This is a genomic window from Pseudomonas sp. R84 (genome assembly GCF_009834515.1).
In the GTDB taxonomy this organism is placed as follows: Bacteria; Pseudomonadota; Gammaproteobacteria; order Pseudomonadales; family Pseudomonadaceae; genus Aquipseudomonas.
This window is the reverse complement of sequence record NZ_CP019426.1, coordinates 3,321,721-3,437,063: the sequence shown is the minus strand read 5'-3', so window position 1 is coordinate 3,437,063 and position 115,343 is coordinate 3,321,721. Positions and strand designations below refer to the sequence as shown.

The 115,343-nt window shown below is 57.0% G+C and carries 96 protein-coding genes and 2 pseudogenes (1 of these 98 running past the window's edge); 50 read left to right on the top strand and 48 right to left on the bottom strand.

The window, feature by feature from the left end; genetic code table 11:
* Positions 1-37: 37 nt before the first annotated feature.
* The 4 genes from PspR84_RS15175 (at position 38) to PspR84_RS15160 (ending at position 4,143) form a co-directional block, all read left to right on the top strand.
* Complete coding sequence (locus PspR84_RS15175) at positions 38-1,306, top strand: hypothetical protein (RefSeq protein WP_160057911.1); 1,269 nt, start codon at positions 38-40, stop codon at positions 1,304-1,306.
* Between the two features lie 459 nt (positions 1,307-1,765).
* Positions 1,766-2,197, top strand: a complete 432-nt coding sequence (locus PspR84_RS15170) for a hypothetical protein (protein ID WP_238785111.1) — start codon at positions 1,766-1,768, stop codon at positions 2,195-2,197.
* 149 nt (positions 2,198-2,346) lie between these two features.
* Positions 2,347-2,775 carry a hypothetical protein gene (locus tag PspR84_RS15165; protein ID WP_150776153.1) on the top strand — a complete coding sequence of 143 codons (429 nt, stop codon included), beginning with the start codon at positions 2,347-2,349 and terminating at the stop codon, positions 2,773-2,775.
* A gap of 432 nt (positions 2,776-3,207) precedes the next feature.
* Positions 3,208-4,143: a LysR family transcriptional regulator gene (locus PspR84_RS15160; protein WP_160057909.1), complete on the top strand. Its 936-nt coding sequence runs from the start codon at positions 3,208-3,210 to the stop codon at positions 4,141-4,143.
* On the opposite strand, the gene PspR84_RS15155 is transcribed toward PspR84_RS15160, so the two are convergent.
* The 4 genes from PspR84_RS15155 to PspR84_RS15140 form a co-directional block, all read right to left on the bottom strand.
* Positions 4,128-4,574 (bottom strand): heme-binding protein, encoded by a 447-nt coding sequence (locus tag PspR84_RS15155; RefSeq protein ID WP_160057908.1) that lies wholly within the window; start codon positions 4,572-4,574, stop codon positions 4,128-4,130. The two genes, PspR84_RS15160 and PspR84_RS15155, sit on opposite strands and share 16 nt — an antisense overlap.
* An 11-nt stretch (positions 4,575-4,585) precedes the next feature.
* A complete protein-coding gene (locus PspR84_RS15150; protein WP_160057907.1) occupies positions 4,586-5,935 on the bottom strand; it encodes an amidohydrolase family protein in 1,350 nt (449 codons plus the stop codon).
* 184 nt (positions 5,936-6,119) lie between these two features.
* Positions 6,120-7,277: a prolyl oligopeptidase family serine peptidase gene (locus tag PspR84_RS15145; RefSeq protein WP_160057906.1), complete on the bottom strand. Its 1,158-nt coding sequence runs from the start codon at positions 7,275-7,277 to the stop codon at positions 6,120-6,122.
* A 59-nt stretch (positions 7,278-7,336) separates the two neighbouring features.
* Positions 7,337-8,299: a LysR family transcriptional regulator gene (locus PspR84_RS15140; RefSeq protein WP_160057905.1), complete on the bottom strand. Its 963-nt coding sequence runs from the start codon at positions 8,297-8,299 to the stop codon at positions 7,337-7,339.
* Between the two features lie 257 nt (positions 8,300-8,556).
* Between PspR84_RS15140 and PspR84_RS15135 the strand changes: the two genes are divergently transcribed.
* The 12 genes from PspR84_RS15135 to PspR84_RS15080 all read left to right on the top strand — a co-directional run bounded on the left by PspR84_RS15135 (position 8,557) and on the right by PspR84_RS15080 (position 22,540).
* Entirely contained in the window at positions 8,557-9,498 is a 942-nt protein-coding gene (locus PspR84_RS15135) for a VOC family protein (protein WP_160057904.1), read from the top strand.
* A gap of 14 nt (positions 9,499-9,512) precedes the next feature.
* On the top strand, positions 9,513-9,875 hold the full coding sequence (locus PspR84_RS15130) for a Rieske (2Fe-2S) protein (protein ID WP_160057903.1): 363 nt from the start codon (positions 9,513-9,515) through the stop codon (positions 9,873-9,875).
* A gap of 134 nt (positions 9,876-10,009) precedes the next feature.
* Positions 10,010-11,146, top strand: a complete 1,137-nt coding sequence (locus PspR84_RS15125; RefSeq protein ID WP_160057902.1) for an FAD-dependent oxidoreductase — start codon at positions 10,010-10,012, stop codon at positions 11,144-11,146.
* Between the two features lie 57 nt (positions 11,147-11,203).
* Complete coding sequence (locus PspR84_RS15120; protein ID WP_160057901.1) at positions 11,204-12,901, top strand: DUF1302 domain-containing protein; 1,698 nt, start codon at positions 11,204-11,206, stop codon at positions 12,899-12,901.
* A gap of 12 nt (positions 12,902-12,913) precedes the next feature.
* A complete protein-coding gene (locus tag PspR84_RS15115) occupies positions 12,914-14,302 on the top strand; it encodes a DUF1329 domain-containing protein (RefSeq protein ID WP_160057900.1) in 1,389 nt (462 codons plus the stop codon).
* A 60-nt stretch (positions 14,303-14,362) separates the two neighbouring features.
* Entirely contained in the window at positions 14,363-15,466 is a 1,104-nt protein-coding gene (locus PspR84_RS15110; RefSeq protein ID WP_160057899.1) for a YCF48-related protein, read from the top strand.
* 4 nt (positions 15,467-15,470) lie between these two features.
* Positions 15,471-17,945, top strand: a complete 2,475-nt coding sequence (locus PspR84_RS15105) for an MMPL family transporter (RefSeq protein ID WP_160057898.1) — start codon at positions 15,471-15,473, stop codon at positions 17,943-17,945.
* The gene (locus PspR84_RS15100; protein WP_160057897.1) at positions 17,935-19,182 is read left to right on the top strand and encodes an MFS transporter; all 1,248 of its coding nucleotides are present in this window, start codon (positions 17,935-17,937) and stop codon (positions 19,180-19,182) included. The genes PspR84_RS15105 and PspR84_RS15100 overlap by 11 nt, the downstream gene beginning before the upstream one ends.
* Before the next feature lie 13 nt (positions 19,183-19,195).
* Positions 19,196-19,777 (top strand): cupin domain-containing protein, encoded by a 582-nt coding sequence (locus tag PspR84_RS15095; protein ID WP_160057896.1) that lies wholly within the window; start codon positions 19,196-19,198, stop codon positions 19,775-19,777.
* The gene (locus tag PspR84_RS15090; protein WP_160057895.1) at positions 19,774-20,757 is read left to right on the top strand and encodes a fumarylacetoacetate hydrolase family protein; all 984 of its coding nucleotides are present in this window, start codon (positions 19,774-19,776) and stop codon (positions 20,755-20,757) included. Before PspR84_RS15095 ends, PspR84_RS15090 begins: the two co-directional genes overlap by 4 nt.
* 9 nt (positions 20,758-20,766) lie before the next feature.
* The gene (locus tag PspR84_RS15085) at positions 20,767-21,768 is read left to right on the top strand and encodes an NAD-dependent epimerase/dehydratase family protein (RefSeq protein WP_160057894.1); all 1,002 of its coding nucleotides are present in this window, start codon (positions 20,767-20,769) and stop codon (positions 21,766-21,768) included.
* Positions 21,746-22,540 carry a cyclase family protein gene (locus tag PspR84_RS15080; protein ID WP_160057893.1) on the top strand — a complete coding sequence of 265 codons (795 nt, stop codon included), beginning with the start codon at positions 21,746-21,748 and terminating at the stop codon, positions 22,538-22,540. The genes PspR84_RS15085 and PspR84_RS15080 overlap by 23 nt, the downstream gene beginning before the upstream one ends.
* A 95-nt stretch (positions 22,541-22,635) precedes the next feature.
* Here PspR84_RS15080 and PspR84_RS15075 read toward each other — a convergent pair whose 3' ends face one another.
* Together PspR84_RS15075 and PspR84_RS15070 are read right to left on the bottom strand one after the other, a co-directional pair.
* Positions 22,636-23,709, bottom strand: a complete 1,074-nt coding sequence (locus tag PspR84_RS15075) for an aromatic ring-hydroxylating dioxygenase subunit alpha (protein WP_160057892.1) — start codon at positions 23,707-23,709, stop codon at positions 22,636-22,638.
* A gap of 36 nt (positions 23,710-23,745) precedes the next feature.
* Entirely contained in the window at positions 23,746-24,699 is a 954-nt protein-coding gene (locus tag PspR84_RS15070) for a PDR/VanB family oxidoreductase (RefSeq protein ID WP_160057891.1), read from the bottom strand.
* A gap of 283 nt (positions 24,700-24,982) precedes the next feature.
* Between PspR84_RS15070 and PspR84_RS15065 the strand changes: the two genes are divergently transcribed.
* The 4 genes from PspR84_RS15065 (at position 24,983) to PspR84_RS15050 (ending at position 28,283) form a co-directional block, all read left to right on the top strand.
* The gene (locus tag PspR84_RS15065; RefSeq protein WP_077572848.1) at positions 24,983-25,453 is read left to right on the top strand and encodes a MarR family winged helix-turn-helix transcriptional regulator; all 471 of its coding nucleotides are present in this window, start codon (positions 24,983-24,985) and stop codon (positions 25,451-25,453) included.
* Between the two features lie 135 nt (positions 25,454-25,588).
* On the top strand, positions 25,589-26,329 hold the full coding sequence (locus PspR84_RS15060; protein ID WP_160057890.1) for an NAD(P)-dependent oxidoreductase: 741 nt from the start codon (positions 25,589-25,591) through the stop codon (positions 26,327-26,329).
* Between the two features lie 45 nt (positions 26,330-26,374).
* A complete protein-coding gene (locus tag PspR84_RS15055; protein WP_160057889.1) occupies positions 26,375-27,391 on the top strand; it encodes an alpha/beta hydrolase in 1,017 nt (338 codons plus the stop codon).
* A 175-nt stretch (positions 27,392-27,566) separates the two neighbouring features.
* Positions 27,567-28,283 (top strand): SDR family oxidoreductase, encoded by a 717-nt coding sequence (locus tag PspR84_RS15050; RefSeq protein WP_160057888.1) that lies wholly within the window; start codon positions 27,567-27,569, stop codon positions 28,281-28,283.
* 103 nt (positions 28,284-28,386) lie between these two features.
* On the opposite strand, the gene PspR84_RS15045 is transcribed toward PspR84_RS15050, so the two are convergent.
* The 3 genes from PspR84_RS15045 to PspR84_RS15035 are packed head-to-tail and all read right to left on the bottom strand — an operon-like array spanning position 28,387 to position 32,571.
* Positions 28,387-30,672 carry a GMC family oxidoreductase gene (locus PspR84_RS15045; protein WP_160057887.1) on the bottom strand — a complete coding sequence of 762 codons (2,286 nt, stop codon included), beginning with the start codon at positions 30,670-30,672 and terminating at the stop codon, positions 28,387-28,389.
* A complete protein-coding gene (locus tag PspR84_RS15040) occupies positions 30,669-31,226 on the bottom strand; it encodes a sorbitol dehydrogenase (RefSeq protein ID WP_160057886.1) in 558 nt (185 codons plus the stop codon). Before PspR84_RS15040 ends, PspR84_RS15045 begins: the two co-directional genes overlap by 4 nt.
* Positions 31,227-31,230: 4 nt before the next feature.
* Positions 31,231-32,571 (bottom strand): cytochrome C, encoded by a 1,341-nt coding sequence (locus PspR84_RS15035; RefSeq protein WP_160057885.1) that lies wholly within the window; start codon positions 32,569-32,571, stop codon positions 31,231-31,233.
* A 371-nt stretch (positions 32,572-32,942) separates the two neighbouring features.
* Here PspR84_RS15035 and PspR84_RS15030 point away from each other — a divergent pair, with 371 nt between their 5' ends.
* Positions 32,943-33,854 (top strand): LysR family transcriptional regulator, encoded by a 912-nt coding sequence (locus PspR84_RS15030; protein WP_160057884.1) that lies wholly within the window; start codon positions 32,943-32,945, stop codon positions 33,852-33,854.
* 6 nt (positions 33,855-33,860) lie between these two features.
* On the opposite strand, the gene PspR84_RS15025 is transcribed toward PspR84_RS15030, so the two are convergent.
* On the bottom strand, positions 33,861-34,352 hold the full coding sequence (locus PspR84_RS15025) for a cupin domain-containing protein (protein WP_174244456.1): 492 nt from the start codon (positions 34,350-34,352) through the stop codon (positions 33,861-33,863).
* 478 nt (positions 34,353-34,830) lie between these two features.
* On the opposite strand from PspR84_RS15025, the gene PspR84_RS15020 reads away from it, so the two are divergent.
* The 7 genes from PspR84_RS15020 (at position 34,831) to PspR84_RS14990 (ending at position 41,990) form a co-directional block, all read left to right on the top strand.
* On the top strand, positions 34,831-35,595 hold the full coding sequence (locus PspR84_RS15020; protein WP_238785110.1) for an MFS transporter: 765 nt from the start codon (positions 34,831-34,833) through the stop codon (positions 35,593-35,595).
* A gap of 210 nt (positions 35,596-35,805) precedes the next feature.
* A complete protein-coding gene (locus PspR84_RS15015) occupies positions 35,806-36,570 on the top strand; it encodes a glucose 1-dehydrogenase (RefSeq protein WP_160057883.1) in 765 nt (254 codons plus the stop codon).
* Between the two features lie 118 nt (positions 36,571-36,688).
* Positions 36,689-39,067, top strand: coding sequence for a membrane-bound PQQ-dependent dehydrogenase, glucose/quinate/shikimate family (locus PspR84_RS15010; RefSeq protein WP_160057882.1), 2,379 nt, complete (start codon positions 36,689-36,691; stop codon positions 39,065-39,067).
* Between the two features lie 12 nt (positions 39,068-39,079).
* Entirely contained in the window at positions 39,080-39,469 is a 390-nt protein-coding gene (locus PspR84_RS15005; protein ID WP_160057881.1) for an antibiotic biosynthesis monooxygenase, read from the top strand.
* 60 nt (positions 39,470-39,529) lie between these two features.
* Positions 39,530-39,925 carry a DUF1330 domain-containing protein gene (locus tag PspR84_RS15000; RefSeq protein WP_160057880.1) on the top strand — a complete coding sequence of 132 codons (396 nt, stop codon included), beginning with the start codon at positions 39,530-39,532 and terminating at the stop codon, positions 39,923-39,925.
* Between the two features lie 264 nt (positions 39,926-40,189).
* Positions 40,190-40,699 carry a cupin domain-containing protein gene (locus PspR84_RS14995; RefSeq protein ID WP_174244455.1) on the top strand — a complete coding sequence of 170 codons (510 nt, stop codon included), beginning with the start codon at positions 40,190-40,192 and terminating at the stop codon, positions 40,697-40,699.
* 598 nt (positions 40,700-41,297) lie between these two features.
* Positions 41,298-41,990: a tyrosine-type recombinase/integrase gene (locus PspR84_RS14990; RefSeq protein WP_238785322.1), complete on the top strand. Its 693-nt coding sequence runs from the start codon at positions 41,298-41,300 to the stop codon at positions 41,988-41,990.
* 341 nt (positions 41,991-42,331) lie between these two features.
* On the opposite strand, the gene PspR84_RS14985 is transcribed toward PspR84_RS14990, so the two are convergent.
* Positions 42,332-43,444: a CHAT domain-containing protein gene (locus tag PspR84_RS14985; RefSeq protein WP_160057877.1), complete on the bottom strand. Its 1,113-nt coding sequence runs from the start codon at positions 43,442-43,444 to the stop codon at positions 42,332-42,334.
* Positions 43,445-43,686: 242 nt separating this feature from the next.
* On the bottom strand, positions 43,687-45,261 hold the full coding sequence (locus PspR84_RS14980; RefSeq protein ID WP_160057876.1) for an alpha/beta hydrolase: 1,575 nt from the start codon (positions 45,259-45,261) through the stop codon (positions 43,687-43,689).
* 544 nt (positions 45,262-45,805) lie between these two features.
* Here PspR84_RS14980 and PspR84_RS14975 point away from each other — a divergent pair.
* The gene (locus PspR84_RS14975; RefSeq protein ID WP_160057875.1) at positions 45,806-46,756 is read left to right on the top strand and encodes a hypothetical protein; all 951 of its coding nucleotides are present in this window, start codon (positions 45,806-45,808) and stop codon (positions 46,754-46,756) included.
* A gap of 73 nt (positions 46,757-46,829) precedes the next feature.
* Here PspR84_RS14975 and PspR84_RS14970 read toward each other — a convergent pair whose 3' ends face one another.
* The 21 genes from PspR84_RS14970 to PspR84_RS14870 form a co-directional block, all read right to left on the bottom strand.
* Positions 46,830-47,900, bottom strand: a complete 1,071-nt coding sequence (locus PspR84_RS14970) for a UvrD-helicase domain-containing protein (RefSeq protein ID WP_160057874.1) — start codon at positions 47,898-47,900, stop codon at positions 46,830-46,832.
* The gene (locus PspR84_RS14965; protein WP_160057873.1) at positions 47,893-49,497 is read right to left on the bottom strand and encodes an AAA family ATPase; all 1,605 of its coding nucleotides are present in this window, start codon (positions 49,495-49,497) and stop codon (positions 47,893-47,895) included. The genes PspR84_RS14970 and PspR84_RS14965 overlap by 8 nt, the downstream gene beginning before the upstream one ends.
* A gap of 172 nt (positions 49,498-49,669) precedes the next feature.
* Complete coding sequence (locus PspR84_RS14960; RefSeq protein WP_160057872.1) at positions 49,670-51,019, bottom strand: RES family NAD+ phosphorylase; 1,350 nt, start codon at positions 51,017-51,019, stop codon at positions 49,670-49,672.
* Positions 51,020-51,135: 116 nt separating this feature from the next.
* Entirely contained in the window at positions 51,136-52,740 is a 1,605-nt protein-coding gene (locus PspR84_RS14955) for a nuclease domain-containing protein (protein WP_160057871.1), read from the bottom strand.
* Positions 52,741-52,743: 3 nt separating this feature from the next.
* On the bottom strand, positions 52,744-55,005 hold the full coding sequence (locus PspR84_RS14950; protein WP_174244454.1) for a hypothetical protein: 2,262 nt from the start codon (positions 55,003-55,005) through the stop codon (positions 52,744-52,746).
* A 672-nt stretch (positions 55,006-55,677) separates the two neighbouring features.
* Entirely contained in the window at positions 55,678-57,414 is a 1,737-nt protein-coding gene (locus PspR84_RS14945) for a GTPase (RefSeq protein ID WP_160057869.1), read from the bottom strand.
* The gene (locus PspR84_RS14940; RefSeq protein ID WP_160057868.1) at positions 57,407-61,267 is read right to left on the bottom strand and encodes a GTPase; all 3,861 of its coding nucleotides are present in this window, start codon (positions 61,265-61,267) and stop codon (positions 57,407-57,409) included. The genes PspR84_RS14945 and PspR84_RS14940 overlap by 8 nt, the downstream gene beginning before the upstream one ends.
* Before the next feature lie 409 nt (positions 61,268-61,676).
* Positions 61,677-63,572, bottom strand: a complete 1,896-nt coding sequence (locus PspR84_RS14935; protein ID WP_160057867.1) for a caspase family protein — start codon at positions 63,570-63,572, stop codon at positions 61,677-61,679.
* The gene (locus tag PspR84_RS14930) at positions 63,572-64,192 is read right to left on the bottom strand and encodes a hypothetical protein (RefSeq protein WP_160057866.1); all 621 of its coding nucleotides are present in this window, start codon (positions 64,190-64,192) and stop codon (positions 63,572-63,574) included. Before PspR84_RS14930 ends, PspR84_RS14935 begins: the two co-directional genes overlap by 1 nt.
* 129 nt (positions 64,193-64,321) lie before the next feature.
* Positions 64,322-64,750, bottom strand: coding sequence for a hypothetical protein (locus PspR84_RS14925; protein WP_160057865.1), 429 nt, complete (start codon positions 64,748-64,750; stop codon positions 64,322-64,324).
* A 108-nt stretch (positions 64,751-64,858) separates the two neighbouring features.
* Entirely contained in the window at positions 64,859-65,224 is a 366-nt protein-coding gene (locus tag PspR84_RS14920; RefSeq protein WP_238785109.1) for a topoisomerase DNA-binding C4 zinc finger domain-containing protein, read from the bottom strand.
* A gap of 27 nt (positions 65,225-65,251) precedes the next feature.
* Positions 65,252-66,472 (bottom strand): hypothetical protein, encoded by a 1,221-nt coding sequence (locus PspR84_RS14915; RefSeq protein ID WP_160057864.1) that lies wholly within the window; start codon positions 66,470-66,472, stop codon positions 65,252-65,254.
* A gap of 137 nt (positions 66,473-66,609) precedes the next feature.
* Positions 66,610-67,758 (bottom strand): hypothetical protein, encoded by a 1,149-nt coding sequence (locus PspR84_RS14910; RefSeq protein WP_160057863.1) that lies wholly within the window; start codon positions 67,756-67,758, stop codon positions 66,610-66,612.
* Between the two features lie 109 nt (positions 67,759-67,867).
* Positions 67,868-68,338 carry a hypothetical protein gene (locus PspR84_RS14905; protein ID WP_160057862.1) on the bottom strand — a complete coding sequence of 157 codons (471 nt, stop codon included), beginning with the start codon at positions 68,336-68,338 and terminating at the stop codon, positions 67,868-67,870.
* Positions 68,339-68,860: 522 nt separating this feature from the next.
* On the bottom strand, positions 68,861-69,349 hold the full coding sequence (locus tag PspR84_RS14900) for a hypothetical protein (RefSeq protein ID WP_160057861.1): 489 nt from the start codon (positions 69,347-69,349) through the stop codon (positions 68,861-68,863).
* Positions 69,350-69,506: 157 nt separating this feature from the next.
* Positions 69,507-69,989, bottom strand: a complete 483-nt coding sequence (locus tag PspR84_RS29660) for an HAD-IA family hydrolase (RefSeq protein ID WP_342793980.1) — start codon at positions 69,987-69,989, stop codon at positions 69,507-69,509.
* Between the two features lie 200 nt (positions 69,990-70,189).
* Positions 70,190-70,669: a hypothetical protein gene (locus PspR84_RS14890; protein WP_160060096.1), complete on the bottom strand. Its 480-nt coding sequence runs from the start codon at positions 70,667-70,669 to the stop codon at positions 70,190-70,192.
* 293 nt (positions 70,670-70,962) lie between these two features.
* Positions 70,963-71,601 (bottom strand): TniB family NTP-binding protein, encoded by a 639-nt coding sequence (locus PspR84_RS14885; RefSeq protein WP_160057860.1) that lies wholly within the window; start codon positions 71,599-71,601, stop codon positions 70,963-70,965.
* Positions 71,598-72,452: a Mu transposase C-terminal domain-containing protein gene (locus tag PspR84_RS14880; protein ID WP_238785108.1), complete on the bottom strand. Its 855-nt coding sequence runs from the start codon at positions 72,450-72,452 to the stop codon at positions 71,598-71,600. The genes PspR84_RS14885 and PspR84_RS14880 overlap by 4 nt, the downstream gene beginning before the upstream one ends.
* Positions 72,453-72,750: 298 nt before the next feature.
* The gene (locus PspR84_RS14875) at positions 72,751-73,392 is read right to left on the bottom strand and encodes a hypothetical protein (protein WP_160057858.1); all 642 of its coding nucleotides are present in this window, start codon (positions 73,390-73,392) and stop codon (positions 72,751-72,753) included.
* 1,734 nt (positions 73,393-75,126) lie between these two features.
* Complete coding sequence (locus PspR84_RS14870) at positions 75,127-76,020, bottom strand: LysR family transcriptional regulator (protein ID WP_137217014.1); 894 nt, start codon at positions 76,018-76,020, stop codon at positions 75,127-75,129.
* A 99-nt stretch (positions 76,021-76,119) separates the two neighbouring features.
* Between PspR84_RS14870 and PspR84_RS14865 the strand changes: the two genes are divergently transcribed.
* The 4 genes and pseudogenes from PspR84_RS14865 to PspR84_RS29840 form a co-directional block, all read left to right on the top strand.
* Positions 76,120-77,289: a mandelate racemase/muconate lactonizing enzyme family protein gene (locus PspR84_RS14865; protein ID WP_053123197.1), complete on the top strand. Its 1,170-nt coding sequence runs from the start codon at positions 76,120-76,122 to the stop codon at positions 77,287-77,289.
* 102 nt (positions 77,290-77,391) lie between these two features.
* Positions 77,392-78,699, top strand: coding sequence for a C4-dicarboxylate transporter DctA (gene dctA, locus PspR84_RS14860; protein WP_122590618.1), 1,308 nt, complete (start codon positions 77,392-77,394; stop codon positions 78,697-78,699).
* 118 nt (positions 78,700-78,817) lie between these two features.
* On the top strand, positions 78,818-79,690 hold the full coding sequence (locus PspR84_RS14855; RefSeq protein WP_160057857.1) for an isocitrate lyase/phosphoenolpyruvate mutase family protein: 873 nt from the start codon (positions 78,818-78,820) through the stop codon (positions 79,688-79,690).
* Positions 79,691-79,715: 25 nt separating this feature from the next.
* Positions 79,716-79,915: pseudogene (locus tag PspR84_RS29840) on the top strand (bifunctional glyoxylate/hydroxypyruvate reductase B); the annotation flags it as partial.
* 153 nt (positions 79,916-80,068) lie between these two features.
* On the opposite strand, the gene PspR84_RS14850 reads toward PspR84_RS29840, so the two are convergent.
* Complete coding sequence (locus tag PspR84_RS14850; protein WP_174244453.1) at positions 80,069-80,659, bottom strand: TetR/AcrR family transcriptional regulator; 591 nt, start codon at positions 80,657-80,659, stop codon at positions 80,069-80,071.
* 98 nt (positions 80,660-80,757) lie between these two features.
* On the opposite strand from PspR84_RS14850, the gene PspR84_RS14845 reads away from it, so the two are divergent.
* The 4 genes from PspR84_RS14845 to PspR84_RS14830 all read left to right on the top strand — a co-directional run bounded on the left by PspR84_RS14845 (position 80,758) and on the right by PspR84_RS14830 (position 83,958).
* Positions 80,758-81,516, top strand: coding sequence for an SDR family oxidoreductase (locus PspR84_RS14845; RefSeq protein WP_160057856.1), 759 nt, complete (start codon positions 80,758-80,760; stop codon positions 81,514-81,516).
* Between the two features lie 398 nt (positions 81,517-81,914).
* Entirely contained in the window at positions 81,915-82,346 is a 432-nt protein-coding gene (locus PspR84_RS14840; protein WP_137217017.1) for a MarR family transcriptional regulator, read from the top strand.
* Positions 82,347-82,378: 32 nt separating this feature from the next.
* Positions 82,379-83,095: a nitroreductase gene (locus PspR84_RS14835; protein ID WP_160057855.1), complete on the top strand. Its 717-nt coding sequence runs from the start codon at positions 82,379-82,381 to the stop codon at positions 83,093-83,095.
* Between the two features lie 128 nt (positions 83,096-83,223).
* Positions 83,224-83,958 (top strand): NAD(P)-binding domain-containing protein, encoded by a 735-nt coding sequence (locus PspR84_RS14830; RefSeq protein WP_160057854.1) that lies wholly within the window; start codon positions 83,224-83,226, stop codon positions 83,956-83,958.
* Positions 83,959-83,988: 30 nt separating this feature from the next.
* On the opposite strand, the pseudogene PspR84_RS29655 reads toward PspR84_RS14830, so the two are convergent.
* Together PspR84_RS29655 and PspR84_RS14825 are read right to left on the bottom strand one after the other, a co-directional pair.
* A pseudogene (locus PspR84_RS29655) lies at positions 83,989-84,099 on the bottom strand (AraC family transcriptional regulator); the annotation flags it as partial.
* A 283-nt stretch (positions 84,100-84,382) separates the two neighbouring features.
* Positions 84,383-85,564 (bottom strand): XylR family transcriptional regulator, encoded by a 1,182-nt coding sequence (locus PspR84_RS14825; RefSeq protein ID WP_160057853.1) that lies wholly within the window; start codon positions 85,562-85,564, stop codon positions 84,383-84,385.
* A gap of 175 nt (positions 85,565-85,739) precedes the next feature.
* On the opposite strand from PspR84_RS14825, the gene xylA reads away from it, so the two are divergent.
* The 4 genes from xylA (at position 85,740) to PspR84_RS14805 (ending at position 91,053) form a co-directional block, all read left to right on the top strand.
* On the top strand, positions 85,740-87,056 hold the full coding sequence (xylA, locus tag PspR84_RS14820; protein WP_160057852.1) for a xylose isomerase: 1,317 nt from the start codon (positions 85,740-85,742) through the stop codon (positions 87,054-87,056).
* A gap of 148 nt (positions 87,057-87,204) precedes the next feature.
* Positions 87,205-88,206, top strand: a complete 1,002-nt coding sequence (gene xylF, locus PspR84_RS14815; RefSeq protein ID WP_160057851.1) for a D-xylose ABC transporter substrate-binding protein — start codon at positions 87,205-87,207, stop codon at positions 88,204-88,206.
* A gap of 153 nt (positions 88,207-88,359) precedes the next feature.
* Positions 88,360-89,916, top strand: a complete 1,557-nt coding sequence (xylG, locus tag PspR84_RS14810) for a D-xylose ABC transporter ATP-binding protein (protein ID WP_160057850.1) — start codon at positions 88,360-88,362, stop codon at positions 89,914-89,916.
* Positions 89,917-91,053 (top strand): sugar ABC transporter permease, encoded by a 1,137-nt coding sequence (locus tag PspR84_RS14805; RefSeq protein ID WP_160057849.1) that lies wholly within the window; start codon positions 89,917-89,919, stop codon positions 91,051-91,053.
* A 9-nt stretch (positions 91,054-91,062) separates the two neighbouring features.
* Here the strand turns inward: PspR84_RS14805 and PspR84_RS14800 are convergent, their stop codons facing one another.
* Together PspR84_RS14800 and PspR84_RS14795 are read right to left on the bottom strand one after the other, a co-directional pair.
* A complete protein-coding gene (locus PspR84_RS14800; RefSeq protein ID WP_160057848.1) occupies positions 91,063-91,986 on the bottom strand; it encodes a LysR family transcriptional regulator in 924 nt (307 codons plus the stop codon).
* A 94-nt stretch (positions 91,987-92,080) separates the two neighbouring features.
* Positions 92,081-93,280, bottom strand: coding sequence for an MFS transporter (locus tag PspR84_RS14795; protein ID WP_160057847.1), 1,200 nt, complete (start codon positions 93,278-93,280; stop codon positions 92,081-92,083).
* A 294-nt stretch (positions 93,281-93,574) separates the two neighbouring features.
* On the opposite strand from PspR84_RS14795, the gene PspR84_RS14790 reads away from it, so the two are divergent.
* From PspR84_RS14790 to PspR84_RS14770, 5 genes are all read left to right on the top strand, one after another.
* Positions 93,575-94,855: a c-type cytochrome gene (locus tag PspR84_RS14790; RefSeq protein WP_160060095.1), complete on the top strand. Its 1,281-nt coding sequence runs from the start codon at positions 93,575-93,577 to the stop codon at positions 94,853-94,855.
* Positions 94,852-95,325: a (2Fe-2S)-binding protein gene (locus tag PspR84_RS14785; protein ID WP_160057846.1), complete on the top strand. Its 474-nt coding sequence runs from the start codon at positions 94,852-94,854 to the stop codon at positions 95,323-95,325. Before PspR84_RS14790 ends, PspR84_RS14785 begins: the two co-directional genes overlap by 4 nt.
* Complete coding sequence (locus PspR84_RS14780; protein WP_160057845.1) at positions 95,322-97,556, top strand: molybdopterin cofactor-binding domain-containing protein; 2,235 nt, start codon at positions 95,322-95,324, stop codon at positions 97,554-97,556. Before PspR84_RS14785 ends, PspR84_RS14780 begins: the two co-directional genes overlap by 4 nt.
* 170 nt (positions 97,557-97,726) lie before the next feature.
* Entirely contained in the window at positions 97,727-98,839 is a 1,113-nt protein-coding gene (locus PspR84_RS14775) for an alkene reductase (protein ID WP_160057844.1), read from the top strand.
* 255 nt (positions 98,840-99,094) lie between these two features.
* Positions 99,095-100,054 (top strand): DMT family transporter, encoded by a 960-nt coding sequence (locus PspR84_RS14770; RefSeq protein ID WP_160057843.1) that lies wholly within the window; start codon positions 99,095-99,097, stop codon positions 100,052-100,054.
* 29 nt (positions 100,055-100,083) lie between these two features.
* Here PspR84_RS14770 and PspR84_RS14765 read toward each other — a convergent pair whose 3' ends face one another.
* The 9 genes from PspR84_RS14765 to PspR84_RS14725 all read right to left on the bottom strand — a co-directional run bounded on the left by PspR84_RS14765 (position 100,084) and on the right by PspR84_RS14725 (position 109,748).
* On the bottom strand, positions 100,084-101,013 hold the full coding sequence (locus PspR84_RS14765) for a ZIP family metal transporter (protein ID WP_160057842.1): 930 nt from the start codon (positions 101,011-101,013) through the stop codon (positions 100,084-100,086).
* 63 nt (positions 101,014-101,076) lie between these two features.
* The gene (locus tag PspR84_RS14760; RefSeq protein ID WP_174244452.1) at positions 101,077-101,325 is read right to left on the bottom strand and encodes a hypothetical protein; all 249 of its coding nucleotides are present in this window, start codon (positions 101,323-101,325) and stop codon (positions 101,077-101,079) included.
* Between the two features lie 192 nt (positions 101,326-101,517).
* Complete coding sequence (locus tag PspR84_RS14755) at positions 101,518-103,008, bottom strand: aldehyde dehydrogenase (protein ID WP_160057841.1); 1,491 nt, start codon at positions 103,006-103,008, stop codon at positions 101,518-101,520.
* 1 nt (position 103,009) lies between these two features.
* Positions 103,010-103,912: a dihydrodipicolinate synthase family protein gene (locus PspR84_RS14750; RefSeq protein ID WP_160057840.1), complete on the bottom strand. Its 903-nt coding sequence runs from the start codon at positions 103,910-103,912 to the stop codon at positions 103,010-103,012.
* A 132-nt stretch (positions 103,913-104,044) separates the two neighbouring features.
* Positions 104,045-105,361 carry an FAD-binding oxidoreductase gene (locus PspR84_RS14745; RefSeq protein WP_160057839.1) on the bottom strand — a complete coding sequence of 439 codons (1,317 nt, stop codon included), beginning with the start codon at positions 105,359-105,361 and terminating at the stop codon, positions 104,045-104,047.
* A 126-nt stretch (positions 105,362-105,487) separates the two neighbouring features.
* A complete protein-coding gene (locus PspR84_RS14740) occupies positions 105,488-106,555 on the bottom strand; it encodes a helix-turn-helix domain-containing protein (protein ID WP_160057838.1) in 1,068 nt (355 codons plus the stop codon).
* Positions 106,556-106,643: 88 nt separating this feature from the next.
* Positions 106,644-107,666 (bottom strand): glycine betaine/L-proline ABC transporter substrate-binding protein ProX, encoded by a 1,023-nt coding sequence (gene proX / locus PspR84_RS14735; RefSeq protein WP_174244451.1) that lies wholly within the window; start codon positions 107,664-107,666, stop codon positions 106,644-106,646.
* A 43-nt stretch (positions 107,667-107,709) separates the two neighbouring features.
* Positions 107,710-108,663: a glycine betaine/L-proline ABC transporter permease ProW gene (proW, locus tag PspR84_RS14730; protein ID WP_077572874.1), complete on the bottom strand. Its 954-nt coding sequence runs from the start codon at positions 108,661-108,663 to the stop codon at positions 107,710-107,712.
* Positions 108,664-108,713: 50 nt separating this feature from the next.
* Positions 108,714-109,748 (bottom strand): glycine betaine/L-proline ABC transporter ATP-binding protein, encoded by a 1,035-nt coding sequence (locus PspR84_RS14725; protein WP_160057837.1) that lies wholly within the window; start codon positions 109,746-109,748, stop codon positions 108,714-108,716.
* Positions 109,749-110,115: 367 nt separating this feature from the next.
* Here PspR84_RS14725 and PspR84_RS14720 point away from each other — a divergent pair, with 367 nt between their 5' ends.
* From PspR84_RS14720 to PspR84_RS14705, 4 genes are all read left to right on the top strand, one after another.
* Complete coding sequence (locus PspR84_RS14720) at positions 110,116-111,075, top strand: LysR family transcriptional regulator (RefSeq protein ID WP_160057836.1); 960 nt, start codon at positions 110,116-110,118, stop codon at positions 111,073-111,075.
* A 141-nt stretch (positions 111,076-111,216) separates the two neighbouring features.
* Complete coding sequence (locus tag PspR84_RS14715) at positions 111,217-112,578, top strand: MmgE/PrpD family protein (protein WP_160057835.1); 1,362 nt, start codon at positions 111,217-111,219, stop codon at positions 112,576-112,578.
* Between the two features lie 94 nt (positions 112,579-112,672).
* Positions 112,673-113,908 carry an aromatic ring-hydroxylating dioxygenase subunit alpha gene (locus PspR84_RS14710; protein ID WP_160057834.1) on the top strand — a complete coding sequence of 412 codons (1,236 nt, stop codon included), beginning with the start codon at positions 112,673-112,675 and terminating at the stop codon, positions 113,906-113,908.
* Positions 113,909-114,035: 127 nt separating this feature from the next.
* Positions 114,036-115,187 carry an MFS transporter gene (locus tag PspR84_RS14705; protein ID WP_160057833.1) on the top strand — a complete coding sequence of 384 codons (1,152 nt, stop codon included), beginning with the start codon at positions 114,036-114,038 and terminating at the stop codon, positions 115,185-115,187.
* 8 nt (positions 115,188-115,195) lie between these two features.
* Here PspR84_RS14705 and PspR84_RS14700 read toward each other — a convergent pair whose 3' ends face one another.
* Positions 115,196-115,343: the end of a hypothetical protein gene (locus tag PspR84_RS14700; protein ID WP_160057832.1), read on the bottom strand. The gene runs 416 nt beyond the window's last position; 148 of the gene's 564 nt are visible here — the last part of the coding sequence; its start codon lies beyond the right edge, outside the window; its stop codon occupies positions 115,196-115,198.

Below are 115,343 nucleotides of genomic sequence, written 5' to 3'. Positions count from 1 at the left end.
GCTCCGGCATTAGCTAAGCGCTTTGAATGTGAGGCTTATGGACCGCTTAGAGTTAAAATGCGTCTTCACCCACACACTACCCCTCATATTCAAGGATTTGTCCGGCATGGATGTCACCATGATGCAACACCCTGTGGGCCAGGGCGGGCTTTTTTCGGGCCAGATTCAGCTCGGTAACGCAAAGGCTCGTTGGGTCTACGATTGTGGGTCCAACCAGATGGACCGTTTAGGGCAGGAGGTCATGGGGGTCGCGAATGGCGGCCACGTTGATCTGCTTTTTCTTTCGCATCTCGACAGCGACCATGTAAATGGTGTTGATCGTTTGCTTGCATTGACTACTGTCGGCGAAGTCGTACTCCCTTACCTTTCTGCGTTGGAGTACGCAGGAACTGTTGGCCGTGATATCGCAACAGGCACGCTTTCCGTTACGTTTCTGGAGTTCTTGGCAGACCCAGCCAAGTGGTTGATCAGCCGAGGCGTCGGTACTGTAAGTTATGTTCATTCGGTCGATCCCGAGAAGCCAGGTCGGGATGAGCGTGTGACGGAACAGGAGGGCGAGCGTTCGGAGGCCTTCTCCGATCAGGATCTGCGAGTAGCGTGGCCTTCCTCGGCTGTAAAAAAAAGAGCCGCAAAGAAGGGGACGGTCCAGGACATCGCGATCGGAGGTGCCCTCAGCGTCATGACGCGAGCAGGACAGGTCAACTGGGTGCTGGCGCCTTTTGCACACAAGCCTCCCAAGTCATATACAAAGGGTTTCACAAATGCCATCGACAAGGTGTTTGGAAAAGGTCTCACAAGATCGGCGATTGCGGGCTATGCGAGGACGGCAGATGGGCGAAAAAAGCTCAGAGAATGCTATGACCATTTCTGGGAAGATCACAACCTGGTGTCCATGTCGCTTTATGCTGGTCCGCGCGCCACTCCTGTGATCTCTACGATGGAAATGCCATTCAATCTATGGAAACGGCCAAGCCCAACCCTTCCTCGCGAAATAGGTTGGTTGGCGACAGGCGATGCTCATCTGGCGCGCTTTGGGCGCTATAGAGCATGGTCTGAATTTTTCAGCAGTTACGTGGAGCGTGTCGGCGTTCTGGTATTGCCACATCACGGCTCCTGGCATAGTTACAATCCCCTGTTAGCCAGCAGTTTTCCGAATTTATATGCGTGCTTGGTGGCGGCGGGGCCTAACCAGTATGGCCATCCGGATTCTAGGATCTATAAGCACGTGCGCGCGCGGCGTTTGCTTAAATGGCATCACGTCAGCGAGCATCCCGACAGCGGCTTTGGTTACCGGGCGAATATCTGACTAAGCGGAGCGTATCGGGCATGTGCTTTCGGTAGGTCCTTCGTAAACTCACGAACGAGAGCGGAGGGCACAAGCCTGTTCGCGCTATGGCCATCATCACTTGGTTGCTTTGTAAGCGCTCCATAACCCCCCACCAGATTCAAGATGGATTGTGCGCTCAGCTAGAGGCAATCCTGAACTGGAAGGGGCATCGTGGTGCGCCGATACACGATGGATCGTTGAGCTAGCATGGTGTACATCGTCGAGTAAGGAATGGAGTGGCGGCTTTTGGCCGCTTTCTGCCTCTCGCGACGGGTAGAAAACGGCCAGAAGCGGACGTAATAGCGTTTGTGTAGTATCTGCCTCTCTTCCATCCTATATGAGATGCCGATGTCTAGCCGACACTCCCCATCCCCTACAAGAGCTGTCCTAGACCTGCAAAACGCACGTTCGCTTTTGGGAAAACGGCTGAGCGTGCTGATGCACGACCAGTACTATTTCAACGACGAGAAAGATCTGGGAGACACAGGTTCTCTAGAGTGGCGTTTTGGCGAAGGAGAAGTTCTATCCATGTATCTCTTGAGTGATGGCGAGAGAGTTGGTGCGGACTTGTTTCCTTCTGATACGCCGACTCCCTTCGAGATAGAGCCAAACGTGACCTGCTCCTGGAAGAGGGAAAACCTGCTTGCGGATCTGTCAGCAACCCACCTTGAGAACACAAAAATTTGCGCAGTTGAGGGAATTCTTGACTCTTTCAACGGACAAGAGCCTTGGCTGGCCGGATTCAGAGTTACGTTCGAGACCGGTGACTCGTTGATCTACCTTAACCAGGGCGACGATGCCGTCGTATTGATTAATGCGCTACCGCCAGTAAGTGTAGGCCTCGAAACCCGCTTCGTTACCTCAATTTAATGACAGCTATGGGTCGACTGCGGACCTTCCCAAAGACAGCAATCGGCCAAGAGCTGACCGTCAGCATACTCCCCTCAAAGAACTCCTGATCTATAGTCACTGAAGAGTCCATAGGGCGCGGTAAAATTCAACTCGCAGGGAGCGTATGAATGACTCGATTGCAAACACTCAAGTTGATTCAGATAGCCATTGCCCTTCCAGCCTATACCGTACCTTCAAGCACTACATTCGTCTTCACTCTTTGGATCACCATCACCTCGACGATCAACCTGTTCACCTCACAATCCTTTTCAGGTTGGGGCGTGATCATGTTGTGGCTTCTGGTGTCGCTGTTTTCGCAATGGGCATGCTGGAGCATTTTTTCCGACTCGCTGGAGGACAGCCCCTCCGTGCAACACCTGCCACTACTTTTACTTGGGGTTTTGTTAACACTGATTCTAGGTTTGAGTGCCTGGGTCCTTTTTCACATAGGCCTAATCTGGCTTATGTGCGGAACACAAGGCATTGCAGCCGGTGTGCTTTTGACGATCAATTGTGTAAGAAAAAGACGTCAAACTGGCGACATGCTCAGTGAATGAGTTCATCAAAGTGTCGGCCCTCTGCAGAGGGTGGAGGCGTTAAAGCAGATTTCTCTATCAGCCCATGCAACCGTTCGGGTGCGTGAGCGTCTGGTCAAAAGACCCCATTCCCGAGCGGTTGCTTCTGGCCGACTACCGTCATCCACGAGCATCGATTTTCGAGCAACCTATAAGTTGCTCTCGATCAAAAGTGATCGCAGGGCTTTCGCTTACCTGCTGGATCCTCGATGGTGCGTGTTGACCTTTCTATTAGTGGCTTCCCTTGAGTAACTAATTCACGCCCAGTGGCGCTTGGTATCTGCGTAAACGATACCTTCTAACCAAACACGCGATTGGCGCATTGCTACACAGCTCGCTAAGGTCATGATTCGTTTTTGATCCTGCCCGCAAACCGGGCGCAAAGACGTCATCATCACCTTCAGCGGAACCCACATGCGATATCGACGCCTCGACCTTAATCTCTTGGTTGCGCTGGACGCTTTGCTGAGCGAATGCAGCGTCAGCCGGGCGGCCGAGCGTCTGTGTCTGGGACAGTCAGCGGCCAGTTCGGCATTGGGTCGCTTGCGTGAGCATTTCAATGACCCGTTACTCGTGCAAGTGGGCCGACGCCTGGAACCCACCGCGTTGGGGCAGACGTTGCTGCCCAAAGTACGTGCGGCGTTGGCACTGACCCGGGAGATCGTCGACGCGCCGCTGAATTTTGACCCGGCGAACTGCGATCGGCACATCACTCTGGTAGCCTCCGATTACGTCGCCGATGTGCTGCTCCCAGCGGTCAGCCGTGTTTTGGCGCGTATCGCTCCGGGTATTCGCTTGAGCCTGCGCGACATGCCTGTTCCACGCGACGGCGATGTCGTCAGCGAAGCGCTGGATTATCGGCGCAGTGATTGCGTGATCGTGCCGCAACGACGGCTGAATCCGGCCTATCCCCATGTGCGGCTCATGACTGACCAGCTCTGTTGTATCGTCTGCGCGCAACAACCACAGTTTGCCGAGCAGCTGAGCCTGGCCGACTTTTGCGGCGAGGCGCACGTGGTGCGCGAATTTGCCAACGGGCAAAACCTGGCAATGGATGCCGTGCACCTGCATGAACTCGGCATTGAGCGGCGAGTGGCGGTGACCGTTGAAAGCTTTGTGCTGATGCCGCAATTCATTGTGGGTACCGCGCGCATTGCCACGGTGTTTCAACGACAGGCGCAGCGCTTCGTCCAGCGTTATCCGTTGCGCATTCACCCGGCACCGCTGGCGTTTTCCGAGGCCGTTCAAGTCTTGCAATGGCATCCCTATCAAGAACATGACCCGGCCATGCAGTGGTTTCGCGGCCTGCTCCTGGAACAGGCTGCGTTACTCGATCAACCCTCTGTCTGATCGCCGCTGTCGGCGACCAATCCGGCTTTGGCGATGGCCAGCAATGCGCAGCGTTCGTCGTTGTCCGAGGTATCGCCACTGATGCCGATGGCCCCGAGCACCACGCCATCGGCATTTCGAATCAGCACGCCGCCCGCCACGGGAATCACCTCGCCGCCGGTCAAACTGTTGATCGCATCGAAAAACGCCGGCATGGCTTGTGCGCGCCGCGCCAGTTCACGTCCGCCAAAACCCATGCCCAGGCAACCGCGTGCCTTGCCGGTGGCGATTTGCGTGCGCAGGAAAGTGGCGTCTTCGTCGCGCAAGATCGCCAACGGATGGGCGGCGGCATCCAGTACGGCAACGCCAAGCGGTTTGATCCCGGTTTCCCGAGCGATGCGGATGGCATCGCTGGCCATGTTCGTCGCAGTCAGTAAATCAAGTCGTTGCATGGCATCTGTCCTCATACGGCCCACTTGCCCAGTTGGGCCACGCGGTCGCGGGTGTAAAGATCGGTCCATTTCAGCGAGTTGAAATCGGACACTTGCTTGGGGTTGTAGGGGCTGCGATCCATGCGCACCGGTTGGCCGGCCTTGTAAACGGCCTTCAGGCGCGAACGATCCTGAAGGATGCGAATGTCGTTCAGCGGTGAACCGTCGAGCACGAGGAAGTCGGCCTGCTTGCCCACTTGCAGCGAGCCAAGGGTTTCGCCGCGCGGCATGCAGCGCGCACCGACAGCGGTCGCGGCGTATAACGCTTCGGCCGGGGTGAATCCGAGCCGGGTCACCAGCAGTTCCAGTTCACGGGCGTGCCATTCGCCGTAGGGCGTCACCGCAAAACCGCTGTCACTGCCGCAGGCGAACGGAACACCCGCCGCTTTGGCGCGTTTGAGTACCGCCGAACCGACCTCCAATGTGCGAGCACAATAACCGGCATAACCGGTGCTGATCGCCGGATCATGGGGCTGGCAGAAATCCACGGTGTTTTGCGGGAATGTCATGGTCGGGGCAAGGATGCTGCCGGCTTCAAGCAGCGCCTCGATGCACGCGTCGTCCATGTAAAAGGCGTGGAAAACCAGATCAACGCCGGCGCGCGCCGCGTACATCACGGCTTCGCGACCGTAGGCATGGGTGGCGACCTTGCAGCCCAGACGGTGTGCTTCCTCGACCATTTCGAAAGTCTCGTCGGCGGTGAAGGCCGCAATGATTTCGCCGTTGGGACGGCGGTGCGTGCCGTCCATGGCAATCTTGATCAGATCAACGCCGTCCTTGGCCTGCTTGCGGATCTCCGCGACGGCGTCGCTACGGCTGGTGACCAACTGCGCGGTGAAGTATTCAGGAGCGCCGACCCGACTCGGGAACCAGTCATTGAGACTTTGGCGATTGGTGATGACGCGGCTGCTCGCCGCGATCCTCGGACCTTCAAATAAACCAGCGGTCACCGCGTTGCGCACGGCGATGCTGAGCTGGCCGCTGTCGCCGGGGCAGACCATGCTGGTGACGCCGGCGGCCAGCACGTGTTGTGCGAAGAACATCCCGCGCAACGCGCGAAATTCGTCGCTGGTCCACAGATCAATGTCTTCTTCGCTTTGCGCGTTGCCGAAGGCCAGATGCGTGTGCACGTCCACCAGCCCCGGCATCACGAAATCATCCCCCGCATCCACCTGTGTATCGCCTGGCTGGGGAGCGGGGGCCAGCGCGGTGGGCCCGACGTAACTGAGCAGGCCGTTTTCGACGATCAATGTCTGTTGCTGGCGGGTTTGCAGTCCGCTGCCGTCAAACAGGGTCTGGCATTTCAGGTGCAGGGCAGTCATGGCGTCTTCGCTATGTGATTGTTATGCAAAGAGAGGCTAGAGAGCAGGCGAGGGGACGACCAGCAGATTGCATCGATGGCTGCGCATTGATTGCGTCAATAGCTGCGCCGGGCTGAAGCCACCAACGAAAACGCCGGACAATCGAGAGATTGTCCGGCGTTTTTTTGTGCGTGTTTTTCAGTGATCAGGCGGTACGGCCGCCCAGAGTTTCGGCGATCCAGTCAGCAATGTAATGCCCGGCATTGATGCTGTTGTCGAAGCTCGAATGCTGCACGCCACCTTCACGTTCGGTGAAGACTTTCAGTTCACATTTGGGACTGTTGACCAGTTGTTCGTAGGTGCGATGCGCCCACTTCAACGGAATCTGCGAATCCTGTTCACCATGGGTCACCAGGAACGGCACCTTGATCCGGTCGAGCACGCCATCGAGGTGGACGTTTTCGGCGATGGTCATGAATTCTTCGACGTCCTTGGCGCCCCACACCCAGCAGACATGCGCCCAGTAATGCGGCACCGGGAAGCTGCCTTCTTTTTCCAATCGACGCTTTTGCACATCACGCCAGTCGTGGTTGGCGCCCCAGACGACGCCGCAGGCGAAGCGTGGTTCGAAGGCAACCGCGCGCGGGCAGTAATAACCGCCCAACGAGACACCTTCGAGGCCGATACGTTTGGCATCAACATCGCTTCGGGTTTCCAGCCAATCCACCACGCGACTGGCCCAGTGTTCACTGTCGAATCGTGCGGTCAGGCCATGCAGGCGCAGCGCTTCGCCAGTGCCGGGCTGGTCGATGATCAGCGAAGAGATGCCGCGTTTCGCCAGCCAGGCTGGCAGGCCCACGCGGTATTTCATTTCTTTGGTCGAGTCCAGACCGTTGACCTGCACCAGTATCGGCGCCGGACCCTCGACGCCTTCGGCGCGCACCAGCAAGCCGGAAAGATGTTTGCCCTCGTAGGGGATTTCTACCCGTTCACAGTTTTCACGCGACAGTTCGATGCCGCGCTTGAAGGTTTGCAGGAAGCGTTGATAGAGCTCGGTACGGCCCGGCGCGCCGTGGGCCTGCAGGCGCTCGCAGGTCAGATAGTAAGTGGCGGCGCGGTTGTATTTTTCGCCAGCCGAGAGCATCCGGCCATTGCCTTCGTCTTCCTCGGCCAGACCGCAGAGCTTGTCAGCCATTTTCGCCCAGGTTTCGCGAAAGGCGCGGGTGCCGGCCGCGTCCGGCTGCTTGGCCGCCTCTTGCAGTGGGGCGCACATCTCTTCGATTTCACCCATGCGGGCGCCCATTTCAATGGCCAGGTCGACAGAGAGATTCCAAACGTAGTTGGTCGGGAAATAGCGAAACATGATTATTGTTGTCCTTATGGTTGCCTTGGCATTCCCAAGGCACGTTAAGGATCACCCGGCTAATTGGCCAATCGTGACGGCGGATACGAGGTATCGCGAGATACGATGGGCACGTGTTGCAGATGCTGGATGGATTCGCTGATGCGTTCGCGCAGCCAGCGGTGCATCGGGTCGCCATCAACGCTGCGGTGCCACAACATGTACTCGCGCATGACTGGAATTTTCACCGGCGGCGGCAGGATGCGCAGCGGCAGATAGTGCGCGTAGAGGTTCGCCAGACGCTGGTGCATCGTGGCGATGCGCTGCGTGCCGACAATCAGTTGCGGCAGGGTATTGAAGTCGCTGGTGATCACTTCAATGCGCCGATTGAAGCCGTATTGATTCATGAACCATTCTTCGACGCTCATGTGCCGGGTACGGCCGAAGCCCACCGAGACATGGCCCATCTCCATGTACTGCTCAAGGGTCAGGGTGTCGCCGACTTGCGTATTGCCTTGCCACACCACGCACACGTGTTCTTCCTCGAACAGCAGGCGCGAAGGGTGGCCTTCAATGATGTAACGCTCGGGAACAATCATCAGATCGACCTCGCCACGTACCAGCAACTCGCCGGAATTGTCGCTGGGGCCAAGCATTTCGAAAGTGATGTTGGGCGCTTGCTGATGAATGTTCTGGATCACTTGGGCGAACAGCACGCTGATCAGATAGTCCGAGGTCACCAAGCGAAAATGACGTTTGCTGGTGGCCGGGTCGAACACCGGTTTGGCAGTGATTGAAGACTGGATCGTCAGCAGGACTTCTCGCACCGGTCTGGCCAGTTCCGTGGCGTAAGGCGTGGGCTGCATCTTGCGTCCGACCTGGACCAGCAACTCATCCTCGAAGTAGGTGCGCAAACGCGCGAGCACGCCGCTGGTGGCGGATTGGGTCATGTGCAGGCGTTCGGCAGCGCGGGTGATGTTCTGCTCTTCGAGCAACACATCGAGCGCGACCAGCAGGTTCAGATCCAGATGGTTGAAACGCATGGGCAGGTCCGTTCTTGTATTTATTTTCGCAATACATTCGAACGAATCCATCGGCGCGTCAACCTTCGTCGCAGGTATCGCGTTTGCCGATAGGTCGCATCCCGACTCGCGATTAGTCAGCTGCCAACCCTTGCGCCAATCTTCGCCGCAGTCGGCCCTGCTGCCGACACCACCACCGGTTTCCAGTCAGGCTTGGCGCGCTGCAAGGCGTCCATGGCGACCGTCACCGGATCATAATTTCAATGGAGTGGTAAGCCATGAACATCATTGGCCTTGATGCCCTGATTTTTGGCGTCGATGACATTCGAGCCTGCACCGATTGCCTGCGCGACTACGGCCTTGCGCCGGTCGGCGTTGACAGCAACGGCGGGCGTTTCGAAGCGCTGGACGGCACCGCCGTGATTATCCGTCTAGCCGACGATCCTGATTTGCCGGCGGCGATCGGTCCGGCGCCGTCGATTCGCGAGACGGTCTACGGGGTCGGCGCGATCAGCGATCTGGATGCCATCGAAGATGAACTGGCCCGTGATCGTAGCGTCCGTCGTGATCAGCACGGCGTGCTGCACAGCGTCGACGACATGGGGTTCGCGATCGCTTTTCAGGTCAGCGTACGCAAGCCGTACAGCGCACCGGATGACCTGACCAACGCCGCCGGCCATGCGCCACAGCGGCCGCTTAACCAGCCGGGCATTACCCTCGATATGGGCGCTTTCCCGCGCACTTTGTCGCACGTGGTGTATTTCGTGCCCGACGCAGCGAAAGCAGAAGCTTTCTACGCCGAGCGCCTGGGTTTTCGCACCACCGACACCTTCATTGGCGCCGGGCCGTTCATGCGCCCGGCAGGCTCTGACGATCACCATTGCCTGTTCATGATCCAGACCCCGCCGCACATGAAAGGCTGCGAACACTTCACCTTCCACATGGGCAGTGGCACCGAAGTGCTGCTGGCCGGGACGCGATTCGAGCAAAAAGGCTGGACCAGTTTCTGGGGCCCGGGCCGTCACCTGTTTGGCTCCAACTGGTTCTGGTACTTCAACAGTCCGTTGGGCTGCCACATCGAATACGACGCCGACATGGACAAGCACGATGACGCCTGGGAGGCCCGTCGCGCGCCGCTGTCGGCGGATAACTCGCAGCTGTTCCTGTTCAGCGCCAAAGAAAAATGGGCTCCCGGTGGCCCGCCGCCAAAACTCGGTTGATGGCGGCGCTGATCATGAGCGCAATTTCGCAGCCACTGTGTCGGCTGGACGAATTGGAGGAGGGCCGGGCGCGCGGATTCGATCCGTTGGCGCAGGGACGCGACAGCGTGTTTGCCCTGCGTCATGACCATCAGGTGCGGGTCTATCGCAACCGTTGTCCGCATCTGGACGTGCGCCTGGAGTATCGCAAGGACAAGTTCCTGTCCGCCGATGGCCAGTTGATCGTCTGCTATGCCCACGGTGCGCAATTTCTGCCGGCGACAGGCGAGTGCATCTACGGCCCGTGTCTGGGCCAGACGCTGGAGGCGCTGCCGAGCTGCGAGAAGGACGGCTGGCTGCTGGTGCAAATGCCTGAAGGGTTGCCGCTGCCGGGATAAATCGAGGTATCGCGTACGGCGATACATCGCATCCTTACTCGCGATTAGTCAAATCCCTGCTTTGCCGGGAAGCTTCATCCAACGATGCCGTGCCCGACGCAGCATCGATCACAAGAATAAAAAGAGAGAACACCATGAGTGCAGTGAACAACGTTCTGATCGTGGGCGGTGGTATCGGCGGCTTGTGTGCGGCCATCGCCTTGCGGCGTAAAGGTATCGAGGTCGACCTGATCGAGCTCAAGTCCGAATGGACAGTCTATGGCGTCGGGATTATTCAGCAGAGCAACGTCGTTCGTGAAATGGCCAAGCTAGGCGTTCTCGACGGCTATCTCGATGCCGCTTATGCGTTTGAAGACGTCGCCATCTACGGCCCGGGCGGACAGCAACTGGCGCGCATCCCGGGTCAACGCCTCGCTGGCCCGCAATACCCCGCCAACGTCGGGATTTCCCGCTTGGCGCTGCATAAAGTCCTCAGTGAAACCGCCTTGCAACTCGGTGCCAACGTGCGTTTGGGCCTGAGTGTGGAAACGCTGGACGACAACGGCACAGAGGTCGACGTGTTGTTTACCGACGGTAATCGCGGCCACTACGACCTGGTGGTCGGTGCCGACGGACTGTTCTCGAAAGTGCGCAGCCTGGTCTTCGGCGATGCCTACACCCCGCGTTTCACTGGTCAGTCGGTGTGGCGCTACAACTTTCCCCGCGCGCCACAAATCGATCATCTGGCCAACTATCAAAGCGCTGACGGCAACGCCGGGCTGGTGCCGTTGGCCGGCGATTTGATGTACCTGTTTCTGACGTCTCACGAACCGTCCAATCCGTGGATGGATCCTGCCGATCTGGCCGCGCAGATGCGCCAGCGCCTGCAAGGCTTTACTGGGCTGATCGGCGAGCTGCGTGAGCAAATCACCGACAACAGCCAAGTCGTCTACAAGCCGATGGAAGTGGTGTTCGTTGATGAGCCATGGCATCGCGGACGCGTCCTGCTGATTGGCGATGCGGCCCACGCCACCACGCCGCATCTCGGTCAAGGCGCCGGCATGGCCATCGAAGACGCGATTGTGCTCAGCGAAGAACTGACTCGCGAGCAGTCCGCCGCCACCAGCGTCGAACAGCAGCTGCAGCGCTTCATGGCGCGGCGCTTCGAGCGTTGCAAATACATCAGCGAAAGCTCGGTGCTGGCCGGCGACAAGGAGATGCAGCACGACCGCGCCTTCGATCGCATTGGCCTGGTCAAGCAAATGCTCGCGCGCACTGCCGAGCCGATTTAAGCCCCACCTGCGACGCATCCACAGCAGTTACCACTATAAAAACAAGAGGTTAACGCGATGGTTAGTTCTACGACTGCGGCGCTCGCGCGTCGCCCGGTCTGCTCGTCTGCACCCTTTGGTTTGAGCGTTGCTGCGCTGCTGGTGCTGTGCAGCCAGGCCGCTCAGGCTTTCGACATCGATACTGGCAACCCGGATTTCAAGTTGCGCTGGGACAACACGGTCAAGTACAGCGCTGCCTGGCGCACGCAGAATCCGAGCAGCAAATTGACCGAGGGTCAGGTAGCGCTCAATCAGGACGATGGTGATCGTGCGTTCAAAAAAGGCCTGATCTCCAATCGCACCGACATCCTCTCGGAGCTGGATCTGTCATTTAAGGACTTCGGCGCACGTTTGAGCGCTGCAGCGTGGTACGACAGCGAGTACCAGGGCAACAACGACAATAACGATCCGTCCCGCGCCAACGCACGTTCCGTGGGCTACGACGAGTTCACCGACGACACCCGTCATTTGCACGGTGGTGACGGCGAAATCCTCGACGCGTTCGTCTACTGGAACGGTGAAGTGGCCGACCGCGCAACGTCGGTGCGCGCCGGCCGTCATGGTCTGATCTGGGGCGAAAGCCTGTTCTTTGGCGCCAACGGCATTGCCGGTGGCATGGCCCCGGTGGACGTGGTCAAGGCGCAGTCGGTGCCTAATACGCAGTTCAAGGAAATCACCCGTCCGGTCAATCAACTGTCTGGCACCTTCCAACTGACTGACGACGTATCGCTCGGCGCTTACTACCAACTCGAGTGGGAAGAAACCCGACTGCCCGCCGCCGGCAGCTATTTCTCCACCAGCGACACCATTGGCGAAGGCAATGAGCGCTTGATCGTCGGTGCGCCGTTTCCGGCATTCCTCGGCGGCAACCCGGCCAGTCCCGCCGCGTTTTTCCACGGTAATGACAAGGAAGCGCGCAGTTCGGGGCAGGGCGGTCTGCAACTGAAATACAGCGCTGAGACCGTCGAGTACGGCCTCTACGCCATCCAGTATCACGACAAGACGCCGAAGCTGTATCTGAAACCGTCGACGGCGGCGCCGAACTTCAGCACCGGCCAGATCGGCGAGTACTACTGGGTTTACCCCGAAGACATTCGCGCGCTGGGCGCGAGTTTTTCCACCACCGTGAACGAGTACAGCTTCGCCGGTGAAGCGTCGATGCGCTGGAACATGCCGCTGGTTTCGAACGGTCAGACCGTGCTACCCGGCGGCGTCGCCGACAACGATGATGAAGCGCTCTACGCCGTCGGCCGCACCGCTCACGTCAACCTGAACGTGTTGGCATCGTTTGGCCCCAACTTCATCGCCCGAGAGTCCGGACTGGTCGGCGAAGTGGCGTGGAACCGCCTGCTCAGCGTCAGCAAAAATCGCGCCGCGCTGGACCCGAACGCCACCGATGATGGCCTCGGTTTCAAAGTCGTCTATACGCCGACCTACCGCCAGTTCTTTTCCGGCATCGATATCAGCATTCCGGTCGGCGTCAGTTATTTCCCGCTGGGCAAATCAGCGGTGGTCAGTTCGTTCGGCCCGGACAACGGTGGCGACATCAACATCGGCATCACCGCCACTTACCTCGATCGCGTCACGGCCGGCCTGACCTACACGCATTACTACGGCGCCGAGGACACCAACCTCAACGGCCTCAGCCAGTTCAATTACAAGCAATCGCTGAAGGATCGGGATTACCTCGCCTTCTCCGTCAAGACCACGTTTTAAGAGGACTTGCGCATGACTTCTCACCACCACAATCGCTTCCCACGGCTGAAGGCCCTGTGCTTTGCCTTGCTCGGAACGCTGACCGTCCTGAGTCAGGTTGCAACTGCGGCCACCGCAGAAGAGGCGGCCAAACTGTCGAGCAGCCTCACGCCAATGGGTGCCGAGCGCGCAGGCAATGCCGACGGCAGCATTCCAGCCTGGCAGGGCGGTTACACCAAGGTCGACCCGGCGTACAAAGCGGGCGGCAAGCGCGGCGATCCGTTTGCGGCCGACAAGCCGCTGTTCAGCATCACTTCGAAAAACCTGGCGCAATACGCCGCCAAGCTCAGCGATGGCACCAAGGAAATGTTCAAGCGTTTTCCCGACACCTATCGCATCGACGTCTATCCGGCCCGGCGCACGGCCGCCGCACCGCAATGGGTGTACGACAACACCCTGAAAAATGCCACCCGCGCCAAGCTGGTCGAGAGCAGCGCCGGACCGGTGCCCGAAGGTGCGTTTGGCGGTATTCCATTCCCGATTCCGCATAACGGCGCCGAAGCCATGTGGAACCACATCCTCAACTGGCGCGGCACGTCACTCGCCATGCACTTTCGCCATTACCTGATGACTGCAGACGGCAAACAGGTGATGACCACCGACGGCCAGGCGATCCAGGACATGCCTTATTACTACCAGGACGGCACGCCGGAAAGCTTCGCCGGTGATTACTGGCTGTTCCGCCTGCTTAACGTCGGCCCGCCGTTGCGTGCTGGCGAGCAGATCATGGGCCGCACCAATATCAACGGCGACAAGTCCCAGGCCCACGTCTATCTGACCGGCCAGCGCCGCGTGCGCAAGTTGCCGAATGCCTGCTGCGATACACCGACGCCGGCAACCGCCGGGGTGATGTCGTTCGATGAGTTGAGCGTGTTCCAGGGGCGCATCGATCGCTTCGACTGGAAACTGGTCGGCAAGCAGGAAATGTATATCCCCTACAACACCAACAAGGTTCTGACGGCCGGCAAACCGGAAGACCTGTTTCTGGCCCATCACATGAATCCTGATTACGTGCGCTGGGAGTTGCACCGCGTGTGGGTGGTAGACGCCGAACTCGCGCCGGGCAAGCGTCACCAACTGCCGAAGGGCCGCTACTACCTCGACGAAGATACCTGGCAAGCGATGCTCGGCGATCGCTGGGACGCCAACGGCCAACTCGCCAAAACCTTGTGGTCGCTGCCAGCCGTGCTGCCGGATCTGCCAGCGCAAGCGCAGCTGTCTTCGGGTTTCTACGACCTGACCTCCGGCGCCTGGTTTATCCAGAACGTCTACACCGGTCTGCCTGAGCAATACGGCGTGGTCGATCGCTACAAGGCGTCGGAATTCTCGCCAGCGGCGATGGCGGGTGCCGGGGTTCGTTGAATCGGGCCGGATCGCGACACGCTGTGGCGATCCGGTTTCACAGGTGGTTTCGAGGTCGGTATGAACAGAATCTGTCAGGTGCTCGGGCGGTTGTTGGCGCTGCTGGCGCTGCCCTGCGTATTACCCGTGAGTCAGGCTCAGGCCGCTGCCGTCGGTGATGTATTGCACACCCCGGCGATGCGTGCGCCACAGGCCCGGCAAGCGGTATTGCTTGATCTGGCGCGGGCAGGTGCGCGGTTGGTGGCGGTCGGCGAACGCGGCATCGTCTTGCTCTCCGATGACAACGGTATCAATTGGCGGCAGGCGCAGGTTCCGGTCTCCGTCAGTCTTACGGCGGTGCAATTTGTCGATGCGAACACGGGCTGGGCGGTCGGCCATGCCGGTGCAGTGCTGGTCACCCACGACGGTGGCGAAAACTGGGTTTTGCAGCTGGACGGCAACCGCGCTGCGCAACTGGAATTGCACGCCGCACGCGAGCAACTGCCGACAGCCACTGACCCCGACGCAGCGGCGGCGCGTGTGCAAACCGCCGAACGGATGGTCAGCGAAGGCGCGGACAAACCGTTTCTGAGCCTCAAGTTCACCGATGCGCGTCACGGCCTGATCGTCGGCGCCTACGGCCTCGCGTTTGCTACCGAGGACGGCGGCGTGAGCTGGCAGTCGCTGATGGGCCATATCGACAATCCGATGGGCGCGCATCTGTATGCCATCGCACAACAAGGCGCGCGTTGGTTCATCGCTGGCGAGCAAGGCTATGTGGCCCGTTCCGAGGACGGCGGACAATCCTTCGTCGCGCTCGACAGCCCGTACAGCGGCAGCTTTTTCGCCCTGCAAGTACGCGATGACGGCACCCTGCTGGCGGCAGGCCTGAAAGGCAACGCGTTCATTTCCATCGACGGCGGCAACAGCTTCGTGCCCGCGCCCGTACCGATGCCGGTGTCCTTCAGTGATGCGATCCGCAGCGCTGACGGCCAGTTGTTGTTGGTCAATCAGGCGGGCGCAATGTTTCGCACCTCGGGTGATGTACCCACCCTAGAGCCTTTCGGCAAACCGCTGGGCAAACCGATTGCCAGCGTCGTGCAGGCCGCCGATGGCAGCCTGGTGCTGGCCGGCTTCACCGGGGTGACGCGCCTGGCGTCGCCCACTGCTACAGCTTCGGAGTGAGGTTATGAAACCATTCGACAACGCCACGGCCAGCCTGGCGAGTTTCGACCCGCGCTCCGGCTCGGTTGTGGAACGCACTTTGTTCAATCACCGATTGTGGGTGTTGCTAGTGTGCCTGGTGACCACGCTTTTCCTGGGTTATCAGGCCACGCGCGTCGAGCTGAACGCCAGTTTCGAAAAGATGATTCCCGCGCAACAACCTTACATCGCCAATTATCTGCAACATCAAAAGCAGCTCAGCGGTCTCGGCAACTCTCTGCGCATTGTCGTCGCCAATCGCCAGGGCGATATCTACGACGCTGAGTATCTGAAAACCTTGCAGGCCTTGAGCGACAAGCTTTACCTGCTGCCCGGCGTCGACCGTGCCTACATGAAGTCGCTGTGGACGCCAGCAACACGCTGGGTCGCAGTGACTGAAGACGGCCTCGATGGCGGTCCGGTGATTCCGGACGATTACGCCGGCACCCCGGCCAGTCTCGAGGCCTTGCGCCGCAACGTGCAGCGCTCCAACGAGCTCGGCCAACTGGTAGCGTTTGATCAAACCTCGAGCATCATTTACGTGCCGTTGCTGGCAACGACCGCCGACGGCCAGGCGCTGAATTACTCGGTGCTGTCGGAGCAACTGGAGGCGTTGCGCAGTGAGTACCAGAACGACCGGATCGACATCCACATTACCGGTTTCGCGAAAAAGGTCGGCGACCTGATTGCCGGGCTCAAGCAGATCCTGTTGTTCTTCGCCGTCGCGATTCTGATCACCACCGCCGTGCTGTTCTGGTACACACGCTGCCTGCGCAGCACGTTGCTCGTGGTGTTCTGTTCGCTGGTGGCGGTGGTCTGGCAGCTGGGTCTGTTGCCGTTGCTCGACTATCAACTGGATCCGTATTCGGTGCTGGTGCCGTTTCTGGTGTTCGCCATCGGCATGAGCCACGGTGCGCAGAAGATGAACGGCATCATGCAGGACATCGGTCGCGGCATGCACCGGGTCGTTGCCGCACGCTTCACCTTTCGCCGACTGTTTCTGGCCGGGCTCACGGCATTGCTCTGCGACGCGGTGGGTTTTGCCGTGCTGATGCTGATCAAGATCCAGGTGATTCAGGATCTGGCGGTGATCGCCAGTATCGGTGTGGCGGTGCTGATTTTCACCAACCTGATTCTGCTGCCGGTGTTGCTGTCCTATGTCGGCGTAACGCCGCGTGCGGCGCAACTTAGCCTGAAGAGCGAGCAGAACGACCAGACCGGCGCGCGGCGTCATGGTTTCTGGCGTTTTCTCGATCTGTTTACCCGACGTCGCTGGGCCAGCCTGTGCATTGCCATCAGCCTGGCGCTGGCGGCATTGGGTTTTGTGGTCAGCCTGCAATTGAAGATCGGTGATCTGGATGCCGGCGCACCGGAGCTGCGGGCCGACTCACGTTACAACCAGGACGATGCTTTTCTGACCCGGCACTACGGCGCCAGCAGTGATTTGTTCGCAGTGATGGTCAAGACTCCGGCCGGGCAATGTGCGCGTTACGACATCCTCGCCAAGGTCGATGCGCTGGACTGGCAACTGCGCGCGCTGCCGGGGGTGGATTCGACCAACTCGCTGGCCTTGCTCAACCGCCGCATGCTGGTTGGCCTCAGCGAAGGCAGTGCCAAGTGGTACGAGCTGCAGAACAATCAGGCGATGCTCAACATGATCACCGCCAGTGCGCCACGCGGCTTGTACAACGAGGATTGCAGCCTGCTCACGCTGTACGCCTACCTCACCGACCACAAGGCTGAAACGCTGACGCGGCTGGTCGAGCACGTTGAGCAATTCGCCGCCGCCAATAACGACAAGGATGTGCAGTTCCTGCTGGCGGCGGGCAATGCCGGCATCGAGGCAGCGACCAATATCGTGGTCAAGCAGGCCAATCGCGAGATGCTGTTCTGGGTCTACGGGGCGGTCATCGTCCTGTGTCTTATCACCTTCCGCTCATGGCGGGCCACGCTGTGCGCAGTGATTCCGCTGATGGTCACCTCGATCCTCTGCGAAGCGTTGATGGTCTGGCTGAACATCGGCGTGAAGGTCGCGACGTTGCCAGTGATCGCGTTGGGTGTCGGCATTGGCGTCGACTATGCGTTGTACGTGATGAGCATCCTGCTCGGTCATCTGCGCCAGGGTGCGAGCCTGTCAGAAGCCTATTACCGCGCCCTGGTGTCCACCGGCAAAGTGGTGATGCTCACCGGCATCACACTCGCCATTGGCGTGGCCACGTGGATCTTCTCGCCGATCAAATTCCAGGCTGACATGGGCGTACTGCTGGCGTTCATGTTCGTCTGGAACATGGTCGGCGCACTGGTGTTGTTGCCAGCGCTGGCGTACTTCCTGCTGCCTGCACGGCACACGAACACCGACGCAGAAACGCCGGCGGAGGCCATCAATCTGAGCCTGCCGTCGCGAGCCGTGGCGGTAGATGTTCTTCAATCGCGTCATCGGGAGACCTGTCATGGCCGTTGAGTCTTCATTGGAAAACAGCGGCCGTCGCGCTGGTTTGACGCAATCGTTGCTGTTGCTGCTCGGCAGCTGTCTGCCCGTGCTCGGCGCGGTATTGCTCGCACCGGTATTGCCGCGCATGCAGGCACATTTTGCCGAGGTCACGGGCAGCGCGGTGCTGGTGCCGATCGTATTGACCTTGCCGGCATTGATGATTGCAGTACTGGCGCCGTTTGCCGGGGTCATCGCCGATCGGCTCGGGCGCAAACCGCTGTTGTTGGCGAGCATGGCCCTGTACACGCTGTGCGGTGTGTTGCCGCTGTGGCTGGATTCGCTGCCAGCGATTGTCGCCAGCCGCGCCGGTATCGGTCTGGCAGAGGCGGGGATCATGACCTGTTGCACGACGCTGATGGGCGACTACTACAGCGGCGCACGCCGTGAACGCCTGTTTGCGTTGCAGATGGTCGCGACATCGCTGTCCGCTGCGGTGTTTATCGCGCTGGGCGGTTTCCTCGGCCAGGACGACTGGCGCACGCCGTTTGCGTTGTACGCAGTCGGGCTGATTTTCCTGCCGCTGATGGCGTGGAAACTCTGGGAACCGCAATCCCGCGTGGAGCCGTCAACAACGCTGCCGGTGCCAGCCCTGCGCGTTTTTCCGTGGCGCGCACTGACGCCCCTGTATGCGTTGTCGCTGCTCGCGGGCCTGAGCCTGTTCATCGTGCCGGTACAGGCCGGTTACTTGCTCAACTTGCTGCACGTGGATGCACCGCAGCAGATCGGCATGACCATGGGCGCCAATCAACTCGGCGTGCTCGCGGGGGCCTTGAGTTTTCGCTTGTTGAGCGGTGTGCGCAGCCAGCATGTGTTGCTGATTGCCTATGGCCTGGCCGGCATCGGCGGGCTGTTGATGGCCGCTGCCGGCAGCCACGCGCAAGTAGTGGTCGCGGTCTTGATCAACGGTCTGGGCATCGGCCTGATGTTGCCGACGTTGATCACGTGGATCATGGCGCAAGTCGGTTTTGCTCAGCGTGGGCGAGCGGCGGGGTGCTTCACCGCCGCGATTTTTGCCGGCGAGTTCATCAGCCCGCTGGTGGTACTCGCCATCACTTCCGGGGCTTCCACGGCGTTGCCTCAAGCCTTGGCCATGATCGGTTGGTTGCAACTGGTCGTGGCGCTGTTTTGTCTGTCCGTGCCGAGGCTCGGTGGACTGTTGACCCGCAGCCATGTCGGCGGTCATGACTCCATCGGCAACGGCCATTGAACGAGGATATTCCATGCAAGCGCTTCCCCCTTTCAAACGCGTGGTCACCGGGCATGATGCCCACGGCCGCGCGGTCGTCGCCAGTCACGCAGCAACTACCAACGTCTTCGCACTGCAAGCGGTGCCGGGCACGGTGTTTCATGAAATATGGAACAGCAGCGGCAGTCCGGCCCTGCTCGACAATGCCGATGATCCAACCAGCAAACCCTTACAGCTGAGCCCCGGCCCGCTGGGCAGTGTGATTCGCGTCGTCGATATTCCGCCAGACAGCGTGCAGAACCAGGTCAGCGCTGCCGATGCAGCCGCCGCATTCGCCGAGATTGGCCAGGCGCATGCCGGTACCGGCCAGGCGAACTCGCGGCACAAACTGATGCACCGCACCGAAACCCTCGATTACGGCATCGTCACCGAAGGCGAAGTCTGGCTGGTGCTCGACGATGAAGAGGTCCACCTCAAGCGCGGCGACGTGGTGGTTCAACGCGGTACGAATCACGCGTGGAGCAACCGTACCGAGGCCATGGCACGCATGGTGTTTATTCTGCTGGACGGGCGTTTCGCCGCTGAACTGCAAAGCAGCCCGGGAGAAAAATCATGAAGCTCGCAACCCTGAAAAACGCTAGCCGTGACGGCCAATTGGTGGTGGTTTCGCGCGACATGGCCCGGGCGCTGGACGCGCGTTTGGTGGCGCCGACCTTGCAGCACGCCATCGAAAACTGGCGCGAAGCCGAGCCGCGTTTGCAGGCCCTGGCGCGTGAGCTTGAAAACCACGATTGCCGCGAGGCCTTTGCCTTCGACCCGGCGCAGGCGATGGCGCCGTTGCCGCGTGCTTATCAATGGTGCGACGGTTCGGCGTTTCTCAGTCACGGTGCGCTGATGCAGAAGGCGTTCAACCTCGACCCGATTGAAGGCGCCGACCTTACGCCGTTGATGTACCAGGGCGCCGGGGATGACTTCATCGGCGCACACGATGACATCGAACTGCCGAGCGAAAGCCAGGGCATCGATTTCGAAGGCGAATTTGTCGTGCTGGTCGATGATGTGCCAATGGGCTGTTCGGCGGAAGACGCGTTGCAGCACATCAAGCTGATCCTGCAGATCAACGATGTCAGCCTGCGTGCACTCGCTCCGCGGGAAATGCGCACCGGGTTTGGTTTCCTGCAAGCCAAACCGTCCTCCAGTTTTGCCCCGCTGGCGATTACCCCGGATGAACTCGGTGAAGCCTGGCGAGACGGTCGCGTCAATTTGCCCCTGCAAGTGCAGTGGAACGGCGAGTGGTTCGGCCAACCGCACGGCGCACAGATGAACTTTCATTTTGGCGAGCTGATCGCTCACGCGGCCCTGACCCGTCGCCTGCGCGCCGGCACGCTGATCGGTTCCGGCACGGTGTCGAACGCCGAGCGCAACGTCGGCTCGGCGTGCATCGCCGAACGTCGGGCCATTGAGATGATCGAGCAGGGTGCGCCGGTGACAGGTTTCATGCGTTTCGGCGATCGCGTGCGCATGGACGTCACTGGCAGCGATGGTCAATCACTGTTTGGTGCGATCGATCAACGCGTCGTCAAAGCCAACGGCTAAGGAACGCCCATGCGTGTACTGATTACCGGAGCCAATGGCTTTGTCGGTCGCGAACTGCTGCGTTGTCTGCTCGCGCGCGGCAGTTTGCGCGGGCAAGTCATTCGTTCGTTGCTGGTGCTGGACACCGATGTCCAAGGCCTGCCAGACGATCCCCGCCTGCGGCGGCACAGCGGCAGCGTGACGGATGCAGCGTTGATGCGCCGGGTCTTGGCCGATGGCATTGATGTGGTGTTTCACCTGGTCAGTATTCCCGGCGGAGCAGCGGAGGCGCACTACGAATCGGGTTATCAGGTCAACCTGCTGGCCAGCCTCGAACTGCTTGATCAACTGCGCAACAAGGCGCGACCTCCGGTGCTGGTGTATGCCAGCAGCGTCGCGGTGTACGGCGCTGATCTGCCGGCAAAGATGAACGAGCAGGCTGAACTGCACCCGCAATTGTCGTACGGCACACACAAGATGATGGTCGAGCGTGCGCTGATCGATCTGGGTCGGCGCGCTGAAGTCGATGGACGCGCGGTGCGCCTGCCGGGCATTGTCGCGCGCCCGCGTGAACCCAACGGCTTGCGCTCGGCCTTCATGAGCGACTTGATGCGTGCCTTCGCCGAGGGCGCTGAGTATTGCTGCCCGGTGTCGCCGCAGGCTACGGCGTGGTGGATGTCGGCGCGCTGTTGCGTGAACAACCTGATCCACGCCGCCGAACTGGATGACGCCGCCGCGCAACAGCGGGTCTGGCAACTGCCGGTGCTGCATTTGTCCATCGCCCAAGTCATCGATGCGCTGGCGGCAACTTACGGCGAGCAACGCCGTGCGCTGATCAGTTTCGCCGCTGAACTTGACCTCGAAACCCTGTTCGGGCGCATGCCGCCCTTGAAAACCCCACAGGCCCGCGCTGCCGGCTTCAACCATGACGGCAACGTCGCCACGCTTATTCGCAACGCCCTCAACCCAGCCCCTTATCGGCCTCTGCCGTTGAACGGAGATACGCCTCATGTCACAGCCCATCCAGCGTAAACGTCGTCTGGTCGACCTTTCGGTGACCCTCGATAACAACCCGTACACAGACCCGCCACCGCTGTTGCCGAAGATCGATTACATGGATCACCAACAAGGCTGGCCGGAGATGGCGGCGATGTTCCCGGGTTTGCAGCTTGAGCAAATGCCCGGCAATGAGTCGTGGGCCGCCGAGCGCTTGCAGATCACCACCCACAGCGGTACCCACATGGACGCGCCGTGGCATTACGCCTCGACCACCGATGGCGGCGAGCCGGCGTTTGGCATTGATGAGTTGCCGCTGGACTGGTGTTTGCAGCCGGGGGTCAAACTGGATTTTCGCCATTTGCCTGACGGTCACGTGGTCACGGCAGAAGAGGTTGAAGCGGAACTGGCGCGTATCTCGTATGTGCTGCAACCACTTGATATCGTGCTGATCAACACACGCGCCGGTGCGCTGTTCGGTCAGCCGGGTTACCTCGATGCTGGCATCGGCATGGGACGCGAAGCCACGATGTATCTGCTGGAACGCGGCGTGCGCGTGGTCGGCACGGATGCCTGGAGCTGGGACGCGCCGTTCAAATACACCCGTGAGCGTTTTGCCGCCAGCGGCGATGCCTCGATCATCTGGGAAGGCCACAAGGCCGGGCGCGATATCGGCTACGGGCAAATGGAAAAACTGGCCAACCTTGAGTCCCTGCCTACGAGTGGTTTCACGGTGTCGTGCTTTCCCTACAAGATCCGCCATGCGTCTGCAGGTTTTGTGCGCGCGGTGGCTATTTTCGAGGAGTGATCAGGCTGTTCGAGGCATTCCTTTAACGACAGTAAGAGAACGGCAGGCTTTGAACACAGTGGACGGCGTTTGCCGCCGCCACTGTTTTGCGGCCATCAACTCGTTGGGTTGCGCAGTCGCTCAATGATTCTCCTGGCTCGATTGGCACCGACGTCGACGTGAATATCAATCATCGGGCGCGTACCAAACCGGCACATGTTCTGGTACTGCGCCTCGATCACCACTTTGTCTTCATCGAACGTCAATCGCGTCTGATGCAGAACTTTGGCTGTGACGGCCTCGGGGTCATGTTCAGGGTTGGTGGCCATGGTCCAGAAATAGTGGCTTGAAGTGTCCGTTTCCGGTGTCACGCCGTGAAAGCCACGCATATGAAAACCGCCCCGATCCGGGTTGTTCAGATCGTCCGTGCCCGCGTCTATCGCGCCGGTCCAGATGCGCAGGTGATTGAAGTGAAATTCGATCTCCTGCCAGCGGTCGATGTTGCCTTTGAACGGGTAGGCCGCGGTGTAGGTCGGCGGCGGAACGGAGTCAGGCATATGACGAACCACGCGAACCATTGAGTCATCACCATCGACGTTCATCTTCGCGTTCATATGAATGCTGGCGTTGCCGCCAATGGTGTGCAAATGGACGTAGCCCAGATGACTGAGATCCATGAGGTTGTCGTGGATGAGTTGATAGGGCGCGTCGTAGTGGTAGACATCACCGTCGAACAGGTATTTACCGCTGCTGTGCACGTCGTAGACCGGTGGCGCGAATGTCGGCTCAGGATGCTCGGCGCTGCCAAACCAGATCCAGATGATCTGATCCTGCTCTCGGACTGGGTAGGCAGGGACTTTGGCTTTGCTGGGGATCTTGTCCTGTCCCGGAATTTCGATGCATTTCCCGCCTTCATTGAATAGCAGACCGTGGTAACCGCAGCGTAAACCGCGTGCTTCCACAGTGCCGCCAGACAGGGGCAATGCACGATGGCAGCAGCGGTCTTCCAGCGCGGCGACCTGGTTATCTGCCGTGCGAAAAAGCACCACTGGTTTATTCAGCAACGTGCGGCCAAGGGGTTGGTCTTTCAACTCCCGGCTCAAGGCTGCGACGTACCATTGATCGAGAGGAAAACTCGGCGCAGTGGCCGGGGCAATTTCATGGGCGAGAGGCTGGGCAGCGGTAGTCATGATGTTCTCCAGCGAACGGTCGATGCTCGGTTCAGGTTAAAGGTCCAATACCAGCCGGGGCGATTTGGCACGTGAGCAGCACGGGGTGAAACGGTCATTGGCAGCGTGTTCTGCAGCCGTCATGAACTGATCACGATGATCGGCAATGCCTTCGAGCAAGCCCGTGACACAGGTGCCGCAGACGCCTTGCTCGCAGGATGATTCGATGGCAATCCCGGCCTCATCGAGCACTTCGAAAACGGTGCGATCGGCGGGGATGTAAAAAATCTGCCCTGTGCTCGCCAGCTGAACTTCGAAAGGCGAAGCAGCGCTTGCATCGACAGGTGCGGCGGCGAAGAACTCTCTGTGCACGCGATCTTCGGGCCAGCCAGCGGCCTGCGCGGTGTCGAGGATGAAAGTCATGAAGCCGGCCGGGCCACACACGTAGAGGTGAGTCGCGGTCTCGGGCACGGCGAGGAGGGCGGTTGCATCGAGTTTCTGTTCGGGCGATCCGCTGTCGTCATGCAAGTGCACGTCGTTGGCGAAAGGCGCTTGCTTGAGCCATTGGATAAACGCGGCACGCTTGCTGGATCGGAAGCTGTAATGCAGTTCGAAATCCGCGCCTTGATGATGGAGTTCATGGGCCATTGCCAGCATCGGCGTAATGCCGATACCGCCGCCGAACAGCAGGTGACGCTTCGCTGAATCGGCGATTGGGAAGAGGTTGCGGGGTTCGCTGATGCTGAGTGTCTGTCCCTGACTGATGGTGTCGTGCATCGCAGTGGAACCGCCGCGCGAGGCGGGGTCCTTCAGCACACTGATCACGTAGCGATGACGTTCTCGGGAATCATTGCACAGCGAGTATTGCCGGGTGAGGCCGCCGGCAATGTGGATGTCGATGTGAGCACCGGCATTGAACGGTGGTAACGGCTTATCGTCCACTGCGCACAGCTCGAAACTGCAGATGCCCTCGGCCTCGACGACCTTGCGGGTGACGTTGACTTGAAGCATGACTTCTCCCTCCACATTGAAGTGGCTGCTGAAAAACGAAAGGGGCTTGCGGGTGACGAATCAGCCAGGCAAGAAGAAGTAGAAAGGCTGGGTAATCAAGGGCGCCAGGGAAGGGCACAGTTGGGGAGCGTTCATAAGCAAGACCTGTTAATTATTTTTTTGAGGTTGTGCTACGGCGTATCATGCGGCGCATTGTCCGCAATACTGGGCTGAGTGAATCCTCAGATAATTTAGTTGCGGTGTCAACCAAATTGCAAGATCTTCGATCTACGGTGTTTTCTCGATGCCTACCGATACACAACTGAACCTGTCGCGTTATGTACCTGGCCTGGTGACATTCCTGGCGAACAAACTCGCCACCGGGGCTTCCCAGTGCTATCGCAAACACTTCGGCATCGGCGTTGTTGAATGGCGGATGCTTTCAATGCTCGCCGTTGAATCCGACATCACCGCCAATCGAATCTGCCAGGCGATCGGTCTCGACAAGAGCGCTGTCAGCCGTTCGTTGCAGACATTGGAAGCGGCGGGGCGGATCACCAGTCAGCTGGATCCCAAAGATGCACGGCGTTACACCGTGCGATTGACGGCCAGCGGCAAAGAACTGCATGACCGCGTGCTCAAAGTCGCACTTGAGCGTGAGTCGCGTCTGCTCAGCGGATTGACCCCGGCTGAGGTCGACACGTTGGTTGACTTGCTTGGGCGCCTGCACCTGCAAGTGCCCAATGTGAACAGTTATGACCCGAGTGAGGAGTGAGTCTCGGCAGACTGCAGCGTGAAATTGAGGGCTGCAGCCCGACGCGAGCTGGCGGGTTGCTGATTGGATCAGAGGTTGTAGACCGCTCAAAAGGCTGGGAGGCTAGCGTGACATTTACCATAAGGACATGCCGAAATGAGCTCAGGAAAAATCCTCGTCACAGGTGCGGCAGGAAAAATCGGCACTGCTTTCTGGCAAGAGCGCGATGATCAATCCGATTTGCGTTTGGCCGATCTAGACGTAACAGCACTTCCGGACTCGGCACAGCGTTTCGCTCTGGATGTCACGGATCAAGCCAGTTGCCTTCGAGCTTGCGAAGGTATCCACACCGTCATCCATCTAGCTGCTGACCCTGACCCAGACGCCGATTTCATGGCCTCACTGCTTCCAGTGAACATCGTGGGCACTTACAACATGCTGTTCGCCGCAAAGGCGCAAGGCTGCGAGCGCTTCATATTTGCGAGCAGTGCCCAAGTGATCGAAGGATATCCAACGGATGTTCAGGTACAGGAATGCATGGCACCTAAACCAGGCAATCTTTACGGCGTCAGCAAGGCGTTTGGAGAAGCATTGGCTTCGATGTATGCAAACGACGGACAGATGACGACCATCGCAGTCCGTATTGCCAACGTAGCCAAATTTCAACAAGGGGAGACCCACAGTCCCAGAGACGTCGCCGCCTTCATCAGTTTTAGAGATGTTGTCGCGCTACTCAATAATTGCGTTGAAGCCGAGCTAAAGGGGTTTCACGTTATCCATGGGGTCTCAGATAACCGCTATAAGCGCCTCTCTATTGATCAGAGCAGAAAAGTTGTCGGATATGCTCCCATTGATGATGGGTTTGAGATTTTGGAAGGAGGCGCTCAATCTGATTGAACGCAAACTTCCTCTGAGAAGGTCACATCAAGCAGGGGAGTTCTCATGTCCACACTCACGCTGACCTCACGCACTTTCAGTACCCCGCGCCATACGACGCATTATTTGGAGTCCGGGCCAGACGACGGGCCGCTGATGATGTTCCTGCATGGTTGGCCGGAGATTAGCCTGGTCTGGCGCGCGCAGATGGAAGCGTTCGCTGCAAAAGGCTGGCACTGCGTTGCACCGGATATGCGCGGCTATGGCCGTTCTGCCGCGGCAGAATCCACCCGCGAATATACGATGGAAAAAATCGTGGCGGACATGGCCGAACTTCATGACCATCTCGACGGCAAGCCCGCCATCTGGGTTGGCCACGACTGGGGCAGTGTAGTGGCCGGTGAATTGGTGGCTCATGAACCACAGCGCAGTCGTGGCGTGGTGCTGATCTCCGTGCCGTATTTCCCCGACACGAACGCTTTGTCGACGCTGATTCCACTGGTTGACCGGGCGATCTATCCAGCCAATCAGTATCCTGATGGTCAATGGGACTATTACCGCTACTACAACACGCACTTCACATCCGCCGTCGCTGATCTGGACGCGGACAAAGCGGCATCGCTGGCTTCGATTTATCGACGAGGAGACCCGGCGAATATTGGCAAGGTCGCGTCGAATGCCGAAGTGACACGCAAAGGAGGGCGGTTCGGCGTCAGTCATCGTGCGCCGCCTATGCAGCCTGATCTGGCGCTCTGGCCAGTGACGGACTTCTCCGCACTGCTGCAGGCATTCGAGGAGCGAGGCTTCCGCTCTTCCTGCGCGTGGTACCTAAACGATGACGCCAACATCGCCTACGCTCGTCGCGCACCGGATGGCGGCAGGTTGTCATTGCCTGTGCTGTTTGTGAACGGCGACTACGATCAGATGAACAACATCAACGGCAATCGATTGGGCGACCCGATGCGGGCGGCTTGTGCAGACCTCACCATAACGAGCCTGCCAGGCGCGCACTGGCTGCCGCTGGAATGCAAGTCAGGACTCGTTGTTGCCATTGATAACTGGCTTCAAAGCAAAAAGCTTTGATGCCTGGGCGTAGCCAGCTTCGATGAAAGCGCCCATCGATTTGGCCGGGAATATAAACGGCTGTTGGACGAGCCGCCTCGAGATCGTGTCTCGAATACCAGGAAAAGCCTGTCTGTCGGATAGGGTTCTGAAAGTGTTATCAATAGGTCTGGCATCGGATGATGAGAGGGTAATCATGAACAACCGCCGAACCGCACTGATCACGGGTGCAACCAAAGGAATCGGTTTCGCACTCAGTACTCAGTTGAATCAGGCAGGCTGGAATGTGGTCGGCATTGCCAGGCATCCGGTTAATGATTTTCCCGGAAAGCTGTTGCTCTGTGATTTAAGCGATGCTCAACAAACGAGGGAAATGCTTGAGAAACTCCTGGAGCGGACTTCTATTGATGCCGTCGTCAATAACGCAGGCGTTGCATCTCCGCAAAGCCTGGAAACGCTTGAACTCGAAACACTCCAAAACGTTTTTGACCTGAATGTCAGAGCCTCGGTACAAGTCACCCAGGCTTGCCTGCCGTCTCTCAAGCGATCTTCTGCAGGACGCATCGTGAATGTCTGCAGCCGAGCCATTTTTGGAGCCCGGGACAGAACCGCTTACGCGGCCGCAAAAAGCGCATTGGTGGGTGTCACGCGTACGTGGGCACTTGAACTGGCGCCCATTGGCATTACGGTCAATGCGGTCGCACCTGGCCCGATAGACACCGAGCTTTTCCGAAAAAACCGACCCGTGGGCAGAGAGGGCGAGCGTCAGATACTCTCCACGATTCCGATGCAAAGACTGGGAACGCCATCAGAAGTGGCCTCGCTGATTACCTTCCTGCTCAGCGAGGCGGCATCCTTCGTAACGGGCCAAGTGATCAGCGTCGATGGGGGAGGGAGTCTCGGTGGGAGATAGCGATACGAAGCAGCTTTAAGAGTTGTTGATTCATCTGGCCAGAGAGAGCAACCCCACACTACTGCGGCATTGCCGCAGCGCTGTGGGGTTGGTATGACAGGGCCTACACCGCCCCGAAACGCACCTCCACCGACAGGCTGCCCTGGTTATCGCTCAGCCCAGCCCCGAAACGCCCGTCCAGGTCGTCATTGATGCACAATTGCAACTCTCCCTGCTGGCCACGCGGCAATTGCGCCTGGTTGCCGACCAGGAACGGCACGCCGCTGGTGCCGATCCGCCCGATCAACGCTCCTTCTGGTTGACCGGGCAAGGTATAGCCGGGTTTGGCGATCAACCTCGGATTGCCCGCCGCGCTGACCTTCCCGGTGTCCGGGTTGGCCGTCCACTCCCCACCGGTGCACACCGCCAGTTGCCAGCTCTGCCCGTTGACCTGCACACCGGTACCCTGCCAGGCCTGGTTGGCCTGCACCTGCACGGTATGCTTGATCAGATCATTGGCGATTACGTCGGCGGCCTGGAAGGTCAGCGCGGTGATGGTCAAGGTCGGATTGGCAGTGCCGCTGGTGGGGAATACGCCGGCACCAACCAGGAACAGATTGGAGTGGTCCCAGGTGCGCTGGTCCTTGTCCACCACCGAATTCTTGCGGTCCGAGCCCATGCGGTAGGTGCCCATCAGGTGGCCAGCGCCGAAGAACGTGTAGTTCTGGTGGTCGTACTCGAACACCGTTTGCGAACCGGTCTTGAGCGTGGGGTTCAGGTCGGTCAGCTCGGTGGCGCCCATCAGCTCGGTGATGATGTGCGTGGCGGCCAGGCGCGCCTGCTTGAAACCCTCCTTGGTGTATTCGGAGAAATTGTAGGTGATCTGCGGCCGAGGCAGGCCCAGGCCATCAGTGAGCGTCTTGGACAGCTCCACCTGGCAGATCGCCTTGGGTGGCTTCCCCGGGCGGGCAGGCTCGTCTGGGTCTTTCTCCAACTGCTCGACCAAGAATCCCAGGCGGAACTGACGGGTCAGCACGCTGTTGAGCTGCTGCACTAGCGCCTTGCCGGACAGCGCCAGACCTTTGGGATTAGCGCCGCCGTTGTTGCTGCCGTCGATGAAATCGCAGACCGTGTTGTACGGATCATTCGCCGACCAGTTCCAGCCCTCGTTGCCGATCTCGATACGCCAGGCGGCGCGCTGGCTGCGGAACGGGCCATCGCGCATGTCCTCGATCCCCGAGGTGGACAGTGGCCCGCGGAACGGGAACAACGGCTTGCCTTCGGGCATCAGACCCCAGGCCAGGTAAACCGGGTGGTCGGATAACCCCAGGCCGACCTGCTTGCTGTTGTTGGCGACGCCGTGGGGGCTGTCCGGGCTGACCGAGTTGAGCAGCAGTTTCGGCGTTTCGATCGCGTGGGCGGCGATCACGTAGCGTTTACCCTGAGCCTCGCCGTTCTGGCGCGTGCCATCGTTCTGGTACTGGATGTACTCGATACCGGTGACGCCGCTGGCATCGACCTTCACCCTGCTCGCCACACTCTGGTAGAGGATGCGTACGTTGCCGGTATCCAACGCCTTGGCCATGGTCACGGTGGCGTCATACTTGGCCTGGATTGGGCAGATCGGCGTGCAACTGGTGTTGCCGGCACACACCCGGCGGCCATTGTCGTTCTGCGAGTTGCGCCCGGCCGGGGTCTGCCGGACGTTGAGGGTGACACCCGGGTAAGGCTTGCCGTCGGGGGCCTTCTCCGGACTCTGGTAAACCTTGCCCGTGACATTCTTGCTCAGGCCCTGGTCGACCAGCGACGGCGGGATGCCGTGCATGCTGTATTCGTAGCCCTTGGGGAAGGTCACGCCCAGGTAGGTCTGCGAGGCGACATCGGCGGACACGCCCATCTCTTCCTCGGCACGGCAGTAGGCAGTCTGCAGGTCGTCGTAGCTGATTGGCCAGTCGACCCCGACGTTGTACGCAGTGCGCATGCGAAAGTCGTTGGGCAACAGGCGCAGGGCTGTGCCCATCCAGTGCCACATGGTGCCGCCGCCTACCCGCTCGTAGGTGCTGGCGAACAGGAGATTCCCCTGCTGCACCAGGTAGCTCTTCTGCGCCTTGTTCTCTTCTTCGCTGCCGGCGGTAATCAGGTCCTGGATGGTCGCCCGTGGCGCGAACTGCGTGGCTGGGGTCTGCTCGGTCTGCTCGGGGGGGTATGGCGACTCGGGCGACTTGAGCACGGCGGTGTAGAAGCGCTCCAGGTACTCGCTGCGGTTAGGTGGAATCGCCGGGCCCGACTCGAGCACCAGCACTTTCAATCCGGCCAGGCCCAACTGATAGGCCATGACGCTGCCGGCCATACCGGCGCCGACGACGATCACATCGGCGGTTTCGATGTTCTGGGTTTTTAGATTGCTCATGGCTGCTGCCCTTCCTTGGCGTCGACACCGGTGAATTGCTTGAGGGTCGGTGGCTGTTCGGCCCAGTAGCCGAAATGGTACTGGCTGTAGCCCATGGGGTGGGACTGGGCGATCTTCCACGCCCAGCTTTCCTTGTAGGCCTGGTCGGAAACCACGCGGATAGAACCCTTTTTGGCGTTGCCTTGGTCATAAGGCTGGTACCAGCTGCCGAGCAGCCACAGCTTCATGATCGAGCGGGCGCCTTGAGCGATCTGCGGATCCGAATGGCCGCGTATGGCGCTGGCGATTTGCTCATCTGATTGGCCCTTGAGGCTGGCGATTTCCTGCTCTGACTGGCTCTTGAGACTGGCGATTTGCTGATCTGATTGGCTCTTGAGGCTGGCGTACAGCTCCAGCAGGTTGCTGAACGCTACGGTGCCCATCCCTTGCTGGGCGGTGGCGAAGAACAGCGGAGGCAGGTTGATCGGGTCGACGGACGGCGCGAGCTTGTCGGCCGCAAGGCCGGTGAGCGTGGCGGACAGGTCGATGAAGTTCTGCAGGTTCGGGTCGCTCATGGCATCACTCCTTGGCGCCGGTGGATTGGGCACGTTCAAGCAGGAAGGTGAAATCGGCGAAGCTGGTTCGCGGTGACTGGGTGACGCGGGTGGTCGCGTTGTTGTGGCATTCCATGCAACTGGATGAAGCCTGCGGCGTGGTGCCCTGGTTGTAGGTTTCCAGCGTGGCGTTGGCCAGGAAGCTCGGCGCAGGCGTGCCCAGCGGGTTGGTTGGCGACGGCTCTTCGCAACCCTTGGCCGGGGCGGTCGGCCATTGGGTGCTGATCAACTGGTAGTTGGCCCACACAGTGCCCTTGAGCGAGGCTTGCCATTGTGCGTTGAGCTGGTGGGTCGCGGCGGTGAGCGGGATTTCCCGCACGATCTGCGAGGGCGTGGCTTTCTTTGATGGGTCCCACGGTTGCGCGGGCGGTTCGTTCACCGGGCGGTCGCTGGCTTGGGCGTCGTAGAACAAGTAGGGGCCCTTGCGCTCGTTCATCGGCGTGGTCTTCTCCGGCACGTTGCGCACGTGCTCGAAGCTCGACCACACCCACTGCGGCGCACTTTCGGTTTTGTGCACGATGTGCAGGCCGACCAGCCCGACCTTATGCGCGCTGCACGACTCGGGGATCACCGCGCCCTTATTCGGGTCGGCGTTGCCGGGGGTGTAGACCAAGGCGTCAATGGCGTGGAATTCCTGCGGGTTGTCGCTGCCGCCGAGTACCTTCCAGGCCGACTTGACCATGATCGCGCCGACCTGCTGGGGCTTATTCGTACCGCAGGCGAAGGCGATGCCGTTGCTGGCCTTGCTCAGGAACGCTTGCTGGCCTTCCTTGCTGTACAGGCCATTGTTGACGATGTCATCGAACATCGGCTGGTTGACCATGATCGCGTTGCGCGTGTAAGTGCCGTTCTGATCCACCAGTGGGCCGGTCTTGAATGGCTGGATGATCTCGTCGAGTACACCGGCGACCTTGCCCATCTGCTGCAACACGGGCAGATCACCCTTGCCTTGGCAGGCGGCGGGTAGCGGCGCCTTCTGGTTCCAGGCGACCGGTTTCTGGCCTTGGGGCAAGAAAATCTCGTAGCTCTCCTTCCACGACTCCCACACCGTCTGCCCCGGCGCGCCGATCATCGCCGAGGTGTTGGCGCTGCCGTCAGCGTTGGCGGGCCAGTTCAGGGCGACGAAGGTCTGCCACGAAAGCACGTCGAAATCGTGTTGCAGGTTGTCCAGAGTGAAGGGGGGGGTGGCGGTGACGTCGTGGGGAATCGCAGATAACAGCACCGGCGGGCCAGCCGCATCGGCTATGGCGAGCGCGCTGGTGAAACTTGCACTCAGGCACGCCAGCCGTTTCAGGGTTATTTTCATTATCGTCTCCTCAGCAGATAAAGCGTCGGGACGACGAGGCGTACTGGCCCTTCATGGACCGAATGATCAGCGTTATCCCTGACGCTAGGCTGCAGGCTAGCTGTTGCGCTAAACCCCTCAGAAATATCCGACTAACGGTAGGGGTAAACGAGGGGGCATCGCACCGCGGCAGACGCTCTCGGGCGATCAGCCACCCGTGGCAATGATCACTGGAACGATTTTTTTCCGCCGTTCTCCAGCGGGATCAACTGATGAGTTTGATGCGATAGTTTGATGAGGCAAATTCATCAAAATACGTTGATGTGATCCGTAGAATCATCTGACGTGGTCGCTCGTCCGGCTTCCATCCAGAATTCAAGTTGTGAGGTCTCATGAATGTAAGCCGCGCCAACCTCGCAGATTTTGTCTACTTTCTTGCCATTGCCCGCCATCAAAGCTTCAATCGCGCAGGCAAAGAGGTGGGGATCAGCGCCTCCGCGCTGAGCCACGCGATCAAGGGCCTGGAAAGCAGAATCGGTGTTCGTCTACTCAATCGCACCACTCGCAGCGTTACTCTCACTGCGGCGGGCGAAGAACTGCACAAGCTGATCAGTGAGCCCATGCTGGAGATGGGGCAGGCCATGGAGGTTCTCAATCGTTTCCGCGATGAGCCTACTGGTCGTATTCGCTTGAACTTGCTCAGCGACGCCGCAGATCTTCTGCTCGGCCCGGTATTGCCCGTCTTCAACGACCGCTACCCGGAAATCCAGATTGACCTGACGGTGACCAACCTGATCGTCGATATCATCGGCGGTGGCCATGACGCAGGTATACGCTACGGCGGCACTGTGCCGGAGGACATGATCGCGCAACGTTTGTCTCCGGACATCCGCTGGGTCGTTGCCGGCGCTCCGCAATACCTGAAGCGCTTTGGTGTTCCAGAGCATCCGCAGGATTTGCTCAAGCATCGTTGTTTACGCATTCGCTTGGGCAACGGCTGTATGTACGACTGGGAGTTCGAGAAAGGCGAGGAAGCCGTTTCGATTGCGGTGCCTGGGTTGATCACCATCGACGAAACCCGTGTCGGCCTGTCTTTAGCTCGCCAGGGCGCCGGTTTGATGTATGCCCCAGAGCCGGCCATGGCGCCGCTTATCGAGAGCGGGTATGTCACGACAGTTCTTGATGATTGGGCCAGCATCGCACCCGGTTTTCACATGTATTACTCAAGTCACCGGCAGTTACCGATGGGCCTGCGTCTGCTGATCGATCTCATCCGTGAACTGCAGCCCCTTGATGAGCCATGAGAGGCCTCATCGCGATGCCTCATATTGCGCCTCGCTGACCGGCTCCATCCATACGACATTCTTGCCATCCACGGCCTCTTGGATCGCGATATGGGTCATACCCGTGGTCGCGGTCGCCCCGTGCCAGTGTTTAACGCCGGGCGGTGTCCAGATCACATCGCCTGGCCTTATCACGGTTTTTTCACCGCCCACCTGCTGAATCCAGCCAACGCCGGCGGTGACTACAAGCGCCTGGCCTTTTGGATGTGTGTGCCAAGCCGATCGAGCCCCCGGCTGGAAGGTCACCGCACCTGCAGAAACAGTAGAAGGTTCCGGCGCGGCGAAAAGAGGGTCGATCCTTGCGTTGCCGACGAAATTACCTGGAGCCCCCATCAGTGAGGCTTGGTCGCCATTCCTGACAATGCTCATGGCTTGATCCTTAGGGAGATCCGCTGCGTGCGCAGAGGCGTCGGACAGGATCGCGGCAGTCAGCATCGAGGCGGTGACGAGTGTTCTCATGAGGCAAGCTCCTGCTGGATATGCAATAGAGCTGACAAACTATTCCAAGACCCACCTGAGGACTACACGGCAAAACCGACATGAAGCGATGAATATCTCTCATTAGTCCGGCTGTGTGCCTGCTCCTGTTGACTCGAGTCCTCTAGCGCAGTCGCTACCTGGATTGCTGAGTATCACTCATCAGAACATCCCGGATTTGCCCCATATTCATCTTCTTGCTCCTTGATTAGCGTGGGTGGCCTCACCAGCCCCATTCACTGGCTGTGATTCCTACGGCGCCTGACGGAGGCTTATTGATGATCCCCACACGCTTATCCAGCTCGGCGATAGTCGCTTTAAAACTGCTCGGCGGCTCTGCTCTGGATAAAACATGGGCGTATTACCGCACCAAATACAGCGCTAGTCGGTACATAGCTTCGAAGGTTAGCAAGCGCTCCCATACGGCCACTGTGCGTTTCTCACGGACAAGGAGTGCCCGGTGAGCCAGACCAGCATTGCAACGACAAAGCAACCGGGTCTAGGCGAAGGCAGCCAGCAAGGCGAGCGAGAGCACGGCTTGAGCATCCTGCTGATCCTCAGCGCGCTGCTCGCGTTTGCATCCATCTCCACGGATCTCTATTTGCCTGGGATGCCCGGGATGGCTGCCGACCTGCATGCGGACGGCGGCACGATGGAGTTGACCATCAGCGGTTACCTGGCGGGCTTCAGTGTGGGGCAGCTTTTCTGGGGGCCGTTCAGCGACCGGTTTGGCAGAAGACTACCCGTAGCACTTGGCTGCCTGTTGTTCATAGCCGGTTCTGCTGGCTGTGCACTCTCGACCAGCGGGACAACCCTGATCGCCTGGCGCCTGGTTCAAGCATTTGGCGCTTGTGCGAATGTGGTACTTGCACGCGCCATGGTGCGGGATTTGTATGAAGGTCAGCGGGCCGCACAGAAGATGTCGACGCTGATGACAGTCATGGCAATCGCACCGCTCGCGGGGCCGACAGTGGGTGGACAGATTCTCCATCTGTGGTCGTGGCACGCGATCTTTTGGACATTGGTGCTATTGGGTGGAGCGACACTGACGAGTTTGCTTTGGTTGCCAGAGACATTACCGCCGGTGCGCCGCGTTATTGCTGGTACCACGTGGGCAGATTGGGGGGGGGTTGCCGCTCTTGATCTGCGGCTGTTTTCTATTCGTATCGGCCACCGGTTTCGTGCTGGCCAACGCGATCACTGGTGCGCTCAACTGTCTCCCTGAATTTGCCGGGTCGGCGTCGGCACTCGCCGGCGCATTGCAGTACGGATCGGGGATTTTGGGCTCGGCATTGGTCGCCGTTTTTGCTGATGGTACGCCTTGGCCCATGGGGTGGGTTGTAGCCATTTGCGGCTTGGGATGCGCACTGAGTGCAGCCTTCGCCCTGCGCCTTTCGCAACCGATTCAACAGCCTTGGCATTAGAGGAAAAATCGATGAACTTCGCATTTGAAAATAGAGTCGCCCTGATTACTGGCGCCGCCTCCGGTATCGGGCTGGCAACGGCCAAGGCATTCGCCCAGGCTGGCGCTGCCGTCGCGTTGGCCGATGTCGATGGCGACGCGGCCAATGCTGCCGCTGAGGCCTTGGTGAAGGCCGGTCATCGAGCCATCGGGATCCGCTGCGATGTCGCGCAAATCGACCAGGTCGAAGCCATGGTGCAAGAAGTCATCGCAACGTTCGGTCGCCTCGATGCTGCCTTCAATAATGCCGGTATCCAGAACCTTCTTGCAGAAACCGCTGATGCCACAGTGGAGGATTACGACAAAGTAATGTCGGTTAACCTTCGCGGCGTTTGGAGCTGCATGAAGTTTGAGCTGGAGCACATGCGCCGCCAAGGTAGCGGCACCATCGTCAACTGCTCGTCTCTGGGCGGACTGATCGGGGGTGCCGAACGTGCCAACTACCACGCTGCCAAGCATGGAGTGATAGGGCTGACCAAAAGTGCAGCATTGGAATATGCAGCTCGGAATATTCGCGTCAACGCGGTTTGCCCAGGGCTGATCTGGACGCCGATGGTCGATCAGATGGTCGCGGCCGGGCAGGGCGAGGCGCTTGAGGGCATGACCAGAGCGGTGCCAATGGGGCGGCATGGCAAGCCGGAAGAGATCGCCGACGCGGTTCTCTGGTTAAGCAGTAGCGCCTCCAGTTATGTCACAGGCCAGTCCATTTCAGTGGATGGCGGATTCGTTATGCGGTGATCGTGCGGCGAAATGACTCTTTAACAGTGCGCTGATTTTTCAATGCTTGAACCACTGGCAGCGCGTGGCCTTTGCGAGCCATGCCTGACGTTCACCCGCCCATCAAAGGAAGAGCTACATGTTGGAATCGAATCCATCCAAAGCAAGAATGATGACGGTGATTGCATTGGGCATCATCATCCTGCTGGCTGGGTTATTCATGTTAGCGGGCGGCAGCTATCTCATTACCTTGGGCGGCTCCTGGTACTTCGCGCTTGCGGGTCTCGGCATGACGCTCGGTGGTTTGCAATTGGTTCGCCGTCGAGCTTCGGGGGCCGTCGTTTTCCTTTTAGTTTTCCTTGCTTCCATCGTCTGGTCGGTATGGGACGTTGGCTTCGCGTTCTGGCCGCTGTTTTCCCGCATGGTAGCGCTGGCAGTGTTAGCGCTGTTGGTATTGCTGGCAATGCCGTGGCTGCGCAATGGCGACAAATCTTTGATCAGCAAAATCGCTTACGCAGGTGCCGCCGTGGTGGCCGTTGCCTTAGGCGCTACGTTTTATGCAGCCCTGCAACCGCAACCCATCCAGACTGCAGAAGGAACTTCAGCCCCTGTTGCTGGCAAGGCCGTGGGCCTCGTCGAACCTGCTGCGGATTGGCGTTACTTCGGGCGCACCCCGTCAGGTACGCGTCACGCTGCGCTGGATCAGATCAACCCGCAAAACGTATCTGATTTGAAAGTTGCCTGGACGTACCGCACTGGAGAGATTCCGCAAGGCAGGGAAGGGCACGTTGTCACACCGCTTCACGTTAACGGCGTGCTTTATGGCTGTACGCAGTCGAGCCAGTTATTCGCTCTGGACGCTGATACGGGGAAAGAGATCTGGCGCCACAACCCGAATGTACAGGCAAACAACGTGTATCCGCGCTGCCGTGGAGTGGGTTATCACGATGCCACGACCGAGGTTTCAACCGTTGACGTTCAGATACCCGTAACAGCCTGCTCGCGCCGGATCATTTCAACGACCGTCGACGCTCGAATTGTTGCCGTCGACGCGCAAACGGGAAAAACCTGCGACGATTTCGGAGATCACGGCAGCGTCAGTCTGCGTAGCGGGATGGGCAGTCCTGATCAGAACCTCTACTTCCCGACAGCAGCTCCAACCGTCGTGCGCAATCTAGTGGTGGTCGGGGGACTGGTGTGGGATAACCAGAAAACGGGTGAACCCTCGGGTGTCGTTCGTGCCTTTGACGTCCATACGGGCAAGCTCATTTGGGCGTGGGATTTGGGCAATCCAGGCATCCTGCGTGAACCACCAGAAGGCCAGAGCTACACAGCGGGAACGCCCAATGTCTGGTCGACCCCGGCGTTCGACGATGAACTGGGTCTGATCTATCTTCCAACCGGCAACGCCACTCCCGACTTTTGGGGCGGCCACAGGACTGCGGCGGATGATCGTTATTCTTCATCAATCGTAGCGCTGGATATTGCCACTGGGCGTGAGCTTTGGCACTTCCAGACAGTGCATCATGACCTTTGGGATTACGACGTGCCGTCGCAACCAGCGCTGTATGAAGTGCCGGACGGTCAGGGTGGAACGCTACCAGCGCTGATTCAAACTACCAAGCGCGGCCAGATCTTCATGCTGGATCGACGTACCGGCACGCCGATCGCTGAAGTCGAAGAGCGCCAGGTTCCGCAAGGAGGCGTTGCAGATGATCGTCTATCTCCCACGCAACCGTATTCGGTTGGAATGCCGGCCATGGGTACAGAACCCCTCAGCGAAAAACGCATGTGGGGGCTGACACCTTTAGATCAACTGATCTGCAGGATCGACTTTCGCAAGGCGCGGTACGAAGGCGAGTTCACCCCACCCAATGAACGCCTGACCCTGCAGTATCCGAGTTGGTTAGGCGGTATGAATTGGGGTTCTGTTTCCGTTGCCGAGAACCTGGGTTACATGATCGTCAATGACACCAGAGTTGCCACCTGGAGTCGGATGATTCCCCGTAAAGCCTATGATGACGCAGGCACAACAGGTGGCGGCCATGAGGGCAACGCTCCCCAAGCGGGTACACCATGGGGTATCGAGATGGGGCGTTTTCTGTCTCCCTTGGGAATCCCTTGCCAAGAGCCTCCATACGGCACGATCAGCGCGATTGATTTGGCGACGCGTAAGGTCGCCTGGTCTATGCCGTTGGGAACGACCGAGCAAACTGGCCCATCGGGAATCGCTACTCACCTTCCTATGCCGATCGGCATGCCAACTCGCGGTGGGCCAATTACCACCTCCAGTGGATTGGTATTTATCGCGGCAGCGCAGGACTATTACATCCGAGCTTTTGATGTTCGTAGCGGCAAAGAGCTGTGGAAAGGGCGGTTGCCTGTCGGGGCCGAGGCAACACCGATGACGTACGTTTCGCCAAAAAGTGGCCGACAATATTTAGTCGTCAGCGCTGGCGGTAATTCAGCCACGACGCAGAAGGGTGATTACGTCGTGGCGTATGCGCTGCCGCAGTGAAGGAGGGGAAACATGAAAGGTAAACGTTTTTTAGGAGTGATCGCATTGGCTGGATTACTGGCAGGACAAGCCCTGGCCGCCGAGGAAAATGGCTTGGTTGTGCGCATCGCGCAACTCGAAATCGATCCTGCACAGGTTGCGGCCTATCAAGCCGCAGTCAAGGAGGAGATCACAGAGTCGACTCGAACAGAGCCGGGCGTCATATCAATCTACGCTGTCGCCGAAGTCGACCGCCCAAACTGGTTTCATTTCTTCGAAATCTACGCCAGCGACTCGGCATACCGAAGCCATATCGAATCGCCGCACTTCAAAAAGTACGCCGTTACCACGCAGTCGATGATTGTGTCGAAACGCTTGATTGAATCCACACCAATCGAACTTAGCCCCCGGCCTGGCCCGTAATCAGCTGGTTCGAAAGAGATTTGCGCGCTGGGCAAGCTGGTTTTTCAATGGAGCAAAGTGATGAAAAATTTAAAAGTGATGGTAATTGCAATGGCGGGACTGGCGTTTTTTGCGGCGGGCAGTTGTCGCGTGATGGCTTCGGACGACCACGCGGCAGCAGCACCGGCCTACTATGTCGCCGAGTTTGAAGTAACCGATCCCGAGGGGATGAAGCCTTACAGTGCACAGGTCGAATCAACCTTCAAACCCTATGGCGGACATTTCATCGTGCGCGGCGGAAAGACCATCTCGCTTGAAGGTGAAGCGCCAAAGCGACGCCGTGTTGTCATCGAGTTCGCCAGCGTCGAAAAAGCCCAGGCTTGGTACAACTCAGTGGAATACACGGAACTGAGGAAAGTCCGCCAGCGTTCAGCCAGAACGGATGTCTACCTGATCGAGGGAGTACCGGCGCAATAGTCATCGAGTTGCCTTGGTCCGGCAGTAATTGAAAAAAGGTGCCCACGAAGAAGCCGATCGGGGGGAGGTTTTGCGTTGAGGGTAGGGCGACTCCGTCATGATTGCCTGGCGATACCACCGACGTAGCGAATTTCAAAAGCAGTGGCGCGAGCGTGGCCCTATATTTACTGGAAAGTATGCGGCTCACGTTTAACTACACTAAATGGTCGTTTAGTCGAGTTAACGTAAAATGGCATCAATTTCGACGGAGAAGAGATCGTGATCATGCGTGAAGCCAAAGCTGGAGACATTATTAAAACGCTGGATCTGCAGCCTCATCTCGAAGGTGGCTATTTCCGTAGAACCTATCAGGCCGATCATCGCGACCCACTCGAAACCCCCAGCGGCCCACGGTATCTGATGACCTCGATTTACTATCTGCTGGATCAGCAATCACCGGTGGGCCAGTTTCATTTCAATCGATCCGACATCCTGCATTATTTCCACCTGGGCGACGCCATTGAGTACAGCCTGATTCATGCTAACGGCTCATTGCAGACATTGGTGATGGGCACCGACATTCTGGCAGGACAGCTTTTGCAATTACACGTACCGGGTGGAATATGGAAAGCTTCGCGGTTGCTCGAAGGCGAAAACGGATTTGGGCTGATCAGCGAAGCCGTTTCGCCAGGGTTTGATTTTGCCGATATGGAAATGGGTGATCGGCAGAAACTTACGCTGCAATTTCCACAGCATCGAACGCTGATTGAAAAGCTGACGCGTGATGAGCGTTGAGCGCCGTCGAATTCAAGGAAAAGCAGTGGACCGGATTCAGGGCGATTCTGCAGGTTGAAATCCACTGTGCAACCGGGCTGATCTCGCAACATCTTGTTACGTGTAATGTATATTATGTTAAATCATGTATTACGCAATGCGCCCTTGCAGAGCGGCAATTGCCTAAAACCAAATGTGACCCCCATTGATTAATCGGAAACGTGGACGACTTAATCGGAAAGCATTCCACGCCAACCAGTTAGGTTGCACAACTGACGTACTATCTCAACCCGGCTACGCCTTTTCTGTCAGTACTAAATTGGAAAAAACCGCTCTGTAGCCCCTGATTTTTGGTGCCCACCGCCTGCGACCAAATCTCTCCCTGGTGTGCTGCGTGACGAAAGTAAATTGGAAAACGGAACTCAGCCATATTGGCCCCAGCGCAAATGCTTGTTCCCAATGAACTTATTCTCGCTCAAATATCAAAGATGCTCCTGTACTCTGGGCGATTGACGAAAGTTAATCGGACAAAAATTCTCCTGCGCGGTTGGCCGCGCTAGCGCAGTGGCACATCACCCAAGGATTCCCAGACCCGACCAAGACGCCTAACGTGCGCCAGATGATTAAGGGCATCCGTGTCGTGCATCCCGCCCAGGCCAAGCAGGCCGCGCCCCTCCTACTCACGCATCTCGAACAAGCCGTGAAATGGTTGGAGGCAGAAGCCGCCGCCGCGCTCGACCGCGGTGACTACAAGACGCTCCTGCGCCACCGTCGCTCGGTGGCAATGGTGCTGATCGGATTCTGGCGGGGATTCCGCGGGGATGAGTTGGCCAGACTTACAGTGGAAAACACCAAAGCCTATAGCGGTGAAGGCATCACGTTCTTCCTGCCGCACACCAAGGGTGACCGCCTGCACGAAGGGACAACCTTTCAAACGCCGGCGCTGACGATGCTGTGTCCGGTCGAGGCCTATATCAACTGGATTACCGTTGCAGGTCTCGCGAAGGGCCCTGTCTTCCGCCGTCTGGATCGCTGGGGAAATCTTGCGGACAAGGCCATCCAACCACACAGCCTGATTCCGATGTTGCGACGGATCTTCAAGGAAGCCGGGCTGCCTGAAGAGCTGTACAGCGCCCACTCGATGCGACGGGGCTTCGCAACCTGGGCGTCTGCCAATGGATGGGACATCAAAGGGCTGATGACCTATGTGGGATGGAAGGATATGAAGTCGGCGCTTCGTTATGTCGATGCGGGCGCATCGTTTGGCGGCCTGGCTGCAAATGCTTCTCCCGGGCGCTTGGGGGCATCCTGATCTAATCCGCAACGCACCAGCAGGTGCGTCAGGAACGTACATCGATCGCGCGAGTACCACAGAGTTGTCCTTTGATCCTAGTCATGGCGCCCGGAACGGACACCTGCAATTTGATCTTAATGCTGCTGCGTTTTGCGCAACCGCAATCAATCTCTCCTTCTTGGCTACGTCGTCGAGATTCGAGCTTCCAAGTGGACGAGGCTTTCACAGCGGCAACAATCGGCCGCTGCAAAGGCCTATCAAAAAACTAAAGAGCCTCTGAATCTGTAGCGAACAAGGTCTCGCCCCTAACACGCCCAGGCCGGTCGGCGGTTAGACCGGCATTCTGAATGGTGCAAGACTCAGTTGCCTGGACTCGCTGGGGGCCTGACCAGCGTCAGGTCTCCCTCTGTGCAAGTGGTGCCCTGATAAAGCTCCGGGATATCGCCTTGATCCATATCCTCCATCATCAAGGCTGCTTGCGCTTGGGCAAAGGCTTTAGGTATCGAGAGACCAAAGCCGATGCCAGAGTAAAACTGGGCGGCGAATACTCTCGCCGCCAGATCCCCAATTGCCTTGTTCATTCCTACTGCCGCGCTGATGTTACCGGCACACGCCTCTGCTTGGTTGTACGAAAAGCAGCTGTTAAAAAACACGAGCTTTATCGAATTGTTGTGGGTCGAGATCGCCCGTACGATAGCCTCCTTGCGAATCAGCTTCGGCTCTCCTAACTCGTCGAGCAATACCAATTCGTCGTCACTGGTGCCGTGCCCGCTGAAGTGAACGACGGTAGGCTCAAGCTCGTTGATCGCCTGGAGTATGTCAGAGGGTCGTACAGCCCAGCGGGTCTGGAAATCGATGGCGTCTCGATGCTTGGAGAGCCTGATATTTCGCTCGATGAGCCTGACCTCTTCATCGAGCGCCAACGCGCTGGAGGTACTGCGCCCAGGGTCAGCCGAGAAAAACAGTACAGTGATCCGCTCGGGCAAAGCCTGAAGTATCTGCAGCTGCAGAGCGGTCTGAGCATGCAGGATCTCGTGCCGGGCAAGCCCCGCGTCTACCTTACGCATTCTAAGCTCGTGGGCCTGATCCTCGCGCTTTTGAGCGATGGCTTGCTTCTTAGACTCGGCTTCACTTTTTTTCTGACCAGCGAGATGCTTCTTTCGCTGCTTGGCAACCTCTTGGTCAAGCCGGTGCTGGGAGTCGAGTTGCTTTTTCTGCTCGCTGGCAATCTTGCTGTCGAGTTTCGCAATCTCAGCCATAGCCTTGGCATGGTCGCTGCTGTAGCGGTCAGCGTCCCGATGCTTTGCCTTGATTGTAGGCTGGCTAGTGGTGCGCCTGGCCGCGGCGAGTGCGTCACCCTGTTTCTTCTGGGCATCAGCCGCCTTGGCGGCTGCCTTCCCCTTGTCAGCCTGTAGTTTGGCGATGTTCTTCTGGCAGGTAGCTACCTGCCGTTGGTACAAATCGATGCTCATTTGCCGCTCCATGACTGACTGGCGATCATGTCCGTATATTACCGCAAGGCGCCCGCTCCCTTCCTTACCGAGAATCTGCACCCGTAACGCAGTTGGTGGCGGCAAGGTTTTAACGCCGTGCGGATTGGGTCGAGGGCTAGGGCTCCGCGATTGCGTCTCCTGGCCCTGATGCCAATGAACAGACCAGAGCTCAGCATTTCTTGGTATGACACGATACAGGCGTGACAAAAAACCTTGGCCGGTTAACTGAGCTTGTAGTAACCCAATTCGTCCAACGTAATTCCAGCTCGTAGCTCAGGGGTGAAACGTTGCTTGATGATGTAATAAAGATCGCGAAAGACCGTTTTTGATGTCGCGAAGTAGCTGTGCCCTAAGCCAAACATATCAGCACCAGCCACTGACACATCGATGGTGGACAAACCATCTAGAACGATAGGCGGCTCCGCGTTGCCAGCGCGTTTGTGCTTGTGGATCTTCGTCGAAGCGAGAATTGCCTTGTCAGCTTGAGAGGCATACAAAGTAACCTGCTCATATTTTTTGAAGACCTTTGAAATCTGCTTGAATCTACCCGCATCGATGTCGGGAGCAGCTAACACAATCTGGTTGATGGGCGTGTGACCAGGCTCATTTTGCCAGCTTTCTAGAACCGCCAGTAGCGCGCGATTACCCATGCTGTGCGCAACGATATGAAGGCAGCTCAACCCCAAGTTGGTCGTGACTTCAGTCAAGAATTTACGAAGGTGCTCCTGAGACCAATCAATGGTGGCTTCGTCAGCAGCGTAATCCAGAACCTTCCCGCTAGATGACCAGCTGTAACAGAGCATTGTCCCTACGAACTTCAGGTCATGACAGATCTGTGCCGCACGCCAGATTGCCTCGTTGAAACTGACGTTGTAGCCATGGATGAACAGCAGCCCCTCACCCTCTTCAAGCCTCGCGCATCGACACCAGTCACTGAGTTCCAGTGGCGTCAGAGTATGAATGACGATGTGTTTATTGGGATCTTCCTCTAACCGCGACAGAATCAAAAAACTACGTCGAGGCCGCTCCAGAGCCCCTTCCTTGTGCACACTGGGGATGGAGACGTTTGCTACCCCGTAGGTCACTTTACCGTCTCCTCGCGAATCACCAAATGTCGCGGCGCCCGCTGGACTAAGGTTCAAGAGCCGGTCTGTCCCAAAGTGGAGCCTATGCGTGGTGAACCGCTGATTGACCTCCACGGAGCGCTTGGCGGAAGGCTGCTTATAGGCTAATCGTTCAGGCGATCGAACTGTGGCCTTGTGTCCTATCGGAGACGAAGCCGAGTCATCTCTGAAGACTCTCGTCACCTTCTCAGCAGGAAATTTGACCGGCTTCTCACCTCCTGCCTTAGACCTAGGATTAACGACGGTTCCAACTACAGGAGCACGCGCCACCTGCCTTCCATTGCTTTGACCGGATTTCGTAGATCGCCGCGCTAGGTCTTGACGTGCTTTCTGGGTCGTGGAGTGCAGCACCACACTACGGAAATTGGCTTGCTTCACTAGCTCTTTGACTGATGCATTTTCGACAGAAAGGGTGTCAAGCTTGTTTTTCAGGTCAGTAGACGCATCCAGCAGATCGATTTTGCTGCTTTCGCTACGGATGACATCGAAACGAGCTTGCGCAGCAGGTCGGCGCAAGGCCTGTCTAAGAAAACTGGCGAACTCCCCTGCTGGCGATCTGCGCCACGCGGTAAACACAAGAGTAGAGCTAACAACCCTATGGTGCGAATTGGTTGTCGAGATATTCTGAACCAGAATCGCAACGGCCAGCTTGAGGTCTGCAGTCGTACGCATGTTCATCCTTGGCAGTGATCGCGGGCCGAGTGGGTCAAGCAACGCCCGTAGGGATTACTCAAAACACCGCAATTCTACCCGAGACTTAAATCGCCGGCACGACGTCTGCAGCACTGATAACAAATCCTTTCAAGACTGGAAGAAACGCGTCTCGGATATAGGGGATTGCGATGCCGCCACCACAACGCGGAGAAACCACAGGGTTGTGTCGTCCTAGCCAAGCCCTGTGATTTGATCGGCACCGGATAGCTACTGCAAGCGCGATGTCTATGTTGAGAACTGGTCGATCTGCGCGTAGTCAGGCGTGGATATCGTTCCATCCATTCGGATATGACTTATAGGAGGAAATCCAGTGAAAGAGATCCGAGCCGGCGTATTGAATGTGGCATACCTCGACATCGGCCCCACCGATGGCCCTATACCCGCCCACGTCCCTGCCGAGTTCATTAGACTATGGTCACGTATCAAGACGCTGGTTCACGACCGAGGCAATGGCCGATACTAGCGACCACTTTTCAGACTGCTCAAAAGGACTTGATGAACTATGTCATTGGATGTGGCCTACAGCATTGAGGCTGAGGATTTTGTTGACCCTGATCGCGCCTACGATCTCTACTGGTCTGGGGTGATTACTAACAAGCGCGCATTCGTATGTCCGGCTGCTGACTGCTCCGCCCAAGTTACCTGCGCGAATCTGGACAAAGACGTCCAGAACATGAGGGTCGTTCCGCACTTCAAGGTCTACGGGGCTCATAGTGAAGCGTGTGGCATTGCCAACGGCGCCCCTGTCGAATTGGAGCTCGAGCCCGCGGAACTGGATGGGCAGGAACGCAGAACAGTTGATCAATCCATTGTCGACATCTTCAAGCTCGAGCGACCTGCCTCCTACTATGACGAGCATTCGGTCGAGCCTGGGGCGGACGTCCATATAGCGAAAAAGCGTGCGAGAAGCACCCGCCCCTACACCCCTAGGCTCGGGGAATCAGGCATAGTCGGGCCCATTTACTCGGTTCGATCTGTAGTCAGCAGATACATCCGATTCCGTTCCGATGAGACCCTCGAGTTCCGGCGTTTGAACATCGCCGGGCAGGACGTGCCCTACGCCAGCATCTTCAAATGCATCTGGGAGCAGGATCTGGACGACCTGCCTGACCACCCCATCATTTACTACGGCTGGGCGTATGTTGACCGCACGAAAGCCAATAATGGCTACCGAATCAAATTCAAAAAGAATTTCAAGCGAGGAGACGACAGCCTGATCACCTCATGCTTCGTCTCCGACGCGTTCATAGAAAACTACAAGCTCAAAAACCTGATGGCAGTGCGGCTTTCCAAGATTGCCGAGAAGGACAAGCCAACAGCGTTCGTGTTTCTCTACGGCCAACCCGCAATACGGATGTCGAATGAACGTGACTACGCAAACTTCGACCTGAAGAATCTCGACATGATCGATGTGAAATACGACTGCCCCCTACCTCCTAGATACGATAAGTAGACAGTCTCACACTGCGGCAAAGGACGGCTCTGCAACGTGCTGCAAAGCCTGGCGACCTCCGGCTCGTGAGATCTCAAGGCGATGGAGTCCATACGGGTAGCGTGGATGTACCAACCTTATCGATAACGATGGCCAGACTTTGTCGAGCTCGCGTCGCCGCGACATAGAACGCCGCAGCAGCCGTAGCCTCCAAAGCTGTGCCCTTCTTGATGAAGCTTTCGATATTGGCAGTGGGTGCGAGCAATACTCGATCAAACGTCGCACCCTTCACCCCTTTGAAGTTCTGAAAGTCCAAATTGAGGTGCTTCGCAGAGCTGACCGAATGCCTGAGGCACTGCGGTCTAAATTGGCCGACGTACTCATCGACATGCTGAGTATGGAGAAGGAACACGCCATCGTGCCCCGTCTCATCGAGGTTCTCCGAGGTGGTGCCCGGGAAGCCCCACGTGGCGTCGAAGATGGTATCGGAAAACGTCGCAATCTCGGCTCTGCATCTGTAGGTGATGGTCGCATAGGCAATGGTGAGTAACCCCTTAGCCTCTTTCTCTCTAAACCATTCAAGCGACGCGGCATATCCAAATTTCTTGTTCTTCTGGCCTCGGGGATTTGTAGACAAAACCGCCTGCCTGACATCGCCCACCATCCGCACATCGATTTTAGAGCCGAGCAGTACCTCCAGAATTTCCCAGTCGAAGCTCGCAAGATCCTGGACTTCGTCGATCAAAATCTCGTCGTAAATACACTCAAGCCTACGCAAAAGCGCAGGGGTCGCCTCCATGAGTTCAAAGGCAAGCTTGCCGAGTTCGCATGCGTACACCCGATTTCCGGAGTCCATAAACCTGCTTCGGCCCAGAGCGCGCTCGAATGGTCTGCCCTCGAAATCAAAGCCCTTGACCCTCTCCTTAGGGAATTTGAACCGTAGAAAGGGCTGGGCAAAATGACGAAGCAGAAAGGTGTACCAACCCATGACCTCCAATGTGCTGCTATCACCCGCCTGGCTTGCTAAGCGCGAGCGGATTTCCTGCTGGTTCGTTTGTGTGAAAGTAAGCACCGCGATTTTACGATCAGTCGCTCTGCTGCAGTAATCGACAAGACCCTGCGTCTTTCGTCCTCCAGCTACTGCGAGCGTCAAATGGTTAGGCATTCTGGATGAACTCCGCCGCTTCCTTCATGTAATTCGGGGCGGTTAGGGCTTTCGGGGACTCAGCGATGAGCAAAGCTCCCTCAGTCTTTTCTCGTGTCATCCAGGTCACAAGGTCGGCTTTTGGCGTGATCCCAAGTACATCCCGTAGATGAGCTTCACCGTTCGCTGTGATCAGTTGCGGTTCGAGGGTGCGGCCATCACTCACTTCGCCTATGAAGAGTTCTCGCTTATTGCCGTCCAGCCACTTCTCGACCGGAACTCGAAGATCCGCCGGCTTAATGCCGTCGTTATCCCGCATTACAGCGACCGGCTTATCAACGGCAGCACAAAGCTCCAGGCAGCGGGCCAGCGCAAGTCCCCGCATACTGATGACATCGACCCCGGCAGCCATGGGTGTTAGCCGGTGAACGTCGTTGAACACCCTTTCGAAAATGATTTCGTCAGACGGCCCTTCCACCAAGACAACCTTTTTAGCCAAAACTAGACGGAGCGTGTCGTAACCTGGCAGGCGCTGGAAGTACCGTACGGTGCCGGGATCAAGAGCAGTGATCTTCGAGGCATGATTCCGATTCAGCAGGTGCAGGGAATTGAGACCGAGCCGATTCAGCACGTAGGTGCTGTGCGTGGAAACAAACAACTGTTGGTCGTCAGATGCAAGCTTTTCTAGACGGTCAAGAAGCGTCGACAGGCTGGTATGAGAGAGATGATTCTCTGGTTCTTCGATCATGACGATCTTCACTTTCGCTGAGTGACGCTTCATCGCGAGCGATATCTTGATCGCAGCTTGTTGACCCTGTCCTGCCATCGAGAAGGGAACGTTGTCTACATGAGGCGTAATGACGCTTTCCCAGGACGTGCGTGACGTCTGATCCATAGCCAATGCCATGGGCTCCGCCAACAAAGATGCACCCAATGTCGAGAACCTTGTATTCACTGTCGCCAGAGCACCCTCAGTCATCGACGCTTTCACCGTACGAAAGCCCAACGATATCTCGGCTTTCTCGGTGGCCTCCAAGTGATCGCTCAGAATTTGACGCAGGTGGTAGTCCACACCTGCTGAAGACTTGACTGTCCTGGAATCGATGGTTGCCACCGACAGTACCCGTGGGCGCTTCGTTAGCTCACGGTCAGCGAACGATCGCCATTCGCACGTGTAGTACTCAACGGGCAGCAGGGCATTAGGTGCCTTTAGCCAGTCATCCAGCATGTCCTGATACTCTTCGTTGGGGTAGATCCTCAAGAAGACGCCCGGGCATGCATGAGTTGGGACGGCTGTGTTCACGGCACCGCAGAGCACCTGCAATTCATCGTCATCGCGAAGGTATAGTTCGATCAGAATTTCGGGCAGTGCGGGTTTCTTGCCGGCGGTTCGTTGCGCTACAAACTCCTGAACGAGCTCGGTGTTGAACCAGTGCGGGTTCAATTCTTCAAGAGCGCTGCGGCCGCCGATCCGGCCGTTCAGGGCCAGCGAGACCGCTTCCATCAAGGTAGATTTACCCGCATCGTTCCCCCCCACCAAAATGTTCATTTTAGGGTTGGGGAGAAGGTTGAAGTCCTTGTAGATTCGGTACCCACGGATGTGAATTCTGGTGATCATGATCGTCATTCCCTTGGCGAAAAATACGGGCTTAGTGCCGCGCTCAGTCGAGCGCCACTGTGACGCTGAGGTGGCTCGTTGTACCTGTCGATCTTACGTCACTCTCTCTTACCATCCTGAGTGACCGATACCTAGTCCGTCACGGTGATTTCAGGATCAGTGACGTTAGCGATTATCGAATCCCGAAATGACGTGCGCCCTCTGACCAAGGCTCGTGGCGAACTGGATCAGACTTATAGGTGAAGCTCACACCTTGGATTTTGTGGATTGTAATACCGCCTCTAGCGAGCCGCAGACTGGCCTCGGGCGCATGTGTATGACCCATAAAGCCATGTGCTGACTCTCCGGTAGAGGGACTGCCCTCCCAGATCTGTGGGTAGAAGACCCATTGATCTTCGTCCGACTCCCACAGGCTCACCTGGTCAAGTGCATCTTGATCCTCAGTTTTCTCGACCCCGCTGGCCTTGTGAAACAGAATGGCGTTCAGACCTGGCGATGCATCTTTGGGCACTTGAACAGATGGAAAGAGGATGCCGTCTAGATTAAGCGTTTCGTTGGTCGCCAGGTAATCGGCGATCGCCTGGGTTATCAAGTAACCCTGATCTGCGCTCTCAGGCATCACTGGGATGAGCATTTGTTGCTGCAATTCACGAAGAAATGCACAGCGTTCGGCTTGCTCTTGGCGCACTGGGTCAAAGTAGCTGAGATTAGCGTCTGGACAAATTCCACCTAGGTCACCGAGGTTCAACAGTCGCAACGGCCGAATGACCTCGAAAGTGGCGGTAACTACCCAACTGCCAACAGGCGGACGAACCTCCGCTATGGCCGTTTGGTTATCAGTTGCTCCATAGAGAACGGATATACCTGCAGCGTTCATGCGACCTGCCGATCCCTTACCTCTCGGTGTTGGGCCGAGATACTTCTCAGGATGCTTCAATGCAGCAGCCATACCCTCCTCGTCCTCGAATTTCCTTGCCCGCTGGAAGGCAGTGAGGGATTGGCCCGGGCCCGCAAGGGTGATCGCTGAACGGGGTTCGCTCGCAGTGTGAAGCTCCTCTATCCCAGAAAATATTTTCTCCAGTACCCGACCCACCACGGGATTTACCAACCTGGATTCGAACTGAAGACTTCGTTGCATCTGAGCCCAGTCTGAGGTCAGCTGCGAGGATGCATACGTCTGTTCAATGAAAAACGGGTCATCATCTTCGCACTCGCTCCACTGCCCCCTTAGCTCCCCTTCAAGATCGCTGAGCAAATTCATGTCGTCAGCGCAGAGCACGATTTGTAGCACGTCAAAGATCGAATGCCCTACTTCAGGGTATCCATGATGAATAACTGCAGGAGGTTGCTCAGCATAGGTAAATGAGGCGTGGATTGCCTCTTCGAGCTTCTCAACCAGCTCTTCCAGCGTTACGACCGGCCGCTCCTCGTTGCAGTAGTCGCATTCGTCGACATTATTGTCGGAGAAGCTCGTCTGTAAATAACTGTCAGTGATGCAATCAACACATACCTGCTTGCTCATGGATTCTCCATTTTCCTGTGAACGATGGCCTCGCGAACCAATACGCCGGGAGCCGAAGACTTTGTTTCGGGTTGCGGGATTGTCAGCGAGTTGAGCGCTACTGGGGACGCAATCGATTACTTCGCCGTTCCAGTAGCAATTGTACGCGCCGGAGCGGCCGCGATTGGTATTGCACTCAGAATACGTTTGAGCTCGATCCCCAGTGCCTCCCCTTCTGATTCAGCCCCAATTTGCCAGGCTCCTACCCCATAGTCCGTATGATAGGTCGGGCTGACAAGCGCCGTTACTTTGTCTCCCCTAGGTATCAGCAGCAATGAAACGTCAGGCTTGATGCCCTTCCACCGGAGACTATCGTGATATATGTGCGCTGACTCCATTGCATCCAGGACGCTGGCGCGGGCGCTGCGATACTTCGCGTCGAAAACCACGAAGCGCTTCGCCGAAGGCGAGTCCAACGTCACGACGATGTCCGGATATCGCTCTCGCGATAAGCTTTGAAAACCGCGATGCGTAGGTTGATCAACCGCTGGGCATCGGACTTGGTAACACGCCTCAACGGTCACATCAGCCGCTTTTCCCCGCCATACGATTTCTTTTAAGCCCAACGATCGATCTTCACGACTCCAGACGAGTTCAGGAAACTGACGTTGCAGCTGTGAGATTACCGTCACAAAGCACCACCGCTCATAGATCTCCCATGTTGGGCTGATCCACAGCGTCTCATCAGGATCCTTCCCCAACCACCCTGAACGCAACGCGTACCAACCAAACCGATAAGCTCGCGCATATGCAGGGTGAGCAGAGATCGCATTCAATCCTGCAGCCGATAGACGCCTGGCAGTCACGATGGAGAAAGGTCTCGCGCGCTGAAGCCGTTCAAGCTTGCGAGCAAGCGACTCGGTGAACGCGATTCGACGTACGAGCCTTGGCGTTAGCGCTGATCGGGTATCGCTGACCACCTCAGTGGCAGCCGCATGCTGAAGCCCACTCACCACCTGCCGGCAACGTCTAAGGACATCGAAGAGAACAAGTCCAACGGCCTGATTCGCGGGATTGTCCTCTTCCTCGTAAGATCTGCTGACCTCAAAGCGAACAGTGTTCAAGGCCGGACGCTGAGTGCTAGCAGGATTCAACAGTGCCTGCCCCGCCGGCCCTCTCAGTGCCTTATGCACGGATGCGGAATCCAACCGTTTTACCGTGTGCGCACTCACCGACGTGCGATCGCTCTTCAAGGTTGTTAACGGCCGCTGAGATATCTGTTTGAGCGCGCGGTGTAGCCGATCCCCGTAGCGTCTCAGCCTTGCATACTGCAGATGCGGGTTGGTTAATGCTCCATCATGGCCAATTCCAAACTGAGCCTCTTCTGAGCCCACAACGAGAGCCGGGTCGAAATCCAGAATCGCCTCAACCATGGCAGCGAATACCTGACCTCCAAGCTTATTATCAGCTGCTGAGACGTCCAGCCGGTAACTGACGGCAGTCCGCCCCTGGTCATCCAGAAGCTCGGCCGCGACCTCTCCTGCATAAAAGCCTGGCGACCATAACCACGCACACGCCCCGTTTTGGTTGACCATCTCGATCAAAAGGTCATCGATGTAGAAGGAAAAGCCATGAAGCGCAGTAAAACGATAAGCCTTCTTCTCCATGAAACCTGGGCTCAACTGACCTGGGTGCACTTCAAAACGAGCATCCCCCTGCTCTACATGCAAAATGATCGACATGGTCTACCGCCAGAATCTGGTCGAGCCGGAGTGAGCCAGGTCGTCGGCCATTTCTTTGACCTTGCGCAGCGACATTCCCAACCCAGCATGTTTGAGAGTGGTAAGGAGCAATGTGAAGACCTCCTGAAGTCGAGGACTGTCTTCACCGCGCAACTTGGGGAGTATTTTTGAATAAATGGCATGGTCGAGTGCTCGTGAGAACTCGATGACACCACCCGCCTGTGTTTGCTGCAAATAGCCGATCACGTCGTTGAGCGTGCGCCACCCGAAATGCAGTCGGGCTGGCCGAAGCACATCCATGAGTGAGGACATGAGATTTCTAACGAGCGCGATCTGTTCATCCTCAAGCGAGCTCTTCTGCCAGCCAGGAAATGCTTTGACCTCAATGTCCCAAAATTCGATCACTGAGGCTCGATCCAGCACCTTGTCGCTCAATCCATGAGTGGTCTCGTCCATGTTCACGGTGCCGATGATCACGAGGTTGCTGGGATACGGAATACCCGGAGGAACACCATCAATCTCGTCGACTTGACCGTGAAAAACAATTGTTTCGCCAGTCTCCATCGCTGAAAGCAGCGGCGCCAGATATTGTTCCGGATGAGAGAGGTTCATTTCATCAAGAACCAAGGTGTAAGGCTTCGTCGGGTTGGCGCTTGCCTGCAGGAGGAAATCCAGAACACCAGTACGCACATACGCGTCTGACTCTAGCGGATTAACGTAGCCCAGCAGACTCGTGTAATCGTGCCAGCCTGGCTGGACAGGCACGATCAGCAATCCTTCGCTTGGCTCGCGATCGTCCTGCCACAGGCTCAGCGCATAGTTACGGGCAAGTTGCGTTTTTCCCGCACCGCTCAAGCCTGTGAGCACTGCGAAATGACGCCTCGGATGCCCCCACAATCCAGCATCAAGTTGTCCGATCAGCTCTTCTGGAAAGCGAAACTCTTGATCAAATCGGGCAATCACGGCGCCTAGCTTCGGCCTCTCAATTTCGATATCGAGCTGTAATGAGGGTACTTGAGCCAAGGACGGGCTGATACCTGGAATGCTCGGAAGGCCCTTAGGCTCCCAGTGAATACGATTAACCCACTGCTTACCCCTTTCGGTGAGGCTGAGCATTTTCTCGGAGATCGTGACCAGTTCAAGGTACCTGAACCAACCAATAATCGCTGATGGGGCGAAATCAGTCGTCCATCCAGGGTTTGCCTTTCTGAGTGTGAGGATGGCATCACGGTTGGATAACGGTGTGTCACGCAATGCCGATAGCAAATAGTCAAACCCCAAGATGCGGGTGATCATCCAGTCAATGACCTCATCTGGATCACCCGACTCCAGGAATGCCTCGCCGCGGGGTGTCAATTGCAGGTTATTTGCGGTGGCACGCAGCACGCCCCATTCGGCGATCAGAGCATTCAGCTGAGTGTTGCAACTCGACGTTTTTGATTGAGGGCTGATCGATTGCAAGTGTTGGATGAAGTCTTCACGAGTGCATCCATCCTTTGCAAAGTCGATCATGCTTTGAATGGTGGCCGTGCCTCCGCCAATCGCCAGCAGACCGCGCCTCCTCCTCTCAGGAGGCAAGGGCTTGAGTACTTCGTCACCTGTCTCCAGATCGGATACTTCGGTGGCTTCGCCTTCTGGAATCTGAACATAGTTGACGAACAGCAGCCAAGGCAGCGTCAAGCGTGAGACCCCCTCCCTGGAATAGACGTCAGCCACCTCACCCAGCACATCATCTAACCGGTTCAATACGAGTTGGTGCAGATGACGCCTCTGACCGCTCAGTGGAATCCCCAAGGCATGAGCCAGCTCGCGCAGTTTCCGATGATGCGCTATCGACGTGAAAGCACCTGGACAAAGCAACGCGAAGACGCGGTACATTTTGAGTCGAGGGTTTCTTTTGGTCAGCCCAGCAACCGCGGATGCAATTTGAGACCAAGCGTCAGCAATGAGCATCTCATTCTCAATAGGATCCAGGGTCTGCGCGTACTTTTGCTTCAGTTTCCAGAGGCTTTCTGCGATTGCCGAATTTTCGGCGACCGCAGAAATGTTGATGCGCCCCATGCCTGTTGCCGAAACAGCCTCAGTGTCCCAGAGCGCCAGTTGGAAGTCCTTGCTTAGGAACTCTTCATGAGACACATCCCTGACACGCACCAACCATTTCTGGAATTCGGTGATCCAGCTTTGATTGCCCGCCAAGGACATCACCTGCTCCTGGAGGCTAATACATGCAGCCCTGAGCTGTTCGTCATCCTTAAGATCCAGCAAGTCCATTCTCCACCAGTGATATTTACAGATGGCGAGATAATGTCATCACTGAGAGGCGGATGCCAGATTCGGCCACTGCATCAAGAGAAGGCAAAAAACAGAATTTTCGCAGGCCCTGCACTGAGTAAGTCGTCGCTGGGGGGAGATCACCAGCAGTTGCCGCTAAACGTAATGACCTTTCAGAAAATGGCGTTCCCCGACCAAATCTGCTGATTTGCTTTGTCAGCGAATGAGCAAGGTGGGTTGAAGGTCGAACGTCGCCACATACCGCCGTTGAAATCTACCCGGTCGGATCGAGTGCTCTATTTGGTTGGAGAAGCAGCAGGGATCCTAGCTGTAGCGGGACGTTTTCGACGTCGCGAATGCAGATGTTTCGACTAGGGGTACGCAGCAGCTAGGCTCCTATTACCAATAGTGACTGTCGCCGCCCACTTAACGAAGCTGGGTAAGCGAATAAGAATCAAGGACTATACGCCTCATCGAGGCCGGCTCATCTGGTGTCTCTGCCCTCTGCATGATAGTGCGCTAGCTCACCAAAACTACAGAAGTGCAGGGGCATTCTCAACGCTATGCCGCGTTACCATCCAGCGCCACACAATCTGAGCACGAATGATCAGGGGTTTAGGCCCGGATCGGCTGGTGCGTTGCGTTGCGTATACGACGATATTGGGGTCAGTCGAGCAAAGCTGTAAGCCCTGTCAGAAAGGTTTCAGCCTGTAGGCGCTGATCCAGCACTGCCTGCTTAGCTTCGACGCACTCCTGCTGACGTGCCAGCAATTGTTGATCCAAGGCGCGGCTTGAATCCGTGTACAAGCGCAAAGCCTGCTCCCGAATAACACCTATATTCTTATCAAGCTGTCTTTGGAGCGACTCGCGCTTTTGGATTCCCGCTTCAATCTGCTGTTGACTTAAATGCTGCTGCAGGAGGTCAGTGCCCAAAGACGCCAGTTCTGTGACAAGCGGGGCCAATGCAGTTATCGCCGAAGTCCAGCGCACGTAGCTGCTGGCCTTTTCCATTGCCTCCTTTGACTTAAAGATTTTGGCGATTGCGTCCTTCAATTCGTCCCCGGTCAAACCGACAAGCTCCCCGAGTTTGACACGCGCCTCCTCGATTGACATTCCAATGTCAGACTCAGCTAACTTTTTTAGAGACTGGCCGAGCACAGGAAGGAAACCGAACAAGCGCTTGCTGTGCTGGGAGAAAGACCCCGACTCAGCCCCGTCTTTATTGGAAGCTTGGGCCGCAAACCCCTCCTTATTTAACAGGCCGCCGATGTCCAACCGGCTATTGGACTCACGGATCTCAAGTTCTATTTCCTGCGCGAGTCTCTGCAGTGTTGAGATGCTGTCCGTCGCCCACAGCCCGATCGTTTCAGCAAGCGTAACCTCCAATTGCTCCAGCACCCTGTCAATGTCCTCCAGATCTACCTGTGCGGTGGGGCGAAGCGCTTCTTCGATCCGACCTCTCAAGTCCATCTCAGCGTGGGCCGCTTGGTTTTGTAGCCTTTGGCTAAACAACGCGTACCGTTGCGTGTCATTGTCAAACCGCTCGGCTTGCAACTTCAGAACACCCGACTGGGCCCGCACCGCCTCTTCCAGCTCTGCGGCTATCGAATACACAAAACGCAGTCCCGAGAGCTCGCGTAAGTGTGGCTTGTCTTTTTCCAAGCTATGGAGCGTCGTTTCAAGAGCGGCAATTCCATCCCAGTCCCGGCCAATGTCATACATGCTTCTATCTGGATCAGACATGTTGCCAACCATTTGATATGGGTCGGCCACGACGCAATGAACCACCGCAACGTTTTTTACCAAGTCATCCTTGGAGAGCATATTGGCAAACTCTTGCAGCTTTTTCTCCACCTGGCCTGCATAGCCATCCGGACTGTCGCTGGGATCCACCCCTGCTTCGTCCATGCGGGAGATGACAGCAACGGTCACGCCTTTCAGCGCGGTAGCTGGTAGTTTCGGGTGAAAGAACCTACCACTGATCAGTGAGACATAATCAGAATGGCCAGAAGTAACGAGTTGCGGTGGCATTACCCAGATGTAGGCGTCAGCAAGCTGCAGTGTCTTGCGGGTTATCGTGTCATGCTCAGCGTTACCGCTTCCCAAGCCAGGCGTATCAATAAAGGTGATGAAACCTGCGCGGGTCTCTGCACTTTCGAACGTTTCACGTCGAGCACTGATCACAACCCAATCAGGCACCGGGCTATCGGAATCGACCAACAACCGCTTCAACAAGCTACTTTTGCCAGCATCGTAAGCACCGAAGATGACGAATCGGGCGGTAGGTATTTCGGCAATCTTCAGCCACTGGTCGCGGTACTTCGCCACCACATCCGTGCTCGGGGCGTAACTCAGTAGGTGTTGCCAGATTCGGTCGATCAGGTGTGCTGTCGAGTTACTCAAGTTCGTCTCCATTCTTACCTAAAAGTATCAAGCCCCTGCTGCATAGGCTTCGATACACATCAACACGTTCTGAAGTCGTTTCATACTGCTGGCTGAGTATCAAAATATCGCGCCCCAACGCCTCGTCGCAATCTCGGAACCTGCCGACAAGCTCATCCTTTCCTCTTATGAGCCCTGGAGCGTCGTCTGTACCCTCGGTCAAGATTTCAATCAACTGATCCGAGGATTTATTCAGCGAGTCGGCCAGTGCTTTCCGGGCGGCTTCGCGCTCTGCGACTCGCTTCTCGTCCACAAAAATGAAGGCAAAGTCCACCACAACTCCGATCACTGCAATCACCGCCCCCGCTTTGGCGAAGGTTTTGGCCAGCTTTACTGCGCCCCATGGTCGGAACTTGAAACCAAGCGATTTGCCAATGCTGTAAACGACATCCCGGGTAGCGCCGCCAAATGAACGTCCGACTTTATCGAAGATCTCAAACGCCCACCCCTTACCCTTGGCATCGTTAATTTTTTCGCCTTTAGGCTGTTCGCGTTTGAAGGCATGCCGAAAAGTGACAGATTCTATCCGACGAGAAATACGTTCATTCGATAAATGCTGCCATCGCTCCAGATCCTTACTGAACATTGTCTGCCAGTCGGTAATATCCGCTTCAAGCTCCAGGTCGCTCCACCAGTTTTGCAGTTGTTCTGCTTTTGCTTTCAGCTTGACTGGATCACGCTCCGAAAGCATCGATTGCTTAAGCGCGTTCGCCTTGTTGTGCACAAGAGATCGGAGCCTGAACCGATAATTCTCACCAAGCCGATCGCCTTGGTCGATGCATTCCAGGAGGAGCAGCTTGAGTTGTTCGAGCTCTGTAGTTTGCCTGCGCATCTGTTGCAGCTCGGATCGCAACACCAGTATTTGTTGCCACAACCGATGGATGCCTCCGTGCAGGATCGAATGGGCTATGCCCGACACCGACAAACCTTGTCGCAATGCACGAAGCTCCACCATAAAAGGCGTGAAACCATCCCAGTTTCGATAGGGATCAAAAGCTGACGCGTCTGCGTCACTGCGGTCACCGACGAGCCCATAGGGATCGCTCGACATGAAAAATATCTGCCTTTCATCAACATCGATAGAGCGCGACGCCAGCGCCTGTCGCAGTTCTACACCTTTGCGCTCTACCAATTTCAGATAGACGTCAGGAGAAAGCTCCGGGTCGACCCCCAGTTCGTCTGAGCGGTTGACGATGAAGTACGTGCTGTCTCGTTTATCAACGATGCCCTTGCCGTAGTCGCCAGAAGTGACCGTACGCAACGGTGAATCATCCCCCACTATCAAGTTGGGTTGCAGGAGGAAAATGACGATGCTGGCGTCAGCCAACGCGGCCCAAGCTTCTTGAGTATGCACATGGTGGCTGCTTTGGAAGCCAGGACTGTCAATAAGGTCGACACCGTCAATGTCGTACGTGTTCGAAACGTCCGTCAATGGCTTGCCAGCCACCTTGAGCGTATCCGGCACTGGTAGGCCTGCATCTAGCAGCAGCCGCTTGATGAAGCTGGATTTGCCGGTGTTGTAGTCGCCTATAACATGAATGCGCGGCCTGCCTGCCCGCGAGTAATCCACGAGGGCTTTCAGAACGTCTTCGCCCCCTAGGTAACGCGCACAAGCTTGCTGCGCGTCGTTGAGCCACCCCAGGGAGTCTGAAAGGGTGAGATCGCGGGTAAATCGACTAAGGAAGCCGCGCATGCCCAGAAACAGTTTCTCGAATACGTTGAGGTCGTAAGTTCTGGTTCTTCCAGCGATTGAGCCTCCCTGAGTCAGCGTCAGGCCGTGCGGATCCTCAATCCAATCCTCACCTAACCAGTAAAGCGCGCCAGCATTAGGACGTTGGCTGAACATCTCCCGCTCGCGATTTTGGGCGATCTCCCATACCAGCAGCTGTGCGTTGCGTGAGACATCAAGAGAGCCAGATTGCTCGTTAATGGTCTCTATGACTGTCGCGCATCTCTGCGCGACCCGGCGCAACGAAAGCGCGCTACGAACAGCTGGAAACAACAGATCGCGTGTAGCACTCAGTAGGACGAGTTCCGATTGTGCAAGCACCTCTTCCCTTACACCACTATATGCCTTGTATATGAGCTGATGCAGCTCGGCCGTGGCCCGCCGCCTTCCCTCCAGATGCTCACGCTCTGCCTGATCTCGCGCCTTCTGCCCTCCCCAACCGAAGAAGCTAGCGGCGACAGCGCCAGCAAGACCTATGGCAGCCGCTGCACCGGCTGCCCACCCGAAAGGATTCCAAGCGTTGATGGCCGCAAAGCTTCCTAATGCGCCAATTGCACCGGCCAGTATCCCGCCCCCCTTTATCGCCCAGGCGCTGTACTTCCAACCACTGCCCGCATCACCATCGATCGTGCATCCTTGAAGCTGAATATCCATTTCCAGCTTGGCATCACTGAGTGTCAGTCGCGCTTTAGCTTGAAGAAACTGCAAGCCGCGCACCAGCACGGACTGCGCTTGCTCGATAATTTCTTTTTCATCGAAACACTCTGCCCTGACGTCGTCCGAAGACAGCTTTTCACGACGTTCGAATGCAGCGCGGACAATGCGATCGGCTTTACTGAGCGAAGCGTGACATAGGTTGCCCAACGTGGTGCCAAGCATGAGTGAGATTTGCTGAGCGTATTCCCCCTCCTGCGACGCCTGGAACCTTCCGCCTCTGATCTGTTCAAGTTCAGTCAACAAGTCCATGTCATCAACTGCCAGAGTTTTTCTACTATCCGAGTCATCTAAAGCTGGATAGCCCACGAGCGCCAGCATCGGTTCAAGCATGTTTCTCTCTAGTGACTCGGCACCCAGACTGGACTCATGCCTAATTTCATCGATAGCACGCCTCAAACTGCTAAAAACACCCCTTAGCTGGTCATTCAGGGAGCCAAGCCGAATATCAACCGCGGCATCGGTGATCACCGACACCAACAGGTCTTCGAGACGCGGATAATTAGACCATTGCTCCAAACTGTCACAGCTGTACAGATCCCTCTGTTTGGTCAGGCTTTCAAGATCAGGGCCTTCAAATGGCATTGACGCCCGAGCGAAGACAGCACGCTTGGAGCTGACCGCAACAACCGGTACGTCATTCACGCCGAGACGCGACAGTTCATCTCGAATATTGGTCGCATGCTCGCTGACTGCTCGTGAAAGATTACCGCGGGCCATTGGTGCGGACACGCGGCTCGGCATTCTCCACATAGCGTTTCGCGGGTTGACTACTGCGATGACTGGTTTGCGATACTCGCTGACCCACGCGGCAAACTTGGCAAACTCATCTGCCTGCTGGCTTTGGCTGTCAAAGCAGACCAGAACAAAATCGGCGACCTCCACTGCCTTACGGGCCCGCGCTTCAAGATCTAGGCGCGAGTTATTCCGTCCCCACCCGTTGATGCCCGGCGTGTCGTAGATCAAGCATGCATTCCAGGCGAGTGGTTGAACGTCCGTTGTCCAGTCACTTTCACCTTGGGAAACAATTGATCCGTTACCTCGGGTGAATGCTGTGATCAGCGAGCTCTTTCCCGCCCCCGTACGACCAAAAAGCACGATATTGAACGTGCTCAGTGCATTTCGTTGGCGCTCAACGAGATCCAGGATCAATCCGCGCTTTTCGTTCAGAATGTCAGCTAACGTCTGGGCTGCGTCGCCTTCAGCGTCCGGTACTCGCTGGGACAGCGCAAAGTCTGCCGTCTTACTCATCTGGGCCAATACAGAAGCAACACGCCTGCTGAGCTTGCTCACCTCGTCCTGGCTTTTCGCGACCGCATCTGCGGTCGCCTTGGATAATGCGTCTTCCAATGCCTCATTTGGTTTGCTCATGGCTATACCTCCGCCTTCAATGCCCAGAAACAACTGAGTGCGGATTTGATAGGGTTAAGCTGGGAATAATTTATCCGATGCGGAAATTGAACGCGGCCGGAGATACACCGGGCAGTACAAGCCATTCACTCACTTCCTTGTCGAAATGCGCTTAAGCCCAAGAGGCTAACGAGGTAATTGGCAGAATGATAGCGTCTACCCCACGCTGCGGGATAGCCATAGATATTCTCATTCGCGAGTTAGCGAGCACTCTAACCTTCGCGTTCGGCGCGATGGATCCCTACCGTTATCCCAAGTTTCGGATCTTCAGGGATGACCCGCTCAGGGGCTGATGTGAGATTGCTAGTTTATTCACTGAGGCTGGCCAAGATACACAATCGAGTGGTCGCCACGGCCGCCGGTTGCTGCCTCAATCGCTGAGGAGAAACCAGGGCACCCTATCCGGAAAGATTAGCGACGCGCATAGCGCGCCGATTCGCGTAGAAGGATGGCACAGCGATGTGTCGTTTTCCATTTGCGGGATGCACGCAGTCTTCCAACGCTTAGCAACATCTGCCACCGTCCAAACCTTGTGGCCGATCTGGAAAACATGGTTTATCCCGTTAGGAACGAATGGCTGGCTGAACTCTAGGTAGCTTTGCGGGATGAAGATATTAAGGTGCGCGTGATCGAGACTCGCCAGGTTGTAGTCCAATTCCTCTTCCAGCGAATGTCGCTCACTTATTAGAAAGACAAGCGCTAGTGTCTCAGAAGGCGAGTTGCAAAAGCGTTTCAAAGCAGCCGAGTCCTTATCCGCGCGTGCCTTGAGATATGCACAGACATCCTTCGCCGGCAACAAGGGCCTGGCAAGCCGGCCCTCATGCTCCACGAGAGCGTTGATTAGCGTGCTCACGACCAGCTCGCCAAAGCCATTCAGGTCATCGGTTTTGATGGCTGTAAGGAACGAGGCCCAGTACGGCGCTTCGTCTTCGCTCATGCCAGCACACACACTGGCGTAGTGCTCCATCAGAAAAACGCTGAGTTGCTCCAGTGCCTCCCTGAGTGGAGCGTCACTGATGCCAAGCTCCCGAGCCAGATGCACCGCTGCGCCGGCCCATCCCAATATCCGCGATATGCGCTGCGGAAGGTAGAACAGATCTGGAATGCCATGACGGCACAACGAGCTGGGATTTTCTCGAAGTCCTTGGAGGATATCGCGGAGCAGCTGCTCAACCTCCCCTACGATTCCGTGCGCAAGCCAGGCTATGCAGTCGCGCGAGGTGGTGTCCTGATGCGACGTAGAAAGGAGCAGAGCTATGCACGTAGCGCGCAGCTCCACTCGTGAGAAGCTATTAGCGTGACGCCCTGTGCTCTTCTCCAATGATTGCCAGATCCCGCCAATGAACGCCCCAACTGAGTTGGGTATGTCGGCCAATCGATCAACGAACTTGGTGAGGACAGGAAAAAGCTTTTCCGGAGTGAGCTCGTGTTCCGGAGCGAACATGAGCGTGTAGAGCTCGGCAGAGTGACTGCTGATGGCTTGTCCAGCTAGGGATGCGGGTGATATCCCCGTAAGCCCTAGCAAAGAGGATGTTGGATTGTCAGTAGCATGCGGATTGCCAAACAGCGGCATATGACCGTAGAGGTTGACGCCCCATACGGACGGCATTTGCCCTCCGTGGGTCTGCTCTGCCACGTATTGCGCTGCGGGTCGGCCGATATCCACCAGATCAAGCATCCTCGCCCGAGAACCCGTATCGATCTCTCCAGACAGCACTTTCAGCAATGCTAGGGTGCCATACCCACCACGACTGGTCTCGCCCGCGTACTGATCAGCCGCAGACGATACAAAAAATGAAACGCCGAATGTCTTGGCCTTACCAATCACTTCGGGTTTTAGCAGGATGCCCAAATTGGAAACCATACCGCCTGCATTGCAGGCATCGATGATAACGTTACAGTGCGCTGCTTTGAGCTCGTTGAAGTACTCGAACAAACGACTGAGCGCAAAACCAGTGGTTGAAAGGCGATCAGCTCGGGTATCGCTCAGGCAAAGAAAATAACTTTCATTGGCTTCTCCGCCGTGGCCTGCAAAAAAGAGCGTGAAACTCTCGATTTCATCGTACCTATCTTGAATATCAAGCAGCGTAGCATCCAGCTGATGCCGGGCCGGAGAGTCAAGCAAATAGGCGTCCGCTGGGTTAATATTGCTCAATGACCCCGTGGAAAGCGCGGTATGGATAGCAAGCGCGTCACGCTCGGCTCCAGACAGCTTATTGAGAGACTGATAATCGTCACAACCGATGCACAGCAAAACCTTGGACATCACTGCTCCCTGCTACGAAATTTGGATTTTCGCGTGGCTTCCTCTGACAACGCTTGGGCTGTTTTAAGCTTCATGACCTCGTCTACCCTCGCCAGCAGTTCAGGTTCCTGGAGCGAAGGATCAGAATGGAGACTATCAGCAAGGCTAGGGTGCATGCGAAACTCTGGAAGCGATACTTGCCCATCCCGACCCACCGAGTATTCGACTTGCTCAATGGCTTTGAGCATCTGCTCCCCCAAGCTCCCTGTAGAGCCATCTATGACGTTGCCGCTCTCTTCGCACGTATCGGAAATCATCTGGTAAAACGCTTTGGCAAAGCTGTTCGCCATGCCGTTAGAAATTTCATCTACCGTGCGCTCAATGACGTCTAGGCGGCCCTCCATGATGTCCTCAAATCGCAACCTTGTTTCATGCTCAATGGTCTGCATCTGGTCGACGCGGTCAGGAGCGTAGCTGTGATGTGACTGCCACGATCCTCCGTGGCTGAAGCGCTGGACTTCATCGCCACCACCCAACTGTTTGCGTTCTAGATCGAGCTTTTCCCCGGTGGCTTTCATGAACGCTTTCATGACGAGATCCGCCTGCGCATCAAACGGGAAAGGATGGGCTTTATACCTCATGTCTCACTCCTAATTGATCAACCTAGGCCCGCCCAGCGAGCTTATTTCGCACCACCGCAAGTTCTACCTCAGAGCTAGCGCGATCGCCGCCGAATCAAGGATCAGAAACGCCGCTGGCGCCTGGATGAGTCAATTGACGACTACGCTCTCCGAGCTTGTTGTGCCGGCCTGTGCCGAGATTTTGCTGTGGTTCTCTAGCAACACTTTTCCACGTTCACATGCCTCTCGCTCATGGCGCGACATACTTTCAATGATTTCCACTACCGCGATCTCCGGGTCTTCCTTCACCCGATAGGTAAGATGATCCGCCAGCAGTGCATGGATCTCTTGTTGAAGCTCCGCGTAGAAAGCCGCGCGGTGACCAGCAGAGCTGAGCGTGATGAGCCGGAGCGTTTTGTTATGTGCAAATACCGAGACTGGCTGACTGTCGTTCAGGCAGCCCAGCGAGCACAGGGTCAACGCTGTTCTGATCAGTTTTTCACCCCGCTCGGGCGTGTCGCAGGGTCGGCTGAAATAACGTTTTACAACCGCTTTGGACGTCTCGATTCTCGCTAGCATGGTCGGCCTCGAACTAAATAGTAACGCCGATTATTGAGCCGCAACTTTTTACGTTCTACAAGCCAAATAGGGGGGGCGGAATTCTTTCATCGGCAGGCCCTTTAACGACTAAGAAAGAGCATATGGGCGTGGTTTAAATGTTGCCTGCCTTACGCTCTTTTTCGTGGGCTTCGCCGGCTTGTACTTGCAGCGAGGAAACGCTGAACAGGATTTGAAATCACCAAACTTACCGGTGCGATGAAGCACGACACCATGCTGGCAGACCGGACAACGCTCCTCTTCGATTGGCTCGCCTTTCATATCCGTGACCGTCACCACCCCGTCCTTCACCAACTCCGTCAGAAATGGCGAATTTCGGGCTGATACGGTAAACATCGCGACAGACCGGCGCGCCCGCGTCAAAGGGACGTAGAACAGGCGGCGCTCCTCACTGTGCAGGTAAGTGTCACCTTCCGGCATCACCAAGCTGAACACAGGATCATCCCCTTTGGCGCTCGGGAATCAGGTACCCGCCACACGCTCGAATATTGCTCCGACCCCATCACGACTTTGGAATATCACCTGGCTAGCTGAAACTACCTTTCCGTCTCCGGAGCTTTTCGCATTGTCAGGGGGCGGGGCCAGCATCGCCGGGGTCTCAGCAACTGCCGGAGCGTTATCAGAAACCAGGTTTTCTAAGGCCTCCTCCAGCACGTCGAGCCTACAGAACGGCTGCATTGTCCAAGCACCTTGATCGCCCAAATCGACAATTCGTCGTTTGCCTGTGTACACGGAACCTAGATCATCGATATCTACTGCACTTCGCCGAGCAGCATCCATTTCGGCTCTCGCTAGCCCCAGAGGGCCACCAATGAAATGGTTGGCCATAGCGTTTAAACCTAAGAGATAGAAAGCGTTGGTGAAATTGATTTTCTGAACAGTTTTTATCGCTTTGCTGGTAGTGCTCACTCGGCTCGAATGCCCAGTGCCCGGAGGAAGAGAAGAGCCTATAAATCGTCCGTGCGCGGTTACTAGGCCGACACCATTCGGATTTGCCAACGAGGCCGCGATAATGCGCCCCTCGGTAGCCGTGCCACCGCCAGCTAACGTTACTAGTCTGTTTGAGTAGATTTGACGCTTCCACTCATTCTTGGCGATCTGTTGCACTTCCTGCATCGTTCGAGCAGAACCCTTAGCATCGACTAAACATACGTTGCTCGAGGAAGCAAACACAAAGTCAGGCGCGGGTGCTTTGGCTTTGGCTTTCACTTTGGCTGAGACGGTAGTTTTCGACGTCGATGCTGAGGAGCTTGTGGTCGAAACTGCAGGAGTTGTACAGTCCTCCCAATGACCGCACCATGCATATCCTTGATCTTGCATCTCCAAGTAAGCCAAGGCTGCACCGATTGTTCCTTTTATACTTGAGCCGATGAAGTCTTTGGTATAGTTAAAATTGTGATGAAGGAAAATATTATTAGTTGCCTTTGCGCCCGGACTGTAGAGATTAGTTGTCAGATAGCATAAAGCAGCTGCGCCCAGCCCTCGTCCAGCCAGTTGCCCTCTTAGTCCGATTTTTTGCCCGAGGATTGACGCGCGGGTTGACGCATAAATAAAAAGCGATGGATCAATAGCTAGCGGTGGCCCACCTGGAATAACGGGTTTATCCCATGATGCCTTCGTTCGGACTTGTTTCAATTTGTAAAGTTCGTAACGTGGAACATCCTTAATTCCGTGAAACCACATCGGGCCGTCTCCATTCGCTTGTACATGATGATGGAGCGCGATGATATTATGGCGCCACCTGGAGCAGGATCCCTGACAGCAGGCATGTCGCTTAAATTTTGGTAGCAAAAGCCTCGAAGATTTTATCCGGGTACGGTTTAGTTCGACGTCCCCGCCTGCCTCTTCAATTCAGCAACCTTCAAAGCGATTTCCTCTTTGACGCTCAGAGGGGGGATCTGGATTGAAGGCAAATCTTGGATGCTTTTCAACATGGCCCATGCCGCGAAGTCATGGAAAGGGTTAAGCCCCATCACATTGCCTAACGTTTCATCCGCCTGCAGCTTACTAGAGGCAATTTGCGCAAAGCGGCTGACCGCAGCGTCGAGCTGCCAGTCGGAAATGAACAATAGCAAAGCCGAAAACGCCAACAGCGGTTTGACATTTTTCAGCCCATTCAAGGGGTAGTGAGCTTTCGATAACCGGCTCAACGGGCTATGGTTTGAGCATATGAATGCTGCAAGCCGGTTAGTGAGCTGGAAGTGGTTTTGCAGAACGGTAGGGTCGTAGACCGATTTTCCATGGTAGTCAGTGGCCAGCTTTTCGAGGCGCTCAACCATTGCACCTGGGTACAAGCGATTCTCCCGGAGGATGTCTAGCGTAGCGCGATGGCGCTGAGAGACCTCTCGCGTTGCTGCTGCCTCGAAATTAAAACCGGGAATGCCCAGCACCTCTGTCGTCAACCCAATAGGCACAGCATCCAAATCTTGAGGCCATGAGGCATGACGATGCAGTCCATCCAGCCATCCAGGCAGTTTGGGATCTAGCGTAATGGTGAACTGCGACTGCAGCTTGGTCTGGAAGAACCACTCGCGCATCCGCCGAATATCCCACTGCGTGAATACCTCTAGCTGAATGCCTTTGCATACGAGCTCCCGCACAACCCTGGAGACGCCATCCTTCGCAGACGAAAACTGGACAAGGTTTTCCGGGATGAACGCAGCTGAGACATTCCCCGAAAAATCACAGAATGGATGGTGTTCTGCTGAACTATCACTTTGAGGGAACCGGAAATAGGCCTGCCGCACATTGTGACCATCGACCTTGGACTTACTCGCCCTTACCACTTCCGCACCTGTGCAGAAGCACGAGGGGCACTCGAGATCCGTCGAACAATGCACCTTCCAGCTTTCCGGAATGGGCGTACTCTTCGACGGCATGACATAAACAGTCTCAGCTCCTAGCTGTGTCAATAGCTGCTCAACGTCCAATTCCATCCGGCGGGATGCGGAAAAAACGGTTAAGGGCATGGCGCCTCCATTCACGCGAGGGTTGATCCATCATGCTCGAGCTTAACCACATTTCGCTTACTGCGCTAAGGGTCGAGCTGGCTCACTCGCCACTGCTGATGATCACAAGTCAATAAAACCTTTCGTAGTCGCCTCGGAAATCACCGAGCTCCACCAAACCCTCCAGCACAGCTGCACTCGATGTTAGGAGAGACTGCGTACGGTGAGGGCTATCCCAGCCCGCGGTGCCATGCTTGCCACCATGAAATAGATTGTTTCGAACTGTTTTCACCGTTCGGACAACCTTTGCTAGGTCAGATCTACAGTCTTGAAATCCAACTGGTGCCCACTCCAAAACCAACCCGGCCCCAACCACCTGCCGATCAGGTGGAGCAGCAAGCAGCTCTGCCGCTTCAGCTGTCAGTACGTAGGTTTCGGCATGGCGCTCTACAAATTTGTCCCAACTTGGTTCAGCTTTCTGCCCAGGGATTTCGTATTTTAGGTAACCGTTCTCTTTGAGACAGAACTCAAACCGTGAAAACCAGTAGAAGAAGTCAAACGCGAGCAATGAGAGCTCGGTCGGTATCTCACCTTTGCGCATAGCCCCCTCTCGAACGGCCTGAGCACGAGGGTGAAGAATAACTCTACGAGCGTGGGAGCGCAGCCACTGGCTGAGCACCCAGGAATAAGCCACGCGCCGCTTCAGCCTTCTAACCCTTTGGAGGTCAAAGCAGCGAAGCCGCCCGAGGGGCGAAACGCCGAACTCATTGGTGGATTACGCTAAGGTTGCAGGTCAGCGAGCCAGTGTGGAGCCCTCTGCTGCAGAGTAGAGCGCCCCCAATCAGTGGGGGCACGCTATCAGTGCTTGAACAGTCCGAGGATCAAGTTGGCCAGGCCAATCACGATTTTCAGGATGTCCAGCAATCGGGTGACCCACTTCCGCTCAGGCTTCTGGCGCATCTGGGGCTCCTGGGGCTTCTCAGAAGCGGGGTTCGAAGGCGACACGGGTACCGGACGCCCCTGTTTGCCCGTGTGCGGGCATTTGGAGCAGGCACAGCGCTTTTTTTCAGGCACAAGCAAATCTCCCAATCGAACAAGGAAAATGAACAATTCGAAGGAAGAGTTAGCGAAGGCGGTGCTTGTAGCCGTTGAGCTCAGGGCCGTCAGCGAACAGCGGAAGCGTCAGGAAGGAGCACCGCGAATACGCAAAAAGGATAAGGAGCTTCGCCACAGTGGCCCGGGCGAACGCCAAGACTTCGAGCCAGTACTTGACCTCCCGTTCAAGAGAGGGTGTGAGTTCGATAAATCGACAGTACGAGGCAATGAAATCCAATGCCTTGCGCGCTTGCTCAGCCTCATCCAATGCTTTGGTTAAAGCATTCATCCAGACAGAACCAAAAATCGTTTTCCCCGACCCAAAGCCAACGTGGATTAGGGGTCCGCTATCTACGGGCAGGCTGTTTGCGATGCCATGCTCAGCATCGTCTCTGAAGTCAGAGTCCCGCACGATGCTCTGCAGCTCAGCCGTGAACATGCTGAGCAGAATTTCAGCAATCTGCACCTTCATCCTGATCGTCATGTTTGTATGCTTCGTTGAAGATTGATCGTCCATATGGATTCTCGTATTTGCCACCCAATCAACATAGCCACGTTGCTGAATACCGGCAACCCCCTAAGTACCGCTGTGAGGGTCGGGCGCCTGAATTGAAGCACCCTAGAGAGTGTCAATTACTCTTCAAAGGCCGAACGCGAAGGGCTGGCTGTGGGCATCAACCTCTGCTGGTGTTGATACCTGTGACAAACTCAAGCAGATCACAAAAGCGACCCGCCCCACTACGATCCAAATGGTAACCTTCGATGCCGGCTACTCGGGGGCCATCAGCATCACATCGCCGGGAGTCTCCGATCATCAAAACGTGAGGCGCGTTCGATCCTGGGAGTTGGCTGGGTGCAACCTCGAGCTGGGTGCAGATGTGTTGGTACATGGCCACATCAGGCTTCATCAGCCCAACCTCGGCACTGAGCGCATAGCCATCGAGCCCCGGCAGCAAATTCCGGGCTACCGAGCAATACGGGCCACCCAAGTTCGAGCACACGCCAATTTTTATTTGGTGGTTTCGCAGAAGAGCGAGCGCCGGCAGCGCATCCTCAAAGAGTGTGATCGATTCAAGTTCGACCTCAAGGCAGCTCTGGAGCTCAGTGAGTTGAGGACAGCTTGATTCCAAAAAAATCAGCAGTCCCCTGCAACCCACAGGCGTTAGTCATGATCCAGCGAATGTCATCGGGTGATGCGACGCGCCCCTGCGCTGAGCCCAGACGGAGAAGTCGCCGATAGGGATTCTGCCTATTTCGAATCTCAAGAAGCGTACCGAAGGCATCGAAAATCACCCCATCTACCATCTGGCCCTCCTCAATCGAATAACCTAGCCTGGGCGATCGCTGGCACTCCGCGTTAGCGAACCACGATACCATGGCCGGCCAGTTCGCTTACTAGTGTTTTACGCCGAAGCATTTTAGGAATTGTGAACATGCTTCTATATCCGTAAAAAAGACCCACCGGAACAAACAAAAGACCCAGGCCGTATGTGGCGGTTGCAATAATTAGCCCTGCCGGAACCGCTGCAAGAGTGAATACAATGCCTTTCAGTACACTAGACCTGGCTACAAGCTTCATGTGATCGAGGTCATACTCGACCTTTCCATCTGCCTTTTGGAACGCCACTAGAACGATGGTTTTCTTGTTCAAATGCTTGTAGTACCACGTACGAGGCTTGTCAGTAACAATCGCCCCGTGCCTTTTCAAGTAGTCCAACATGCAAACTTCTTTGAAATAGAAAGTTTTTCCTTCACTGTCTTCGCACCGAACTTGGCTATAGAGCGTATCAATGTCAGCAGAGTTTTTAACAATGTAGTTCTTAACAGTGAGCTCAATTTTTTCAGATCAGACATGCATTTTCCTTAGTGCACTTTGAAGTGGTACGTGAATGCGAGCGCACACGAAGCCGTCCAGCGGATTGGTCTGCGGGATACATAAAGGTCTAAATCCAAGGCGCTCGCCGCGCCTTGCCAAGTACTACAGCTCGAAAACGGCCTTTGGGCCGGGTGAGTCAACCCAATTGGATGCTCACCGCGGCTCGCTGAGCTCACTAGCGATAACGTAGTAGTCTTTGCCACTTAGGCTGCGCATTAGCTTGAACCCCGCCCTTGTCTCAACCAGCGTTGCGTTCATTTATGGCTGGCCTCGATGTGAGGGGAATACATGCTGCCCCGATAGAATTCGTCAATGATACGATCCAGCATGAGGACGCTACATGCTTCAGTATTTCCAAATGCAATTACGCATAGTTTTAGAGTGCCCGACAAGTTACGCATTAGTGAAAGAAGCGTACGTTTCTGAGCGTACGGTTGTAGAAGCGCATCGTTTAGTTTATCAATAACGATGGCGCAAATATTGTTCGCCTTAATGTATTTGAAGATTAGCTCTTCTTTGTCAGCAGTGCTACGGCGACCGATCTCAATGCCAAACGCTTCCAGGATACGATCATGTAACTTGAAGCGATTAGTATTCTCGGTCAGTTCGACAAATACCATTTTTCTTTCAGAGTTTGCGCTGAGAAATTTCAGCCGATGCCACGCAGCTGATTTTCCATCCCCACCCGCACCGTGTATAAAGATGCAAGACGATTGAATCTGATTGCGGGTGTACAACATATGGTCAATACACTCAAACATCAAAGCGAATTTTGGTGTGTCGATCCAAAAATCATGCCTGCAGATCTCAATACGCTCAGTCGCAGAGAGTTGAAGATTATGGCGAAGTTCTGGTAACACGTGATCGTATGATGAGAATGCGTCCATGATCATTTTTTGAACCTGTCAATTATCAGTGTAGGCTGCAAAACCTCGGGCGCACCTCGACTACTTTCAATGATACGTGGTGGGCCAATTACTGGTTGGACTGTTGGGTGAGTAGATAGCCGCTCCGTTTTCGCGGTGATATCTTTGGGCGGCCTTGGCTTTTTATTTTTTTGTGTCTCAACCTCAACTGCTAGTTCGCGCTGCCTTTTTTGGGCTGCCAAAGCATGCTCATCGTCAATCAGCCCTGCGGGCGCGCTATGACCGACGTGTCGAGCACTAGACAAGGCTTTATGGCTACTATAAGACTCCCAATTTTTGGACAGTTGATTCTTGGTATATATGCACGGGACATGTAGAAATCTCCCAGGCACCATAACCCAGATTGAATCCAGGTCATAAGGCTGAAACATTATCTCCACATCTCTTGCACCAATATACGGGTCAAGTTCGATACTATGATACCTTCTGCCCGCAAAATTTATCCCATATGGTTGAATCGTGTGATTGTAAGATGGCGCCAAAAAATCAATCTCAAAGCGCTTCTGTTGATCCGGCCTAATCACCCTCTCATGATCTAGAAGCCCTTGTGAATCATAATGAACCCACGCCTGGCGCGGAGTGCTATGCAAGCCTTCATGCACCGTACCATGGTAAATAATCGCCTGTTCAAGCAGCCACTTACCACATTCCACTATGTTATATCTAGCGTCTCGCTCTGGATTTAAGCCTGCTCGTTGAATCACATTGCTCCCTGTGGTTCCGGGCAGGAAGTGAACTTCCCCCATGAAAGTTCCTATTACGCGCTCGATCAACCCGCCGTACCACTTTTTGTCGACTGGACGATGATCCCAATCCATCCCCCATCTCCTACACGTTGCCATGAATCGAGGACTTATGAACTCAGCAGCATTGTCCGTGTATATCAAAAAGGGGATGCCGTAAAACGGATATTCCCTGGGATCGATCCCGTAGAGTTCTAAAAACCTAGACTTGTCCTGGACTGCAAAGGCGAGAGCGCTTGCTACAGTTATTAAGTTCGGGGGGCGGAAGCTCAGATACATCCCAAGTATCACCCTTGTGAGGGAACACATGATCATTGTCAACCAAGGGCGCCCTAGCAAAACCTTGCGATCAAACTCGTCGACCAAAAACATGTCAACACATAGTGTGATCCATCTGGACTTGCTGAAGCACACGCTCCATGATTTTTTTCTTGGGCTTCGGCTTGTATTTGTTGTCGCCAGCCTCCTTGCCATACTTTCTGTAATACTTTTCTTCTTCCGGCTTTGCAGCCACAAACTTCCTACATTGATACCTGCTGGGCGGCAACTCATCTTCAGGTACCAGTCCTTCTGCCCCCTTCCAAACTTTCGCTGATGATGCTTTTGGCCCCTTATAATTCTCCTGATAGGAAAGTTCGAGAGCGCTGAGCTGGCCCGGTGTTAGCTTATGGTTTCCGGGCTTGGTTCCGCGCTTTTTTCTAGTTAGCTCAAGATAGCTAGTCGACTGTAAAAATGACCGATAGAGATTGTAGAACTGGCTTTTTTTGACCTCCAAAAGCTCCATGGCTTTGGCTTGACCTATCAAGCCTAGTCTCAGTTGCTTGAATATCGCATCGCGCTTCCGCGCAAGCCGTAACTCTGCATCGCTCACATCGAGAGCTTCATAAGGCACGGCGGATTGAGTAACTGTAGCGTTAGCTGGCTTCCAAGGCCGTGGGATCTTCAGGGGTGGAACCTTAACTCGAACCGGCTTAGAAGCATGAATAGTTATGGCCGTGCGAATTTCCTTACTCACCTTAGTTATCACCTGTCATGTTAAACTCATAGTAGTAATCAACCATCCGAGACCCATTGACTCTTACATGCTCGTGGTTAACACCATCACTTTATTTCACTAAAATGGTGAGGCGACCTCTTGGAACCATGACTCTGCGCCGCCATCAGAATGATCTTGGTTGAGGTAATCGCCGTCGCTGGTAAGTGGCCGGCGCTCGCCTACATCTAAACCTTTTGCAGCCGTATGCCGGCCAAGTCTTCATGGGCATGCAGTCCCATCACGCAGGACTTACGTTTTGATAGACGACTACTGAAATCTATCAGAAGACTACACGTCAGTTGCTAGTGACAGACGCTAGCTTACAACGCCGATAGCCACAACAACTTTTATTAACTCACTACCGTCAACAAACTGGCAGTCCGAATAATGCTTAAATTGAAATTTAAATATTGGGATTTATTTAGTATTTTTTTCGATGTATTTTTCCTGCCAGCACAATCACTTGTGAGCGAGCAATTTAATTACCTATAAATTGAAAATCGCAATATATAAATAAAGCGACGATCCGATTACCCCCCAGACATGGTTATAACACCAGAAAGAATATGAAATTTTTCGTCTATTAAATCGCGTGTCTTATGAGTGCAGGATAGCATCTGCATCCCTGATGGTATGGCGTGAACCTCGTTCCAGAACTGAATGTACTTTCGCCTGGACGCATTCTTGGCATGCAACCTTCGGCTTCCTTGGGCTCGTTGGGTAAGATTTAGACGAGCCATTTAAGCGCTTAGGAGAGCGAACGCGTTGAATTCACTTTCTGAAAAATGATTGCGGACTGCCAGTCTGTTTCCCGGCGATGACTAACCGCCGTTGACAGCTGAGCTCGCGGCGAGGCCGCGACAAAGCCCCTTAAAGACATTCGCGCTTGGCCCGTGGCTGAGTTCAGGATGGGGCTAGAGGTTGTCGTACAACTGGTCGACTAAGCCCCCGTTCAGTGCAGTCGTTGAGTGGAAAATGGCTGGAATTGCAGCTTTTTACCGGAAAACAGAAATCTGTTTTCCAATCTAGGGCTAGCACTGTTAATTTTACTCAATTAAATCAACAGCTTATACGATTCCGATAAAGCGGTGCCCGTCACACCGCTTTGCAGACGCGACTCTCACTCAAGTGCAACTTTGAGCGCACGGTCATGCAATTCTTTACCCCTGGCCGTCAAGAAAAGTCGTTGAGGCCGAAGGTCTTTGCAGTTTTGAACTGTGCTCAGCAGACGGTAGCCCGTTACCACCGTTCAACGCCGTTGCTCACATCGACATCCACATTGCCTGCGGCCTCACTCAACAATATTCGCTGTGCGCGGACTCAGCCAAACGCCACCTGTTGTTTGGCGGCGGAATTGACATTACGCCAATGCTGGCGATGGCCCATGAACTCCATCATCAAGGGGCCGATTTCAGCTGCACTACAGCTTTCGATCCAGCGAACGCGCCGCGTTTATCCGATACCAGCGGCAAGCGCCTTTTACCTGCCACGTGCATTTGCATGAAGACAGCGGATCTTCCGAACAGAAACTCGATGCTACCGCCCTCCTCGCCGCGCCAGACAACTCGAGCCACCTCTAGGTGTGCGGCCCAATTTCATCCTGGACACCGCGCAGGCTGCTGCCTGGGCCGGAGATCGCGTGCACAGAAAGTTCTTCGCCGCCGCACCTGTCTTTGCCTCGCCGCGCGTATTTCTATTGAGCAACGCAACATGTCATATAGAACGCGGTTTATCGTTGCCCACTCGGGCCCAGAATTCCTCTGCTGACGGACTAATGGGGGCAGTCGGACGCGTGAGGTGAATTTCCAGAGGAATATCCCAACTTTCGTCGAGCGCCCGAACGAGACGTCCATCAATCATTTCCTGTTCAGTCAGGCTTTTTGGTAACCAGGCAACCCCTTTGCTCTCCAGTGCCATAGACATCAGGACGGCAGCAAGATGGCTGCTGAAAAGAGGTTTCAGATGAAGATAATCTTCTTTGCCGTGGAGTCGGTGAGCGACGATTCGGCCAAGCCCCGATTCGTGCGTATAGGCCAAGTAAGGCAGTGTTTCAGGGGAGGAACCAAAATTGGCAGAGGGACTCGCCAGTGGCACGAGTACATCCTCGCCAATCTTCTTTCCAGTGAACTGATCAGGGGCTAGCAAAGGCGGCACATCTGGGTGGCGGTGGCAAAGCAGAAACTGAACCTGGCCGTGAATTAGCATCTGTTCGCAAACAGCCATGCTGTCTGAATGCAGGCGTACCGCATCTATCGGTGCGCCATTTTCTGCACTTCTCAGCCATCTTGGGAAGAAGGTGAATGACAAGGAGTGAGTAGCTGCGAATTGCAGTGTTTTTGCGGCCATCCCCGCCACTTCCTGAGCCTCAGATCGCATCCGGTACAAACGTCTGGCTGCCTCTTGAGCGCTAGGCAAAATCTGTCTTCCAGCCTCGGTCAGGGTCGCTCCTTGGGGGGTGCGCACGAACAATTCGACGCCCATCCAGTTCTCCAGAGACCGGACTCTGCGACTGAATGCGGGCTGAGTTACGTGGCGCGCTTCAGCCGCCCGTACAAAGCTGCCGTATTCCGCAAGCGCTGAAAAATCCTCAAGCCAAACGAGTTCCAAGGGCAATGCCTCCTGTGCATAGGGCGCGGCATTAATAGCATTGGGCGGGTCACATCGCAAAGCATAACGTGGGGCCACAAACAACAAGAGGAACCCGTTATGCGTATCGTAGACATCCGTGAAAAAACTGTTTCCATTGCCTCCCCAATTGCCAACGCCTATATCGATTTTTCCAAAATGACCTGCTCGGTCGTCGCTGTTATCACGGATGTGATTCGCGATGGTAAACCTGTCATCGGCTACGGTTTCAACTCCAACGGTCGTTATGGCCAAGGCGCTCTGATGCGTGATCGCTTCCTGGCGCGTATCACCGAAGCTGATCCAGACACGCTTGTCGACCATGAAAACAATAACCTGGATCCGTTTGCCATCTGGAAAGCCCTGATGACCAACGAGAAGCCTGGCGGTCACGGTGAGCGCTCAGTAGCAGTTGGCACTATCGACATGGCGGTATGGGATGCCGTCGCCAAGATCGAAGGCAAACCTCTCTATCGTCTGCTGGCTGATCGTTACCGTAACGGCGTGGCCGATGACAAGGTCTGGGTCTATGCGGCGGGTGGCTACTACTACCCAGGTAAAGACCAGACCAAACTCAAAGCAGAAATGCAGAGCTACCTGGATCGTGGCTACGACGTTGTCAAAATGAAGATCGGTGCGGTGCCACTGGACGAAGATATCCGTCGTATCGAAGCGGTACTCGAAGTAGTTGGCGACGGTCGTCGACTGGCGGTCGATGCCAACGGTCGTTTCGATCTTCAGACCGGTATTGCTTACGCGGAAGCCATCAAGAAGTACAACCTGTTCTGGTACGAGGAGATCGGCGACCCACTCGATTACGCACTTCAGGCTGAGCTTGCCAATCACTATGAACTGCCTATGGCGACCGGGGAGAACCTGTTTTCCCACCAGGACGCCCGTAACTTGCTGCGTCACGGCGGCATGCGCCCGGATCGCGACTTCCTCCAGTTCGACTGTGCGCTGTCTTATGGACTCGTGGAGTACATGCGCACTCTGAAAGTGATGGAAGAAATGGGCTGGTCTTCGCGCCGCGTAGTGCCGCACGGTGGTCACCAGATGTCCCTGAACATCGCAGCCGGTCTGCACTTGGGCGGCAACGAATCTTACCCCGACGTGTTCCAGCCTTTCGGCGGCTTCGCCGACGGAATCAAGGTGGAAAATGGATATGTCGGCCTGCCAGATATTCCAGGTGTTGGCTTCGAAGCCAAGTCCGCCTTGTACGCAGTTATGCGCGAGCTAGGCGAAGGCTGATCAACCTCGATCTGCGGTTTCTTTTAAAGAGACCGCAGACTCAGGCGTCATCCGTTGACGCCAAACCACATGCCCATCACAAAAATAAAATGAGGTGCTTCCGTGGAAATTTCCAAATCCCGCTGGTACAGCCAGCTATATGTGCAGGTGCTGATCGGTATCGTCATCGGCGCAGCGATTGGTCACTTTGAACCGCAATTCGGAGCCAAGCTTCAACCTTTTGCGGATGGCTTTATCAAACTCATCAAAATGCTGTTGGCGCCTATTATTTTCGGTACCGTCGTGGTTGGTATCGCAAAGATGGGCAGCATCAAGGAGGTCGGACGGATCGGCGTCAAGGCGCTGCTCTACTTTGAAATCCTTTCCACCATTGCGCTAGTCATCGGCCTTATTGTGGTCAATATCGCAAAGCCAGGCGCCGGGATGAATATCAACGCTACCACGCTTGATGCCAGCGCTATCGCCAAGTACAGCCAAGCCGCCACGGAACAGGGTGGCACTATCGATTTCTTTCTAAACATCATCCCGAGCACCTTCATTGGCGCATTCTCGAATGGTGTCATGCTTCAGGTCATTCTGATTTCGGTATTGATGGGCGTAGCCCTCGTTCAGATGGGCGAAACCAGCAAACCGCTGATCAATACCATCGACTTGTTTCTGCAAGGGCTGTTCAAGATCGTGGCAATGGTGATGCGCCTGGCTCCCCTTGGCGCTGGCGCCGGGATGGCTTTCACTATAGGCAAGTACGGCATTGGTACCTTGCTGTCACTCGGCCAGTTGCTGGTCGCGCTCTACATCACCACCTTGATTTTCATCGTGGTAGTACTGGGTACGGTTGCCAGATGGTCGGGCATGCCGCTGATGCAATTCCTTCGTTATTTCAAAGATGAAATTCTCATCACGCTTGGCACATGCTCAACGGAAGCCGTACTTCCGCGAATGATGGTGAAACTTGAAAAGCTGGGCTGCAAGAAGTCAGTGGTAGGCATGGTGCTACCCACTGGATATGCCTTCAATGCAGATGGCACCTGCATTTACCTCACCATGGCGGCGATTTTTATCGCACAGGCAACAAATACGCCACTGACGTTTATGGATCAGATGATTCTGTTGGGCGTCTTCCTGCTGACCTCAAAAGGCTCCGCTGGCGTGGCGGGTGCCGGGTTCATAACCCTTGCGGCAACGCTAACAACCATCCACTCCATTCCTCTGGTCGGCCTCGTCTTGCTACTGGGCATTGACCGATTCCTGAACGAAGCACGGGCCGTGACCAACCTGATCGGTAATGGCATCGGCACCATCGCCATTGCCAAGTGGGATAACTCGTTCGATGTCGAGGCCTGCGAGCGTGAAATCGCCGCCATGAAACACGAAAAAGCGGCCAGGAAGGCATTGCTGGCGCAGAAATAAACTGCAAAGGGAGTCGGTCATCTCGTCTTGAAACGGTTATGACCGGTAGTGCCTTCCAGGTGTCGTTCAACTCGAATGAGACCAACAAATTACTTGTAAGAATTTGATGGAGCCAAAAATGATTGAGCGATCACATCATGAACTGCGCAAGGCGTTTGGTGATTTACTTCAGGGTACCGTCTGCAAATTCGCTGCTTCAGTATTCGACCCGATCTCGGTTCGTATGGCTTGCGACCTTGGCTTTGAGGTCGCCATTCAAGGTGGTTCCGTCGCCTCGCTTCAGGTGCTCGGGGCACCGGACATCGCACTGCTCACGCTGGATGAGTATGTCGAGCAGGTTTCCAGAGTCGGACGAGCTAGCCAAATCCCAATCATTGGGGATGCTGACCATGGATTCGGAAACGCGCTGAATGTAATGCGAACTGTGACCGAGCTGCAGAAAGCCGGCGTCGCTGCCCTAACGCTGGAGGACACCCACCTACCGGCCAAGTACGACGAGCAATCGCATGTGCTCATCGAGAGGGAAGAAGCCGCGAGCAAGATTTACGCTGCGCGGTTTGCCCGATCAGATGATGCGCTCAGCATCATCGCCCGAACGAATGTGGCCGTTACCACTTTGGAAGATTCCATTGCACGTACCACGGCCTATGAAAAAGCCGGGGCCGACGCGATTTGCCTCGTCGGAGTAAAAGACTTCCAACATTTGGAAGCACTCACAGCACACCTCAGCGTGCCGATCATGCTGATCAATTATGGAAATCCGGCTCTTAGTGATGTTGAGAAACTGAGTGCTGCCAATGTGCGGATTGTCGTCAATGGGCATGCTCCGTATTTGTCCGCAATCAAAGCGACGTACGAGGCGCTGCGCGAACAAAGCGGCACAGACGGAAGTGAGCTTTCGCTTCCTGATCTGCTTTCTAAATACACACTCTCGGACAATTACCGTGAGTGGGCGAAAACCTATTTGAAGTCAGGACACGATTCAAATTGAGTTTGAAGCAGGTGAAATAAAGCGTCATGAAAAAGACAAGTGAGTTCAGGTCTTTTCAAATTGAAGAACGTTGTCACCGTGCCTCAAATCGGCTCTGCAACAGGCGATACACGCAATGCGATGGCACTGCGCGCATTGGAAAATTTGCTTACGGGTCTCGAAGGACGGCAACCAAGAGACCTCGTGAACACTCACGGGCTAGGACGCAGATGGACGCAGCAGTGACGACAAGGACGCTGGCGGTATGGCCACCGCTCAGGATGGATCGCGGCTATAGGTTGGGTCGCCTACTCAAGCTTAAGCCGCTCTAAACAATATCGACTATTTGCCGATGCGCTCCGTTTCCTGTTCTCGCCGACGCGTGTCCTGATTTTGATGCTAGGCGTTATTCTTTTTCAGGCTCTCAGGGCTGCCAGCGCACAGACCATCCATCACCAAATTCATCAATCTGGCGAGACGTAAGCGCCATTCGCTCTGGGCATCCATTTGCCATATTCCCGCGATGGCTAGAAAAAAGTCGTCGTTTGTAATCCCGCTACGAATCGTTCCTGCCTTTTCATTTGCCCTCAAAAGCAACTCGGCGGCTCCTTGGACAGGAGCGTATCCCGACTTCCCAGGGAACTCGTAAACGCAAGCAGCTTGTTGGATCGCAGTAGCGAGTCCTGCCTTTGTCATTGCATATTCAGCGAGGCAGTCCATCCACTCTCGGAGGGCTTCCTTAGGTGGTTTTGTCGCGAGTAACTCTTCCGCCAAGGAGGCCACCTGCTGCATTTCGAATTGATAGACCTCGAACACCAACTTCTCCCTGGTAGGGAAGTGGCGATAGAACGTGCCCTGCCCTACCCCTGCCTTCTTCGCAATCGTGCTTAAAGGCATCGCAGGGTCGCTTGTCAGCTCTACCACCGCGACCGCCAAAATCCGTTCCCGGTTTTTTTTTGCGTCAGAACGCATCACCAACTTGTCAGTCATGAAAAAGTTTTCCTTCACTGCATTGCTAAGCGGACAATTGTCCGGTACGGTCGAAAAGTGGACAGCTGTCCGCTTAGGCATCGTTTCTGGAGTTTACTATGAACAGCACTGGCAACACGATTCTGGTTACTGGCGGCACCTCAGGCATCGGCCTCGGTCTGGCGCTGAGATTTCACAAGGCGGGCAACAAAGTCATCATCGCTGGGCGTCGCAAGGCTCTGCTCGACAAGGTCGTGTCAGAACACCCTGGCATTGAATCAGTATTGCTTGACGTCTCAAATCCCCAATCCATCCAGCGTACCAGCGAAGCGCTTGCGATCAGCCATCCGAATCTGAACGTTCTCATAAACAACGCTGGGATCATGCACTGGGAGGATCTGACTGATCCGGAAAGCCTGAGCACCGCCGAAGATATCGTGACAACGAACTTGCTTGGCACGATTCGAATGGTGTACGCATTCACTCCCCAGCTGATCAAGCAGATCAGTGCAACGATAGTGAATGTCAGCTCGGCGTTGGCATTCGTACCGCTGCCAGCCACACCGACCTACAGCGCAACTAAAGCGGCGGTTCACTCGTTCACTCAAAGTCTTCGAGTGCAGCTAGAAGCCTCGTCCGTCGAGGTCATCGAGCTTGCGCCGCCAGGGGTACGTACCACATTGCTTGGACAGGAAAACGACGAAAATGCTATGCCTTTGGAGGAGTTTTTGGATGAAATCTTCGAACTGCTCAAGATTTCTCCGACCCCGCCTGAACTTGTCGTTGAACGCGCGAAGCCATTACGATTTGCGGAAGCGAGCGGATCACATGGTGATGTCTTGAAAATGCTCGCGGGATACAAGCCACCGACAGAGTAACGTTTACCTTGTGGGCACACCTGATGCGTCCAAATAAGCAGCTAGCATCTGCCTACTGGGCGCACAGTTTTTTGTTGCTCCTATTCATCAAGGGAAAATGGCGGCAAAGCTGATCATCCAATTGGAGCGCGTAGATGGATGCAGTGCGCAATCTCACGCCCGTAAATTTGGCTACCCAGCGGAGCAGTCCGATGCAGCCTGAAACGCTGGCCTACCCCTCTGGCGAGTGGGATTGGCCATTTCCTACCGCATGACCAGGCGTCCGCCTCAAATCACAGCAAGTGCAAGGCATATGCTACTTAGCTAGATGAGCCATTCGTCGAGCGCCGAAGGCGTCGGTTGACAGAGCGACTCTCCTACTTAAATATATAGTGCACTATACAATAGCGAGCTATGAAATGACCTCGAACCTGAAACGGGTGGGTACCCAGCTGTCTTTTTCACTCTACGCGGCGGCAAATCGGGTCGTGCGATTGCACAAACCCTATCTGGAGCCGTTGGGCCTAACCTTCCCTCAGTATCTGGTCATCCTGGAGCTTCTAAACGGTTCGCCACTCACTGTGGGAGCACTCGGAACCCGGCTTGCGATGGACGCTGGAACCATAACGCCATTGCTGAAAAGGCTTGAGGCTGCCGAACTCGTCAGCCGCACACGGGATCCTGCCGACGAGCGCCGCGTGATGATCGACCTGACGCCTAATAGCCGCATGTTGGAAGCTGACATTCGGGGAATCACTAGCAAAATTAAGTCAGCTTGCCAGCTTGATGAGCGGGGTATCGATGAGCTTCGACAAACACTCGATGCGCTCGGTCATCCGGCAACCGACTGAGTATTTTTCACGCCTTGCACAAAGAGGAAATCATGACTATTTCAATATCTAGATTCGATGCTGATACAGCGATGGATGACACCCTTCAATTTCAAAAGACGGCACGTACTCGGCGGTCGTTTCGAGGGTTTCTGGACACCTCCGTACCCGATCACATCATTCAGGAGGTGTTGAAGGATGCCCAGTGCGCCCCCTCCAACTGCAATACCCAACCTTGGGACGTGCACATCGTTCGCGGTCAAAAACTAAAAGAGCTTTCGCAAATCCTCCACGCAAAAAATACTGCAGGCGAATTCACGCCAGACTTTTCGTTCGATATGGATGCTTTTTACGGCATGTATGGGGATCGTAAGAATGCGCAAGGCAAAGCCTACTACGAGGCTATGAATGTTATGCGCGAAGACAAGGAGGGGCGTCGGCGGGCCGCAGCCCTGAACTTGTCTTTTTTCAATGCTCCCCAGGCAGTTTTTTTATTCATGCCGGTGTTTGGCGACAGCGTTCGAACTGCTGGCGACATTGGTATGTACGGCCAAACCTTCCTACTGTCACTCGCTGCCCGTGGGTTAGGCGGCATCCCGCAAACCTCGCTTGGTTTCTATGCAGAAACGATCCGCGAGGTGTTAGGCATTTCTGAAGAAATGAAAATGCTGTTTGGCATGTCATTTGGCTACCCAGACGAGAGTGCTCCAGGCAACCGCATGCATATGGATCGCGTGCCAATTACTGACAGCGTGACCTTTCACTCTTGAAGAGTCGTATTTACCTGAGCCAGGCGACATGCGTGCCCCAGAGCGAAGTGGCTGCGTGACATGCTTAATTCATTCGTATATCCAACCAAGCGGTCACTCAAGTATTGGTTGTAGATAAGGAGGTTGAAGTGAAAATCGGAATTATTGGCGCCGGTAATATTGGGGCTACGCTTGCCCGCAAGCTTGCTGCGTGCGGCCATGAAGTTAAGCTGGCAAACTCGAAAGACCCTGAGAGCATTCAGAACCTTGCCAATGAAATCGGCGTGAGCGCGGTAACCAAGGAAGATGCGGTGTCCGGAGTAGAAGTTGTAATCCTCTCGATCCCCTTCGCAAAATACCCTGATCTCAAACAGACATTGAGCAGTGTCCCTGAGAAGACCGTCGTCATTGACACGTCCAATTATTATCCGGGGCGCGACGGGGCGATCAAAGAAGTTGACGACGGCAAGCCTGAGAGCATCTGGGTAAGCGAACAGATTGGCCGACCGGTGATTAAGGCTTGGAACGCCGTTCTCGCAGCGACTCTTGCCGACAAGGGTCAACCAGCGCGGTCGTCAGAACGCATTGCCTTACCTGTAGCCGGCGATGATATTAATGCTGAGGCAATTGCACAGGATCTCGTAGAGGACACTGGCTTTATCGCTCTGGCCGCAGGCAACCTTGAGGATTCATGGCGCCAGCAACCAGGTACACCTGCTTACTGCACTGAACTGACCTTGCCAGAACTCAAATTAGCACTGAAAGCTGCAGACAAGGTACGAGCACCTCAAAACCGCGACGCACTGCTCGCAAAGTTCATGACTCCCGGCAGTCAGTTTACTCACCAGCAAATTATTGCCACCAATCGGGCAATGACAGCCTGACTTTTCGGATTGGGTGGAATCTGCATTTAGAGCAACGTAATGAAGCGCACTGCGCTCAGCCTCTACACCCGCTAGGCGGGAAATGAACCAGGCGGCCAGATACTGCGATGCCAGGCCGCCGCCAGCGGTTGCGACATTGCCCTGCTATGGGTCGTTTTCTGCCTCTCGCGACGGGCAGAAAACGGCCAATAGCAGACATTCGCTTACGCGAGTCCGCTATATCCACTTTTCAAAACGTCAAAACTTCCGCGCCCAGCTTCCGAACATCACATCACCGACGTAGATGCCTGAAAAGGCTGAACGCTCCTGATCCAGACGCTCTTGCAACGCTTCGATTTCTACTTCTTCTGCACTGGCTACCCCTAACGCAATGATTCGCGGCAAGCACGCTCGAACAATAGCGCCGAGTCCGTAGGGTATTCCCTTAGCGCATCCCTGCCCCTTGCTGATACTCCCGCGGCGTACAACCAAACTCCCTTCGAAACACCGTGTGCAGATACTGCGCAGATTTAAACCCACAACTGCGCGCAACGTCGGCAATCACTGAATCTGCATCTTTAAGGCCGCTAGTCGCCGCTGCCAGTTTGAAACGCAGAATCTCGTCATGCACGCTACAGCCTCGCTCAGTACGAAAATGCGCTTCAAGTGACGAACGCGACACACCGACATAAGCCGCCACCTGCGCCGTTTTGATGCCCTGGCAAGCATATTGGCGAATGAACAGCAGCGCCTGCATGACATAGGGATTGCCCAATGGCTGGTGCAAGCTCGACACCTGCACGTTTACCGCATCGGGAGGAATCAGGATTTGCGTGCCGGTGGACGGCATGCCGTGCAGCATCTGGTGAAGCAATTGCGCGGCAGTACGGCCCATGGTTTCCGTGCCCTGAATAACCGAGCTCAGCGGCACTCGAGTCAGGCTGCGGGTCAGCGGGTCGTTGTCGATGCCGATCAATGCCACCTGCTCCGGCACGGCAATCCCGGCCGTGAGGCAGGCTTGCAGCAACTGGCGCGCACGGGCGTCGCTGACGGCGATGATGCCAATGGGTTTGGGCAGGCTTTGCAGCCAGGCGATCAGTTGTTCGACGGCGCTGTCCCAGAGCGGTGCGCTGGTGCCCATGCCGCGATAGATTTCGCCGTGCAAGCCGTCGCGTTTCATCAGTTTGCGAAAGGCTTTTTCCCGCTCCTGTGCCCAACGATTGGCTTGCGCTTCCGGCAGGCTGAAGCAGGCAAAACGCTGCAGTCCTGCCTCGATCAAGTGCGTGTAAGCCAGCGTCATCAGCGCATTGTTATCGGTGGCGACGTAGGGAATCGCTTTCGGATAGGCGCGTTTATCCTCGTACGAGCCCCCTACTGCTACCACCGGCATCTGGATATCAGCCAACGCCTCGCCAATCAGCGGATCGTCGAAGTCGGCAATGATCCCGTCCCCCTGCCAGCGTTCGATGCCTTTCAAGCGACAGAGAAAATCCTCCTCGAGAAACAGGTCCCAGGAAGCGCGGGTGCTGCTCAGGTAGTTGCCGATGCCGCTGATGATGCCACGGTCGTAGATCTTGCTGCCGTTGAATAACAGGGCGATGCGGTGAACAGGCGGTACGGTTTTCATTGTTTTTATGCTTGTTCCGGGCCTCTGGTCACTGAGGCGATTGGCACAGACTAGGCGCGTGGCCGAAGAAGCTCAATACGCAAAATCGCACTCCGTGTTGATGTTTTTCATAATCAGCAGGGCCGGGGCCGTTGCTAGTATCGAGACACCGCCAAGAACAACAAGGACAAGGTCCATGCAGTATTTCCCCGATGTCGATGCGATTCGCTACGAAGGCCCGGACAGCGATTCTCCCCTCTCCTTTCGTCACTACGACGCCGATAAAATCATCCTCGGCAAACCCATGCGCGAACACCTGCGAATGGCCGCCTGTTACTGGCACACGTTCGTCTGGCCGGGTTCCGATGTGTTCGGCGCGGGGACGTTCAAGCGCCCTTGGCAACACGCCGGCGACCCGATGGAAATGGCGATCGGCAAGGCAGCCGCCGCCTTCGAATTTTTCTCCAAACTGGGTATCGACTACTACTGCTTCCATGACACCGATGTCGCCCCGGAAGGCCAGTCACTGAGGGAATACCGCAACCACTTCGCGCAAATGGTTGATCACCTGGAGCAACACCAGGAACAAAGCGGAATCAAGCTGCTGTGGGGCACCGCCAATTGTTTCAGCAATCCGCGTTTTGCGGCAGGTGCCGCGAGCAACCCAGATCCGGAAGTGTTCGCCTGCGCTGCAGCGCAAGTGTTCAGCGCCATGAACGCGACCCATCGCCTGAAAGGCGCCAACTACGTGTTGTGGGGCGGTCGCGAAGGCTATGAAACCCTGCTCAACACGGACTTGAAGCGTGAACGCGAACAACTGGGGCGCTTTATGCGCATGGTGGTCGAGCACAAGCACAAGATCGGTTTCACCGGCGACCTGTTGATCGAACCCAAGCCACAGGAGCCGACCAAGCACCAATACGATTACGACAGCGCCACCGTGTTTGGCTTTCTCCAGCAGTTCGGGCTGGAGCACGAAATCAAGGTCAACATCGAGGCCAACCACGCCACCCTCGCCGGGCATAGCTTCCATCACGAGATCGCGACGGCGGTCTCGCTGGGGATTTTCGGCAGTATCGACGCCAACCGGGGTGATCCGCAAAACGGTTGGGATACCGATCAATTTCCCAACAGCGTCGAAGAAATGACCCTGGCCACCTATGAAATTCTCAAGGCCGGCGGCTTCAAGAATGGCGGCTTCAACTTCGACTCCAAGGTGCGCCGGCAAAGCCTCGATCAGATCGATCTGTTCCATGGTCACGTCGGCGCGATGGACGTTCTGGCCCTGTCTCTGGAACGCGCCGCGGCCATGGTGCAGAACGACGAACTGCAACGGCTCAAGGATCAACGCTATGCCGGCTGGCAGCAGCCGTTCGGGCAGGCGGTGATGGCCGGTGACTTCAATCTTGAGTCGTTGGCCGAGCACGCGTTCACCAACGAGTTGAACCCGCAAGCCGTCAGCGGCCGCCAGGAAATGCTTGAGAACATCGTCAACCGGTTTATCTATCGCTGATCACACAGGGAGTCTGCGGGCGCATTCACGCGGTGACATTTCTACGACAAATCTGTGCCTGCGGCGTCTGCGGATTCTCTACAGTTTTACCAGCCCGATACTCATCGTCAGGCCGTGTCTTTCCAACAACAATAAAAGGACGCCCCACATGAAGAACGTAAAACGCACGCTGTTGGCCTCTGCCCTGGCGCTGCTGTCACTGCCGGTGATGGCTGACGCTGCCCACCCGAAAATCGGTTTCTCCATTGATGACCTGCGCCTGGAACGCTGGTCGCGTGACCGTGACTACTTTGTCGCGGCGGCAGAAAAAATGGACGCCAAGGTCTTCGTGCAATCGGCTGATGCCAACGAGCAGAAGCAGATTTCCCAGATCGAAAACCTGATTTCCCGAGGCGTCGATGTCATCGTCATCGTGCCGTTCAACGCCACGGTGCTGACCAACGCGGTGGCCGAAGCGAAGAAAGCCGGGATCAAAGTTGTGTCCTATGATCGGCTCATTCTCAACGCTGATGTCGACGCCTACATTTCCTTCGATAACGAAAAGGTCGGTGAGATGCAGGCCAGCGGCGTGCTGAATGCCGCGCCCAAGGGCAATTACTTTTTGCTCGGCGGAGCGCCCACCGACAACAACGCCAAGATCCTGCGTGAAGGCCAGATGAAAGTGCTGCAACCGGCCATCGACAAGGGCGATATCAAGATCGTCGGCCAACAGTGGGTAAAGGAATGGAACCCGACCGAAGCGCTGAGCATTGTTGAAAACGCCCTGACCCGCAACGACAACAAAATCGACGGCATCGTTGCCTCCAACGACGCCACGGCCGGCGGCGCTATCCAGGCACTGGCGGCGCAGCAACTAGCCGGAAAGGTGCCGATTTCCGGGCAGGACGCTGACCTTGCTGCAGTCAAACGTGTGATCGCCGGCACGCAAACCATGACCGTGTACAAACCGCTGAAACTCATCGCCACCGAAGCGGCCAAACTCTCGGTGCAACTGGCGCGCAACGAAAAACCCGCCTTCAGCTCGCAGTACGACAACGGCAGCAAAAAAGTCGACACCATCCTGCTCACGCCAACCCCGCTGACCAAGGACAACATCGACCTGCTCGAACAGGACGGCTTCTACACCAAGGCGCAAATTGCCGGGAAGTGATTGACGCTGTTTGTGCGTAACTCCTGTGGGAGCGAGCCTGCTCGCGAAGGCGGAGTGTCAGTCAGTACAGCTCTGTCTGAAAAGACGCCTTCGCGAGCAGGCTCGCTCCCACAGGGTTAAGTGTCTGATCCTTTTGGAATACGAGCCCTGTCCATGTCCGACTATCTGCTGCAAATGAACGGCATCGTCAAAACCTTCGGCGGTGTCAAAGCGCTCAACGGCATCGACATCAAGGTCAGACCCGGCGAGTGCGTTGGCCTGTGCGGCGAGAATGGCGCCGGCAAGTCGACGCTGATGAAGATCCTTTCGGCGGTCTACCCGCACGGGACCTGGGACGGTGAAATCCTCTGGGACGGGCAACCGCTCAGGGCGCAATCGATCAGCGAAACGGAAGCTGCCGGCATCGTCATCATTCACCAGGAACTGACCCTGGTGCCTGACCTGTCAGTGGCTGAAAACATCTTCATGGGCCATGAACTGACGCTGCCCGGCGGACGCATGAATTACCCGGCGATGATCCACCGCGCCGAAGCGCTGATGCGCGAATTGAAAGTCCCCGACATGAACGTATCGCTGCCGGTTTCGCAGTACGGCGGCGGCTATCAGCAACTGGTGGAAATCGCCAAGGCCCTGAACAAAAAGGCCCGCCTGCTGATCCTCGACGAGCCTTCATCAGCCTTGAGCCGTTCGGAAATCGAGGTGTTGCTGGATATCATCCGCGACCTCAAAGCCAAGGGCGTGGCCTGCGTCTACATCTCGCACAAACTCGATGAAGTGGCCGCCGTGTGCGACACCATTTCGGTAATCCGCGACGGCAAACACATCGCCACCACCGCCATGGCCGACATGGACATTGCGCAGATCATCACCCAGATGGTCGGGCGGGAAATGAGCAACCTCTACCCCTCCGAGCCGCACGACATTGGCGAGGTGATTTTCGAGGCCCGCCACATCAATTGCTACGACGTCGACAACCCCAAGCGCAAACGGGTCGACGATATTTCCTTCGTCCTCAAGCGCGGGGAAATCCTCGGCATAGCCGGGCTGGTCGGTGCCGGCCGCACTGAACTGGTCACCGCGCTGTACGGCGCTTACCCCGGCCGTCATGAGGGCGAAGTCTGGCTCGATGGCCAACCCATCGACACCCGCACGCCACTCAAGTCCATCCGTGCTGGCCTGTGCCTGGTGCCCGAGGACCGCAAGCGCCAAGGCATCATTCCCGATCTGGGCGTCGGTCAGAACATCACCCTCGCCGTGCTGGACAACTATTCGAAACTGACCCGCATCGATGCCGAAGCCGAACTGGGCAGCATCGATAAGGAAATTTCGCGCCTGCACCTCAAAACCGCCAGCCCGTTCCTGCCGATCACCAGCCTGTCGGGCGGCAATCAACAAAAAGCCGTGCTGGCGAAGATGCTGCTGGCCAAACCCCGGGTATTGATTCTCGACGAGCCCACCCGAGGTGTGGACGTCGGCGCCAAATACGAAATCTACAAGTTGATGGGCGCGCTGGCCGCCGCCGGCGTGTCGATCATCATGGTCTCGTCGGAGCTGGCCGAAGTGCTCGGCGTTTCCGACCGCGTGCTGGTGATCGGCGAAGGCCAGTTGCGCGGCGACTTCATCAACCATGAGCTCACCCAGGAACAGGTACTCGCCGCCGCCCTCACCCCGCCTGGTAGCCATAACAATAATGATCGGAAATCCGCGTAAATGAATCAGGTCAAACAACTGTTCACCCGCTACAAAATGCTCGCGCTGGTGTTTGCCGTGGTGCTGATCTGGCTGTTTTTCAGCTGGCAGACCGAGGGCGGATTTTTGACCCCGCGCAACCTTTCCAATCTGCTGCGGCAGATGTCGATCACCGGCATTCTCGCCTGTGGCATGGTGCTGGTGATCATCAGCGGCGAGATCGATTTGTCGGTCGGCTCATTGCTGGGCTTGCTCGGTGGCCTCGCGGCGATTCTCGATGTGGTCTATCACATTCCGCTGCTGGCGAACCTCAGTCTGGTCGCCTTGTGCGGGCTGATGATCGGCCTCGCCAACGGCTACATGACGGCTTACCTGCGCATCCCCTCGTTCATCGTCGGCCTGGGCGGCATGCTGGCGTTTCGCGGGATTCTGCTGGGGATTACCGGCGGCACGACCATCGCACCGGTATCGCCGGAGCTGGTTTACATTGGCCAGGGTTACTTGCCCCACGCAATTGGCACTGGCTTGGGCATTGTGCTGTTCGCGCTGACCGTGTTCCTGACTTGGAAACAACGACGCAATCGTGCCCTGCACGGCCTCGCGGCGCATTCATTGCTGCGTGACGTCGTCCGCGTGTTGGTGATCGGCGCCGTGCTCGCCGGTTTCGTGCAGACGCTCAACAGCTATGACGGCATTCCCGTGCCGGTCTTGTTGCTGCTGATTCTGCTGGGCGTGTTCAGCTACGTGACCAGTCAGACGGTTTTCGGCCGCCGCGTTTATGCGGTGGGCAGCAATATGGAAGCGACGCGCTTGTCTGGCATCAATGTACAGGCCGTGAAATTGTGGATTTTCGGGATCATGGGCGTGATGTGCGCCCTCGCCGGCGTGGTCAACACCGCGCGCCTGGCCGCCGGCTCGCCTTCGGCTGGCAGCATGGGTGAACTCGACGCCATCGCCGCGTGCTTTATCGGCGGCACCTCCATGCGCGGTGGTTCCGGCACGGTGTACGGCGCCCTCCTCGGCGCGCTGGTTATTACCAGTCTGGACAACGGCATGTCGATGCTCGACGTCGACAGCTATTGGCAGATGATCGTCAAGGGCAGCATTCTGGTGTTGGCGGTTTGGGTGGATGTGAGTACGCGGACCGGGCGCCGTTGAGCGGCAGGGTCACCCTGGGGGCGTGGTCGCGGGCGCCGGGTTGAGAACTTCCATCAGGAAGTCGATAAACACATTGATCCGGCTGGACCCACGGTGATTGGGTAAATACAACGCGTTGATGCACGTGCTGGCACTGCCGGGATTGACCTCGTAGTGCTCAAGCAAGCGGGTCAGCCGGCCGGCTGCGACGTCGTCGCGTACCAGCCAGTCAGCCAGCAGCGTCACCCCGCCGCCGCCGATGGCGGCCTCGCGCAGGATGTCGGCGTTGTTGCTTTGCAGGCGCCCGTGGACGTTGAGTTGAATGGGCGCGTCTTCATTCTGAAAGGTCCAGTGCTGGTGTGTGCCGCCGTAATCGAAACGCAGGCACTGATGCTCCAGCAAGTCCCGTGGATGACAGAGCGTAGCGCTACGCGCCAGATACGCCGGACTGGCGACCACCCAGCGCTCGAACTGCCCCACGCGTTTGCTGACGATGTCTTCACTGACCACCGACGATCCCAACCGCACCGAAACATCGATCTGCTCGCTGAGCAGGTCGCTGACCTGATCGCTCAGCGACAGACTGATCTCCAGACCCGGATGCCGCTCGAGCAAGCGGCTCAGGTGCGGCGCGATCAGGCGTCGGCCGAACTCCACAGGCACGCTGATGCGCAGACGGCCCTGCGCTTCGGCGCCACGATCGGCGACGACAGCATCGGCTTCGTCGATCGCGTCGAGAATCGCCACGGCTTTCTCGAAATAGGTCTGCCCGGCAACGGTCACGCTGGTGTTGCGCGTGGTGCGATTGAGCAGGCTCGCGCCCAGCTCGTGTTCCAGCCCTGCCACTTGCCGTGTCACTGACGACGTGGATATCCCGAGTTTGCGCGCGGCCGAGGAATAGCCCCCGCAGCGCACGGTTTCCACAAACATCTTCAGTGCCAGCAACTTGTCCATAAGCGGGGTCCGGTCGATAGGGAACGCGGATGATTGTGCATCACTGTTCCTCCAACGTCTTGTACCGCCGTGCTTGAACACAGTCACCGGTTGTTCAGACATCGCTCTTGCGGCTCAGAAACAACCCGAGCGCCAGCGCTGGCAGTAGCGCCACCGTGACGGCGGACAGGTTCCAGCCGAAGTGCTCGTACAGCGGACTGGCGACCAGTGAGCCCACGGCGCCGCCGACGAAAATACTGGTCATGTACACGGCGTTAAGGCGCGCACGGCTGTGGGGATCGAGGGCGTACACCTCACGCTGGCCGAGCACCATGTTCAATTGCACGGCGAAATCCAGCAGCACCGCGCACACCACCAACCAGATATAGCCGCTGCCCGGGAGCGCAGCGATCAGCAGCGAAACCGGCGCCAGCAGCAATGCGACCAGCGTGCCGCGACGACCATGCCCGGCATCGGCCAGACGTCCGGCAATCGGCGCGGCAATGGCACCCACCGCACCGACCAGCGCGAAGATCGCCACGTGTGCCTGAGTGAAACCGTGGTGACGCATCAGTTCAATCGGCGCGAGGGTCCAGAACAGGCTGAAACTTGCAAACAGCAACCCTTGATACAGCGAGCGCTGACGCAACAGCGGATAACGCCGGGCCAAGGCAAACACCGAACCGATCAGCGCAGCATAGGTGGCTTTATGCGTCGGCAGCCGACGCGGCAGTGCCACGGCGGTAATCAGCGCGATGACGGCCATCAGGGCTGATGCGCTGTAAAACACTCCGCGCCAGCCGAACACTTCAACCAACAAACTCGACAGTGGCCGCGACAACAGAATGCCCAGCAGCAGACCGCTCATGATATTGCCGACAACGCGGCCACGGCTGGCCTCGGGCGCCAGGTGCGCCGCCAGCGGCACAAGGATCTGCACAGCCACCGACGTCAGACCGATGAGCAAAGACAACACCAGGAACATCGACGGCGAATGGGTCAGTCCGGCGCACAACAGCGTGACGCTGGCCGCTAGCGTGAAGCCGACCACCAGCCGACGGTTTTCCATCAGATCGGCCAGCGGCACCAGCAGCAACAGGCCCAGTGCGTAGCCAAACTGCGTGAGCGAAACGATCAGGCTGGCATTGGCGCTGGACAGACCGATCTGCGGTGCAATCAGTTCGACGATCGGCTGCGCGTAATAAAGATTGGCCACGACCGCGCCACAGCAAAATGCCAGGAACGCGACCATCAGGCCGGAAAGTCCAGCCGGCTGTTCGGCGTTGGTCGCAATGACCGGATTGCTCGTGAGCATGATGACACCTCATTGAGTTCAGGAAAGTGCTGCCAAGGCTACGGCCCTGTGGCGATGCGCAGAATCCATGCGGCGGGCAACGCAGTGATGCGTCTGGCGCAACGGCGCAGGTGTTGCTTCTCGCGCAACGCGCTATTGCGCGCGCCGCTGATTCTCCGGCGCTGGTGGTTTCTCTACGCTTTGGCCTCTGGCGCTGTCGTCCCGGCGGCGCCCTTCCCCGGCTATCACAAGGAGCGTTTCCATGACCCGCAGCCCATCCGTCCTGTCATCGCCTGCCGCGTTTCTTCCTGTGCCATGAACAACTCATTTCTGAAATCCAGAACGCTTTGGATCAGCGTGGCCGTCGTCGCCGTGCTCGGCCTGATCGGTGCCGCTTGGCTGATGTGGCGCCCGGTGATTGCGCCGATCGAGCGCCCGACGATGTTCGACACTTCGCAGTTGCAACGCGGGGCGCGGGTGGTCGAGGCCGGCGATTGTGCGGTCTGCCATACGCGCCCCGGCGGTGAATATCTGGCCGGCGGGCTGCCGCTGGTAACGCCGTTCGGCACGCTGTACAGCACCAACATCACCCCGGACGCAGAGACCGGTATCGGCCAATGGTCGCTGCCGGCCTTCGAGCGGGCGATGCGTCAGGGCGTTGCTCGCGATGGTCACTTTCTTTATCCGGCGTTCCCCTACGTGCACTACCGGCGCATGAGTGCAGCAGATATCGCCGACGCCTACGCCTACTTGATGAGCGGCCCCGCCGTGCACGCGCCGGCCGAGCACAACCAGATGAATTTTCCGATGAACATTCGCCCGTTGGTGTCGTTCTGGAACCTGCTGTTCCTGCACGGTGAACCACTGACGCCGCTGGCACAGCGCAGCGAGGCGTGGAATCGCGGACGCTATCTGGTCGACGGGCCGGGCCATTGCTCCGGCTGCCATTCGCCGCTGAACCTGATCGGCGCGGAACAATCTTCAGAATATTTGCTAGGCGGCAGCATCGATGGCTGGCAAGCGCCTGCACTGGTCGGTATGGGCCAACGCGTCAACCCGTGGAGTCGCGCGCAACTGGTCGGCTATCTGCGCGCCGAGATCGTCGATGGCCACGGCACACCCGCCGGGCCGATGCGTCCGGTCAGCTTGAGTCTGGCCCGCTTGCCCGCCAGTGAAGCCGAGGCAATTGCCGAGTATTTGCTCAGCCTGGAAAACCCGCCTTCGGTGACAGAGACGACGGCGAAGACGCCTGCCAGTGAGCCGGCAGACCACTCGAGCGGCGCCCTGCTCTTCAGCAGTGCCTGCGCCGGCTGCCATGGCCCGGCGGCGCCGATGCGCACCATCGATGGTCGCCCGGGGTTGCAAAGCACCTCGGCGCTGCAAGCGGCCAGTTCGCGCAACTTCCTCAAAACCGTGCTTGAAGGCTTGCCCGCCACACCCGGATCGCCCGGCCCGGTGATGCCTCCATTCGCCGCCAGCCTGGACAACGCGCAACTCGGTGCACTGGCCGCGTATCTGCGTCAGCAAGCCAGCCCTGATCAGCCGTGGGCCGACCTCTCTTCCACTATTGAAGCGTTACGTCAGGAGACGAAATGAGCCCGATCACCCTCAACGTCAACGGAGCCGCGCAACCGCTTGAGCTGGAGCCGGACATGCCGCTGCTGTATGCGCTGCGCAATCACTTGAACCTCAACGGCGCCAAATACGGTTGCGGTCTCGGTCAATGTGGCGCCTGCACCGTGATCGTCGATGATCGACCGGTGTTCGCCTGCCTGACGCCCTGCGCCGGCCTCGAAGGCAAAAAGATCCGCACCGTGGAAAGCCTCGGCAGCGCGGAACAACCCGGCCCTCTGCAAGCGGCGTTCATCGAGAAACAGGCCGCGCAATGCGGTTACTGCATTGCCGGGATGCTGATGCGCGCGCAGGCGTTGCTTGAACGTAATCGACACCCGGATGAGGCGACCATTCGCGAGCACATGGCCGGCAACCTGTGTCGCTGCGGCACGCACTTGCGCATCATCGAGGCGATCAAACAGGTGGCCGGGCACAACGGGAGCCTGAAATGAGCGAGTCGAATGGTTTGCAGCCGAGTCGGCGCGCCTTTCTGCGCGGTGGTGCGTTGCTGATGGCGTTCACCCTGATGCCGGTGGCGCGACGTGTGTTGGCGGATACGGAAGTCGATACGCTCGGCACCGTGGTCCTCGCACCCGACCTGCCCGGAAGCCTGCGCACCAACCCGTTTCTCGACGCCTGGATCCGCATCGGCGCCGATGGCATTACCGTCTACACCGGCAAGGTCGAATTGGGCACCGGAGTGAAAACCGCGCTGCTGCAAATTGCCGCTGAGCGTTTGCAGGTGCCGACAACCTCCATAAACCTGCTCACCGCCGACACCGCGCTGACACCCAACGAAGGCTACACCGCCGGCAGCCACAGCATTTTCGACAGCGGTACCGCGTTGTATAACGCCGCTGCGCAGGTGCGCGAAATGCTCGTCGATGCCGCGGCGCGCCGTTGGCAGGTTGATGCGGCGCTGCTGAGCACCCGCGACGGTGTGATCGAAGGTCCGGCCAGTCAGCGGATGAGTTATGCCGACGCGGTCGGGCATGTCGATGTGCACCAATACGCCAAGGCCCAGTCACCGGCGATGGCCGCCGCTGACTTCAAACTGATCGGCCATTCTTTGCCGCGCCTCGACATCCCGGCGAAGGTCAGCGGTGGCGCAGCATTCGTCCAGGACATGCGCCTGCCGGGCATGCTGCACGCGCGGGTGATCCGCCCGCCTCGTCCGGGCTGCACGCTGCAAGCATTCGATGCGGCGTCCATCGAAGCGCTGGCTGGCGTGGTCAAGGTGATCCGCGACGGCAACTATCTGGCGGTGGTCGCCGGTGATGAGTGGCAAGCGATCAAAGCCATGCGCCGTGCCAGCGAGGTGACGCAATGGAGCGAGGGCGAGGCGATTCCCGAGGCGGCCGAAATTCATGGTCTGCTTAAACGCCTGCCCTCACGGTGCTATCCGATCAGCCACAGCGGCACGCCGAGCGGCGCGGCCGACACGCGTTTTCAGGCGCGGGTTACCAAGCAATATCTGATGCACGGCTCGATCGGCCCGTCTTGCGCAGTGGCCTGGTTCAAGGACGGCAATCTCACGGTCTGGACCCACACCCAAGGTGTTTATCCGCTGCGCGCCGGCATTGCCGAAATGCTCGGTCTGCCACCTGAGCGGGTGCGCTGTATTCATACCGAAGGCTCAGGGTGTTACGGCCACAACGGCGCCGATGATGCCGCCGCCGATGCGGCATTGATTGCCCTGCGCGTGCCCGGGACGCCGGTGCGCGTGCAATGGATGCGCGAACAGGAAAATCTTTGGGAGCCGTATAGCTCGGCGATGGTCACCGACGTCGACGCCAGCCTCAGCCAAGGCCGCCTGCAGGACTGGGCCTACGAACTCTGGACCACGCCGCACAACGAACGCATCGTCAACGCCGGGCGTCTGCTGCCGGCACGCTTGCTCGCGCGGCCCTTTACGTCAGCGCCATCCGTGCCGATCGCCCAGCCCGAAGGCGATGGTGATCGCAACGCGGTGCCGCTGTACGAGTTGAACTCGACGCGCATCAACATGACCTTTGTCACCGAAATGCCCTTTCGCACCTCGGCCATGCGTTCGCTGGGTGCGCACATCAATATCTTCGCCATCGAGGCGAGTATCGACGAACTCGCGATCCGGGCCGGCCTCGACGCGGTCGCCTTGCGTCTGGCCCATCTCAGCGACCCGCGTGCTCGCGCGGTCGTTGAACGTGTGCGTGATGAGATCGGTTGGCCGCAAAAAGGCAGCGAGCCCGGCGCCGGTATCGGTTTCGCCTTTGCCCGCTACAAAAACATCATGGGTTACTGCGCCATCGCCGTGAAGCTGCGGGTGCATCCGCAGACCGGCGAGATTCGCATCGATCACGTGGTGACGGCGGTTGACGTCGGCCAGATCGTCAGCCCAGACGGCCTGCGCAATCAGGTCGAGGGCGGCATCGTGCAGTCCGCGAGCTGGACCCTGTACGAAAAAGTTGCCTACGACGCGGGGGGTATTCGCAGCTACGACTGGAGCGGTTATCCGATTCTGCGTTTCACACAACTGCCGAAAAAAGTCGATGTGCATTTGCTCGACCAACCGGGAGAACCGTTCCTCGGTGCCGCTGAAATCGTCCAGGGGCCGATGGCCGCCGCCCTTGGCAACGCTGTCGCCAACGCCACTGGCCGGCGCTGGCTGAACCTGCCGCTGACCCGTTCTAACCAGCCCGCCTGAGCCACGCCCGTGTTCATCGCTGATGAGCACGGGCGCCATTGCGCCCTGCGCAAAACAGCGTAGCGCCGGTCACTGATTATCAGCCCCGCTGCACCCGGTTAATTTAGCGGCACTGGTTCGCGGCGCCGCTGCCGCGCTTGAATTTCCTTTGTTTTTATCTGGAGCTACCCATGACTCGTCGTCTGTTCCAACCCCTCGCACTCGGTCCTTACACCCTCGCCCACCGCGTGGCCATGGCACCGTTGACGCGCTCCCGCGCCGGCCAACCGGGCGATGTGCCGACACCGATGAACGCCGAGTACTACCGCCAGCGGGCCAGTGCCGCGCTGATCATCACCGAAGCCACACAGATCTCCCGGCAGGCTCAGGGTTACGCCTGGACGCCGGGCATCTACAGCCCAGAGCAGGTCCGGGCGTGGCGTGACGTCAGCGCGGCGGTGCATGAGGCCGGCGGGGTGATCTTCATGCAACTGTGGCACGTCGGCCGGGTGTCCCACCCCAGTTTCCAACCCGATGCCGGCCTGCCGGTTGCGCCCAGCGCGCTGCCGGTGCCGGGCAAGACATTTATCGTCGATGAAAACGGTCACGGCGTCTGGGGAGACGTGCCGGTGCCGCGTGCGCTGGAAACCGCAGAAATCGCCGGGATCGTCGAGGACTATCGCGTGGCCGCGCGCAACGCATTGCAGGCAGGCATGGACGGCGTGGAAATTCATGCCGGCAACGGTTACCTGCTCGATCAGTTTCTTAACAGCAACAGCAATCAGCGTAACGATGCCTATGGCGGCAGCGTGGCGAATCGCGCGCGGTTTCTGCTGGAAGTGGTGGCGGCCGTCACTGAAGAAGTCGGTGCCGAACGGGTCGGCGTACGCCTGACGCCGATGGGGCGCTTTATGGGCATGGGTGATGACACTCCGGAGGCAACCTTCGGCCACCTCGTCGAAGCGCTTAACCAATGGAATCTGGCCTATCTGCACCTGGTCGAGCCAGCAATGGTCGGCACAGTCAAAGATGAGAACTTCGACCCGCGCTGGGACGCGATCATTGCGCAGTTGCGCAAGACGTGGAACGGCGTGCTGATCCTGGCGGGCGGCTACGATGCGCAATCTGCCGAACAGGCACTGATTACCGATCGTGCCGACATCATTGCGTTCGGCCGCCCGTTCCTGGCCAACCCTGACTTGCCGCGTCGGCTGCATGATGGTCTGGCGCTCAACGCGCCAGACCCGAGCAGCTTTTTCGGCGGGGATCAGCGTGGGTATATCGATTATCCATTTCATGCTTGAGCAGAAGCAGACCACCCGCCTGTCATGAATGTGTAAATCCCTGGAAGCAGGGGCCGATACGCCCCTGTTCTATCAAGTCATACGATCTCTACGCTTAATCAAATACGTAAAAATCCACCTTGACGCCGAGCATATGCGTATCTGTGCGCTTTCAGGCCTATTGCCCGATGTCGCTGAATGCGATAAAACGGCTAGTTGTACGACAACCTAATAAAAACCAAGTCGTTCGAACGGCTAATAATCCTGAGATCTGCCATGCCTCGCCCTACCGCTACGCAAGCCGTGCCGCCACCCTACCCCCGTTATCTGGCGGTGATCATTCTGTTGTGCATGGGCTGTGCATTTGCCGGCAATCATGTGGCGGCGCGGGTCGCATTTGATGATGGTGCGGGTGTGTTGCTGGCTATTTTGATGCGTTCCGGCGGGACCCTGCTGGTGCTCGCCATCCTGGTGCTGTGGCAAAGACAAAGCCCGCGCTTGCCGGCCGGTGCCTGGCGCTGGCAACTGTTGCTGGGGTTGCTGATCACTGCGCAGAGTCTGTGCCTTTACTCTGCTGTCGCACGGGTGCCGGTGGCGCTGGCCCTGCTGGTGGCGAACGTATTTCCTATTCTGCTGGCATTGCTCACCTGGGCGCTGGGTGGCCAGCGACCGAGCGCACGCACTGCGACGTTGATGGGTTTGATTCTGTTGGGTCTGGTGTTTGTGCTGGACGTCCCCGGGCGTCTCTCGACCACGACAGACGTCAGTGCGCAATGGCTGACCGGCGTCGCGCTCGCGTTCTGTGCCGCCAGCGTGTTCGCCTGCGCGTTGTGGATCACCGACCACAAACTGTCTCAGGTACGCGGCTCGGTGCGCAGTCTGCTGACCATTTTCATCGTGTTCAGCAGCGTCAACCTGGCAGGACTGACGGGCGCCCTTCCCGGCGGCTTGAACCTGCCCGCCACCTCGACCGGATGGCTGGCCCTTGCCACCCTGGTGGTGCTGTACGGCACAGGTTTTATCGTCCTGTTCATTTCCGTGCCTCGCCTCGACATGCCGCGCAATGCGCCGGTCATGAACATCGAGCCACTAGCAACGCTGTTGATGGGCTGGATTGTGCTGGACCAAATGCTCAGTACAGGACAGATTTTCGGCGGGGTGATTGTGGTCACGGGCATCGTTTTGCTGACTTACCGTAAATCAGTAGTCAAGGCTGAGGTTAAAGCCAGTGCGTGAGGGTTTCTCTCCAGTGGTCAGGTTCGTGATTAACCCAAAGCAGTATCGAGAAACATCATCACCCCAAAGCCGAGCATCAGTCCCAAGGTAGCCGGGGTCTCATGACCGTTGCGATGGGTCTCGGGAATGACCTCATGGGAGACCACAAAAATCATCGCCCCGGCGGCCAAACCGAGCGCAACGGGATATCCCAACGCAAAGCTGCTGGAAATGCCCAGTCCGACAATGGCGCCAATCGGTTCCATCAACCCCGAACCCACTGCAATAAGCGCTGCGCGAAGTGCAGAGATGCCTGTCACGCGTAACGCTAGAGCGACAGCCAGGCCTTCGGGAATATCCTGGATGGCGATCGCCGTGGTCAGCGGGAGTCCCACCTTCATGTCGCCGTTGGCGAAGCTCACGCCAATGGCCATGCCTTCCGGCAGGTTATGCAGTGTGATTGCCAGGACGAACAACCAGACACGATTGATGCGCTGCGCGTCCGGCCCTCGGCGTCCGCTTTTCTCGTGTTCGTGAGGCACGAAACGATCAAGGCCGACCATCAGCGCTACGCCCAATCCCAACCCTGCGACGACGACGCAGGCCGCGAGCAACTGGTTATCGCAAAGCGCCCGAGCCGCTTCTATGCCAGGCAGAATGAGCGAAAACGAACTCGCGGCCAGCATCATCCCGGCGGCGAAGCCGAGCATGATGTCTTGGGTTCGGGCGGCGATGTCTCGCAACGCGATCGCTACGACAGCACCGATTGCTGTCGCAGCGAAGCCAGTCATGCCACCGATAAAAGCGAAGTGCAGATTTTGTTTGTTCGCCCCGACAAAGGCGCCATACCCGCTTATCAGCAGGAAGATTGTCACGCCGATCAGAATTGACCAGAAGACCCGCCCGCCCCATCCAGACCCTGAGAAACGAGCGAACCAGGAGCGAGTTGGTGCACCTGATGAGGACAACGGCTCGGGCATGGAAATCTCCTGTTTTGTTGATTCGATCTTTTCAGTGGATGCGGATAACGACCGTACATGACCTCAATGGTAATCGTCTCCAGCGACTGCGCGCAGGTACGCGACATCTGCTTCTCTTCGCAGGTCGCGCCACTCGTTCCAACTGAGTATGCCCAAGCGGTCCATTTCATCCGACTGGCGCAGCAGTTCGTCGTGATAGGCGTCTGGGCAGTCCATGCGCAGTTCAAGGTTTTCCAGTGCACGTTGCCAGGCAGCCAAAGCGAGTAGTCTGGTTTCTTGTGCGAATGTCAGTTGGTTCTTGAACGCGTTCATTTCGCCACCCCCGAACATTGCACGGTTGAGCGACCGATTTCGGGTTAGGTTCAAAATGTCTGAAGAAAAGCGGATGACTGAAAGCTTTTTTGCTGACGTGGCTACCAACCAATCCAGCTCATGGATTGGGTAAATCGCCCCGCCACTGAATCCAGTGTCGGGGGCGATGTGGTTTCTTGCGTCAAGGCGCTATCAGGAAGCGTCAATCCAGATGGTTTTGATTTCAGTGTATTGGTCGTGCGCCCAGATCGACTTGTCGCGCCCGCCGAACCCTGATTCCTTGTAGCCGCCGAATGGCGTGGAGGCGTCGCCCTCACCGAAGCAGTTCACCGTGACGATCCCGGCGCGAATCCCGCGTGAGAGTTTCAGGGCATGGCGCAGGTTGCCGGTGTAAGCCGATGCTGCCAGACCGTAGGCTGTGTCGTTGGCCAGCGCAATGGCTTCGTCAACGGTCTGGAAGGTGGTGACGCTCAGTACCGGGCCGAAGATCTCTTCCTGGAACAAACGGCTATCGCGACTCACGCCGTCAACGATAGTCGGTTCGACGAAAATATCCTGGCGGGTTTTGCCGCCCACCAGCACGCGCAGGTTTTCGTCGCGGGCCACATCAAGGTAGGAGCGCACCTTGTCGAAATGCGCCTTGCTGATCATCGAGCCCAAGCGATTTTCAGGGTCCAATGGATCGCCCATTTTCCAGTCGCCCAGATGCACCTGGACACGCTGCAACAGTTCATCCTTGACGTCAGCGTGGACGATCAGCCGCGATGAGGCCGAACAGTTTTCACCCATGTTCCAGAAGGCGCCGTTGACCACATGCTGGGCGACGTGGTCGATGTCTTCGACATCATTCATCACCACAGCAGGGTTCTTGCCGCCACATTCCAGCACGATGCGTTTCAGGTTCGATTCGCTGGAATATTTGAGGAACAGCCGGCCGGTATCGGTTGAACCGGTGAAGCTGACCATCGCCACATCCGGATGACGACCCAGCGGCTCACCGGCCTCCTTGCCTCCCCCGGGCACGACGTTGAACACGCCGGCGGGAATCCCCGCCTGATACGCCAGTTCGGCGACACGCAAGGTGCTCAAGGTGGTTTCCTTGGCCGGTTTGACCACGATCGAACAGCCTGCGGCCAGCGACGGGCCGATTTTCCAGGCGAGCATCAGCAGCGGGAAGTTCCACGGCAACACCAGGCCGACAACGCCGATCGGTTCACGCACGACCATGGTTACCGCACCCGAGCCGACCGGTGCCGTAGCGTCGTAGATCTTGTCGATCAGCTCGGCATGCCAACGTAACGTATGAATCGATTCCGGCACGTCGATGTTCTGGCATTCACGAATCGGCTTGCCACTGTCCAGGCTTTCCAGCACCGCCAGCTCATGGGCGTGGTCTTCCAGTAATTGGGCGAAGCGCAGCAATACCGATTTGCGTGCGGACGGCGCCAGTGAATGCCAGCGTGCGTCATCGAAGGCTTCCTTCGCCGCCGCTACGGCCGCGTCGACATCATCGGCGTTGCACGCAGCAATCTCAGTCAGCACCTGGTCGGTAGCCGGGTTGGTTGTGGTGAATGTCTTGCCTGAACGCGAGGCGCAAAACTGGCCGTTGATGAACGCTTGATTGCGAAATTCGAGCTTCGCAGCCAGCTCGAGGTATTGCTCTTTACTCAGCAGGTCTGCCATTTCAAGCCTCCTCGACGATACGCGCGACGTTTTTCTGCAGGGTTTTGATCACACCTTCCAGCGCTTGCTTCTCGGAAGGCTCCAGTGCTTGCAGTGGCGCACGGACGCCGCCGGCACGCAGGCCACTGAGTTCGCTGCCATGTTTGATTGACTGCACGAACTTGCCGCTCTCGAGGAAATCCATCAACGGCAGCATCGCCGACATGATCCGCCGACCTTTATCGAAGTTCTTTTCCAGCACGCAGGCTTCGTAAAGCGCGATGTGTTCGCGCGGGATGAAGTTCGAACCGGCGCAAACCCAGCTGCGCGCACCCCAGGCGAAAAACTCCAGCGCCTGATCATCCCAGCCACAGGACAATTGGATCGACGGATGAGCGTGAGCCAGACGGTGCAGGCGACTCATCTCGCCCGAACTTTCCTTGATCGCGGCGATATTCTTGCAGCCAGCGATGGCTTCGAAAAACTCGTCGCCCATCGCCACGCCCATTCGCGACGGATAGTTGTAAAGCATGATCGGCAGCCCGGCCGCCTTGTCCACGGCGAGCACATGGGCGGCAATTTCCTTCTGCGTCGGCAAGGCATACGGTGGCGAACCGACCAGAATCGCGTCCGCTTTCAGGGATTTGGCCTTTTCGGCGAAGTACACCGAGTCTTCGGTACGAATGCCGCCGGTGCCGATGACCAGAGGCAAGCGTCCGCGGATCACCTCTTTGGCGCGCTCGGCCACGGCCACGCGCTCCTCGGCGGTGTGCGCGTAATACTCGCCGGTGGAGCCGCCAATAACGATGCCGTGAACCTTGGACTCGATCAGATATTCGAGCACGTCGGCGAACGCCGAATAGTCGATCTGGCCATCAGCGGACAACGGGGTAATGGCAGGGGTAAAAATTCCGTCAAAGTTCATAGCGTTTTCTCCAGTGGTTCAATGTTCAATCCGTGCGCCCGACGGCATGCCGGGCAGACCGTGGTTATTGGCGGCGCAAGCCTTCAGGACGGCAGCAGAGCGACGAGGCTTCGGCGACTAGTCACCTCAGACTCAGCTTTCTCTCCCGGCGCGGTACTGCCCCCACTTGAGGTTCATGTTCACCCCAAGCGAAAGAAACGGTTCTGGCGGGTTGCTGTTGGGACCTGGCGCCTGCAACAGGAAATCAATCAGTGGGTCACGCTGCCCCGCCAGCCAGTCAGCGAGCAACTTGCCGGTGACGGTTCCGCGCGTGACGCCCAGACCGTTGCATCCGAGCGCGGCATAAACGTTGGGCGCCAGTTCACCGAAGAAGCCGTTGTGGTTGCGCGACATGGCCAAGGCGCCGCCCCAGGTGTAGTCGAACGTCACGCCCGGCAACATCGGGAACCGCTGATCGAATGACGCCTTGTGCCGACGCACGAAACGTTCGTTGTATTTGCTGTTGCTGCGGCCATCCGGGTTGAAGGTGAAGCTGTTGCGGATCAGCAGACGGTTGTCCGGGGTGCGGCGCACCGTGGTGCCGAACGGATCCGCCGGAATGGCGCCCCAGAACGGTTTACCGCCAAGGCGCGCCTGTTCCTCTTCGGTCAGCGGCCGCGTGATGCTCGCGTAGGTGTAGATCGGCAACATGCGCCCTTGCAGGAAACCGAAGCGCATGCCGAACGAGTTGTTCGCCAGAATCAGTTTGTCGGCGGTGATGCTGCCGTGGGCATGTTTGAGGAGCGTCTTGGCGCCGTATTCCACTTCCAGAATCGGGGTGCGCTCATACAGCGTGACGTTCGATGGCAAATTGTCGGCCAGGCCTTTCACCAGTCCGGACGGTTGCAATAACACTGCGCCCGGCGTGAACAACGCCTTGCGGTAAAACCGCGTGCCCAAATGTTCGGGCAACTCATCGGCATCAATCATCTGAAAAGGCTGATCGAGTTTTTCCAGGCCCCGGCGATAGGCATCGAGTACGGCGATACCGCGGGTCTCTACCGCTGCCTGATATTTGCCGCAGGCTTTCATCTGGCATTCGATGCGGTATTGATCGACCAGCTCGCGAAGTATCGATTGGCCGGCCAGATTGAGTTTCAAACTGGTGCGGGCCAGTGCGATGTCACCGATGTAATCCTCAGCGCCAATGTCATGGGGAAGGTCAATGGCAAAACCGGCATTGCGACCCGACGGGCCCAGTCCGACTTCCTGCGCTTCGATAAGCACCACTTCGTCGTCGGGAAAATTCAACGCCAGTTGCCGCGCGCACGCCAGTCCCGTGAAGCCGGCACCGATGATCACCCAGCGGGCTGAACGGTGCCCACGGTGAGCCGGCTCGGGACTGCGTGGCGTGCTCAGATGAAACCAGCCACAACTATCATCATCGGCGGGTAATGAACTGACTTTCATAGTGTTAAACCGTTAATCGTTGAAGTTGCAAAACGCACGCGACACAAAGCACACGCACGCAATGGCGTTGATCCGGAAACTTGCAAAACTGGCACTTGCACAAACAATGACGATTGACTGCTTGTTTTAAAAACTGGCCGCTACGGTATAACGTCCGCTACTGGCACAGTCGTTGGCGTAGTAATAATCCCTGAAGGTCATGGGCGGTAAGCCGAACAGGTCCTTGAAGCGTTTATAGAAGTGCGGATAACTGACAAACCCGGTTGCCAGTGCCACATCCGTCAACGAGCGATCACTTTGCACAATCAGTTGCCGGGCCCGGGTCAAACGCAGTTCCAGGTAGTAGCGATTCGGTGCCGCATTGAGATAGCGGGCAAACCTTCTTTCCAGTTGCCGGCGTGACACGCCGACCTGGCTGGCGATTGCATCGATTTCCAGCGGTTCCTCAATGTTCTTTTCCATCAAGTCGAGCGCGATGTTCAAAGGCTTTGGAATCGATGAACAGCGAAGGCTGTCGGCATTTGCCGAGAACTTCGGACGAGCTTGTGCGGGCTGGTGAACACGTTTTATCTCATCGACCAGTACCGCATCGTTGTGCGCACCCAGTTCCTGCATGATCGCCAGGGTCATATCCAGCGCCGAATGAGCGTTGGCGCAAGTGGCCCGACGCTGTGTGCAAATAAACTCGCGAGTCGAAACTTTCAACTGCGGGAAATATTCATGGACCAGACCGCAGCTGTCGCTGTGGCAGGCGAACTCCTGAGTATCGAGCAAACCGGCATCGGCGAGATAGAACGCGGCATTCCAGCAACCGGCAACGATCCCTTTGCTCGCGGACCTCTTCAGCACTCGGCGCAGCACTGGCTGCGTGGCAAGCCTCACACGCTGGCCTCCGACGACAATCACTGCATCATGACTGAAGCCTTCTGCGACCAGCCTTTGCGAAGCCAGCGACACGCCGATATCACTTTCAACCAGTCCACCCTGAAGTGAGTAGGTCGATACCGTGTAAATCGTCTCAGCGTTGATCAGGTTTCCAGTGGCCAGGGCATCCATCGCCGTTGAAAGGGTCGTCAACGAAAAATGATCGAGCAGGATAAACGCCACCCGCACCATGCGTTCATGGCCCGACATCACGGTGGATGGGCGAAAGCCGATGTTCTGTTGTTTCAACGGACTCTGGAACGTTTCCATCTTGCGTCACCCGCTCGCCTTCACTTGAAACGACAACCCTGTGGCTTGGCGACTGGCACCGCCCGCCGCCAACCCGTGTTCGAACCGATTACTTCGCTACCGCCCGGGCGTCACTCAACCAACCGTCATAGGCTTGCTGGTTGGCCTTGATCCATTCCGCGGCATGGCGCTTGATGTCGGCCAGCGACTTTTCACCGTTTTGCATGCGCAGGTTTTGCGCACTTTCAGCGGCCGTCGGGATGCTGACTTCAGAGAGGAATTTGCGCGCCACCGGGTTCTTCTCAGCGAACTCTTTGTTCATGACGGCATTGATCGTGTCCACCGGGAAACCGAGGTTCTTGCCGTCATGGAAGGTGTCCTTGCTTTCCTTGCCATCCGGCAGCGAGGTGAAAGGTACCGGCAACCAGACCACGTCACGCCCTTCCACCAATACACTGGCAATCCACTGCGGAACCCAAGTGAAAAACAGCACGGGCTTGCCTTGCTGAAGCCGCGCAATGGTGTCAGCCATCAACGCGAAGTAGGAGCCGCGGTTGTCGACTACGGTTGGACCCAAGCCATAGGCTTTCATGTGGTGTTCGATCATGATCTCGCAGCCCCAGCCCGGGTTGCAGCCCGTCAGGTCGGCCTTGCCGTCACCGTTACTGTCAAAGAGTTTGGCGATTTCGGGTTTCTTCAGGTCCGACAGATCCTTGATCTGATAAGCGTCGGCAGTTTTCTTGTCGATCATGTAGCCCTGGAGCACGCCTTTCATGACTTGCCCGACTTTGACCATCACGTCATCGCCGCCGGCCTTTTCATAAAACGCTTGGTGCAGGTGTTCCCATTCATGCACGGTGAAGTCCGCATCGCCGTAAGACAGCGCGAGAAACATCGCCGGGTAGTCGACTTCTTTTGGCTGTTTGACGTCGTAGCCCAGCTCCTTAAGGCCGGCGATCACCACCTCACCACGAAAGCGTTCTTCAGCAATGGTCGGGAAAATCGGTGTAATCGAAACACCGGCACCCGGTTTGTTGGCATCGGCCGCGTAGGCCGCCGAGCACAGCAAAGTCCCAAACACTGAAGCTACCAGGCTCGCAACCACGCTTTTCTTGAGATTTGTCAGTTTCATGTTTCACCACGCTTGGAGTTTTTAATGGGGTGAGCAGGCCAACTCAATTCGTCACTGGACGTGCAACGTTCTTCTTTTTCTTCAGTTTCATGACCAGCCCCACCGGGCCGCTTTCATACCAGCGCTGACCAGTGGCCAGATCGCTGCTGCGCTCACCCATTGCCTGGGTCAGTCGGTCAAGGAATACCGCGAGCAGCACCAGCCCCGCGCCGCCGACGCTAGCCAGGCCCATGTCGAGGCGACCGATGCCGCTCAACACCATCAAGCCCAGACCGCCCACCGAAATCATCGAGGCGACCACCACCATCGACAGCGACAGCATCAACGTCTGGTTGAGACCGGCCATCATCGTTGGCGCCGCCAACGGCAACTGCACCTTCATCAGCATTTGCGTGGCCGTGCAGCCAAACGCGCGGGCAGCTTCGACCTTGTCCGCAGGGACTTGGCGAATACCAAGGTTGGTCAGCCGCACCAGCGGCGCGACGGAAAAGATGATGGTGACGATCACACCGGGGACGTTGCCGATACCAAAGAGCATCACCACCGGCACCAGATAGACGAACGCGGGCAGTGTTTGCATGGCATCCAGTACCGGACGGATGATCATTTCCGTGCGATCACTGCGTGCACACAGGATGCCCAGCGGTATGCCGATCACTGCGCAGAACAACAGCGATGTCAGCACCAGGGCCAGCGTGACCATCGCATCGCTCCACACACCGATCAGTCCAAGCCCGGTGAGGGTGGCGACGCTGAAAATGGCGATGCGTTTGCCGCCAATCTGCCAACTGATCAGTCCGGCGATGATGATGAACACCGTCGGCGGAACCGACAGCAGTCCCCACTGCACACCGTCGAGCACTTGATCGACCGGCCAGCGGATCGAGCGAAACACTTCCCTGAAGTTATGCACCAGGTATTTAAGGGCGGTTTCCACCCAGGATCCCAAAGGAATATTGAGACTTTGAAAGGGATCTAAAAAGTTGAAGTCTGACATGATGCTACCTCGCACTCAGAAACGGCATATCAATGCTGATTATTCGCAATTCAGCTGTTACACAGACAACTCAGAAGATGGCCTTGCGAAATCGAGCCTTTATAAAGCCCAACTTCATCCACAACCGGCATGGGAGTTGCCGAGGCAGCAACAAGATGAAAGATGTCGCGAAGAGACGCTTCCGCTTTAATCGGTGTTTGCCCGCCCGGTATGTAAGCGACATTGCCATCCTGTTGCGCGATATCGCCCGCTTTCAGAATGCGACTGGTGTCGAAGCCATTAAAGAAATCACGAACATATTTATTCACCGGGTTGCACAGAAGTTCACGCGGCGTGCCGATTTGCACCACGCGCCCGCCTTCCATGATCGCAATGCGGTGACCGATGCGAACCGCTTCTTCTATATCGTGGGAGATGAAAATGATCGTGCGGTCCTGCTCGGCCTGCAGCTTGATCAGTTCGCCCTGCATCTCGCTGCGAATCATCGGATCGAGTGCCGAGAAGGCTTCGTCCATCAGCAGAATGGCGGGATCGTTGGCCAGCGCGCGGGCCAGGCCGACGCGTTGCTGCATGCCGCCGGAGAGTTGGTGAGGAAAGCTGAGCTCCTGCCCCGAGAGCCCGACCTGCTCCAGTGCGCCCATCGCACGGCAATAGCGCTCTTTCTCGCTGACCCCGCTGATTTCCAGGCCGAAGCTGACGTTGTCGATGACGCTCATGTGCGGCATCAAAGCAAACGACTGGAAGACCATGCCCATGTCTTTGCGACGAACCTGCAACAAGTCCTTGTCGCCCAGGCCGGTGATTTCCTTGCCATTGAGAAAGATCTGCCCGGAGGTCGGTTCAATCAACCGGTTGAACAATCGGACCATGGTCGATTTGCCCGAGCCGGACAAACCCATGATCACGAAAATCTCACCGCGGCGAACCGAGAAGTTGGCATCAAAAACACCAATCGCCTGACCGGTCTTTTTAAACACTTCAGCTTTTGATGCGCCTTCTTTAACCATTTTCATGGCAAGTGCTGGCTGCGTACCGAAGACTTTGAAAACATTCTTTACGCAGATGATCTCGTCGGAACTTGTCATACCTTGCCTCCTTCGCATCGTGCATCTTTCGCATCAAGCGACAGGCAAACGAGCAAAAATAATTGTAAGCGGCAGCGGTAATGAATAGATGTCTTCACGACGGGCTTCCTTTTATTATTTTTGAGGTCCCAGGAAAAAGGGATGTTTCAAATCTATTAGCATCACCCCGCTTAATCCAACTACATTTACAGGGGCAATTCGATAACGTCGGGTTATCGGTTGCGACGGCTGCCATTGCCGAGTGCCGCGTCAACACCATGAGCGACCGGGTCTATCCCCACAGCGACGCTCGCGTAGCCCTCCCCGCACGGTTCCGTTACCCTCCTCGCGCTTCGTTGGGGAGCTGTATCGTTAGGAGAGTGTACGAATGAGCAAGCATGTCGACCCTGACACCATCCTGCTGAAAATGCCGTCCTTGAGGGCTGTGAAGGCATTTGTCGCCGCGGCCAAGTACGAAAGCTTCACCCGTGCGGCGGAGGCGTTGTGCGTTTCGCAAGCCGCGATCAGCCGGCAGATCCGCGAGCTGGAAAGCTATCTGGGCGCGCAACTGTTTACCCGGGTCGGCCGGGCGGTGGAACTGACGGCCGCCGGCGCGGTGTTCTTCGATGCCGCGCAACTGTCGTTCGTCAACATCGCCCAAGCTGCCGAACGTATCCGCAGCAGCCAGTCGACCAAGAAGGTGCTCACCGTCTGTTGCTCGCCGGCCTTTTCCGCGCTGTGGCTGTCGAATCATTTGCAGGAGTTCTTCGCGCAATGCCCGGACATCGAACTCAACCTGATCACCACGCAGAACTTTCTGACCATGGAACCCGGTGTGCAGCCGGACATCTTCATCACCAAGATTTCGCGCATTCGTGATGGTTATAGAAGCTACCCGTTGTGCCACGACGTGATTTACCCAGTGTGCACCCCGCAGTATCTGGAGAAACACCCGGAGATTGCGACGATCGAAGGCGTGCGCGATTCGTCATTGCTCAACCTCAGCCCTTACGGCCGCTCGCAAGTCGCCGAACATGTCGACTGGGGCGTGTGGCTGGCGTTTCAGGCCATCGATATTGACGATCGCCCGGCGAACAGTCCGCAGATCTTCAACGCCAACGACTACAACCTGCTCATCAGCATGGTCCTGACCCATCAGGGCATTGCGTTGGGCTGGAATCACTTGGTCACGGGATTGGTACAGCAAGGTCTGCTGGTGCGACCGATCGAGCAACAGGTGCAATTGCGTAACAGCTGGCACTACCTGAGCTGTCGCGAAAGCTCCGAAAACGAAGACGAACTGCGGCGTTTCCGCGAATGGATTCTGGCGAAGTTTCCCCGCCGTTAATTCAGTCCGCACAGGCGTCGGCTGATTTGGTTATCAATAGCCCGCCGAAAATGTTGCTAGAGCGGCACCCTCCCCCTGGCTCATTGTTGAGCCGCGCCGGCCATGATCGGTTCGGCTCAACTCACAGGAAGGGATTGTTGAATGTCACTCTTCGAATTCTGTCGCGACTTTGATTTCCTCGATGCCCCGCTCAAGACTCGTGCAATCGTGCAGGACAGTCTGCTGGATATCGTCGGCGTCATGGCCGGTGCGGCCAGCAATGACACCACCAGCGCGATGCGACGTTTTGCCGAACGGCATTACCCGGCGGGCGCTTACAGCAGTCGCCTGATCTTTGCCGGGCAGCGCGTCAACGTACTCGGTGCAGCTTGGGCCGGAGGGTTCAGTGCTGACAGCCTCGACGCCCATGAGGGCCACTTCAAATCCAAGGGTCATGCCGGTGCCACCGTTGTTCCCGCCGTGCTCGCCCTCGCCGATGCGCTGCATCATCAAGGCCAGGCGATCAGCGGCCATGAACTGCTGACCGCGTTGTGCATCGGTTATGAAACGGCGCTGCGAGCCGGTTCCGCATTGATGGCGACCTCGCCGACTTATCACGCATCGGGTGGTTTTTCCGCGCTGGGCGTTGTCTGCGCCGGCGCGCGCTTGCTGGGCTTGGATGAGCCGACCTTTCGCCACGCCTTGGGCATCGCCGAATACTTCAGCGCACGCTGCCCGATGATGCGCGTGGTGCAAGCGCCGACGATGCTGCGCGATGCCCACGGTGCAGGCGCATTTGCGGGTTTGAACGCGCTGTTCATGGCTCTGGATGGCATCACCGGTGCACCGGCAGAAACGGTTGAAGATGTCACCGTCGCCGAATACTGGACCGACATCGGAACACGCTGGGAGATCGACAGTCAGTACTTCAAACCCTGGCCGGTCTGCCGTTGGGCGCAACCGGCGCTGACCGCCATGCTCGAACTGCAGCGGGAAAATCCTCAGCTCGATGCCGACTCGATTGAAACCGTTCGTGTGGAAACGTTCTACGAATCAATGTGTTTGCAAGGGCATACGCCGAGTGACGCCGACCAGGCGCAGTACGCCCTCGCCTTTCCGCTGGCCGCATTGATTGTGCGGGGCAAGGTCGGTCCGGAAGAAGTCACCGGGGCGGCGATTTTTGCCGAAGACATTCTGGCACTGAGCCGCCGTATCGAAGTCGTCGAAGCCGCCGATATCTCCGCCCGATTCCCCGACGAAATCCTCTCGCGACTGACCATCACCCTGAAAAACGGTGCCGTGCTGGTCAGTCCGGTCACCGCCGCACGTGGCGATCCCGAAACCGCCCTCAGCGCTGAAGAGCTGAGTCAGAAATTTGATCTGTTCGCCAGCGGTCTCGGTGTAGAACGCAGTGCCGAGGTGAAAACAGCGATCAAACACATCGCTCAATCCAGCTGCGCCATAACCGCCCTGGAACCGATTTTCCACCCGGTTCCGGCACTCCAGCCAGGTGCTCATCGATAACGCCAACGCATGAATTGCCCACAGCAAATATCGTTTGTGACGTCTGTCCTGAGCCATATAGGCTGAGAACCATGTCGCCTATGGGAGGATAACAATGAACAATAAAGAAAGCGTTTTTGACCTGATCGCTCAGCGCAAACCCTGGCACTCGCTGCCGGGTGCTCTTTACAGCAGTGAAAGCGTTTACCGTCAGGACCTTGAGCAGATCTGGCACAAGGACTGGATCTTCGCCGGCCATACCTTTGAAATTACCAAGCCAGGGCAGTATTTCACTCTGCAGATCGGTGACTATCCCGTCGCAGTGGTACGCGGCAAAGACGGCGAGGTTCGGGCTTTCCATAACGCCTGCCGTCACCGTGGCGCAAAAATCTGCGAGGCCGATCATGGCAAAGTGGCGAAGATGGTTTGCCCGTATCACAAGTGGACGTATGAGCTAGATGGCAACCTGCTGTTCGCCGGCAACATGGGCCAGGATTTCGACAAGTCCCAATACAGTCTGAAAAACGTTCACTGCGAGATCGTCGATACCTACATTTATGTCTGCGTGGCCGCCAAGGCCCCGGACTTCGAGGGTTTCCGCAAAGCCGTCAGCCCTTTCGTAGCGCCGCATTATCTTGAAAACTGCAAAGTGGCGTTCGAATCGAACATCATCGAGAAAGGCAACTGGAAACTGGTCTTCGAAAACAATCGCGAGTGCTACCACTGCGACGGCTCACACCCGGAGCTGCTGCATTCGTTCGTCGATAACCTGTCGGTGGGCGGCGTCAGTGGCGAAGATGATCCAGAGCTGTCCGCTTACTGGTCCAAGTGCGAGAGCGCCGGGCTGCCAAGCCGTTTGGTGATGGACATCAACGGCCAGTTCCGCATGACCCGTATTCCGCTGTCATCCGGTGCCGTCAGCTACACCATGGATGGCAAACCGGCCGTTGCCGGTCGCCTGGACAAGACAGCTGAAGCGGACATCGGCGCGCTGCTGTACTTCCACTACCCCTCCACCTGGAATCACTTCCTCGGTGACCATGCGCTGAGCTTCCGCGTGCTGCCGATCAGCGCCACCGAAACCTTGGTCACCACCAAATGGCTGGTACCCGACAGCGCAGTGGAAGGCGTTGATTACGAAATCGAACGCCTGACCAAAGTCTGGATTGCCACCAACGATCAGGACCGCACGCTGGTCGAGGGCACCCAGCGTGGCGTGACCTCGCCTTCGTACGAGCCGGGGCCTTATTCGGAAACCGCCGAGACCGGCGTTTGCCAGTTCGATGACTGGTACTGCGCCACCATGATGGATCGGCTCAAAGGCCCTATCCCGTTGAAGTCTGTTGGCTGACCTGCGTTAACCCTGCTCCCTGCCAGCATCCCGACGGATGCTGGCAGGGACTCTTTCGTCTCGAAAAGCTGTTATTCCGGTTCGTCGCCAAAAAAGCCGGGAGGCACCGATAAGGATGTCCGCATCAATGAACGCCTCGACGTCATCCCTGGCAGCTTACGCAAACCACGGCGAACGCGTATCCACGCGCATCGTATTTTTGATCACCGGCATTGTGATGTCGGCCTGGGCGCCGCTCGTTCCGTTGGTGAAGGCGCGTACCGGACTGGACGACGGTGGACTGGGCCTGTTGTTGCTGGGATTCGGTATCGGCTCGATCGTCGCCATGCCGTTTGCCGGTTATCTGACTGCACGGTTTGGCTGTCGGCCAGTGATCATCTGCTCAACCCTCGCGTTGTGTTCGGTGCTGCCTATGCTGAGCCATCTGACATGGCTGCCGGGGCTGGCGCTTGCGGTGCTGGGGTTCGGCGCCAGCATGGGCATGCTCGATTGCGCGATCAATATCCAGTCCATCATCGTTGAAAAGAACAGCGGCGAAACCCTGCAATCCGGGTTCCACGGGCTCTACAGTGTCGGTGGCATCGCCGGCGCAGGTGCCATGACGGCGATGCTCAGCCTGGGTCTGGATCCGCTGTTGTCGGTGCTGTGTCTGGTGGCGATCATCCTCGCCGCGCTGTACCAGGCTGCGCCGAGTTTGTTGCCCTATGGCACGGAGAGAGACGGCCCGTTGTTGGCGCTGCCAAGGGGGATCGTGCTGCTGTTGGGCTGTCTGTGTTTCATTGTTTTCCTGACGGAAGGCGCCATGCTCGACTGGAGCGCGGTTTTCCTCGCCTCGCAACGCGCAATGGAACCCAGCTACGCCGGTTTGGGCTATGCGAGTTTTGCGGCGGCGATGACGCTCGGGCGCCTGACCGGAGATGCCATCGTCAGCCGGCTGGGTGGCGTTCGCGTGGTGGCGCTGGGCGGGATCTGCGCGGCTGCCGGCATGTTGGTTTCTCTTGTGTTCGATAGCTGGCAAGCGTCCTTGCTGGGTTATGCCTTGGTCGGCATCGGCTGCTCGAACATTGTTCCGGTGCTGTTTACGGCGGCGGGTCGGCAACAGCGCATGCCCCAGCGCACCGCCATCCCGGCGATCATTTCCATGGGCTACGCCGGCATTCTCATGGGGCCGGCGTTTATCGGCATGGTTGCGCATCTCAGTACGCTGGTCATTGCATTGGGGGGATTGGTATTTCTGTTGTTGTTTGTCAGCTACGCCGCGAGATTTTTGAAAGCCTGATGCGCTGGTCACAAGCCTTTGGAACATTGATCGGCTTGAAGGAAATCTTTTAGCGAAGCCTGATAAAGGGTCAGTGGTCGATTGTCGGGCTGCGACAGTGCAAATGGAATCACAACGAGATGTGAAACCGTTGTGGCGTTTACTGAATAGGTTTTT

Bases quoted from the DNA above. Each gene is read 5' to 3' on its own strand.
- PspR84_RS15175 (WP_160057911.1), top strand. From the start codon at position 38: ATGGACCGCTTAGAGTTAAAATGCGTCTTCACCCACACACTACCCCTC.
- PspR84_RS15170 (WP_238785111.1), top strand. From the start codon at position 1,766: ATGCACGACCAGTACTATTTCAACGACGAGAAAGATCTGGGAGACACA.
- PspR84_RS15165 (WP_150776153.1), top strand. From the start codon at position 2,347: ATGACTCGATTGCAAACACTCAAGTTGATTCAGATAGCCATTGCCCTT.
- PspR84_RS15160 (WP_160057909.1), top strand. From the start codon at position 3,208: ATGCGATATCGACGCCTCGACCTTAATCTCTTGGTTGCGCTGGACGCT.
- PspR84_RS15155 (WP_160057908.1), bottom strand. From the start codon at position 4,574: ATGCAACGACTTGATTTACTGACTGCGACGAACATGGCCAGCGATGCC.
- PspR84_RS15150 (WP_160057907.1), bottom strand. From the start codon at position 5,935: ATGACTGCCCTGCACCTGAAATGCCAGACCCTGTTTGACGGCAGCGGA.
- PspR84_RS15145 (WP_160057906.1), bottom strand. From the start codon at position 7,277: ATGTTTCGCTATTTCCCGACCAACTACGTTTGGAATCTCTCTGTCGAC.
- PspR84_RS15140 (WP_160057905.1), bottom strand. From the start codon at position 8,299: ATGCGTTTCAACCATCTGGATCTGAACCTGCTGGTCGCGCTCGATGTG.
- PspR84_RS15135 (WP_160057904.1), top strand. From the start codon at position 8,557: ATGAACATCATTGGCCTTGATGCCCTGATTTTTGGCGTCGATGACATT.
- PspR84_RS15130 (WP_160057903.1), top strand. From the start codon at position 9,513: ATGAGCGCAATTTCGCAGCCACTGTGTCGGCTGGACGAATTGGAGGAG.
- PspR84_RS15125 (WP_160057902.1), top strand. From the start codon at position 10,010: ATGAGTGCAGTGAACAACGTTCTGATCGTGGGCGGTGGTATCGGCGGC.
- PspR84_RS15120 (WP_160057901.1), top strand. From the start codon at position 11,204: ATGGTTAGTTCTACGACTGCGGCGCTCGCGCGTCGCCCGGTCTGCTCG.
- PspR84_RS15115 (WP_160057900.1), top strand. From the start codon at position 12,914: ATGACTTCTCACCACCACAATCGCTTCCCACGGCTGAAGGCCCTGTGC.
- PspR84_RS15110 (WP_160057899.1), top strand. From the start codon at position 14,363: ATGAACAGAATCTGTCAGGTGCTCGGGCGGTTGTTGGCGCTGCTGGCG.
- PspR84_RS15105 (WP_160057898.1), top strand. From the start codon at position 15,471: ATGAAACCATTCGACAACGCCACGGCCAGCCTGGCGAGTTTCGACCCG.
- PspR84_RS15100 (WP_160057897.1), top strand. From the start codon at position 17,935: ATGGCCGTTGAGTCTTCATTGGAAAACAGCGGCCGTCGCGCTGGTTTG.
- PspR84_RS15095 (WP_160057896.1), top strand. From the start codon at position 19,196: ATGCAAGCGCTTCCCCCTTTCAAACGCGTGGTCACCGGGCATGATGCC.
- PspR84_RS15090 (WP_160057895.1), top strand. From the start codon at position 19,774: ATGAAGCTCGCAACCCTGAAAAACGCTAGCCGTGACGGCCAATTGGTG.
- PspR84_RS15085 (WP_160057894.1), top strand. From the start codon at position 20,767: ATGCGTGTACTGATTACCGGAGCCAATGGCTTTGTCGGTCGCGAACTG.
- PspR84_RS15080 (WP_160057893.1), top strand. From the start codon at position 21,746: ATGTCACAGCCCATCCAGCGTAAACGTCGTCTGGTCGACCTTTCGGTG.
- PspR84_RS15075 (WP_160057892.1), bottom strand. From the start codon at position 23,709: ATGACTACCGCTGCCCAGCCTCTCGCCCATGAAATTGCCCCGGCCACT.
- PspR84_RS15070 (WP_160057891.1), bottom strand. From the start codon at position 24,699: ATGCTTCAAGTCAACGTCACCCGCAAGGTCGTCGAGGCCGAGGGCATC.
- PspR84_RS15065 (WP_077572848.1), top strand. From the start codon at position 24,983: ATGCCTACCGATACACAACTGAACCTGTCGCGTTATGTACCTGGCCTG.
- PspR84_RS15060 (WP_160057890.1), top strand. From the start codon at position 25,589: ATGAGCTCAGGAAAAATCCTCGTCACAGGTGCGGCAGGAAAAATCGGC.
- PspR84_RS15055 (WP_160057889.1), top strand. From the start codon at position 26,375: ATGTCCACACTCACGCTGACCTCACGCACTTTCAGTACCCCGCGCCAT.
- PspR84_RS15050 (WP_160057888.1), top strand. From the start codon at position 27,567: ATGAACAACCGCCGAACCGCACTGATCACGGGTGCAACCAAAGGAATC.
- PspR84_RS15045 (WP_160057887.1), bottom strand. From the start codon at position 30,672: ATGAGCAATCTAAAAACCCAGAACATCGAAACCGCCGATGTGATCGTC.
- PspR84_RS15040 (WP_160057886.1), bottom strand. From the start codon at position 31,226: ATGAGCGACCCGAACCTGCAGAACTTCATCGACCTGTCCGCCACGCTC.
- PspR84_RS15035 (WP_160057885.1), bottom strand. From the start codon at position 32,571: ATGAAAATAACCCTGAAACGGCTGGCGTGCCTGAGTGCAAGTTTCACC.
- PspR84_RS15030 (WP_160057884.1), top strand. From the start codon at position 32,943: ATGAATGTAAGCCGCGCCAACCTCGCAGATTTTGTCTACTTTCTTGCC.
- PspR84_RS15025 (WP_174244456.1), bottom strand. From the start codon at position 34,352: ATGAGAACACTCGTCACCGCCTCGATGCTGACTGCCGCGATCCTGTCC.
- PspR84_RS15015 (WP_160057883.1), top strand. From the start codon at position 35,806: ATGAACTTCGCATTTGAAAATAGAGTCGCCCTGATTACTGGCGCCGCC.
- PspR84_RS15010 (WP_160057882.1), top strand. From the start codon at position 36,689: ATGTTGGAATCGAATCCATCCAAAGCAAGAATGATGACGGTGATTGCA.
- PspR84_RS15005 (WP_160057881.1), top strand. From the start codon at position 39,080: ATGAAAGGTAAACGTTTTTTAGGAGTGATCGCATTGGCTGGATTACTG.
- PspR84_RS15000 (WP_160057880.1), top strand. From the start codon at position 39,530: ATGAAAAATTTAAAAGTGATGGTAATTGCAATGGCGGGACTGGCGTTT.
- PspR84_RS14995 (WP_174244455.1), top strand. From the start codon at position 40,190: ATGCGTGAAGCCAAAGCTGGAGACATTATTAAAACGCTGGATCTGCAG.
- PspR84_RS14990 (WP_238785322.1), top strand. From the start codon at position 41,298: ATGATTAAGGGCATCCGTGTCGTGCATCCCGCCCAGGCCAAGCAGGCC.
- PspR84_RS14985 (WP_160057877.1), bottom strand. From the start codon at position 43,444: ATGAGCATCGATTTGTACCAACGGCAGGTAGCTACCTGCCAGAAGAAC.
- PspR84_RS14980 (WP_160057876.1), bottom strand. From the start codon at position 45,261: ATGCGTACGACTGCAGACCTCAAGCTGGCCGTTGCGATTCTGGTTCAG.
- PspR84_RS14975 (WP_160057875.1), top strand. From the start codon at position 45,806: ATGTCATTGGATGTGGCCTACAGCATTGAGGCTGAGGATTTTGTTGAC.
- PspR84_RS14970 (WP_160057874.1), bottom strand. From the start codon at position 47,900: ATGCCTAACCATTTGACGCTCGCAGTAGCTGGAGGACGAAAGACGCAG.
- PspR84_RS14965 (WP_160057873.1), bottom strand. From the start codon at position 49,497: ATGATCACCAGAATTCACATCCGTGGGTACCGAATCTACAAGGACTTC.
- PspR84_RS14960 (WP_160057872.1), bottom strand. From the start codon at position 51,019: ATGAGCAAGCAGGTATGTGTTGATTGCATCACTGACAGTTATTTACAG.
- PspR84_RS14955 (WP_160057871.1), bottom strand. From the start codon at position 52,740: ATGTCGATCATTTTGCATGTAGAGCAGGGGGATGCTCGTTTTGAAGTG.
- PspR84_RS14940 (WP_160057868.1), bottom strand. From the start codon at position 61,267: ATGAGCAAACCAAATGAGGCATTGGAAGACGCATTATCCAAGGCGACC.
- PspR84_RS14935 (WP_160057867.1), bottom strand. From the start codon at position 63,572: ATGTCCAAGGTTTTGCTGTGCATCGGTTGTGACGATTATCAGTCTCTC.
- PspR84_RS14930 (WP_160057866.1), bottom strand. From the start codon at position 64,192: ATGAGGTATAAAGCCCATCCTTTCCCGTTTGATGCGCAGGCGGATCTC.
- PspR84_RS14925 (WP_160057865.1), bottom strand. From the start codon at position 64,750: ATGCTAGCGAGAATCGAGACGTCCAAAGCGGTTGTAAAACGTTATTTC.
- PspR84_RS14915 (WP_160057864.1), bottom strand. From the start codon at position 66,472: ATGTGGTTTCACGGAATTAAGGATGTTCCACGTTACGAACTTTACAAA.
- PspR84_RS14910 (WP_160057863.1), bottom strand. From the start codon at position 67,758: ATGCCCTTAACCGTTTTTTCCGCATCCCGCCGGATGGAATTGGACGTT.
- PspR84_RS14905 (WP_160057862.1), bottom strand. From the start codon at position 68,338: ATGCGCAAAGGTGAGATACCGACCGAGCTCTCATTGCTCGCGTTTGAC.
- PspR84_RS14900 (WP_160057861.1), bottom strand. From the start codon at position 69,349: ATGGACGATCAATCTTCAACGAAGCATACAAACATGACGATCAGGATG.
- PspR84_RS14885 (WP_160057860.1), bottom strand. From the start codon at position 71,601: ATGATCATGGACGCATTCTCATCATACGATCACGTGTTACCAGAACTT.
- PspR84_RS14880 (WP_238785108.1), bottom strand. From the start codon at position 72,452: ATGGATTGGGATCATCGTCCAGTCGACAAAAAGTGGTACGGCGGGTTG.
- PspR84_RS14865 (WP_053123197.1), top strand. From the start codon at position 76,120: ATGCGTATCGTAGACATCCGTGAAAAAACTGTTTCCATTGCCTCCCCA.
- PspR84_RS14855 (WP_160057857.1), top strand. From the start codon at position 78,818: ATGATTGAGCGATCACATCATGAACTGCGCAAGGCGTTTGGTGATTTA.
- PspR84_RS14850 (WP_174244453.1), bottom strand. From the start codon at position 80,659: ATGACTGACAAGTTGGTGATGCGTTCTGACGCAAAAAAAAACCGGGAA.
- PspR84_RS14845 (WP_160057856.1), top strand. From the start codon at position 80,758: ATGAACAGCACTGGCAACACGATTCTGGTTACTGGCGGCACCTCAGGC.
- PspR84_RS14840 (WP_137217017.1), top strand. From the start codon at position 81,915: ATGACCTCGAACCTGAAACGGGTGGGTACCCAGCTGTCTTTTTCACTC.
- PspR84_RS14835 (WP_160057855.1), top strand. From the start codon at position 82,379: ATGACTATTTCAATATCTAGATTCGATGCTGATACAGCGATGGATGAC.
- PspR84_RS14825 (WP_160057853.1), bottom strand. From the start codon at position 85,564: ATGAAAACCGTACCGCCTGTTCACCGCATCGCCCTGTTATTCAACGGC.
- xylA (WP_160057852.1), top strand. From the start codon at position 85,740: ATGCAGTATTTCCCCGATGTCGATGCGATTCGCTACGAAGGCCCGGAC.
- xylF (WP_160057851.1), top strand. From the start codon at position 87,205: ATGAAGAACGTAAAACGCACGCTGTTGGCCTCTGCCCTGGCGCTGCTG.
- xylG (WP_160057850.1), top strand. From the start codon at position 88,360: ATGTCCGACTATCTGCTGCAAATGAACGGCATCGTCAAAACCTTCGGC.
- PspR84_RS14805 (WP_160057849.1), top strand. From the start codon at position 89,917: ATGAATCAGGTCAAACAACTGTTCACCCGCTACAAAATGCTCGCGCTG.
- PspR84_RS14800 (WP_160057848.1), bottom strand. From the start codon at position 91,986: ATGGACAAGTTGCTGGCACTGAAGATGTTTGTGGAAACCGTGCGCTGC.
- PspR84_RS14795 (WP_160057847.1), bottom strand. From the start codon at position 93,280: ATGCTCACGAGCAATCCGGTCATTGCGACCAACGCCGAACAGCCGGCT.
- PspR84_RS14790 (WP_160060095.1), top strand. From the start codon at position 93,575: ATGAACAACTCATTTCTGAAATCCAGAACGCTTTGGATCAGCGTGGCC.
- PspR84_RS14785 (WP_160057846.1), top strand. From the start codon at position 94,852: ATGAGCCCGATCACCCTCAACGTCAACGGAGCCGCGCAACCGCTTGAG.
- PspR84_RS14780 (WP_160057845.1), top strand. From the start codon at position 95,322: ATGAGCGAGTCGAATGGTTTGCAGCCGAGTCGGCGCGCCTTTCTGCGC.
- PspR84_RS14775 (WP_160057844.1), top strand. From the start codon at position 97,727: ATGACTCGTCGTCTGTTCCAACCCCTCGCACTCGGTCCTTACACCCTC.
- PspR84_RS14770 (WP_160057843.1), top strand. From the start codon at position 99,095: ATGCCTCGCCCTACCGCTACGCAAGCCGTGCCGCCACCCTACCCCCGT.
- PspR84_RS14765 (WP_160057842.1), bottom strand. From the start codon at position 101,013: ATGCCCGAGCCGTTGTCCTCATCAGGTGCACCAACTCGCTCCTGGTTC.
- PspR84_RS14760 (WP_174244452.1), bottom strand. From the start codon at position 101,325: ATGAACGCGTTCAAGAACCAACTGACATTCGCACAAGAAACCAGACTA.
- PspR84_RS14755 (WP_160057841.1), bottom strand. From the start codon at position 103,008: ATGGCAGACCTGCTGAGTAAAGAGCAATACCTCGAGCTGGCTGCGAAG.
- PspR84_RS14750 (WP_160057840.1), bottom strand. From the start codon at position 103,912: ATGAACTTTGACGGAATTTTTACCCCTGCCATTACCCCGTTGTCCGCT.
- PspR84_RS14745 (WP_160057839.1), bottom strand. From the start codon at position 105,361: ATGAAAGTCAGTTCATTACCCGCCGATGATGATAGTTGTGGCTGGTTT.
- PspR84_RS14740 (WP_160057838.1), bottom strand. From the start codon at position 106,555: ATGGAAACGTTCCAGAGTCCGTTGAAACAACAGAACATCGGCTTTCGC.
- proX (WP_174244451.1), bottom strand. From the start codon at position 107,666: ATGAAACTGACAAATCTCAAGAAAAGCGTGGTTGCGAGCCTGGTAGCT.
- proW (WP_077572874.1), bottom strand. From the start codon at position 108,663: ATGTCAGACTTCAACTTTTTAGATCCCTTTCAAAGTCTCAATATTCCT.
- PspR84_RS14725 (WP_160057837.1), bottom strand. From the start codon at position 109,748: ATGACAAGTTCCGACGAGATCATCTGCGTAAAGAATGTTTTCAAAGTC.
- PspR84_RS14720 (WP_160057836.1), top strand. From the start codon at position 110,116: ATGAGCAAGCATGTCGACCCTGACACCATCCTGCTGAAAATGCCGTCC.
- PspR84_RS14715 (WP_160057835.1), top strand. From the start codon at position 111,217: ATGTCACTCTTCGAATTCTGTCGCGACTTTGATTTCCTCGATGCCCCG.
- PspR84_RS14710 (WP_160057834.1), top strand. From the start codon at position 112,673: ATGAACAATAAAGAAAGCGTTTTTGACCTGATCGCTCAGCGCAAACCC.
- PspR84_RS14705 (WP_160057833.1), top strand. From the start codon at position 114,036: ATGAACGCCTCGACGTCATCCCTGGCAGCTTACGCAAACCACGGCGAA.